This is a genomic window from Bacillus sp. N3378-2at, assembly GCF_033412715.1.
GTDB lineage: Bacteria > Bacillota > Bacilli > Bacillales > Bacillaceae > Bacillus > Bacillus subtilis.
On sequence record NZ_CP117986.1, the window covers coordinates 569,145 to 682,998 of the forward strand.

General features: G+C 43.2%; 133 protein-coding genes, 1 other RNA gene, 1 pseudogene and 1 riboswitch (1 of these 136 running past the window's edge). Of the genes and pseudogenes, 112 read left to right on the forward strand and 23 right to left on the reverse strand.

Going from position 1 to position 113,854, the window contains the following annotated elements; translation table 11 throughout:
• Positions 1-109: 109 nt before the first annotated feature.
• From der to ypjB, 33 genes are all read left to right on the forward strand, one after another.
• Positions 110-1,420, forward strand: a complete 1,311-nt coding sequence (der, locus tag PUN35_RS03150) for a ribosome biogenesis GTPase Der (protein WP_014480134.1) — start codon at positions 110-112, stop codon at positions 1,418-1,420.
• Positions 1,421-1,437: 17 nt separating this feature from the next.
• Positions 1,438-2,475 carry an NAD(P)H-dependent glycerol-3-phosphate dehydrogenase gene (locus PUN35_RS03155; RefSeq protein WP_003230566.1) on the forward strand — a complete coding sequence of 346 codons (1,038 nt, stop codon included), beginning with the start codon at positions 1,438-1,440 and terminating at the stop codon, positions 2,473-2,475.
• 337 nt (positions 2,476-2,812) lie between these two features.
• A complete protein-coding gene (locus PUN35_RS03160) occupies positions 2,813-3,016 on the forward strand; it encodes a DUF2768 domain-containing protein (RefSeq protein WP_014480133.1) in 204 nt (67 codons plus the stop codon).
• A 21-nt stretch (positions 3,017-3,037) separates the two neighbouring features.
• Entirely contained in the window at positions 3,038-3,772 is a 735-nt protein-coding gene (locus PUN35_RS03165; RefSeq protein WP_014480132.1) for a hypothetical protein, read from the forward strand.
• A gap of 180 nt (positions 3,773-3,952) precedes the next feature.
• The gene (gene spoIVA, locus PUN35_RS03170; protein ID WP_014480131.1) at positions 3,953-5,431 is read left to right on the forward strand and encodes a stage IV sporulation protein A; all 1,479 of its coding nucleotides are present in this window, start codon (positions 3,953-3,955) and stop codon (positions 5,429-5,431) included.
• 373 nt (positions 5,432-5,804) lie between these two features.
• On the forward strand, positions 5,805-6,083 hold the full coding sequence (hbs, locus tag PUN35_RS03175) for a non-specific DNA-binding protein Hbs (protein WP_003153447.1): 279 nt from the start codon (positions 5,805-5,807) through the stop codon (positions 6,081-6,083).
• A 187-nt stretch (positions 6,084-6,270) separates the two neighbouring features.
• Positions 6,271-6,843: a GTP cyclohydrolase I FolE gene (gene folE / locus PUN35_RS03180; protein ID WP_003225516.1), complete on the forward strand. Its 573-nt coding sequence runs from the start codon at positions 6,271-6,273 to the stop codon at positions 6,841-6,843.
• Positions 6,844-6,864: 21 nt separating this feature from the next.
• The gene (mtrB, locus tag PUN35_RS03185) at positions 6,865-7,092 is read left to right on the forward strand and encodes a trp RNA-binding attenuation protein MtrB (RefSeq protein ID WP_003230576.1); all 228 of its coding nucleotides are present in this window, start codon (positions 6,865-6,867) and stop codon (positions 7,090-7,092) included.
• 163 nt (positions 7,093-7,255) lie between these two features.
• The gene (gene hepS, locus PUN35_RS03190) at positions 7,256-8,011 is read left to right on the forward strand and encodes a heptaprenyl diphosphate synthase component 1 (RefSeq protein WP_014480130.1); all 756 of its coding nucleotides are present in this window, start codon (positions 7,256-7,258) and stop codon (positions 8,009-8,011) included.
• 6 nt (positions 8,012-8,017) lie between these two features.
• Positions 8,018-8,719, forward strand: a complete 702-nt coding sequence (gene menG, locus PUN35_RS03195; RefSeq protein ID WP_014480129.1) for a demethylmenaquinone methyltransferase — start codon at positions 8,018-8,020, stop codon at positions 8,717-8,719.
• Between the two features lie 25 nt (positions 8,720-8,744).
• Positions 8,745-9,707 (forward strand): heptaprenyl diphosphate synthase component II, encoded by a 963-nt coding sequence (gene hepT / locus PUN35_RS03200; RefSeq protein ID WP_003246013.1) that lies wholly within the window; start codon positions 8,745-8,747, stop codon positions 9,705-9,707.
• 115 nt (positions 9,708-9,822) lie between these two features.
• Positions 9,823-10,272: a nucleoside-diphosphate kinase gene (gene ndk, locus PUN35_RS03205; RefSeq protein WP_010886554.1), complete on the forward strand. Its 450-nt coding sequence runs from the start codon at positions 9,823-9,825 to the stop codon at positions 10,270-10,272.
• A 236-nt stretch (positions 10,273-10,508) separates the two neighbouring features.
• A complete protein-coding gene (cheR, locus tag PUN35_RS03210) occupies positions 10,509-11,279 on the forward strand; it encodes a protein-glutamate O-methyltransferase CheR (RefSeq protein WP_014480127.1) in 771 nt (256 codons plus the stop codon).
• Positions 11,280-11,353: 74 nt separating this feature from the next.
• Positions 11,354-12,526 (forward strand): chorismate synthase, encoded by a 1,173-nt coding sequence (aroC, locus tag PUN35_RS03215; RefSeq protein WP_004398727.1) that lies wholly within the window; start codon positions 11,354-11,356, stop codon positions 12,524-12,526.
• Positions 12,526-13,614: a 3-dehydroquinate synthase gene (gene aroB / locus PUN35_RS03220; protein WP_014480126.1), complete on the forward strand. Its 1,089-nt coding sequence runs from the start codon at positions 12,526-12,528 to the stop codon at positions 13,612-13,614. The genes aroC and aroB overlap by 1 nt, the downstream gene beginning before the upstream one ends.
• The gene (aroH, locus tag PUN35_RS03225) at positions 13,611-13,994 is read left to right on the forward strand and encodes a chorismate mutase (protein ID WP_004398675.1); all 384 of its coding nucleotides are present in this window, start codon (positions 13,611-13,613) and stop codon (positions 13,992-13,994) included. The genes aroB and aroH overlap by 4 nt, the downstream gene beginning before the upstream one ends.
• A 216-nt stretch (positions 13,995-14,210) precedes the next feature.
• Positions 14,211-15,758, forward strand: a complete 1,548-nt coding sequence (trpE, locus tag PUN35_RS03230) for an anthranilate synthase component I (protein WP_014480125.1) — start codon at positions 14,211-14,213, stop codon at positions 15,756-15,758.
• Entirely contained in the window at positions 15,730-16,746 is a 1,017-nt protein-coding gene (trpD, locus tag PUN35_RS03235; RefSeq protein WP_014480124.1) for an anthranilate phosphoribosyltransferase, read from the forward strand. The genes trpE and trpD overlap by 29 nt, the downstream gene beginning before the upstream one ends.
• Complete coding sequence (gene trpC, locus PUN35_RS03240; RefSeq protein WP_014480123.1) at positions 16,739-17,491, forward strand: indole-3-glycerol phosphate synthase TrpC; 753 nt, start codon at positions 16,739-16,741, stop codon at positions 17,489-17,491. Before trpD ends, trpC begins: the two co-directional genes overlap by 8 nt.
• Positions 17,492-17,495: 4 nt before the next feature.
• Positions 17,496-18,143 (forward strand): phosphoribosylanthranilate isomerase, encoded by a 648-nt coding sequence (locus tag PUN35_RS03245; RefSeq protein WP_014480122.1) that lies wholly within the window; start codon positions 17,496-17,498, stop codon positions 18,141-18,143.
• Positions 18,124-19,326, forward strand: coding sequence for a tryptophan synthase subunit beta (gene trpB, locus PUN35_RS03250; RefSeq protein WP_014480121.1), 1,203 nt, complete (start codon positions 18,124-18,126; stop codon positions 19,324-19,326). Before PUN35_RS03245 ends, trpB begins: the two co-directional genes overlap by 20 nt.
• Positions 19,319-20,122, forward strand: coding sequence for a tryptophan synthase subunit alpha (trpA, locus tag PUN35_RS03255; RefSeq protein ID WP_014480120.1), 804 nt, complete (start codon positions 19,319-19,321; stop codon positions 20,120-20,122). The genes trpB and trpA overlap by 8 nt, the downstream gene beginning before the upstream one ends.
• Before the next feature lie 10 nt (positions 20,123-20,132).
• On the forward strand, positions 20,133-21,215 hold the full coding sequence (gene hisC / locus PUN35_RS03260) for a histidinol-phosphate transaminase (protein WP_014480119.1): 1,083 nt from the start codon (positions 20,133-20,135) through the stop codon (positions 21,213-21,215).
• Between the two features lie 48 nt (positions 21,216-21,263).
• Positions 21,264-22,379 (forward strand): prephenate dehydrogenase, encoded by a 1,116-nt coding sequence (locus PUN35_RS03265; RefSeq protein ID WP_014480118.1) that lies wholly within the window; start codon positions 21,264-21,266, stop codon positions 22,377-22,379.
• A gap of 10 nt (positions 22,380-22,389) precedes the next feature.
• A complete protein-coding gene (gene aroA / locus PUN35_RS03270; protein ID WP_033881340.1) occupies positions 22,390-23,676 on the forward strand; it encodes a 3-phosphoshikimate 1-carboxyvinyltransferase in 1,287 nt (428 codons plus the stop codon).
• A 334-nt stretch (positions 23,677-24,010) separates the two neighbouring features.
• The gene (locus PUN35_RS03275; RefSeq protein ID WP_014480116.1) at positions 24,011-25,282 is read left to right on the forward strand and encodes a tetratricopeptide repeat protein; all 1,272 of its coding nucleotides are present in this window, start codon (positions 24,011-24,013) and stop codon (positions 25,280-25,282) included.
• 71 nt (positions 25,283-25,353) lie between these two features.
• Positions 25,354-25,893, forward strand: a complete 540-nt coding sequence (locus PUN35_RS03280; protein WP_004399171.1) for a ReoY family proteolytic degradation factor — start codon at positions 25,354-25,356, stop codon at positions 25,891-25,893.
• A 54-nt stretch (positions 25,894-25,947) separates the two neighbouring features.
• The gene (locus PUN35_RS03285) at positions 25,948-26,394 is read left to right on the forward strand and encodes a YpiF family protein (protein WP_014480115.1); all 447 of its coding nucleotides are present in this window, start codon (positions 25,948-25,950) and stop codon (positions 26,392-26,394) included.
• A 142-nt stretch (positions 26,395-26,536) separates the two neighbouring features.
• Complete coding sequence (locus PUN35_RS03290) at positions 26,537-27,040, forward strand: Rieske (2Fe-2S) protein (protein WP_003230627.1); 504 nt, start codon at positions 26,537-26,539, stop codon at positions 27,038-27,040.
• 1 nt (position 27,041) lies between these two features.
• Positions 27,042-27,716: a menaquinol-cytochrome c reductase cytochrome b subunit gene (gene qcrB / locus PUN35_RS03295; protein WP_003225560.1), complete on the forward strand. Its 675-nt coding sequence runs from the start codon at positions 27,042-27,044 to the stop codon at positions 27,714-27,716.
• 34 nt (positions 27,717-27,750) lie between these two features.
• The gene (locus PUN35_RS03300) at positions 27,751-28,518 is read left to right on the forward strand and encodes a menaquinol-cytochrome c reductase cytochrome b/c subunit (RefSeq protein WP_003225562.1); all 768 of its coding nucleotides are present in this window, start codon (positions 27,751-27,753) and stop codon (positions 28,516-28,518) included.
• A gap of 110 nt (positions 28,519-28,628) precedes the next feature.
• Complete coding sequence (locus PUN35_RS03305) at positions 28,629-29,222, forward strand: lipoprotein heptaprenylglyceryl N-acetyltransferase LhaT (RefSeq protein WP_014480114.1); 594 nt, start codon at positions 28,629-28,631, stop codon at positions 29,220-29,222.
• A 68-nt stretch (positions 29,223-29,290) separates the two neighbouring features.
• Positions 29,291-30,085: a sporulation protein YpjB gene (gene ypjB, locus PUN35_RS03310; protein ID WP_014480113.1), complete on the forward strand. Its 795-nt coding sequence runs from the start codon at positions 29,291-29,293 to the stop codon at positions 30,083-30,085.
• 41 nt (positions 30,086-30,126) lie between these two features.
• Here ypjB and PUN35_RS03315 read toward each other — a convergent pair whose 3' ends face one another.
• Positions 30,127-30,999 (reverse strand): YitT family protein, encoded by an 873-nt coding sequence (locus PUN35_RS03315; protein ID WP_003230635.1) that lies wholly within the window; start codon positions 30,997-30,999, stop codon positions 30,127-30,129.
• A gap of 139 nt (positions 31,000-31,138) precedes the next feature.
• On the opposite strand from PUN35_RS03315, the gene PUN35_RS03320 reads away from it, so the two are divergent.
• The 18 genes from PUN35_RS03320 (at position 31,139) to PUN35_RS03405 (ending at position 47,365) form a co-directional block, all read left to right on the forward strand.
• Positions 31,139-31,474: a nucleotide pyrophosphohydrolase gene (locus tag PUN35_RS03320; protein ID WP_004398044.1), complete on the forward strand. Its 336-nt coding sequence runs from the start codon at positions 31,139-31,141 to the stop codon at positions 31,472-31,474.
• An 11-nt stretch (positions 31,475-31,485) separates the two neighbouring features.
• Positions 31,486-32,289 carry a 4-hydroxy-tetrahydrodipicolinate reductase gene (gene dapB, locus PUN35_RS03325; RefSeq protein ID WP_003230638.1) on the forward strand — a complete coding sequence of 268 codons (804 nt, stop codon included), beginning with the start codon at positions 31,486-31,488 and terminating at the stop codon, positions 32,287-32,289.
• Positions 32,290-32,304: 15 nt separating this feature from the next.
• A complete protein-coding gene (gene mgsA, locus PUN35_RS03330) occupies positions 32,305-32,718 on the forward strand; it encodes a methylglyoxal synthase (RefSeq protein ID WP_014477171.1) in 414 nt (137 codons plus the stop codon).
• Entirely contained in the window at positions 32,711-33,421 is a 711-nt protein-coding gene (bshB1, locus tag PUN35_RS03335) for a bacillithiol biosynthesis deacetylase BshB1 (RefSeq protein WP_014480112.1), read from the forward strand. Before mgsA ends, bshB1 begins: the two co-directional genes overlap by 8 nt.
• Positions 33,418-34,551, forward strand: a complete 1,134-nt coding sequence (gene bshA / locus PUN35_RS03340; RefSeq protein ID WP_014480111.1) for an N-acetyl-alpha-D-glucosaminyl L-malate synthase BshA — start codon at positions 33,418-33,420, stop codon at positions 34,549-34,551. Before bshB1 ends, bshA begins: the two co-directional genes overlap by 4 nt.
• A 4-nt stretch (positions 34,552-34,555) precedes the next feature.
• Complete coding sequence (locus tag PUN35_RS03345; RefSeq protein WP_014480110.1) at positions 34,556-35,749, forward strand: CCA tRNA nucleotidyltransferase; 1,194 nt, start codon at positions 34,556-34,558, stop codon at positions 35,747-35,749.
• On the forward strand, positions 35,734-36,711 hold the full coding sequence (locus PUN35_RS03350; RefSeq protein WP_014480109.1) for a bifunctional biotin--[acetyl-CoA-carboxylase] synthetase/biotin operon repressor: 978 nt from the start codon (positions 35,734-35,736) through the stop codon (positions 36,709-36,711). The genes PUN35_RS03345 and PUN35_RS03350 overlap by 16 nt, the downstream gene beginning before the upstream one ends.
• Before the next feature lie 244 nt (positions 36,712-36,955).
• Entirely contained in the window at positions 36,956-37,789 is an 834-nt protein-coding gene (gene panB, locus PUN35_RS03355) for a 3-methyl-2-oxobutanoate hydroxymethyltransferase (RefSeq protein ID WP_014480108.1), read from the forward strand.
• A 1-nt stretch (position 37,790) separates the two neighbouring features.
• On the forward strand, positions 37,791-38,651 hold the full coding sequence (gene panC / locus PUN35_RS03360; RefSeq protein ID WP_014480107.1) for a pantoate--beta-alanine ligase: 861 nt from the start codon (positions 37,791-37,793) through the stop codon (positions 38,649-38,651).
• 1 nt (position 38,652) lies between these two features.
• Positions 38,653-39,036 carry an aspartate 1-decarboxylase gene (gene panD / locus PUN35_RS03365; protein WP_003225586.1) on the forward strand — a complete coding sequence of 128 codons (384 nt, stop codon included), beginning with the start codon at positions 38,653-38,655 and terminating at the stop codon, positions 39,034-39,036.
• Positions 39,037-39,161: 125 nt separating this feature from the next.
• Positions 39,162-41,957 (forward strand): ATP-dependent DNA helicase DinG, encoded by a 2,796-nt coding sequence (dinG, locus tag PUN35_RS03370; protein WP_014480106.1) that lies wholly within the window; start codon positions 39,162-39,164, stop codon positions 41,955-41,957.
• Positions 41,958-42,099: 142 nt separating this feature from the next.
• Positions 42,100-42,270: a YpmA family protein gene (locus PUN35_RS03375; RefSeq protein ID WP_003225588.1), complete on the forward strand. Its 171-nt coding sequence runs from the start codon at positions 42,100-42,102 to the stop codon at positions 42,268-42,270.
• Positions 42,271-42,278: 8 nt separating this feature from the next.
• Positions 42,279-42,764 carry a cell wall elongation/penicillin-binding protein regulator TseB gene (gene tseB, locus PUN35_RS03380; RefSeq protein WP_014477164.1) on the forward strand — a complete coding sequence of 162 codons (486 nt, stop codon included), beginning with the start codon at positions 42,279-42,281 and terminating at the stop codon, positions 42,762-42,764.
• A gap of 22 nt (positions 42,765-42,786) precedes the next feature.
• Entirely contained in the window at positions 42,787-43,968 is a 1,182-nt protein-coding gene (gene aspB, locus PUN35_RS03385; RefSeq protein ID WP_003230667.1) for an aspartate transaminase AspB, read from the forward strand.
• Positions 43,969-44,111: 143 nt separating this feature from the next.
• Positions 44,112-45,404: an asparagine--tRNA ligase gene (gene asnS / locus PUN35_RS03390; RefSeq protein WP_004398777.1), complete on the forward strand. Its 1,293-nt coding sequence runs from the start codon at positions 44,112-44,114 to the stop codon at positions 45,402-45,404.
• Between the two features lie 93 nt (positions 45,405-45,497).
• Entirely contained in the window at positions 45,498-46,196 is a 699-nt protein-coding gene (gene dnaD / locus PUN35_RS03395) for a DNA replication protein DnaD (protein ID WP_004398499.1), read from the forward strand.
• Positions 46,197-46,214: 18 nt separating this feature from the next.
• The gene (gene nth / locus PUN35_RS03400) at positions 46,215-46,874 is read left to right on the forward strand and encodes an endonuclease III (RefSeq protein WP_009967580.1); all 660 of its coding nucleotides are present in this window, start codon (positions 46,215-46,217) and stop codon (positions 46,872-46,874) included.
• Positions 46,871-47,365 (forward strand): YpoC family protein, encoded by a 495-nt coding sequence (locus tag PUN35_RS03405; protein WP_009967579.1) that lies wholly within the window; start codon positions 46,871-46,873, stop codon positions 47,363-47,365. Before nth ends, PUN35_RS03405 begins: the two co-directional genes overlap by 4 nt.
• 75 nt (positions 47,366-47,440) lie before the next feature.
• On the opposite strand, the gene PUN35_RS03410 is transcribed toward PUN35_RS03405, so the two are convergent.
• Entirely contained in the window at positions 47,441-50,185 is a 2,745-nt protein-coding gene (locus PUN35_RS03410; protein ID WP_004398589.1) for a transglycosylase domain-containing protein, read from the reverse strand.
• A 21-nt stretch (positions 50,186-50,206) separates the two neighbouring features.
• Positions 50,207-50,827, reverse strand: coding sequence for a Holliday junction resolvase RecU (recU, locus tag PUN35_RS03415; protein WP_014480105.1), 621 nt, complete (start codon positions 50,825-50,827; stop codon positions 50,207-50,209).
• Positions 50,828-50,867: 40 nt separating this feature from the next.
• On the opposite strand from recU, the gene PUN35_RS03420 reads away from it, so the two are divergent.
• A complete protein-coding gene (locus tag PUN35_RS03420; RefSeq protein WP_033881326.1) occupies positions 50,868-51,830 on the forward strand; it encodes a DUF2515 domain-containing protein in 963 nt (320 codons plus the stop codon).
• 24 nt (positions 51,831-51,854) lie between these two features.
• Here the strand turns inward: PUN35_RS03420 and sspM are convergent, their stop codons facing one another.
• Positions 51,855-51,959 carry an acid-soluble spore protein SspM gene (gene sspM / locus PUN35_RS03425; protein ID WP_003225606.1) on the reverse strand — a complete coding sequence of 35 codons (105 nt, stop codon included), beginning with the start codon at positions 51,957-51,959 and terminating at the stop codon, positions 51,855-51,857.
• Between the two features lie 198 nt (positions 51,960-52,157).
• Between sspM and PUN35_RS03430 the strand changes: the two genes are divergently transcribed.
• The gene (locus PUN35_RS03430; protein ID WP_004398488.1) at positions 52,158-52,403 is read left to right on the forward strand and encodes a YppD family protein; all 246 of its coding nucleotides are present in this window, start codon (positions 52,158-52,160) and stop codon (positions 52,401-52,403) included.
• A gap of 45 nt (positions 52,404-52,448) precedes the next feature.
• The gene (locus PUN35_RS03435; RefSeq protein WP_003246080.1) at positions 52,449-52,820 is read left to right on the forward strand and encodes a YppE family protein; all 372 of its coding nucleotides are present in this window, start codon (positions 52,449-52,451) and stop codon (positions 52,818-52,820) included.
• Between the two features lie 38 nt (positions 52,821-52,858).
• Here the strand turns inward: PUN35_RS03435 and PUN35_RS03440 are convergent, their stop codons facing one another.
• Complete coding sequence (locus PUN35_RS03440) at positions 52,859-53,047, reverse strand: YppF family protein (RefSeq protein ID WP_003230690.1); 189 nt, start codon at positions 53,045-53,047, stop codon at positions 52,859-52,861.
• A 186-nt stretch (positions 53,048-53,233) separates the two neighbouring features.
• On the opposite strand from PUN35_RS03440, the gene PUN35_RS03445 reads away from it, so the two are divergent.
• Positions 53,234-53,611: a YppG family protein gene (locus PUN35_RS03445; protein WP_004398696.1), complete on the forward strand. Its 378-nt coding sequence runs from the start codon at positions 53,234-53,236 to the stop codon at positions 53,609-53,611.
• A 20-nt stretch (positions 53,612-53,631) separates the two neighbouring features.
• Here the strand turns inward: PUN35_RS03445 and PUN35_RS03450 are convergent, their stop codons facing one another.
• Positions 53,632-54,051: an Hsp20/alpha crystallin family protein gene (locus PUN35_RS03450; protein ID WP_014480103.1), complete on the reverse strand. Its 420-nt coding sequence runs from the start codon at positions 54,049-54,051 to the stop codon at positions 53,632-53,634.
• Positions 54,052-54,188: 137 nt separating this feature from the next.
• Here PUN35_RS03450 and PUN35_RS03455 point away from each other — a divergent pair, with 137 nt between their 5' ends.
• From PUN35_RS03455 to PUN35_RS03495, 9 genes are all read left to right on the forward strand, one after another.
• A complete protein-coding gene (locus PUN35_RS03455) occupies positions 54,189-54,695 on the forward strand; it encodes a PTS sugar transporter subunit IIA (protein WP_029726788.1) in 507 nt (168 codons plus the stop codon).
• A gap of 102 nt (positions 54,696-54,797) precedes the next feature.
• Positions 54,798-57,047 carry an ATP-dependent helicase MrfA gene (gene mrfA, locus PUN35_RS03460; protein WP_014480101.1) on the forward strand — a complete coding sequence of 750 codons (2,250 nt, stop codon included), beginning with the start codon at positions 54,798-54,800 and terminating at the stop codon, positions 57,045-57,047.
• A 15-nt stretch (positions 57,048-57,062) separates the two neighbouring features.
• Positions 57,063-58,304, forward strand: a complete 1,242-nt coding sequence (gene mrfB, locus PUN35_RS03465; RefSeq protein ID WP_014480100.1) for a metal-dependent exonucleaseMrfB — start codon at positions 57,063-57,065, stop codon at positions 58,302-58,304.
• A gap of 100 nt (positions 58,305-58,404) precedes the next feature.
• Complete coding sequence (locus PUN35_RS03470; RefSeq protein ID WP_003230707.1) at positions 58,405-58,533, forward strand: hypothetical protein; 129 nt, start codon at positions 58,405-58,407, stop codon at positions 58,531-58,533.
• An 83-nt stretch (positions 58,534-58,616) separates the two neighbouring features.
• Entirely contained in the window at positions 58,617-58,844 is a 228-nt protein-coding gene (gene cotD, locus PUN35_RS03475) for a spore coat protein CotD (protein ID WP_072592547.1), read from the forward strand.
• An 88-nt stretch (positions 58,845-58,932) separates the two neighbouring features.
• Positions 58,933-59,478 (forward strand): SLOG family protein, encoded by a 546-nt coding sequence (locus tag PUN35_RS03480; protein WP_033881327.1) that lies wholly within the window; start codon positions 58,933-58,935, stop codon positions 59,476-59,478.
• A gap of 75 nt (positions 59,479-59,553) precedes the next feature.
• A complete protein-coding gene (gene gpsB / locus PUN35_RS03485) occupies positions 59,554-59,850 on the forward strand; it encodes a cell division regulator GpsB (protein WP_003225629.1) in 297 nt (98 codons plus the stop codon).
• Positions 59,851-59,915: 65 nt separating this feature from the next.
• Positions 59,916-60,296: RNase P RNA component class B (gene rnpB / locus PUN35_RS03490), an RNA gene on the forward strand.
• A gap of 100 nt (positions 60,297-60,396) precedes the next feature.
• On the forward strand, positions 60,397-61,554 hold the full coding sequence (locus tag PUN35_RS03495) for a THUMP domain-containing class I SAM-dependent RNA methyltransferase (protein WP_009967571.1): 1,158 nt from the start codon (positions 60,397-60,399) through the stop codon (positions 61,552-61,554).
• Between the two features lie 52 nt (positions 61,555-61,606).
• Here PUN35_RS03495 and PUN35_RS03500 read toward each other — a convergent pair whose 3' ends face one another.
• Entirely contained in the window at positions 61,607-61,759 is a 153-nt protein-coding gene (locus PUN35_RS03500) for a YpzG family protein (protein WP_010327933.1), read from the reverse strand.
• A 163-nt stretch (positions 61,760-61,922) separates the two neighbouring features.
• Here PUN35_RS03500 and PUN35_RS03505 point away from each other — a divergent pair, with 163 nt between their 5' ends.
• Entirely contained in the window at positions 61,923-62,114 is a 192-nt protein-coding gene (locus tag PUN35_RS03505) for a hypothetical protein (RefSeq protein WP_003246090.1), read from the forward strand.
• A 102-nt stretch (positions 62,115-62,216) separates the two neighbouring features.
• Entirely contained in the window at positions 62,217-64,142 is a 1,926-nt protein-coding gene (locus PUN35_RS03510) for an ATP-dependent DNA helicase (RefSeq protein ID WP_014477152.1), read from the forward strand.
• Positions 64,143-64,182: 40 nt separating this feature from the next.
• On the opposite strand, the gene kduD is transcribed toward PUN35_RS03510, so the two are convergent.
• Together kduD and kduI are read right to left on the reverse strand one after the other, a co-directional pair.
• Positions 64,183-64,947 carry a 2-dehydro-3-deoxy-D-gluconate 5-dehydrogenase KduD gene (gene kduD / locus PUN35_RS03515; RefSeq protein WP_014480098.1) on the reverse strand — a complete coding sequence of 255 codons (765 nt, stop codon included), beginning with the start codon at positions 64,945-64,947 and terminating at the stop codon, positions 64,183-64,185.
• A gap of 1 nt (position 64,948) precedes the next feature.
• A complete protein-coding gene (gene kduI, locus PUN35_RS03520; protein WP_014480097.1) occupies positions 64,949-65,776 on the reverse strand; it encodes a 5-dehydro-4-deoxy-D-glucuronate isomerase in 828 nt (275 codons plus the stop codon).
• 221 nt (positions 65,777-65,997) lie between these two features.
• Between kduI and kdgR the strand changes: the two genes are divergently transcribed.
• The 14 genes from kdgR (at position 65,998) to exnP (ending at position 80,634) form a co-directional block, all read left to right on the forward strand.
• The gene (gene kdgR / locus PUN35_RS03525) at positions 65,998-67,017 is read left to right on the forward strand and encodes a pectin utilization transcriptional regulator KdgR (protein ID WP_014480096.1); all 1,020 of its coding nucleotides are present in this window, start codon (positions 65,998-66,000) and stop codon (positions 67,015-67,017) included.
• Positions 67,018-67,054: 37 nt separating this feature from the next.
• Positions 67,055-68,029: a 2-dehydro-3-deoxygluconokinase gene (gene kdgK, locus PUN35_RS03530; RefSeq protein ID WP_014480095.1), complete on the forward strand. Its 975-nt coding sequence runs from the start codon at positions 67,055-67,057 to the stop codon at positions 68,027-68,029.
• 1 nt (position 68,030) lies between these two features.
• Positions 68,031-68,621, forward strand: a complete 591-nt coding sequence (gene eda / locus PUN35_RS03535; protein ID WP_014480094.1) for a bifunctional 4-hydroxy-2-oxoglutarate aldolase/2-dehydro-3-deoxy-phosphogluconate aldolase — start codon at positions 68,031-68,033, stop codon at positions 68,619-68,621.
• 44 nt (positions 68,622-68,665) lie between these two features.
• Positions 68,666-69,658 carry a 2-keto-3-deoxygluconate transporter gene (kdgT, locus tag PUN35_RS03540; RefSeq protein ID WP_031600615.1) on the forward strand — a complete coding sequence of 331 codons (993 nt, stop codon included), beginning with the start codon at positions 68,666-68,668 and terminating at the stop codon, positions 69,656-69,658.
• A 111-nt stretch (positions 69,659-69,769) separates the two neighbouring features.
• Positions 69,770-71,275, forward strand: coding sequence for a carboxypeptidase (gene ypwA / locus PUN35_RS03545; RefSeq protein ID WP_014480092.1), 1,506 nt, complete (start codon positions 69,770-69,772; stop codon positions 71,273-71,275).
• Between the two features lie 141 nt (positions 71,276-71,416).
• Positions 71,417-71,516, forward strand: a riboswitch (purine riboswitch).
• A gap of 89 nt (positions 71,517-71,605) precedes the next feature.
• Positions 71,606-72,190: a xanthine phosphoribosyltransferase gene (gene xpt / locus PUN35_RS03550; protein ID WP_014480091.1), complete on the forward strand. Its 585-nt coding sequence runs from the start codon at positions 71,606-71,608 to the stop codon at positions 72,188-72,190.
• Complete coding sequence (pbuX, locus tag PUN35_RS03555; protein ID WP_014480090.1) at positions 72,187-73,503, forward strand: xanthine permease PbuX; 1,317 nt, start codon at positions 72,187-72,189, stop codon at positions 73,501-73,503. Before xpt ends, pbuX begins: the two co-directional genes overlap by 4 nt.
• A gap of 72 nt (positions 73,504-73,575) precedes the next feature.
• The gene (gene bpsA / locus PUN35_RS03560; RefSeq protein ID WP_014480089.1) at positions 73,576-74,673 is read left to right on the forward strand and encodes a type III polyketide synthase BpsA; all 1,098 of its coding nucleotides are present in this window, start codon (positions 73,576-73,578) and stop codon (positions 74,671-74,673) included.
• 3 nt (positions 74,674-74,676) lie between these two features.
• The gene (bpsB, locus tag PUN35_RS03565; RefSeq protein ID WP_014480088.1) at positions 74,677-75,183 is read left to right on the forward strand and encodes an alkylpyrone methyltransferase; all 507 of its coding nucleotides are present in this window, start codon (positions 74,677-74,679) and stop codon (positions 75,181-75,183) included.
• A gap of 70 nt (positions 75,184-75,253) precedes the next feature.
• A complete protein-coding gene (gene fbpC, locus PUN35_RS03570; RefSeq protein ID WP_100069434.1) occupies positions 75,254-75,343 on the forward strand; it encodes a Fur-regulated basic protein FbpC in 90 nt (29 codons plus the stop codon).
• Positions 75,344-75,518: 175 nt separating this feature from the next.
• A complete protein-coding gene (dynA, locus tag PUN35_RS03575; RefSeq protein WP_014480087.1) occupies positions 75,519-79,100 on the forward strand; it encodes a dynamin GTPase in 3,582 nt (1,193 codons plus the stop codon).
• A 64-nt stretch (positions 79,101-79,164) separates the two neighbouring features.
• Positions 79,165-79,422, forward strand: a complete 258-nt coding sequence (locus PUN35_RS03580; protein WP_014480085.1) for a YpbS family protein — start codon at positions 79,165-79,167, stop codon at positions 79,420-79,422.
• Between the two features lie 74 nt (positions 79,423-79,496).
• Positions 79,497-79,643, forward strand: coding sequence for a hypothetical protein (locus tag PUN35_RS03585; RefSeq protein WP_003230761.1), 147 nt, complete (start codon positions 79,497-79,499; stop codon positions 79,641-79,643).
• A gap of 100 nt (positions 79,644-79,743) precedes the next feature.
• Complete coding sequence (gene exnP, locus PUN35_RS03590; RefSeq protein ID WP_003230763.1) at positions 79,744-80,634, forward strand: 5'-3' exonuclease ExnP; 891 nt, start codon at positions 79,744-79,746, stop codon at positions 80,632-80,634.
• Between the two features lie 7 nt (positions 80,635-80,641).
• On the opposite strand, the gene sspL is transcribed toward exnP, so the two are convergent.
• From sspL to PUN35_RS03605, 3 genes are read right to left on the reverse strand one after another with little or no spacing between them, the layout of a single operon-like run.
• Positions 80,642-80,770 carry a small, acid-soluble spore protein L gene (sspL, locus tag PUN35_RS03595; protein WP_014480084.1) on the reverse strand — a complete coding sequence of 43 codons (129 nt, stop codon included), beginning with the start codon at positions 80,768-80,770 and terminating at the stop codon, positions 80,642-80,644.
• Between the two features lie 41 nt (positions 80,771-80,811).
• Positions 80,812-81,210 (reverse strand): reverse transcriptase-like protein, encoded by a 399-nt coding sequence (locus PUN35_RS03600; RefSeq protein WP_014480083.1) that lies wholly within the window; start codon positions 81,208-81,210, stop codon positions 80,812-80,814.
• Positions 81,210-81,899, reverse strand: coding sequence for a queuosine precursor transporter (locus tag PUN35_RS03605; RefSeq protein ID WP_014480082.1), 690 nt, complete (start codon positions 81,897-81,899; stop codon positions 81,210-81,212). Before PUN35_RS03605 ends, PUN35_RS03600 begins: the two co-directional genes overlap by 1 nt.
• 82 nt (positions 81,900-81,981) lie before the next feature.
• Here PUN35_RS03605 and PUN35_RS03610 point away from each other — a divergent pair, with 82 nt between their 5' ends.
• Together PUN35_RS03610 and PUN35_RS03615 are read left to right on the forward strand one after the other, a co-directional pair.
• Positions 81,982-82,662, forward strand: coding sequence for a ribonuclease H family protein (locus PUN35_RS03610; protein ID WP_014480081.1), 681 nt, complete (start codon positions 81,982-81,984; stop codon positions 82,660-82,662).
• Positions 82,655-82,837, forward strand: coding sequence for a zinc-finger domain-containing protein (locus PUN35_RS03615; RefSeq protein WP_004399003.1), 183 nt, complete (start codon positions 82,655-82,657; stop codon positions 82,835-82,837). The genes PUN35_RS03610 and PUN35_RS03615 overlap by 8 nt, the downstream gene beginning before the upstream one ends.
• 27 nt (positions 82,838-82,864) lie before the next feature.
• Here PUN35_RS03615 and PUN35_RS03620 read toward each other — a convergent pair whose 3' ends face one another.
• A complete protein-coding gene (locus PUN35_RS03620; protein ID WP_004398863.1) occupies positions 82,865-83,134 on the reverse strand; it encodes a DUF2564 family protein in 270 nt (89 codons plus the stop codon).
• A 155-nt stretch (positions 83,135-83,289) separates the two neighbouring features.
• Between PUN35_RS03620 and degR the strand changes: the two genes are divergently transcribed.
• Complete coding sequence (gene degR, locus PUN35_RS03625) at positions 83,290-83,472, forward strand: transcriptional regulator DegR (RefSeq protein WP_003230774.1); 183 nt, start codon at positions 83,290-83,292, stop codon at positions 83,470-83,472.
• 51 nt (positions 83,473-83,523) lie between these two features.
• Here degR and cspD read toward each other — a convergent pair whose 3' ends face one another.
• The 4 genes from cspD to metA all read right to left on the reverse strand — a co-directional run bounded on the left by cspD (position 83,524) and on the right by metA (position 86,250).
• Positions 83,524-83,724, reverse strand: coding sequence for a cold-shock protein CspD (gene cspD, locus PUN35_RS03630; protein ID WP_003230776.1), 201 nt, complete (start codon positions 83,722-83,724; stop codon positions 83,524-83,526).
• Between the two features lie 15 nt (positions 83,725-83,739).
• Complete coding sequence (locus PUN35_RS03635) at positions 83,740-83,886, reverse strand: hypothetical protein (protein ID WP_120028300.1); 147 nt, start codon at positions 83,884-83,886, stop codon at positions 83,740-83,742.
• Positions 83,887-83,965: 79 nt separating this feature from the next.
• Entirely contained in the window at positions 83,966-85,114 is a 1,149-nt protein-coding gene (locus PUN35_RS03640) for a diglucosyl diacylglycerol synthase (RefSeq protein WP_003246153.1), read from the reverse strand.
• Between the two features lie 230 nt (positions 85,115-85,344).
• Positions 85,345-86,250 carry a homoserine O-acetyltransferase MetA gene (gene metA / locus PUN35_RS03645; RefSeq protein WP_014480080.1) on the reverse strand — a complete coding sequence of 302 codons (906 nt, stop codon included), beginning with the start codon at positions 86,248-86,250 and terminating at the stop codon, positions 85,345-85,347.
• 341 nt (positions 86,251-86,591) lie between these two features.
• Here metA and PUN35_RS03650 point away from each other — a divergent pair, with 341 nt between their 5' ends.
• From PUN35_RS03650 to PUN35_RS03695, 10 genes are all read left to right on the forward strand, one after another.
• Positions 86,592-87,074, forward strand: a complete 483-nt coding sequence (locus PUN35_RS03650) for a glutathione peroxidase (protein ID WP_014480079.1) — start codon at positions 86,592-86,594, stop codon at positions 87,072-87,074.
• Positions 87,075-87,089: 15 nt separating this feature from the next.
• Complete coding sequence (gene hdhQ / locus PUN35_RS03655) at positions 87,090-87,707, forward strand: Mn(2+)-dependent (deoxy)ribonucleoside pyrophosphohydrolase (protein WP_014480078.1); 618 nt, start codon at positions 87,090-87,092, stop codon at positions 87,705-87,707.
• Positions 87,708-87,766: 59 nt separating this feature from the next.
• Positions 87,767-88,900, forward strand: coding sequence for a conserved virulence factor C family protein (locus tag PUN35_RS03660; protein WP_014480077.1), 1,134 nt, complete (start codon positions 87,767-87,769; stop codon positions 88,898-88,900).
• A 288-nt stretch (positions 88,901-89,188) separates the two neighbouring features.
• On the forward strand, positions 89,189-90,865 hold the full coding sequence (gene ilvD / locus PUN35_RS03665) for a dihydroxy-acid dehydratase (protein ID WP_009967560.1): 1,677 nt from the start codon (positions 89,189-89,191) through the stop codon (positions 90,863-90,865).
• A gap of 107 nt (positions 90,866-90,972) precedes the next feature.
• Positions 90,973-91,407, forward strand: a complete 435-nt coding sequence (brxA, locus tag PUN35_RS03670; protein WP_014480075.1) for a bacilliredoxin BrxA — start codon at positions 90,973-90,975, stop codon at positions 91,405-91,407.
• A 41-nt stretch (positions 91,408-91,448) separates the two neighbouring features.
• Positions 91,449-92,222, forward strand: coding sequence for a class I SAM-dependent methyltransferase (locus PUN35_RS03675; protein WP_014480074.1), 774 nt, complete (start codon positions 91,449-91,451; stop codon positions 92,220-92,222).
• Between the two features lie 259 nt (positions 92,223-92,481).
• Positions 92,482-93,093, forward strand: a complete 612-nt coding sequence (locus PUN35_RS03680; RefSeq protein WP_031600609.1) for a YpjP family protein — start codon at positions 92,482-92,484, stop codon at positions 93,091-93,093.
• A 17-nt stretch (positions 93,094-93,110) separates the two neighbouring features.
• Entirely contained in the window at positions 93,111-93,644 is a 534-nt protein-coding gene (locus PUN35_RS03685; protein WP_014480072.1) for a phosphatidylglycerophosphatase A family protein, read from the forward strand.
• A gap of 142 nt (positions 93,645-93,786) precedes the next feature.
• The gene (gene dfrA / locus PUN35_RS03690; protein WP_014480071.1) at positions 93,787-94,293 is read left to right on the forward strand and encodes a dihydrofolate reductase DfrA; all 507 of its coding nucleotides are present in this window, start codon (positions 93,787-93,789) and stop codon (positions 94,291-94,293) included.
• Positions 94,294-94,914 (forward strand): lysophospholipid acyltransferase family protein, encoded by a 621-nt coding sequence (locus PUN35_RS03695; protein WP_014480070.1) that lies wholly within the window; start codon positions 94,294-94,296, stop codon positions 94,912-94,914.
• Between the two features lie 39 nt (positions 94,915-94,953).
• Here PUN35_RS03695 and trhA read toward each other — a convergent pair whose 3' ends face one another.
• Together trhA and PUN35_RS03705 are read right to left on the reverse strand one after the other, a co-directional pair.
• The gene (gene trhA, locus PUN35_RS03700; protein ID WP_014480069.1) at positions 94,954-95,595 is read right to left on the reverse strand and encodes a PAQR family membrane homeostasis protein TrhA; all 642 of its coding nucleotides are present in this window, start codon (positions 95,593-95,595) and stop codon (positions 94,954-94,956) included.
• Between the two features lie 20 nt (positions 95,596-95,615).
• Positions 95,616-96,611, reverse strand: coding sequence for a sigma 54-interacting transcriptional regulator (locus PUN35_RS03705; RefSeq protein WP_014480068.1), 996 nt, complete (start codon positions 96,609-96,611; stop codon positions 95,616-95,618).
• 248 nt (positions 96,612-96,859) lie between these two features.
• Here PUN35_RS03705 and ilvA point away from each other — a divergent pair, with 248 nt between their 5' ends.
• The 7 genes from ilvA (at position 96,860) to PUN35_RS03740 (ending at position 102,228) form a co-directional block, all read left to right on the forward strand.
• On the forward strand, positions 96,860-98,128 hold the full coding sequence (gene ilvA / locus PUN35_RS03710; protein WP_014480067.1) for a threonine ammonia-lyase IlvA: 1,269 nt from the start codon (positions 96,860-96,862) through the stop codon (positions 98,126-98,128).
• 85 nt (positions 98,129-98,213) lie between these two features.
• A complete protein-coding gene (locus PUN35_RS03715) occupies positions 98,214-98,465 on the forward strand; it encodes a DUF2535 family protein (RefSeq protein ID WP_014480066.1) in 252 nt (83 codons plus the stop codon).
• 147 nt (positions 98,466-98,612) lie between these two features.
• Complete coding sequence (gene scuA, locus PUN35_RS03720) at positions 98,613-99,233, forward strand: cytochrome c oxidase assembly accessory protein ScuA (protein WP_014480065.1); 621 nt, start codon at positions 98,613-98,615, stop codon at positions 99,231-99,233.
• A gap of 38 nt (positions 99,234-99,271) precedes the next feature.
• Positions 99,272-100,039: an SGNH/GDSL hydrolase family protein gene (locus PUN35_RS03725; protein WP_003245956.1), complete on the forward strand. Its 768-nt coding sequence runs from the start codon at positions 99,272-99,274 to the stop codon at positions 100,037-100,039.
• A 9-nt stretch (positions 100,040-100,048) separates the two neighbouring features.
• Positions 100,049-100,612, forward strand: a complete 564-nt coding sequence (locus tag PUN35_RS03730) for a YpmS family protein (RefSeq protein ID WP_014480064.1) — start codon at positions 100,049-100,051, stop codon at positions 100,610-100,612.
• 12 nt (positions 100,613-100,624) lie between these two features.
• A complete protein-coding gene (gene ypmT / locus PUN35_RS03735; RefSeq protein ID WP_014480063.1) occupies positions 100,625-100,819 on the forward strand; it encodes a protein YpmT in 195 nt (64 codons plus the stop codon).
• Between the two features lie 71 nt (positions 100,820-100,890).
• Complete coding sequence (locus PUN35_RS03740; RefSeq protein WP_014480062.1) at positions 100,891-102,228, forward strand: MATE family efflux transporter; 1,338 nt, start codon at positions 100,891-100,893, stop codon at positions 102,226-102,228.
• A 49-nt stretch (positions 102,229-102,277) separates the two neighbouring features.
• Here the strand turns inward: PUN35_RS03740 and PUN35_RS03745 are convergent, their stop codons facing one another.
• A complete protein-coding gene (locus PUN35_RS03745; protein WP_004398634.1) occupies positions 102,278-102,703 on the reverse strand; it encodes a MarR family transcriptional regulator in 426 nt (141 codons plus the stop codon).
• A gap of 131 nt (positions 102,704-102,834) precedes the next feature.
• On the opposite strand from PUN35_RS03745, the gene msrA reads away from it, so the two are divergent.
• Both msrA and msrB read left to right on the forward strand, forming a co-directional pair.
• Positions 102,835-103,368 carry a peptide-methionine (S)-S-oxide reductase MsrA gene (gene msrA / locus PUN35_RS03750; protein ID WP_014477117.1) on the forward strand — a complete coding sequence of 178 codons (534 nt, stop codon included), beginning with the start codon at positions 102,835-102,837 and terminating at the stop codon, positions 103,366-103,368.
• A complete protein-coding gene (gene msrB, locus PUN35_RS03755; protein WP_014480061.1) occupies positions 103,369-103,803 on the forward strand; it encodes a peptide-methionine (R)-S-oxide reductase MsrB in 435 nt (144 codons plus the stop codon).
• A 43-nt stretch (positions 103,804-103,846) separates the two neighbouring features.
• Here the strand turns inward: msrB and PUN35_RS03760 are convergent, their stop codons facing one another.
• A complete protein-coding gene (locus tag PUN35_RS03760; RefSeq protein WP_003230816.1) occupies positions 103,847-104,872 on the reverse strand; it encodes an SDR family NAD(P)-dependent oxidoreductase in 1,026 nt (341 codons plus the stop codon).
• A 369-nt stretch (positions 104,873-105,241) separates the two neighbouring features.
• On the opposite strand from PUN35_RS03760, the gene PUN35_RS03765 reads away from it, so the two are divergent.
• Positions 105,242-106,390: a phytase gene (locus PUN35_RS03765; RefSeq protein WP_014480060.1), complete on the forward strand. Its 1,149-nt coding sequence runs from the start codon at positions 105,242-105,244 to the stop codon at positions 106,388-106,390.
• Between the two features lie 70 nt (positions 106,391-106,460).
• On the opposite strand, the gene cgeB is transcribed toward PUN35_RS03765, so the two are convergent.
• Both cgeB and cgeA read right to left on the reverse strand, forming a co-directional pair.
• Positions 106,461-107,414: a spore maturation protein CgeB gene (gene cgeB, locus PUN35_RS03770; protein WP_033881313.1), complete on the reverse strand. Its 954-nt coding sequence runs from the start codon at positions 107,412-107,414 to the stop codon at positions 106,461-106,463.
• A gap of 6 nt (positions 107,415-107,420) precedes the next feature.
• Positions 107,421-107,823, reverse strand: a pseudogene (gene cgeA, locus PUN35_RS03775) (spore crust protein CgeA).
• 204 nt (positions 107,824-108,027) lie between these two features.
• Here cgeA and cgeC point away from each other — a divergent pair.
• The 9 genes from cgeC to PUN35_RS03820 all read left to right on the forward strand — a co-directional run.
• Complete coding sequence (gene cgeC, locus PUN35_RS03780) at positions 108,028-108,333, forward strand: spore maturation protein CgeC (RefSeq protein ID WP_014477111.1); 306 nt, start codon at positions 108,028-108,030, stop codon at positions 108,331-108,333.
• 64 nt (positions 108,334-108,397) lie between these two features.
• Entirely contained in the window at positions 108,398-109,678 is a 1,281-nt protein-coding gene (cgeD, locus tag PUN35_RS03785) for a spore maturation glycosyltransferase CgeD (RefSeq protein WP_014480057.1), read from the forward strand.
• Between the two features lie 28 nt (positions 109,679-109,706).
• Positions 109,707-110,486, forward strand: coding sequence for a spore maturation N-acetyltransferase CgeE (gene cgeE, locus PUN35_RS03790; RefSeq protein ID WP_014480056.1), 780 nt, complete (start codon positions 109,707-109,709; stop codon positions 110,484-110,486).
• Positions 110,487-110,529: 43 nt separating this feature from the next.
• Positions 110,530-110,679 (forward strand): YjcZ family sporulation protein, encoded by a 150-nt coding sequence (locus tag PUN35_RS03795; RefSeq protein ID WP_015251877.1) that lies wholly within the window; start codon positions 110,530-110,532, stop codon positions 110,677-110,679.
• On the forward strand, positions 110,673-110,828 hold the full coding sequence (locus PUN35_RS03800; RefSeq protein ID WP_003230835.1) for a hypothetical protein: 156 nt from the start codon (positions 110,673-110,675) through the stop codon (positions 110,826-110,828). The genes PUN35_RS03795 and PUN35_RS03800 overlap by 7 nt, the downstream gene beginning before the upstream one ends.
• The gene (locus tag PUN35_RS03805; RefSeq protein ID WP_014480055.1) at positions 110,809-112,143 is read left to right on the forward strand and encodes an aspartate aminotransferase family protein; all 1,335 of its coding nucleotides are present in this window, start codon (positions 110,809-110,811) and stop codon (positions 112,141-112,143) included. The genes PUN35_RS03800 and PUN35_RS03805 overlap by 20 nt, the downstream gene beginning before the upstream one ends.
• A gap of 6 nt (positions 112,144-112,149) precedes the next feature.
• On the forward strand, positions 112,150-112,839 hold the full coding sequence (locus PUN35_RS03810; protein ID WP_014480054.1) for a CoA transferase subunit A: 690 nt from the start codon (positions 112,150-112,152) through the stop codon (positions 112,837-112,839).
• On the forward strand, positions 112,824-113,477 hold the full coding sequence (locus tag PUN35_RS03815) for a 3-oxoacid CoA-transferase subunit B (protein ID WP_004399417.1): 654 nt from the start codon (positions 112,824-112,826) through the stop codon (positions 113,475-113,477). The genes PUN35_RS03810 and PUN35_RS03815 overlap by 16 nt, the downstream gene beginning before the upstream one ends.
• A gap of 8 nt (positions 113,478-113,485) precedes the next feature.
• Positions 113,486-113,854: the 5' end (the start) of a peptidase gene (locus tag PUN35_RS03820; protein WP_072592546.1), read on the forward strand. Its footprint extends 942 nt past the window's final position; the window shows 369 of its 1,311 coding nt (coding positions 1-369); it begins with the start codon at positions 113,486-113,488; its stop codon lies beyond the right edge, outside the window.

Consider the following 113,854-nt stretch of genomic DNA (forward strand, 5'->3'; position numbering starts at 1 on the left):
AGCCCTTCCTCTGAAGGGTTTCTTTTCATAAAAGTGAATGAAATGATTTTAATAACCGGTTGAAAATTTATGTAAAAATGAAAGCGGCTGGATTGAAAGGAAGGGTACTATGGGTAAACCTGTCGTAGCCATTGTCGGGAGACCAAATGTAGGAAAATCCACAATCTTTAACCGGATTGCGGGAGAAAGAATTTCAATAGTAGAAGATACCCCTGGCGTGACAAGGGATCGGATATACAGCTCGGCTGAATGGCTGAATTATGATTTTAATTTGATTGATACGGGCGGTATTGATATCGGTGATGAGCCGTTCTTAGCGCAGATTCGCCAGCAGGCTGAAATCGCCATGGATGAAGCGGACGTGATTATTTTTATGGTGAACGGCCGTGAAGGTGTGACAGCTGCTGATGAAGAAGTGGCGAAAATTTTGTACCGCACAAAAAAGCCTGTTGTTTTAGCGGTTAATAAACTGGATAACACAGAAATGAGAGCGAATATTTATGATTTTTATTCGCTAGGCTTTGGCGAGCCGTATCCAATTTCGGGAACACACGGACTCGGACTGGGTGATTTACTGGATGCCGTTGCAGAGCATTTTAAAAACATTCCAGAAACGAAATACAATGAGGAAGTTGTTCAATTCTGTCTGATCGGACGTCCGAATGTCGGAAAGTCTTCACTTGTGAATGCGATGCTCGGCGAAGAACGCGTTATTGTCAGCAACGTGGCTGGAACGACAAGAGATGCTGTTGATACGTCATTTACTTACAACCAGCAGGAGTTTGTCATTGTCGATACTGCAGGTATGCGAAAAAAAGGGAAAGTCTATGAAACGACTGAGAAGTATAGTGTACTGCGGGCGCTAAAAGCGATTGACCGCTCAGAAGTCGTGGCGGTTGTGCTGGATGGCGAAGAAGGCATTATTGAACAGGACAAGCGTATCGCCGGTTATGCACACGAAGCGGGCAAGGCCGTCGTCATCGTCGTAAACAAATGGGATGCTGTTGACAAAGATGAGAGCACAATGAAAGAATTTGAAGAAAATATTCGCGATCATTTTCAATTTCTGGATTATGCGCCAATCCTATTTATGTCTGCCTTAACGAAAAAACGGATCCATACGCTGATGCCTGCGATTATTAAAGCAAGTGAAAATCATTCACTTCGAGTTCAGACGAACGTCTTAAATGATGTCATCATGGATGCTGTGGCAATGAACCCGACACCGACTCATAACGGTTCTCGTTTGAAAATTTACTATGCGACTCAAGTGTCGGTAAAGCCGCCAAGCTTCGTTGTGTTTGTAAACGATCCGGAATTGATGCATTTTTCATACGAACGGTTTTTAGAAAACCGAATCAGAGACGCGTTCGGTTTTGAGGGGACACCAATCAAAATATTTGCAAGAGCTAGAAAATAAAAAGGTGTGAATCAAACATGAAAAAAGTCACAATGCTTGGAGCAGGGAGTTGGGGAACAGCACTGGCTTTAGTTCTAACTGATAATGGAAATGAAGTGTGTGTGTGGGCTCACCGTGCAGATTTAATTCATCAAATTAATGAGTTGCATGAAAACAAAGATTATTTGCCGAATGTTAAGCTGTCTACATCCATTAAAGGAACAACAGATATGAAAGAGGCTGTTTCAGACGCAGATGTCATTATCGTTGCGGTCCCGACAAAAGCAATTCGGGAAGTGCTGAGACAGGCTGTCCCTTTTATAACGAAAAAGGCAGTCTTTGTTCATGTCAGCAAGGGTATTGAGCCAGATTCACTTCTGCGCATTTCTGAAATTATGGAAATTGAGCTCCCGAGTGATGTCAGAAAAGATATCGTTGTCCTTTCCGGCCCGAGTCATGCGGAAGAAGTAGGGTTGCGGCACCCCACAACTGTTACTGCATCTTCAAAGAGCATGAGGGCAGCAGAAGAGGTGCAGGATCTATTTATTAATCACAATTTTCGGGTGTACACAAATCCTGACATTATCGGAGTTGAAATCGGAGGGGCTTTAAAAAATATTATTGCCCTTGCTGCAGGAATTACAGATGGTTTAGGGTACGGCGACAATGCCAAAGCTGCTTTGATTACACGCGGACTTGCCGAAATCGCGAGACTCGGAACGAAAATGGGCGGAAATCCCTTGACGTTCTCTGGATTGACAGGAGTAGGCGATCTGATTGTGACGTGCACAAGTGTTCATTCCAGAAACTGGCGTGCGGGCAATTTGCTCGGAAAAGGGTACAAGCTTGAAGATGTTCTTGAAGAGATGGGAATGGTAGTCGAAGGCGTCCGCACGACGAAAGCGGCTTACCAGCTTTCGAAGAAATATGATGTTAAAATGCCGATTACAGAAGCTCTCCATCAGGTCCTATTCAACGGACAAAAAGTGGAAACCGCTGTTGAATCTTTAATGGCGAGAGGGAAAACCCACGAGATGGAGGATTTGGTAAATACGTTTGAAAATCAAGTGAAGTAAAAGTGTCAATCGTATGATGAAACGCATATCTTAATTGAACGAAAGCCCGAAAAACAGAAGAACACCCAAGTCTTGGGATCTCCTGAAACATTTTGCCGATTTAGGCAATAGAGGATGCATCTGTATGCCAAGTCGCATACTATAGCATCGAAGTCCAAGAGAGTGTTTCTTAAACGTGCAGGTGAATATAGTCAAGTTGACTGAAGCGAAGGTCCCCCTCTTTGCTTCAGTTTTTTTGTTCTATCAAAGGATGGAAAATCCGGTTGATCTTTTCCGGCGCTGTATATTAAAATATAATATAACGCTTACATCATACATATCGGGGAGGCGCACGTCATTGAATCTGGCATTGATGAAAATGTGGTTTGCACTAGGGTCCATGGGTCTGATGTTTCTGGCTGTAGCTTCCATCTATTTAAGCCGCTTTAAGTGCCAAAACCGTTTTTTGAAGATTACGATTTCATCATTCGCATACATGTGTATGCTCATATCTGGAATTATTGTGTTTGTCGTGGTTTTTAGCGGCCCTGTCAATGAATAAAGCTGTAAAAGGAAGTGCTGTATGGGTAAACTGAAGTGCGCAATCATTTTTGCGGCAGTCGTGTTTTTATCCGGATGTTTATATCCAAATGAACGGAAAAGCAGTGTGCATGCCATTCCTTATCAAGACCAGCTAAAGCAGGTTCAATCTGCTGTTGATGAATTTCAAAAGGCAAATGGAGGGCTGCTTCCCATTCAAACAAAAGATATGTCGACACCGCTATATCAAAAATATCCGATAGACTTTAACCGGTTAGCGCCAAGATACATAGCTGAACCTCCAAGTACGGCATTTGAAAGCGGGGGAGACTATCAATACGTGCTTGTTGACGTAGAGAACGATCCGACTGTTAAATTAATTGATCTAAAGATGGCAGAAAAAATTCGCGATGTGAAATTGCGCATCCAAATGTATCGTCAGGAGCATCAATATCCGCCTTACAAGGATGTGCTATCTCGCGATTTATTTACACTCGATGAGAAGAAGCTTGGGGATGGAAGCTCTCTTACAGTGACAAGCCCAATCTCAGGGAATTCCTTGCCGCTTATGATTGACGGAGACGGAGAAATATATGCTGATTACCGGACTGAGCTGACTTCTTGCCTCAAAAAAAGCAAAAAAACGTTTAAACCCGGGACTGAAATCCAGGATATGATTTGGGAGGAAACCCCCTTTGTCCCCGCGTTTTCTGTAAAATATACGGTAAATGACAAACAGGAACCTGTTTTTTTAGAAAATGATATGAAAAAGGAATGAACCTTTCTCCCTTGCATACAAATAGGGAGAAAGGTTTTTTTATATTAATAGATTGAGGATGAGAAATTTTCTAAAGATGTCATATTCAAATAGGACAACGTCATACACATATAGTGTCCTGTGTTTGATTGAAAGAGCTTAATAAAATTGAAAAGGATAGGAAGTCCGGGAGGGGATCACTTGGAAAAGGTCGATATTTTCAAGGATATCGCTGAACGAACAGGAGGCGATATATACTTAGGAGTCGTAGGTGCTGTCCGTACAGGAAAATCCACGTTCATTAAAAAATTTATGGAGCTTGTGGTGCTCCCGAATATCAGTAACGAAGCAGACCGGGCCCGAGCGCAGGATGAACTGCCGCAGAGCGCAGCCGGCAAAACCATTATGACTACAGAGCCTAAATTTGTTCCGAATCAGGCGATGTCTGTTCATGTGTCAGACGGACTCGATGTGAATATAAGATTAGTAGATTGTGTAGGTTACACAGTCCCCGGGGCTAAAGGATATGAAGATGAAAACGGGCCGCGGATGATCAATACGCCTTGGTACGAAGAACCGATCCCATTTCATGAGGCTGCTGAAATCGGCACTCGAAAAGTCATTCAAGAACACTCGACCATCGGAGTTGTCATTACGACAGACGGCACCATTGGAGATATCGCCAGAAGTGACTATATAGAGGCTGAAGAAAGAGTCATTGAAGAGCTGAAAGAGGTTGGCAAACCTTTTATTATGGTCATCAACTCAGTCAGGCCGTATCACCCGGAAACGGAAGCCATGCGCCAGGATTTAAGCGAAAAATATGATATCCCGGTATTGGCAATGAGTGTAGAGAGCATGCGGGAATCAGATGTGCTGAATGTGCTCAGAGAGGCCCTCTACGAGTTTCCGGTGCTAGAAGTGAATGTCAATCTCCCAAGCTGGGTAATGGTGCTGAAAGAAAACCATTGGCTGCGTGAAAGCTATCAGGAGTCCGTAAAGGAAACGGTTAAGGATATTAAACGGCTCCGGGACGTAGACAGGGTTGTCGGCCAATTCAGCGAGTTTGAATTCATTGAAAGTGCCGGATTAGCCGGAATTGAGCTGGGCCAAGGAGTGGCAGAAATTGATTTGTACGCGCCGGATCATCTATATGATCAAATCTTAAAAGAAGTTGTGGGCGTCGAAATCAGAGGAAGAGACCATCTGCTTGAGCTCATGCAAGACTTCGCCCATGCGAAAACAGAATATGATCAAGTGTCTGATGCCTTAAAAATGGTCAAACAGACGGGATACGGTATTGCAGCGCCTGCTTTAGCTGATATGAGTCTCGATGAGCCGGAAATTATAAGGCAGGGCTCGCGATTCGGTGTGAGGCTGAAAGCTGTCGCTCCGTCGATCCATATGATCAAAGTCGATGTCGAAAGCGAATTCGCCCCGATTATCGGAACGGAAAAACAAAGTGAAGAGCTTGTACGCTATTTAATGCAGGACTTTGAGGATGATCCGCTCTCCATCTGGAATTCCGATATCTTCGGAAGGTCGCTGAGCTCAATTGTGAGAGAAGGGATTCAGGCAAAGCTGTCATTAATGCCTGAAAACGCACGGTATAAATTAAAAGAAACATTAGAAAGAATCATAAACGAAGGCTCTGGCGGCTTAATCGCCATCATCCTGTAATACCGGTAGACCTCTTTATAGAATGGGAGGTCTTTTTTCTTTGCTCTTAATAATGGAAAAGGATCAAGGAATAGGATGAAAAAAGGAAAAAAAGGAATATTTGTTCGGTAAATCACCTTAAATCCTTGACGAGCAAGGGATTGACGCTTTAAAATGCTTGATATGGCTTTTTATATGTGTTACTCTACATACAGAAATTCTTCACTTTGTTGGACAAACATTCCTCAGAGTGCAGTTTTTCTTAAAAAGCCGTTTAATTGTCTTTCTCTTGCCTGCTCTCATTTTTTTGTGAGACAGGTTTAGAATCAGACTGAACTGTGAAGAAATGATAATAAACGAACTGAATGTATCCTTTTGGGAGGAGGTGAAAGGCATGAACAAAACAGAACTTATCAATGCGGTTGCTGAAGCAAGCGAATTGTCTAAAAAAGACGCTACAAAAGCAGTTGACTCTGTTTTTGATACGATCTTAGATGCACTTAAAAACGGTGATAAAATCCAACTGATCGGTTTTGGTAACTTCGAGGTGCGTGAACGTTCTGCACGTAAAGGACGCAACCCTCAAACAGGTGAAGAAATCGAAATTCCAGCAAGCAAAGTACCTGCTTTCAAACCAGGTAAAGCGCTTAAAGACGCAGTTGCCGGAAAATAATTGTGAATATAGATCGTGTATGCATCTAGCTTACATACACTTTATTTCTTCACAGAAAAGCCCCTTTCTAAGGGGCTTTTCATATTTCAAGAGCATGGGCTTCCTGACAGGGCATTCACTTTGCTTTTAGCGGGACATATGTGCTAGAATCGAAATTAAATGTATTCATTGGTGGAGGACATAGAACATGAAAGAAGTTAATAAAGAGCAAATCGAACAAGCTGTTCGTCAAATTTTAGAAGCGATCGGAGAAGACCCGAATAGAGAAGGGCTTCTTGATACTCCGAAAAGAGTCGCAAAGATGTATGCCGAAGTATTCTCCGGCTTGAATGAAGATCCAAAAGAACATTTCCAGACTATCTTCGGTGAAAACCATGAGGAGCTTGTTCTTGTAAAAGATATCGCGTTTCATTCTATGTGTGAGCATCACCTTGTTCCCTTTTATGGAAAAGCACATGTTGCATATATCCCGCGAGGCGGAAAGGTCACAGGACTCAGCAAACTGGCACGTGCCGTTGAAGCCGTTGCAAAGCGCCCGCAGCTTCAGGAACGCATCACTTCTACAATTGCAGAAAGCATCGTAGAAACGCTTGATCCGCATGGCGTAATGGTAGTGGTTGAAGCGGAACACATGTGCATGACGATGCGCGGTGTAAGAAAACCGGGTGCGAAAACTGTGACTTCAGCAGTCAGAGGCGTTTTTAAAGATGATGCCGCTGCCCGTGCAGAAGTATTGGAACATATTAAACGCCAGGACTAATAAAGATAGAGGGTGCTATAAATGAACCAAAAGCATTCAAGTGATTTTGTCGTCATTAAAGCCGTTGAGGACGGAGTGAATGTGATCGGCCTGACAAGAGGAACAGACACAAAGTTTCACCATTCCGAAAAACTCGACAAGGGAGAAGTGATCATCGCTCAGTTTACAGAGCATACTTCTGCCATTAAAGTCAGAGGAGAGGCACTGATTCAAACCGCGTACGGAGAAATGAAAAGCGAAAAAAAATAAGCTGGCTGTCCCCGCTGTTAAAAGCAAATGCTCGCAAACAGCGGGAGGATACAGCCAATTTCTTTTTTTTATGCTATAATGATACCTGCGTAAGCGAATGAAAAGATAAAACTCATACATAGATTAAGAAATAAATGTGAATTTGGGGACAAGGGTGATATTTTTGCAAGACATCTACGGAACTTTAGCCAATCTGAACACGAAATTAAAACAAAAGCTGTCTCATCCTTATTTAGCGAAGCATATTTCTGCGCCGAAAATTGATGAGGATAAGCTTCTTCTTTTTCATGCTTTATTTGAAGAAGCTGACATAAAAAACAACGACAGAGAAAATTATATTGTAACAGCGATGCTTGTACAAAGCGCCCTTGATACCCATGATGAAGTGACGACAGCTAGAGTCATAAAACGAGACGAAAACAAAAACCGCCAATTGACTGTTCTCGCGGGCGATTATTTCAGCGGGCTGTACTACTCTTTACTATCTGAAATGAAGGATATCTACATGATTCGGACGCTTGCTACAGCCATTAAAGAAATCAACGAACATAAAATTCGTCTGTATGACCGTTCTTTCAAGGACGAAAACGATTTTTTCGAAAGTGTCGGCATCGTTGAATCAGCTTTATTCCATCGTGTGGCGGAACACTTCAGCCTCCCGCGCTGGAAAAAGCTGTCGAGTGATTTTTTTGTATTTAAGCGGCTTATGAACGGAAATGATGCATTTCTGGATGTGATCGGCAGTTTTATACAGCTGGGAAAAACAAAAGAAGAGATATTAGAAGATTGTTTTAAAAAAGCGAAAAACAGCATTGAGTCACTTCTGCCTCTAAATTCACCTATTCAGAACATTTTAATAAACCGTCTGAAGACAATCAGCCAAGATCAAACCTATCATCAGAAAGTGGAAGAAGGGTAAACCATTATGCAGGACTCAAAAGAACAGCGCGTACACGGAGTATTTGAAAAAATATATAAAAACTATGACCAAATGAACTCTGTCATCAGTTTTCAGCAGCATAAAAAATGGCGCGATAAAACGATGCGCATCATGAATGTAAAAGAAGGCGCAAAAGCACTTGATGTCTGCTGCGGAACGGCTGACTGGACGATCGCTCTTGCAAAAGCGGCCGGCAAAAGCGGCGAGATCAAGGGCTTGGATTTCAGTGAAAATATGCTGAGTGTCGGCGAGCAGAAAGTAAAAGACGGCGGATTCAGCCAAATTGAACTGCTGCACGGAAATGCGATGGAGCTTCCTTTTGATGATGATACATTTGATTATGTCACCATTGGCTTCGGGCTCCGCAATGTCCCTGATTACTTGACTGTACTGAAAGAGATGAGACGTGTAGTGAAGCCGGGCGGGCAGGTGGTATGTCTGGAAACGTCCCAGCCGGAAATGATCGGATTCAGACAGGCTTACTTTATGTACTTTAAGTATATTATGCCGTTTTTCGGGAAACTGTTTGCGAAGAGCTATAAAGAATATTCTTGGCTTCAAGAATCAGCCAGAGATTTCCCTGGAATGAAGGAACTGGCAGGCCTGTTTGAAGAGGCGGGCCTGAAAAATGTTAAATATCATTCGTTTACTGGCGGAGTCGCTGCCACGCATATCGGATGGAAATGAAAACACAGATGTTTGGGTGAATGATATGAAATTTAAAATGGCCTACTCTTTTTTAAATGACGATATTGATGTAATCGAAAGAGAACTTGAACAAACCGTACGTTCCGATTACCCGCTTTTAAGCGAGGCAGGTCTTCACCTGCTGCAGGCCGGAGGGAAACGTATTCGTCCTGTTTTCGTGCTGCTTTCTGGCATGTTTGGCGATTACGATATTAATAAGATTAAATATGTCGCCGTCACTCTGGAAATGATTCACATGGCATCTTTGGTTCATGATGATGTCATTGATGATGCAGAGCTTCGCCGAGGAAAACCGACAATCAAAGCAAAGTGGGACAATCGTATTGCGATGTACACAGGCGATTATATGCTTGCGGGATCTCTTGAAATGATGACGAGAATTAACGAACCGAAAGCCCATAGGATTTTGTCACAGACGATCGTTGAAGTTTGTCTAGGGGAAATTGAGCAGATCAAAGACAAATATAACATGGAACAAAATCTCAGAACGTATCTCCGCCGTATCAAAAGAAAAACAGCTCTCTTGATCGCGGTCAGCTGCCAGCTTGGTGCCATTGCGTCTGGAGCTGATGAGAAGATTCATAAGGCATTGTACTGGTTTGGGTATTACGTCGGCATGTCTTATCAGATTATTGATGATATTCTTGATTTTACTTCAACTGAAGAAGAGCTGGGTAAACCCGTTGGAGGAGATTTGCTTCAAGGAAACGTCACATTGCCAGTGCTGTATGCCCTGAAAAATCCTGCATTAAAAAACCAGCTTAAATTGATTAACAGTGAGACAACGCAGGAGCAGCTTGAACCAATCATTGAAGAAATCAAAAAAACAGATGCAATTGAAGCATCTATGGCAGTAAGCGAAATGTATCTGCAGAAAGCTTTTCAGAAATTAAACACGCTTCCACGAGGGCGCGCACGCTCGTCTCTTGCAGCCATCGCAAAATATATCGGTAAAAGAAAATTTTAATTTTTGTAGATATTAAGAAATTTCTCCGCCCCGGATTGATTAATTATCAGAAAGATGTTACGATTTCGGTGTGCAGTGTGAAAGCCTATACATACATAATGATGGGGTGGAGAATATGATGGAAAAGACTTTTATCATGGTGAAACCAGACGGTGTCCAACGTCAGCTCATTGGGGACATTTTATCTAGATTCGAACGTAAGGGCTTACAATTAGCTGGCGCCAAGTTAATGAGAGTGACTGAACAAATGGCTGAGAAACACTACGCCGAACATCAAGGAAAGCCTTTCTTCGGAGAGCTCGTTGAGTTTATTACTTCAGGACCAGTATTCGCAATGGTGTGGGAAGGCGAAAATGTCATTGAAGTGACGAGACAGCTGATCGGGAAAACAAACCCTAAAGAAGCTTTACCTGGTACGATTCGTGGGGATTATGGCATGTTTGTCGGAAAAAACATCATCCACGGCTCTGATTCTCTCGAAAGTGCAGAACGCGAGATTAACATTTTCTTTAAGAATGAAGAATTAGTATCATATCAGCAGCTTATGGCAGGCTGGATCTATTAATCATTGTGAAAATAAGTAACAGAGCCGGCAACATATAACGCCGCCGGTTTTTGATCTGTTTTGTAAAGGTTTACATTAAAGTGAATAAAGGGTTGAATGGCAGTGTGCATCAGACCTCTGCCTTTCCCAACGATCTAAAATCAGCTGAAAAGCTGATTTTTTTATTGAAACAATACAATTTCCTGATAAAACAAGCTATACTAGGACAAAAAGACAGCGAGACTGGGAGAGTAGAGATGGATACATACAGCGTATTTACAACGAAATGGAAACAATTAACCGGAGTCGATTTAACACTATATAAAGAAGCACAAATGAAGAGAAGGCTAACGTCACTTTATGAGAAAAAGGGGTTCCAAAGCTTTAAGGACTTTGCTGCGGCATTGGAAAAGGAACAAGCTCTCTTAAATGAAACATTGGACAGAATGACGATCAATGTTTCAGAATTTTATCGTAATTATAAAAGATGGGAAGTTCTTGAGACTGCAATTCTGCCGTTAATCAAGACCTCTAGGCCTTTAAAAATTTGGAGTGCCGCCTGCTCAACGGGGGAGGAGCCATACACGCTTGCCATGCTTTTGGACCAGCAAAAAGGTCTTCCGGGCTATCAGATTTTAGCGACGGATATTGATGAAAAAGCATTGGAAAAAGCGAAAAAAGGCGTTTATCAGGAGCGGTCTTTACAGGAAGTGCCGCTATCTGTGAAAGATCGTTATTTTACGCAAAACGCAAATAGAAGTTATGAAGTGAAAACGGAAATCAAAAAGAATATTACATTCAAAAAGCACAATTTGCTGGCGGATCGTTATGAACAAGACTTTGACTTAATCGTGTGCCGCAATGTATTTATTTATTTTACAGAAAGCGCGAAGGAAGAGCTGTATTTAAAAATGGCACATAGCTTGAAGAAGAATGGAGTTCTTTTTGTCGGCAGCACCGAGCAAATCTTCAATCCCGAGAAGTTTGGCCTAGTCCCAGCCGATACATTCTTTTATCAAAAAAGATAGACTGACTTTTTGCTGAAAAATATGTTATAGTAGTCTTACTTAAAAGCGTTAATGCGATGAAGGGAGAAGAAGTCATGAGATATTTAACAGCCGGAGAATCACACGGCCCCCAACTGACAACCATTATTGAGGGTGTACCTGCCGGGCTTTACATAACGGAGGAAGATATCAATTTTGAGCTTGCCAGACGCCAAAAAGGACACGGCCGCGGCCGCCGCATGCAGATCGAAAAAGACCAGGCCAAAATTATGAGCGGGGTGCGCCATGCACGTACACTCGGTTCACCAATTGCTCTCGTAGTTGAAAATAACGATTGGAAGCATTGGACAAAAATCATGGGCGCCGCCCCGATTACAGAAGATGAAGAAAAGGAAATGAAGCGCCAGATTTCCAGACCTAGACCTGGGCACGCTGACTTAAACGGTGCAATTAAATATAATCATCGTGATATGAGAAATGTGCTTGAGCGTTCTTCAGCAAGGGAAACAACTGTCAGAGTGGCGGCAGGGGCTGTAGCTAAAAAGATTCTTTCTGAGCTTGGCATTAAGGTGGCGGGCCACGTGTTGCAAATTGGCGCTGTTAAAGCTGAAAAAACAGAATATACGTCAATTGAAGACCTGCAGCGCGTAACGGAAGAGTCTCCTGTCAGATGCTACGATGAAGAGGCAGGCAAAAAAATGATGGCTGCCATTGATGAAGCAAAGGCAAACGGAGATTCCATCGGCGGAATAGTAGAAGTCATTGTCGAGGGAATGCCGGTAGGCGTGGGCAGCTATGTCCATTATGACCGCAAACTGGATAGCAAGCTTGCTGCCGCTGTACTGTCAATTAATGCATTTAAAGGTGTGGAATTCGGGATCGGATTTGAGGCGGCAGGCCGAAATGGAAGCGAAGTCCATGACGAGATCATTTGGGACGAGGAAAAAGGATACACCCGTGCTACTAACAGACTTGGCGGACTGGAAGGCGGCATGACGACAGGGATGCCAATCGTTGTCCGCGGAGTCATGAAGCCGATTCCGACTTTGTATAAACCTCTGAAAAGTGTCGATATTGAAACGAAAGAACCGTTTTCCGCCAGCATTGAACGTTCAGACAGCTGTGCTGTTCCTGCGGCAAGTGTAGTCGCTGAAGCGGCTGTCGCTTGGGAAATTGCGAACGCAGTCGTTGAACAATTCGGATTAGATCAAATTGACCGCATTAGAGAAAATGTGGAGAATATGAGAAAACTGTCGAGGGAATTTTAATGAAGACACTGCATGTTCAAACTGCTTCCTCGTCATATCCTGTTTTTATCGGACAAGGTATCAGAAAAAAGGCTTGCGAACTATTAACCTCTTTAAACAGGCCTTTAACAAGGATTATGCTTGTCACGGATGAAGAAGTGGACCGCCTGTATGGTGATGAAATGCTCCATTTGCTGCAAGATAAATGGCCTGTGAAAAAAGTGACGGTACCGAGTGGAGAGCAGGCAAAATCCATGGACATGTACACAAAATTGCAGAGTGAAGCGATTCGTTTTCATTTGGATCGCTCCTCATGCATCATCGCATTCGGTGGCGGTGTTGTAGGGGATCTTGCCGGTTTTGTGGCTGCCACTTTTATGCGCGGCATTGATTTCATCCAAATGCCTACGACGCTCTTGGCGCATGACAGCGCAGTCGGAGGAAAAGTAGCCGTGAACCATCCGCTTGGAAAAAATCTAATCGGTGCGTTTTATCAGCCGAAAGCCGTGCTCTATGATACAGATTTCCTGCGTTCTCTGCCTGAAAAAGAGCTTAGGTCCGGAATGGCAGAAGTGATTAAACACGCTTTTATCTATGACAGAGCGTTTCTGGAGGAGCTGCTGAATATCCACTCACTGCGTGATATCACTAATGATCAGCTGAATGACATGATTTTTAAAGGCATTTCAATTAAAGCGTCTGTCGTTCAGCAGGATGAAAAAGAAGAGGGGATAAGAGCTTACTTAAACTTCGGGCATACGCTCGGTCATGCCGTTGAGGCGGAATATGGATACGGGCAGATCACTCACGGTGATGCCGTAGCCCTCGGAATGCAGTTTGCTTTATATATAAGCGAAAAGACTGTAGGCTGTGAAATGGACAGAAAACGTTTGGTCAGCTGGCTAAAAAGCCTGGGTTATCCAAGTCAAATCAGAAAAGAGACGGAAACTTCGGTTCTCTTGGACCGTATGATGAATGATAAGAAAACCCGTGGCGGGAAGATTCAGTTTATTGTGCTCAATGAATTAGGGAAAGTTGCTGATCATACATTTTCCAGAAATGAACTTGAGAGCTGGCTGAACAAATGGCGATTGGAGGAGACATCATGATGATTCGCGGAATTCGCGGAGCAACTACAGTTGAACGGGATACTGAAGAAGAAATTTTACAAAAAACTAAACAGCTGTTAGAGAAAATCATAGAAGAAAATCATACAAAACCGGAAGATGTTGTTCAAATGCTTCTGTCGGCTACACCTGATTTGCACGCTGTTTTCCCGGCAAAAGCTGTTCGCGAGCTTTCAGGATGGCAGTATGTACCGGTAACATGTATGCAGGAAATGGACGTAACAGGCGGTCTGAAAAAGTGCATAAGAGTCATGATGACCGTCCAGACAGATGTCCCTCAGGATCAGATCAGACATGTATATTTAGAAAAAGCCGTCGTATTGAGGCCCGATTTATCATTGACAAAAAATACTGAATTGTAATACGATAAGAATAGCTTAGAAATACACAAGAGTGTGTATAAAGCGATTAGAATGAGTTGAGTTAGAGAATAGGGTAGCAGAGAATGAGTTTAGTTGAGCTGAGACATGTATGTTTATTCTACCCAAAAGAAGTCTTTCTTTTGGGTTTATTTGTTATATAGTATTTTATCCTCTCATGCCATCTTCTCATTCTCCTTGCCATAAGGAGTGAGAGCAATGAATTTCCAATCAAACATTTCCGCATTTTTAGAGGACAGCTTGTCCCACCACACGATACCGATTGTGGAGACCTTCACAGTCGATACACTGACACCCATTCAAATGATAGAGAAGCTTGACAGGGAGATTACGTATCTTCTTGAAAGCAAGGACGATACATCCACTTGGTCCAGATATTCGTTTATCGGCCTGAATCCATTTCTCACAATTAAAGAAGAGCAGGGCTGTTTTTCGGCCGCTGATCAGGACAGCAAATCTCTTTACACAGGAAATGAACTAAAAGAAGTGCTGAACTGGATGAATACCACATACAAAATCAAAACACCTCAGCTTGGCATTCCTTTTGTCGGCGGAGCTGTCGGGTACTTAAGCTATGATATGATCCCGCTGATTGAACCTTCTGTTCCTTCGCATACAAAAGAAACAGACATGGAAAAGTGTATGCTGTTTGTTTGCCGGACATTAATTGCGTATGATCATGAAACCAAAAACGTCCACTTTATCCAATATGCAAGGCTTAATGGAGAGGAAACAAAAAACGAAAAAATGGATGTATTCCATCAAAATCATCTGGAGCTTCAAAATCTCATTGAAAAAATGATGGACCAAAAAAACATAAAAGAGCTGTTTCTCTCTGCTGATTCATACAAGACGCCCAGCTTTGAGACGGTATCTTCTAATTATGAAAAATCGGCTTTTATGGCTGATGTAGAAAAAATCAAAAGCTATATAAAAACAGGCGATATCTTCCAGGGTGTTTTATCACAAAAATTTGAGGTGCCGATAAAAGCAGATGCTTTTGAGTTATACCGAGTGCTTAGGATCGTCAATCCTTCGCCGTATATGTATTATATGAAACTGCTAGACAGAGAAATAGTCGGCAGCTCTCCGGAACGGTTAATACACGTTCAAGACGGGCACTTAGAAATCCATCCGATTGCCGGTACGAGAAAACGCGGTGCAGACAAAGCTGAAGATGAGAGATTGAAGGTTGAGCTGATGAAGGATGAAAAAGAAAAGGCGGAGCATTACATGCTCGTTGATCTTGCCCGAAACGATATCGGCAGAGTAGCAGAGTATGGTTCTGTTTCTGTGCCGGAGTTCACAAAAATTGTTTCCTTTTCACATGTCATGCACATTATCTCGGTGGTTACAGGCCGATTGAAAAAAGGGGTTCATCCTGTCGATGCACTGATGTCTGCTTTCCCGGCGGGGACTTTAACAGGCGCACCCAAAATCCGTGCCATGCAGCTTTTGCAAGAGCTCGAGCCAACACCGAGAGAGACATACGGAGGATGTATTGCCTACATTGGGTTTGACGGGAATATCGACTCTTGTATTACGATTCGCACGATGAGTGTAAAGAACGGCGTTGCATCGATACAGGCAGGTGCTGGCATTGTTGCTGATTCTGTTCCGGAAGCCGAATACGAAGAAAGCTGTAATAAAGCCGGTGCGCTGCTGAAAACGATTCATATTGCAGAAGACATGTTTCATAGCAAGGAGGATAAAGCTGATGAACAGATTTCTACAATTGTGCGTTGACGGAAAAACCCTTACTGCCGGTGAGGCTGAAACGCTGATGAATATGATGATGGCAGCGGAAATGACTCCTTCTGAAATGGGTGGTATATTGTCAATTCTTGCTCATCGGGGGGAGACGCCAGAAGAGCTTGCGGGTTTTGTGAAGGCAATGCGGGCACACGCTCTTACAGTCGATGGACTTCCTGATATTGTTGATACATGCGGAACAGGGGGAGACGGTATTTCCACTTTTAATATCTCAACGGCCTCGGCAATTGTTGCCTCGGCAGCTGGCGCGAAAATCGCTAAGCATGGCAATCGCTCTGTCTCTTCTAAAAGCGGAAGCGCTGATGTTTTAGAGGAGCTAGAGGTTTCTATTCAAACCACTCCCGAAAAGGTCAAAAGCAGCATTGAAACAAACAACATGGGATTTCTTTTTGCGCCGCTTTACTATTCGTCTATGAAACATGTAGCAGGTACTAGAAAAGAGCTAGGTTTCAGAACGGTATTTAATCTGCTTGGGCCGCTCAGCAATCCTTTACAGGCGAAGCGTCAGGTGATTGGGGTCTATTCTGTTGAAAAAGCTGGACTGATGGCAAGCGCACTGGAGACGTTTCAGCCGAAGCACGTTATGTTTGTATCAAGCCGTGACGGTTTAGATGAGCTTTCAATTACAGCACCGACCGACGTGATTGAATTAAAGGACGGAGAGCGCCGGGAATATACCGTTTCACCCGAAGATTTCGGTTTCACAAATGGCAGACTTGAAGATTTACAGGTGCAGTCACCGAAAGAGAGCGCCTATCTCATTCAGAATATTTTTGAAAATAAAAGCAGCAGTTCCGCTTTATCTATTACGGCTTTTAATGCGGGAGCTGCGATTTACACGGCGGGAATTACCGCCTCACTGAAGGAAGGAACGGAGCTGGCGTTAGAGACGATTACAAGCGGAGGCGCTGCCGCGCAGCTTGAACGACTAAAGCAGAAAGAGGAAGAGATCTATGCTTGAAAAAATCATCAAACAAAAGAAAGAAGAAGTGAAAACACTGGTTTTGCCGGTAGAGCAGCCTTTCGAGAAACGTTCATTTAAGGAGGCGCTGGCAAGCCCGAATCGGTTTATCGGGTTGATTGCCGAAGTGAAGAAAGCATCGCCGTCAAAAGGGCTTATTAAAGAGGATTTTGTGCCTGTGCAGATTGCAATAGACTATGAGGCTGCGAAGGCAGATGCGATTTCCGTTTTAACAGACACCCCGTTTTTTCAAGGGGAAAACAGTTATTTATCAGACGTAAAGCGTGCTGTTTCGATTCCTGTACTTAGAAAAGATTTTATTCTTGATTCTCTTCAAGTAGAGGAATCAAGAAGAATCGGAGCGGATGCCATATTGTTAATCGGCGAGGTGCTTGATCCCTTACACCTTCATGAATTATATCTTGAAGCAGGTGAAAAGGGGATGGACGTGTTAGTGGAGGTTCATGATGCATCAACGCTAGAACAAATATTGAAAGTGTTCACACCCGACATTCTCGGCGTAAATAATCGAAACCTAAAAACGTTTGAAACATCTGTAAAGCAGACAGAACAAATCGCATCTCTCGTTCCGAAAGAATCCTTGCTTGTCAGCGAAAGCGGAATCGGTTCTTTAGAACATTTAACATTTGTCAATGAACATGGGGCGCGAGCTGTACTTATCGGTGAATCATTGATGAGACAAACTTCTCAGCGTAAAGCAATCCATGCTTTGTTTGGGGAGTGAGGTTGTGAAGAAACCGGCATTAAAATATTGCGGTATTCGGTCACTAAAGGATTTGCAGCTTGCGGCGGAATCACAGGCTGATTACCTAGGATTTATTTTTGCTGAAAGCAAACGAAAAGTATCTCCGGAAGATGTGAAAAAATGGCTGAACCAAGCTCGTGTCGAAAAACAGGTTGCAGGTGTTTTTGATAATGAATCAATAGAGACGATGTCACGTATAGCCAAGAGCTTGAAGCTCGACGTCATTCAGCTTCACGGTGATGAAAAACCGGCGGATGCTGCTGCTCTTCGCAAGCTGACAGGCTGTGAAATATGGAAGGCGCTTCACCATCAAGATAACACAACTCAAGAAATAGCCCGCTTTAAAGATAATGTTGACGGCTTTGTGATTGATTCATCTGTAAAAGGGTCTAGAGGCGGAACTGGTGTTGCATTTTCTTGGGAATGTGTTCCGGAATATCAGCAGGCGGCTATTGGTAAACGCTGCTTTATCGCTGGCGGCGTGAATCCGGATAGCATCACCGGCCTATTGAAATGGCAGCCAGAAGGAATTGACCTTGCCAGCGGAATTGAAAAAAACGGACAAAAAGATCAGAATCTGATGAGTCTTTTAGAAGAAAGGATGAACCGATATGTATCCATATCCGAATGAAATAGGCAGATACGGTGATTTTGGCGGAAAGTTTGTTCCGGAAACACTCATGCAGCCGTTAGATGAAATAGAAACAGCATTTAAACAAATCAAGGATGATCCCGCTTTTCGTGAAGAGTATTATAAGCTGTTAAAGGACTATTCCGGACGGCCGACTGCATTAACATACGCTGATCGAGTCACTGAATACTTAGGCGGCGCGAAAATCTATTTGAAACGAGAAGATTTAAACCATACAGGTTCTCATAAAATCAATAATGCGCTAGGTCAAGCGCTGCTTGCTAAAAAAATGGGCAAAACGAAAATCATTGCTGAAACCGGTGCCGGCCAGCATGGCGTTGCCGCTGCAACAGTTGCAGCCAAATTCGGCTTTTCCTGTACTGTGTTTATGGGTGAAGAGGATGTTGCCCGCCAGTCTCTGAACGTTTTCCGCATGAAGCTTCTTGGAGCGGAGGTAGTGCCTGTAACAAGCGGAAACGGAACATTGAAGGATGCCACAAATGAGGCGATCCGGTACTGGGTTCAGCATTGTGAGGATCACTTTTATATGATTGGATCAGTTGTCGGCCCGCATCCTTATCCGCAGGTGGTCCGTGAATTTCAAAAAATGATCGGAGAGGAAGCGAAGGATCAGTTGAAACGTATTGAAGGCACTCTGCCTGATAAAGTAGTGGCATGTGTAGGCGGAGGAAGCAATGCGATGGGTATGTTTCAGGCATTTTTAAATGAAGATGTTGAACTGATCGGCGCTGAAGCAGCAGGAAAAGGAATTGATACGCCTCTTCATGCCGCCACTATTTCGAAAGGAACCGTAGGGGTTATTCACGGTTCATTGACTTATCTCATTCAGGATGAGTTCGGGCAAATTATTGAGCCCTACTCTATTTCAGCCGGTCTCGACTATCCTGGAATCGGTCCGGAGCATGCATACTTGCATAAGAGCGGCCGTGTCACTTATGACAGTATCACTGATGAAGAAGCGGTGGATGCATTAAAGCTTTTGTCAGAAAAAGAGGGGATTTTGCCGGCAATCGAATCTGCCCATGCGTTAGCGAAAGCATTCAAACTCGCCAAAGGAATGGATCGCGGTCAACTCATTCTCGTCTGTTTATCAGGACGGGGAGACAAGGATGTCAACACATTAATGAATGTATTGGAAGAAGAGGTGAAAGCCCATGTTTAAATTGGATCTTCAACCAACAGAAAAATTGTTTATCCCGTTTATTACGGCGGGCGATCCAGTTCCTGAGGTTTCGATTGAACTGGCGAAGTCACTCCAAAAAGCAGGCGCCACAGCATTGGAGCTTGGTGTTGCATACTCTGACCCGCTTGCAGACGGTCCGGTGATCCAGAGGGCTTCAAAGCGGGCACTTGATCAAGGAATGAATATCGTAAAGGCAATCGAATTAGGCGGAGAAATGAAAAAAAACGGAGTGAATATTCCGATTATCCTCTTTACGTATTATAATCCTGTGTTACAATTGAACAAAGAATACTTTTTCGCTTTACTGCAGGAAAATCATATTGACGGTCTGCTTGTTCCGGATCTGCCACTAGAAGAAAGCAACAGCCTTCAAGAGGAATGTAAAAGCCATGAGGTGACGTATATTTCTTTGGTTGCGCCGACAAGCGAAAGCCGTTTGAAAACCATTATTGAACAAGCCGAGGGCTTCGTCTACTGTGTGTCTTCTCTGGGTGTGACCGGTGTCCGCAATGAGTTCAATTCATCCGTGTACCCGTTCATTCGGACAGTGAAGAATCTCAGCACTGTTCCGGTCGCTGTAGGGTTCGGTATATCAAACCGTGAACAGGTCATAAAGATGAATGAAATTAGTGACGGTGTCGTAGTGGGAAGTGCGCTCGTCAGAAAAATAGAAGAATTAAAGGACCGGCTCATCAGCGCTGAAACGAGAAATCAGGCGCTGCAGGAGTTTGAGGATTATGCAATGGCGTTTAGCGGCTTGTACAGTTTAAAATGAGGTGACTGATTTGCGTATCAAAGAACATTTAAAACAGCTGAAGCCTTATCAGCCTGGAAAGCCGATTGAAGCAGTGAAATCAGAATATGGCTTGGATAAAGTTGTGAAGCTTGCTTCAAACGAGAATCCTTACGGCTGTTCAGAGGCTGCAAAAGAGGCGCTTCATCATGAGATTCAACAGCTAGCCCTTTACCCGGACGGGTATAGCGCCGCTTTGCGGACAAGGCTCAGTAAGCACCTCAATGTCAGCGAAACATCACTTATTTTCGGCAACGGTTCTGATGAAATCATTCAGATCATCTGCCGGGCATTTCTAAACAATAAAACCAATACGATCACTGCTGCCCCGACTTTTCCGCAATATAAACATAATGCGGTTATTGAAGGTGCTGAAGTGCGTGAAATTGCACTTCGTCCCGACGGCTCACATGATTTAGACGCCATGTTAGAAGCCATCGACGAACAGACACAAGTCGTTTGGATATGCAGCCCGAATAATCCGACTGGCACTTATACATCTGAAGGAGAATTACTCGCATTTCTGGAGCGCGTTCCTTCACGTGTCCTTGTTGTTCTTGACGAAGCATATTATGAATATGTAACAGCAGAGGATTACCCGGAAACCGTGCCGCTCTTAAGCAAGTATTCCAATTTGATGATTTTGCGCACATTTTCAAAGGCATACGGTCTGGCAGCGCTCAGAGTCGGATACGGAATTGCTGACGAGAACCTGATTCGCCAGATTGAGCCGGCGAGAGAGCCGTTTAATACGAGCCGTCTGGGCCAGGCTGCGGCGATTGCCGCACTTGATGATCAAGCGTTTATTGCTTCCTGTGTCGAGCAAAATAATGCAGGCCTTCAGCAGTATTATGATTTTGCGAAAACTCATGGTTTAAAGTGCTACCCTTCACAGACAAATTTTGTGTTAATTGACTTTAAACGTCCTGCTGATGAACTGTTTCAGGCTCTGCTGGAAAAAGGCTATATCGTCCGGTCAGGAAATGCATTAGGTTTCCCGACATCACTCCGGATTACGATCGGAACAAAAGAGCAAAATGAAGAAATACTTGCCATTTTAGCTGAAATTTTATAAGAGGTGATCGAATATCACCTCTTTAGTCTATAAACCAGGTGATGACGTATGAATCAAATGAAAGATACAATATTGCTCGCCGGTCTCGGATTGATAGGCGGTTCGATTGCCCTAGCCATCAAAAAAAATCATCCCGGCAAACGGATTATCGGAATCGATATCTCTGATGAACAGGCGGTAGCGGCATTAAAATTAGGCGTGATAGACGATCGTGCTGATTCGTTTATTAGCGGTGCGAAAGAGGCAGCTACAGTAATCATTGCGACACCTGTTGAACAAACACTGGTTATGCTTGAAGAGCTGGCTCATTCAGGAATTGAACATGAGCTTTTGATTACGGATGTAGGAAGCACAAAGCAAAAAGTGGTTGATTACGCTGATCAAGTGCTGCCTAGCCGCTATCAATTTGTCGGAGGGCATCCGATGGCGGGTTCACATAAATCAGGAGTGGCCGCTGCGAAGGAGTTCCTGTTTGAAAATGCATTTTATATTTTAACGCCAGGCCAGAAAACGGACAAACAAGCTGTGGAACAGTTAAAAAACCTGCTGAAGGGGACGAATGCCCATTTTGTGGAAATGTCGCCAGAGGAGCATGATGGTGTTACAAGTGTAATCAGTCATTTTCCGCATATTGTAGCAGCCAGTCTTGTTCACCAAACCCATCATTCGGAAAACCTGTATCCGCTTGTTAAGCGTTTTGCTGCCGGCGGATTCAGAGATATTACAAGGATTGCATCAAGCAGCCCGGCAATGTGGCGGGATATTTTATTACATAATAAAGATAAAATCTTAGACCGTTTTGATGAGTGGATTCGTGAAATTGACAAGATCCGTACATATGTAGAACAAGAAGATGCGGAAAATCTATTTCGTTATTTTAAAACCGCCAAGGATTATCGCGACGGGCTGCCGCTTCGGCAGAAGGGAGCGATACCTGCATTTTATGATTTATATGTGGATGTACCCGATCATCCGGGTGTAATATCCGAGATAACAGCGATCTTAGCTGCGGAGCGCATCAGTATCACGAATATCCGCATTATCGAAACACGAGAGGATATTAACGGGATTTTAAGGATCAGTTTTCAGTCTGATGACGACCGCAAAAGGGCAGAACAATGCATTGAAGCCCGGGCGGAATATGAAACTTTTTATGCTGATTGAGGTGGAAAAAATGAAACGAGAAAAGGTGCAGGCCTTACATGGAGAAATACATATTCCCGGTGATAAATCCATTTCTCACCGCTCTGTTATGTTTGGCGCGCTAGCGGCAGGCACAACAACTGTTAAAAACTTTCTGCCGGGAGCAGATTGTCTGAGCACGATCGATTGCTTTAGAAAAATGGGTGTTCACATTGAGCAAAGCGGCAGCGATGTCGTGATTCATGGAAAAGGAATCGATGCCCTGAAAGAGCCAGAAAGCCTTTTAGATGTCGGAAATTCAGGTACAACGATTCGCCTGATGCTCGGAATATTGGCGGGCCGTCCTTTTTACAGCGCGGTAGCCGGAGATGAGAGCATTGCGAAGCGCCCAATGAAGCGTGTGACTGAGCCTTTGAAAAAAATGGGGGCTAAAATCGACGGCAGAGCCGGCGGAGAGTTTACACCGCTGTCAGTGAGCGGCGCTTCATTAAAAGGAATTGATTATGTATCACCTGTTGCAAGCGCGCAAATTAAATCTGCTGTTTTGTTGGCCGGATTACAGGCTGAGGGCACAACAACTGTCACAGAGCCCCATAAATCTCGGGACCACACTGAGCGGATGCTTTCTGCTTTTGGCGTTAAGCTTTCTGAAGATCAAACGAGTGTTTCCATTGCTGGTGGCCAGAAACTGACAGCTGCTGATATTTTTGTTCCTGGAGACATTTCTTCAGCCGCGTTTTTCCTTGCTGCTGGCGCGATGGTTCCAAACAGCAGAATTGTATTGAAAAACGTAGGTTTAAATCCGACTCGGACAGGTATTATTGACGTCCTTCAAAACATGGGGGCAAAACTTGAAATCAAACCATCTGCTGATAGCGGTGCAGAGCCTTATGGAGATTTGATTATAGAAACGTCATCTCTAAAAGCAGTTGAAATCGGAGGAGATATCATTCCGCGTTTAATTGATGAGATCCCTATCATCGCGCTTCTTGCGACTCAGGCGGAAGGAACTACCGTTATTAAGGACGCGGCAGAGCTAAAAGTGAAAGAAACAAACCGTATTGATACTGTTGTTTCTGAGCTTCGCAAGCTGGGTGCTGAAATTGAACCGACAGCAGATGGAATGAAGGTTTATGGTAAACAAACGTTGAAAGGCGGCGCGGCAGTGTCCAGCCACGGAGATCATCGAATCGGAATGATGCTTGGTATTGCTTCCTGTATAACGGAGGAGCCGATTGAAATCGAGCACACGGATGCCATTCACGTTTCTTATCCAACCTTCTTCGAGCATTTAAATAAGCTTTCGAAAAAATCCTGAAGTTTTACTTCAGGATTTTTTATGCAGATCATAATTCGAGGCGAAAAAACATAGCTTGTCTTATAGAGGGGATAGAAAAACAAAAAGGGGGGATGTGCTTTACTTACAAGCCGGCAGGTCAAAGAGCTGCTTTACTGTACAGAGGGCGATCTTCCTTTTTTCATTTTCTATCTCAAGATCTTTTGGTAAACTAATAAGACTCAATAATTCCCTTCCGTACAGAAGCATCTTATTTGCCGGGGGCATTCGTCTGAATTATGATAAGATTAACCCGAACAAATAAAGCTTTTTTGTATGGTTGATGTTGTATAGGAATAGAAAGGACCGGTCCGATTTGAATACATTGATTCAAGAAGCCATAAAATTAGTTGAAGCAGGTGAAACAGAAAAAGGCCTCAACACGCTCTCGAAGGCTGAAAAACAGCTGCATGATGAAGATAAAGCCATTGCAGCCCAGCTTTATTACGAGTGGGGCGATGTAGAAAAAGCAATTTCACTGATTAGTGATCTACATGATTTATATCCAAATGAAACAGAACTGACGAATTTCTACGCTGAACTTTTAATAGATATTGACGAAGAAGAAAAAGCCCTCGCTGTGCTGGAGACTATTCCGGAAACAGATCCATCATATCCGGAAAGTTTGCTGCTTATGGCGGATCTTTATCAGATGCAGGGGTTATTCGAAGTCAGTGAACAAAAGCTTTTACAGGCAAAGTCCATTCTGGACAATGAACCTGTTATTGATTTTGCACTGGGAGAACTTTACTTTGCTCAGGGAGCCTATGCAAAAGCGGTTCAATATTTTAAAACAACGGCTGAGGAGCAGAGTGAGATCGGAGGCGTTAATGTCCATCAAAGACTGGCAGAATCGTTAAGTGCCTCAGGTGAATTTGAGGATGCCATTCCATGGTATGAGAAAGCTGTCGATGAGAATCCTGATCCTAATACGATTTTCGGCTATGGTTTTACAGCCTTACAGGCGGGGCTTGTGAAAACAGCTATTAAGCAGCTGTCTGATTTAAAGGAGCTTGATCCATCTTATACTTCACTTTATATGCCGCTCTCGAAAAGCTATGAAGCTGAAGGGGTGTATGAAGAGGCATTAAAAACGGCAAAAGAGGGGATCAGATATGATGAATATAACAAAGAACTTTTCCTTTATGCCGCCAAAATGGCCTTGAAAATCGGGAAGTCAGAAGAGGGGAAAAAGCTGCTTCAGGAGGCGCTTGCGCTTGATCCGGGCTTTGTCGAGGCGCTTCATACACTTCTTGCCGTGTATCACAAAGAAGAGGATTATGATCAGATCATTGATCTTATTCAAGAGGTTCGAAGCTACGGTGAAGAAGATCCTAAATACAATTGGTATCTTGCAAGCGCATATACTGAATTAGAGCAATACGAGGAAGCAAAACAATCCTTTGAGGCTGCCTATCTTCATTACCGGGAGGATAGAGATTTCTTATATGAATACGCAAGCTTCCTATTAGAAGAAGGTCTTCAAAAAGAAGCGCTGCCGCTTTTGAAAAAGGTTCTTGAAATGGACGGAGCCAATGAAGAGCTTGAAGAAACGATTTTGCGAATCGAGGATGAATTTTCTAGATAAGCAGGAATATTAACCATTCATGTGGAACATATAAGTATATAGATTATACGAACGATAGAGGAGGGAATTACATGCAGACCCCTGTTTCTGTCAATGAGAAAAAAGATTTTATCCGTTGGTTTTTAAACCATTATCAGTTAAAGCGCCGAGAGTGCGTTTGGATCTTGAACTACTTAATGAGCCATGATTCTCTCATGGAGAAGGTTCATTTTGTGGAGCAGGCTGAATTTTGCCCGAGAGGCATTATAATGTCAACACATTGTGTTGAAGAAGTTCCGTTCCGGTTCTATAAAGAGAATGTCATGACTACCGACGCGGAAAAATCTTTTCATGATATTAGATTAAATAAACAGCAGGATTTGTTTATCCAGCTTAATTTCCGTTCGGCTTACAGCTCACCTGAATATGCGGCGGTGCTGGAGTCCAACCCGCATATTCCGAAAAACCTTTTTGAGAATAAAAAAGATCAGGGATTGGCGGAACAGATTTTAGAGCACGCTATTTCCACATTCCAAAGAGAAAAATTATTAAAAGACATTGACGACGCGTTAGATCGTCATGATAAAGAGGCATTTGAACAATTATCGCGCCAATTAAATCAGCTCACATAATATGACCAGCCTTGCAGTGAATTGCAAGGCTTGTTGCCGTAAAGGGGGAGAACGATGAGGTGGAGAATCACTGATGCCAAGGACTATTTACAAGCTAAGGATTACATTGATACCGCTGTCATACCATTAATTAACATAAGGGTTAATAACCATTTTAAAATGGCGGCGGAGAAAGGCGAGTTTACGCAGCTTCTCTCAGAAGAACTTGAAAGGCAGTTAAAGGGACGGGTATATTTACTTCCGCCTTATACATATGTTGATAGAAATGAAATAACCGTTCAAGGGCTTAAGGATTTGCGGGAAGAGCTGATAACGGAATTTCCGCATGTTGTCCTGCTCACATCTGACGAAAGTTGGAGAGCTGAGGATGCGTTAGGCAAAATGATTGTTACACCGTCTGTTCCATTAGAGCATTTAAATGACTCTTTAAAAAGAAAAATATTGGATGAACGCACTGCTGAAATTTTGAACGTTTTGTTACAGTTATGGAGCACTTCATAAAAACACTTACATTTCCTTATGAACAATATTTTGGCTATATTGACCTTGCTGAGAGATTCATATATTATGAGGGTGTCTAGAGTTATTGCAATATTTTCTATTTTAGTCAGTTTGCAGGGGTGACCTAGAGGGGGGAGAAGAGATGGGCGGAAAACATGATATATCCAGACGTCAATTTTTGAATTACACGCTCACAGGCGTAGGAGGTTTTATGGCGGCTAGTATGCTCATGCCTATGGTTCGCTTCGCACTCGACCCGGTATTAAAATCGACAGGGAAGCAGGATATGGTTCAGGTTGTCAGCGTTGATGAGTTGACAAAAGAGCCGCAGCGCTTTGATTTTAAAATTAATCAAGTCGATGCCTGGTATGAGTCAGAAGAGTCAAGATCAGCCTGGGTCTTCAAAAACGGGGATGAAATTGTAGCACTTTCGCCAATTTGTAAACATTTAGGGTGTACGGTGAACTGGAATAGTGATCCTAAAAACCCGAATAAATTCTTTTGTCCATGCCATTACGGACTCTATGAAAAGGACGGCACCAATGTCCCTGGCACGCCGCCGCTTGCGCCTCTTGATCATTATGAGCAAGAAGTAAAAGACGGCTTCCTGTATCTTGGAAAAGCAAAGCCTAAGGGGGAAGGGTGACATGCTGAACAAAATTTATGACTGGGTAGACGAGCGGCTTGATATTACACCGATGTGGAGGGATATTGCCGATCACGAAGTACCGGAACATGTGAATCCCGCCCATCATTTCTCTGCGTTTGTGTATTGCTTTGGGGGACTGACGTTTTTTGTAACCGTTATCCAAGTATTATCTGGAATGTTTTTAACGATGTATTATGTGCCTGATATCAAAAATGCCTGGGAATCGGTATATTATTTGCAAAATGAAGTGGCATTCGGCCAGATTGTCAGGGGGATGCACCACTGGGGTGCGAGCCTGGTCATTGTGATGATGTTTTTACATACGCTGAGGGTCTTTTTCCAAGGTGCGTATAAAAAACCGCGCGAGCTGAACTGGATTGTCGGTGTGCTGATCTTTTTTGTTATGCTCGGTCTTGGCTTTACAGGCTACTTGCTTCCTTGGGATATGAAGGCTCTGTTTGCAACAAAAGTCGGGCTGCAGATCGCCGAAGCCACGCCTTTGATCGGAACGCAAGTTAAAACGCTCCTTGCAGGGCATCCGGATATTGTAGGCGCCCAAACGCTGACTAGGTTTTTTGCGATCCATGTATTTTTTCTTCCTGCCGCATTGTTCGGGCTGATGGCTGCACATTTTATTATGATCCGGAAGCAGGGGATTTCAGGACCGCTTTAAACTCTTGATCTGCGAATAAAAGGGAGGGGATGACATGCACCGGGGCAAAGGGATGAAATTTGTAGGCGACTCAAGGATACCGGCTGAAAAAAAGCCGAATATACCGAAGGATTATTCGGAGTATCCCGGTAAAACAGAGGCTTTCTGGCCAAATTTCTTGTTAAAGGAATGGATGGTTGGAGCTGTCTTTCTCATCGGTTTTCTCGTTTTGACGATTGTGCATCAGCCGCCTTTGGAGCGGATGGCGGACCCGACTGATACTGGTTATATTCCGCTGCCGGATTGGTATTTTCTTTTCTTATACCAGCTGTTGAAGTATGAATACGCCGCCGGAAGCTTTACAGTGGTCGGCGCCATGATTATGCCAGGTCTCGCTTTTGGGGCCCTGCTTTTGGCTCCATTCCTAGACAGAGGGACAGAAAGAAGGCCGTGGAAGCGTCCGGTCGCTGTCGGTATGATGCTTCTGGCCATTTCCGCTGCTGTATTTTTGACGTGGCAGTCAGTTGCTACTCATGACTGGGCCAAGGCAGAAGAACAGGGGAAAATCACAAAAGAAGCCGACATTGACACCAATGCAGAAGGATATAAGGTCTTTAAGGAACAGGGCTGTATTTCTTGCCATGGGGATAACCTTCAGGGAGGAGCGGCCGGGCCTTCATTGGTTGACAGCGGGCTGAAACCGGATGAAATCAAAAAAATAGCTGTAGAAGGGAAAGGCAAAATGCCGGCGGGTGTGTTCAAAGGAAATGATAAGCAACTCGAAGAACTTGCAAAATTTATTTCTGAAACAACCGCAAAATAACGTATTGTGAATTGTCAAATGGAAGGATATACTTTTATTATCAAAAGCTGACCCGGCGTCAGCTTTTTTATTTGGACATATTATTTTTACAGACTGAGAGTTGATTCGATGTGAAATGGTTTCAATATGTATTAGGGCAGCGGCCGATGCTTATTCTTGTCTTAGCCATTAATTTTCTGGGAACGGTTTACGGCTACTATTGGTACTTGCCGCAGCTTTTGGAGACACCGGCCCGTTTCCTGATTTTTGTTCCGGACAGTCCGACAGCAACGTTTTTCTTTCTGTTTGTGCTGCTTGCCTTTCTCATGAAACGGAATGCTCCGCTCTTTGAGGCGCTTGCGCTAGTAACCCTCGTAAAGTATGGCCTATGGGCGGTGGCTATGAATTTTCTTGTGCTTGCAGTAACTGGTGACTTGCCGTGGGAGGGCTACATGCTAATTGCTTCGCATTTTGCAATGGCTGTTCAAGGCGTATTATACAGTCCGTATTTTCGTTTTTCATTTTGGCATCTTGCAATTGCTGCAGTCTGGACACTGCATAACGATGTCATTGACTACTTGTTTGATATGATGCCGCGGTATTCAATGCTTTCTGATTATATGACTGAAATAGGATACGGAACATTTTGGCTAAGCATCTTCTCAATCGCGCTTGCTTACTTTCTTGTGGTCTCAAAAAAGCAAACGAAGCTTGAGCTGATGTAAAGACAATGTTGGTCTATCCTTGTCCCTTTCTTCATATTCTGTAAGGAGAGAGAGTGGGAGGGACCTGCATGAAACGAAAGCTGACGATCTGTTTGTTGATTGCACTTATTTTTTATAATGGAAATGCCAAGGCTGCAGAGCGGGGAAGCCTCGAGGAATTGAATGATTTATCCGATACAGTCTTTCAAATGACCCGACAGGCAAAATATGAAGAGGCGCTTCAAGTCTTGGAGTATTTTGAAAAAACATTAAAATCCGCTGAGAAAAAACAGCAAGACCCCATGCTAACGGGATCCCAAATCCGTCAAATCACATTGGGCTATAATGATATGGTTCGGAGTTTAAAGCAAGCTGATACATCAGACACACAAAAACTCAGAGCAGCCGCGCAGTTCAGGATGCTGATGGATGCGGTTGAAAATCGGTCTGACCCGCTTTGGGGCTCACTGGAAAAACCGATTATGGAAGCTTTTACTGAACTGAAGCGAGATGTCCAAAAGAATGGAAGCACAAGCTTTCATGAAAAATGGAATGAATTTATCAGTTTATATGACTTGATTTACCCCAGTCTTACAATCGATGTATCAGAGGATCAGCTTGAAACAGTCGGAAAACATATAGACGTTATTGAGCAAGAGGAATTTCAGCAAATGACAGAGAGCACGAAGCTTGAACGGCTTTCCCTTCTTCAGCATGACCTGAAAAATGTGTTTGACAGGGTGGAGGAGGATGATGCCGATCCGTCTTTACTCTGGGTGATGATTACAACCGGCAGTATCATCATTACTGCTCTTACCTATGTCGGTTACAGAAAGTACAAGGCGGAAAAAAACAAGCTGAAAAAAAGGGACTACCCTAAATAAGGATGAGGGGCGGCGGTCAGCCGCCTTTTTTCTATTACATGTCAGCGCGGAAGCGGATTTTTATTTTCATCAAGCGTAAATCCTTCTCCGAGCACATCGTGAACATCGCTTACCGCTACAAAGGCATGGGGATCAATGGAGTTAATCACGCTTTTCAGCATCACCAATTCGTTTTTCGGCACCACACAATAAAGTACATCTATATCCTCTTTTGTGTAGGAACCTTGTCCTTTCAAAATGGTGACGCCACGTTCCATTTCTTCAAGAATCTTTTTCTGAATCAGGTCGTTTTTCGAGGAGATGATCGTAGCGCCTTTAGCAGCGTATCCGCCTTCCTGAATAAAATCGATTAATCTTGCCGCTACAAATACAGCTACCAGCGTATACATCGCTTCTTTATAGGAGAGATAAGTAAGCAAAGACAAAATGATGACGCAGGCATCGAAAGCAAACATCGTTCTGCCCATCGGGATCCCAAAATACTTATTCACTAAACGTGCGATGATATCAACACCGCCTGTCGTACCGCCGAACTTAAAAATAATACCCAGTCCGGCTCCGATGAATACGCCGGCAAATAAAGCGGCGAGCGCTAAGTCGTGCTGAAGGGGCATATGGATTTCATATCGCTGAAAGATGCTGAGGAACAAAGACAAGGCTACAGTGCCGACAAGGGTATAAACAAACATTGTCCTGCCGAGCAAACGCCAGCCAATAAAAAAAATCGGGATGTTCAATACCAGGTTCGAGATAGAGGGGCTGATGTGGAAAAGGGCATAAAGCAAAAGTGTAATACCTGTAAAACCGCCCTCAGCCAGATTGTTCTGCATATTGAAATGAACCAAGCCAAATGAAAAAATTGCCGCTCCGATTAAAATAAAAAATATGTTTTTTAATCTAATTTCTCCAAGCATCACACAAAACCCCTTTTCCTTCCATTAGATAGCGTTTATATTATAGTGGATGAAAAAGAAAACAGCAAACGTGCTTAAACATTTGTCAAACGTATCTGAATTAGCTAACATGTAAGAGGATGATAGGAGGTTTCGTTCAGTGAGTGATAAAACAATGAAAGACATACAGGCTGAAGTAGACCGTTACATCGGCCAATTTAAAGAAGGATATTTTAGCCCGCTGGCCATGATGGCGAGGCTGACTGAAGAACTGGGCGAGCTCGCCAGAGAAGTGAATCACCGTTATGGAGAAAAACCAAAAAAAGCGACTGAAGATGATAAAAGCATGGAAGAGGAAATGGGCGATGTGCTATTTGTATTGGTTTGTTTAGCCAACTCTCTTGATATCTCTTTAGAGGAAGCTCACGACCGAGTCATGCATAAATTTAATACAAGAGATAAAGATCGCTGGACCAGAAAAGAAGAAGGAAAGTAGAGGAGATCAAGATGTCAAACGAAACAATTAAAGTAGTCATTGCGGGACCGCGTGGAAGAATGGGGCAGGAAGCTGTTAAATTGGCAGAACGAACACCTCATTTTGACCTTGTCGGGGCCATAGACCATACATACGATCAGCAAAAATTATCTGATGTGATGCCTGTTGAGTCAGATGCTTTCATTTACACAGATATCCATGCCTGCTTTACAGAAACACAACCGGATGTCTTGATTGATTTAACAACGCCCGAAATCGGAAAAGTACATACAAAAATTGCATTAGAGCACGGAGTCCGTCCAGTTGTCGGAACAACCGGTTTCTCAGAAGCTGATTTAAAAGAGCTCACATCTTTAACAGAAGAAAAAGGGATCGGAGCCATCATCGCGCCAAATTTTGCGCTCGGTGCGATACTGATGATGAAATTTTCAAAAATGGCTGCCAACTATTTTGAGGATGTTGAGATTATTGAGCTTCATCATGACCAGAAGCTTGACGCACCAAGCGGAACTGCGCTTAAAACAGCGGAAATGATTTCAGAAGTCCGTAAAGAAAAGCAGCAAGGACATCCGGATGAAAAAGAAATTCTCCCAGGAGCAAGAGGAGCGGAGCAAAACGGCATTCGCTTGCACAGCGTCCGTCTTCCGGGACTGATCGCGCATCAGGAGGTCATGTTCGGCATGGATGGCCAAACGCTTCAGATACGCCATGATTCTTATAACCGGGCTTCTTTCATGTCAGGCGTTAAACTGTCAGTCGAACAAGTCATGAAGATTGATCAGCTTGTGTACGGTTTAGAAAATATCATTGATTAGACGGGGGGATAAACAATGAAAATTGCTTTGATCGCGCATGACAAGAAAAAACAGGATATGGTTCAATTTACGACTGCCTATCGGGATATTTTAAAGAATCATGATCTATACGCAACCGGAACCACAGGGTTGAAAATTCAAGAGGCGACAGGTCTTCAAATTGAACGTTTTCAATCCGGCCCTTTAGGGGGAGACCAGCAAATCGGTGCACTGATCGCTGCCAATGCACTCGATCTTGTCATTTTTTTGCGCGACCCGCTGACCGCGCAGCCGCATGAACCGGATGTCTCGGCATTAATCCGGTTATGTGATGTGTATTCCATTCCGCTCGCCACAAATATGGGTACTGCGGAAATTCTTGTGCGCACACTTGATGAAGGTGTTTTCGAATTCCGTGACCTTCTTCGGGGAGAAGAGCCGAATGTATAATGCTGACGTTCTTGCTTTTGGCGCCCACAGTGATGATGTCGAGATCGGAATGGGCGGCACAATAGCGAAGTTTGTCAAACAGGGAAAAAAAGTAATGATATGCGACTTGACAGAAGCGGAACTCTCTTCTAACGGTACGGTCAGTTTACGTAAAGAAGAAGCAGCTGAAGCAGCCCGCATATTAGGCGCAGATAAAAGAATTCAGCTGACGCTTCCAGACCGCGGCCTAATAATGAGTGATCAGGCAATTCGGTCGATTGTCACTGTCATCAGAACCTGCCGCCCAAAAGCGGTTTTTATGCCGTATAAAAAGGATCGCCATCCGGATCACGGCAATGCGGCTGCACTGGTGGAAGAAGCGATCTTTTCCGCCGGAATCCATAAATATAAAGATGAAAAAAGCCTTCCGGCGCATAAAGTCAGCAAGGTTTACTATTATATGATAAATGGTTTTCATCAGCCGGATTTTGTCATTGATATCTCGGATACAATAGAGGCAAAGAAACAAAGCCTCAACGCCTACAAAAGCCAGTTTATCCCGTCAAAGGATTCAGTTTCTACTCCTCTGACGAATGGTTATATCGAGATCGTTGAAGCGAGAGAAAAGCTTTACGGTAAAGAAGCGGGCGTGGAGTATGCCGAAGGTTTCTTTTCCAAACGGATGCTGATGCTTGATCATGATGTGCTTGGGGGCGAACAATGAGAAAACTAAAAATAGGAATCACATGCTATCCGAGCGTTGGAGGCTCAGGTATCATTGCGACAGAACTGGGGAAGCAGCTTGCTGAAAAGGGACATGAAATCCATTTCATCACATCAAGCATTCCGTTTAGACTGAATACATATCATCCCAATATTCATTTTCATGAAGTTGAGGTTAATCAATATGCTGTTTTTAAGTATCCTCCGTATGATTTGACATTGGCAAGCAAAATCGCAGAGGTGGCGGAACGGGAGAATTTAGACATTATCCATGCTCACTATGCTCTCCCGCATGCCGTTTGCGCCTATCTTGCAAAACAAATGCTGAAACGCAATATCGGCATTGTTACAACTTTGCATGGCACGGATATCACGGTGTTAGGTTATGATCCGTCTCTAAAAGATCTGATCCGTTTTGCTATTGAGTCATCAGACAGGGTGACGGCCGTCTCCTCAGCGCTTGCGGCTGAAACGTACGATTTAATTAAACCGGAGAAAAAAATTGAAACGATTTATAACTTTATAGACGAGCGCGTGTATCTGAAGAAAAACACAGCGGTGATTAAAGAGAAACATGGAATTTTACCAGATGAAAAAGTCGTCATCCATGTGTCCAACTTTAGAAAGGTTAAACGCGTGCAGGACGTCATCCGTGTGTTCCGCAATATCGCTGGCAAAACGAAAGCGAAGCTGCTTTTAGTCGGAGACGGTCCGGAGAAATCGACAGCCTGCGAGCTTATCAGAAAATATGGCTTGGAAGACCAAGTCTTAATGCTTGGAAATCAAGACCGTGTTGAAGAGCTTTATTCTATTAGCGATTTGAAGCTGCTGCTATCTGAAAAAGAAAGCTTTGGCCTTGTCCTGCTTGAAGCGATGGCTTGCGGAGTGCCTTGTATTGGAACAAACATTGGCGGTATCCCTGAGGTTATAAAAAACAATGTGAGCGGATTTTTGGTGGATGTCGGTGATGTTACGGCCGCAACAGCCCGCGCGATGAGCATTTTAGAAGATGAACAGCTAAGCAATCGTTTTACAAAGGCGGCAATAGAGATGCTTGAAAATGAATTTTCTTCTAAAAAAATTGTCAGCCAGTATGAACAGATTTATGCCGATTTAGCAGAACCGGAGTGATCACATGGAAAAAGTTTTTATCAAAGCACTTCCCGTGCTCCGCATCTTAATCGAAGCAGGCCATCAGGCTTATTTTGTCGGAGGCGCAGTTCGTGACAGCTATATGAAACGAACGATCGGAGATGTCGATATCGCGACAGATGCGGCACCTGATCAAGTAGAACGGCTGTTTCAGCGGACTGTTGATGTAGGCAAAGAGCACGGGACCATTATTGTGCTCTGGGAGGATGAAACCTATGAAGTCACGACATTCCGGACTGAATCTGATTATGTTGATTTCAGAAGACCGTCAGAAGTGCAATTTATCTCATCATTAGAAGAGGATCTAAAACGCAGAGATTTAACGATCAATGCGATGGCCATGACAGCGGACGGGAAGGTGCTTGATTATTTTGGCGGCAAGAAAGATATTGATCAGAAAGTGATTCGAACCGTTGGAAAGCCTGAGGATAGATTTCAAGAGGATGCGCTTCGTATGCTGAGAGCCGTACGCTTTATGAGCCAGCTTGGCTTTACGCTTTCACCGGAAACAGAAGAAGCCATTGCGAAAGAAAAATCACTCCTCTCCCATGTTTCAGTCGAACGAAAAACTATAGAGTTCGAGAAATTGCTGCAGGGAAGAGCTTCTCGCCAGGCGCTTCAAACACTCATTCAAACGAGATTGTATGAAGAGCTTCCTGGTTTTTATCATAAACGAGAAAACCTGATTTCAACGAGTGAGTTTCCATTCTTCTCTTTAACATCCCGTGAGGAGCTTTGGGCTGCTCTTTTAATTAACCTTGGCATAGTCTTGAAAGACGCGCCGCTTTTCCTGAAAGGTTGGAAGCTCCCGGGAAAAGTGATCAAGGAAGCCATTCACATTGCCGATACGTTTGGCCAGAGTCTTGACGTAATGACAATGTACAGAGCTGGGGAAAAAGCACTGCTCTCAGCGGCCAAAATATCGCAGCTTCGGCAAAACGAAAAACTGGATGAAAAGAAACTGAAGGACATTCAGTACGCTTATCAAAACCTGCCGATCAAAAGCCTTAAGGATCTTGATATCACGGGTAAGGACTTGCTTGCGCTTCGAAACCGGCCGGCCGGAAAATGGGTGTCGGAAGAATTACAGCGGATCGAGCAGGCTGTTGTGACAGGGAAGCTCTCCAATCAAAAGAAACACATAGAGGAGTGGCTGAAGACATGCGGTCAACATTAAGAAAAGACCTTATTGAATTATTTTCTCAGGCAGGCAATGAATTTATTTCCGGCCAAAAAATCAGTGATGCTCTCGGCTGTTCAAGAACTGCTGTGTGGAAGCATATTGAAGAGCTTCGGAAAGAGGGTTATGAAGTAGAAGCCGTTAGAAGAAAAGGATATCGGCTCATCAAAAAACCCGGAAAACTCAGTGAAAGCGAAATTCGTTTTGGATTAAAAACGGAAGTGATGGGCCAGCATCTTATTTACCATGACGTTCTTTCAAGCACGCAAAAAACGGCTCATGAGCTCGCGAATAATAACTCACCGGAAGGCACCCTCGTGGTGGCTGACAAACAAACAGCCGGAAGGGGCCGAATGTCTAGGGTATGGCATTCTCAAGAAGGAAACGGCGTTTGGATGAGCCTGATTTTGCGGCCTGACATTCCGCTCCAAAAAACACCGCAGCTGACTCTGCTTGCTGCAGTAGCTGTTGTGCAGGGAATAGAAGAGGCAGCAGGCATCCAAACGGATATTAAATGGCCAAATGATATTTTGATTAACGGAAAAAAAACAGTCGGCATCCTAACGGAAATGCAGGCTGAAGAAGACCGCGTACGTTCAGTGATCATTGGGATCGGCATTAACGTTAACCAGCAGCCTAATGATTTTCCAGATGAATTGAAGGACATCGCGACAAGCCTCAGCCAAGCTGCTGGGGAAAAAATTGATCGGGCCGGCGTCATCCAGCATATTTTACTATGCTTTGAGAAACGGTACCGGGATTATATGACGCACGGATTTACGCCGATTAAGCTTTTATGGGAAAGCTATGCGCTCGGTATTGGCACTAATATGAGAGCCAGAACGTTAAACGGAACCTTTTACGGGAAGGCGTTAGGTATAGATGATGAAGGCGTTCTGCTTTTAGAAACGAACGAAGGCATTAAAAAAATCTATTCTGCCGATATCGAATTGGGCTAATGTGTTGGTACAAGCCCGTTGATTTTGGTATACTTCCATTGGGCAGTATCGCCTGCGAACTGCACCTATTATTAAAATAGATAGACATTGCAGCAGTCTGCCTTGATCCAAAAAAGGACTGGGACAGAGGGATGAAACTCGCCGAACTTTAGAAAGTGAAGAATCCTTCTCGTTGTAACGGAAGGTTTTTTGGCTTGCAGAAGAAACGGCAGATCATCTCCTCTAAACATGAGGAGGAGAAAACATGAAAACAAAACTGGATTTTCTAAAAATGAAGGAGTCTGAAGAACCGATTGTCATGCTGACCGCTTATGATTATCCGGCAGCTAAACTTGCTGAACAAGCGGGAGTTGACATGATTTTAGTCGGTGATTCACTCGGAATGGTCGTCCTCGGCCTTGATTCAACTGTGGGTGTGACAGTTGCGGATATGATTCATCATACAAAAGCCGTTAAAAGGGGTGCGCCGAATACCTTTATTGTGACAGATATGCCGTTTATGTCTTATCACCTGTCCAAGGAAGATACGCTGAAAAATGCAGCGGCTATCGTTCAGGAAAGCGGAGCTGACGCACTGAAGCTTGAGGGCGGAGAAGGCGTGTTTGAATCCATTCGCGCATTGACGCTTGGAGGCATTCCAGTAGTCAGTCACTTAGGTTTGACACCGCAGTCAGTCGGCGTACTGGGCGGCTATAAAGTACAGGGCAAAGACGAACAAAGCGCCAAAAAATTAATAGAAGACAGTATAAAATGCGAAGAAGCAGGAGCTATGATGCTTGTGCTGGAATGTGTACCGGCAGAACTCACAGCCAAAATTGCCGATACGCTAAGCATACCGGTCATTGGAATCGGGGCGGGTGTGAAAGCAGACGGACAAGTTCTCGTTTATCATGATATTATCGGCCACGGTGTTGAGAGAACACCTAAATTTGTAAAGCAATATACGCGTATTGATGAAACCATCGAAACAGCAATCAGCGGATATGTTCAGGATGTAAGACATCGTGCTTTCCCTGAACAAAAGCATTCCTTTCAAATGAACCAGACAGTGCTGGACGGCTTGTACGGGGGAAAATAAGATGAGACAGATTACTGATATTACACAGCTGAAAGAAGCCATAAAACAATATCATTCAGAGGGCAAGTCAATCGGATTTGTTCCGACGATGGGGTTTCTGCATGAGGGGCATTTAACCTTAGCAGACAAAGCAAGACAAGAAAACGACGCCGTTATTATGAGTATTTTTGTGAATCCTGCACAATTCGGCCCTAATGAAGATTTTGAAGCATATCCGCGCGATATTGAGCGGGATGCAGCTCTTGCAGAAAACGCCGGAGTCGATATTTTATTTACGCCAGATGCTCATGATATGTATCCCGGTGAAAAGAATGTCACGATTCATGTAGAAAGACGCACAGACGTGTTATGCGGGCGCTCAAGAGAAGGACATTTTGACGGGGTCGCGATCGTACTGACGAAGCTTTTCAACCTAGTCAAGCCGACTCGTGCCTATTTCGGTTTAAAGGATGCGCAGCAGGTAGCTGTTGTTGATGGGTTAATCAGTGACTTCTTCATGGATATTGAATTGGTTCCTGTCGATACGGTCAGAGAGGAAGACGGCTTAGCTAAAAGCTCTCGCAATGTATACTTAACAGCTGAGGAAAGAAAAGAAGCGCCTAAGCTGTATCGGGCCCTTCAAACAAGTGCGGAGCTGATCCAAGCCGGTGAAAGAGATCCTGAAGCGGTGATAAAAGCTGCAAAAGAAATCATTGAAACGACTAGCGGAACCATAGACTATGTAGAGCTTTATTCCTATCCGGAACTCGAGCCTGTGAATGAAATTGCTGGAAAGATGATTCTCGCTGTTGCAGTTGCTTTTTCAAAAGCGCGTTTAATAGATAATATCATTATTGATATTCGAGAAATGGAGAGAATATAATATGTATCGAACAATGATGAGCGGCAAGCTTCACAGGGCAACTGTTACGGAAGCAAACCTGAACTATGTGGGAAGCATTACAATTGATGAAGATCTCATTGATGCTGTGGGAATGCTTCCTAATGAAAAAGTACAAATTGTGAATAATAATAATGGAGCACGTCTTGAAACGTATATTATTCCTGGTAAACGGGGAAGCGGCGTCATATGCTTAAACGGTGCAGCCGCACGCCTTGTGCAGGAAGGAGATAAGGTCATTATTATTTCCTACAAAATGATGTCTGATCAAGAAGCGGCAAGCCACGAGCCGAAAGTGGCTGTTCTGAATGATCAAAACAAAATTGAACAAATGCTGGGGAACGAACCAGCCCGTACAATTTTGTAGAAGAAAAGCCCCCTTTATCGGGGGTTTTCTTTTAAGATTTTGAGAGTAAAACGGTTTTGCCGCTCCATTTCCGTACAAAACGTGTTACACTTTTGTCGTATGCAAGAATTGAGGTGTCCATTTTAATGAATAAGCAACGGTTCGTTGTTATAGATGTAGAGACAACAGGGAATTCGCCGAAGAAAGGCGATAAAATCATACAAATCGCAGCGGTTGTAATCGAAAATGGACAAATTACTGAGCGGTTTTCAAAATACATTAATCCAAATAAATCAATCCCTGCTTTTATTGAGCAGCTTACTGGAATCTCTAATCAAATGGTCGAGAATGAACAGCCATTTGAAGCAGTTGCTGAAGAAGTATTCCAATTGCTTGACGGCGCTTATTTTGTCGCACACAATATCCATTTTGACCTTGGATTTGTCAAGTATGAGCTACATAAGGCGGGCTTTCAGCTCCCAGATTGTGAAGTGCTTGATACTGTCGAGCTCTCACGTATTGTTTTTCCGGGATTTGAAGGGTATAAGCTGACGGAATTAAGCGAGGAGCTTCAGCTGCGGCATGATCAGCCGCACCGGGCTGACAGCGATGCTGAAGTGACAGGGCTTATTTTTTTGGAAATCCTTGAAAAGCTGCGGCAGCTTCCTTATCCGACATTAAAGCAGTTAAGAAGGCTTTCGCAGCATTTCATCAGTGATCTGACGCATTTGTTGGATATGTTCATTAATGAAAACAGACATACCGAGATACCGGGCTATACGCGCTTTTCTTCGTTTTCTGTCAGAGAACCTGAAGCTATCGATGTTCGTATAAATGAGGACGAGAACTTCTCATTTGAGATCGAAAGCTGGGAAGCGGGAAATGAAAAAGCGCTGTCAGAGTTAATGCCTGGGTATGAAAAAAGAGACGGCCAAATGATGATGATGAGAGAGGTGGCTGATGCGTTTGCCAATCGTGAGCATGCGCTGATTGAAGCTCCTCCAGGCATCGGAAAAACGATTGGCTATCTTATTCCGGCTGCGCTTTTTGCCAAGAAATCAAAAAAGCCGGTCATAATCAGCACGTATTCGACGCTTTTACAGCAGCAGATTCTCACAAAGGATTTGCCGATTGTCCAAGATCTGTTTCCATTTCCGGTAACAGCGGCGATTTTAAAAGGGCAATCGCATTATTTATGCCTGTATAAATTTGAGCAGGTGCTTCATGAAGAAGATGATAATTATGATGCCGTACTGACAAAGGCACAGCTTCTCGTTTGGCTGACAGAGACAAATACAGGAGATGTAGCGGAACTGAATTTGCCTTCAGGCGGAAAATTGCTGTGGGACAGATTGGCTTATGACGATGACTCCTATAAAAGAAGTCGCAGTGAGCATGTGATCGGTTTTTACGAGCGGGCCAAACAGATTGCTTTGCGTTCCGATTTGGTGATCACCAATCATTCTCTTTTGCTGACCGATGAAGGCAGCCAGAAAAAAAGGCTTCCCGAAAGCGGCACATTTATTATTGATGAAGCACACCATTTTGAACGTGCGGCAAGCGAACATTTAGGGAAAAGAGCTACGTACATAGAATTGCATACGAAATTGAGCAGAATCGGCACTCTGAAGGAGCAGGGACTTCTAAAAAAGATGAGACAGCTATTCCAGCGAAACAGCCTGCCGGTTGATTCATTTTTCGAATTGGAAGAGTGGCTTCAGCACGTTCAAGCAGAAAGTGATGCTTTCTTCAGCTCTGTACATTCTTTTGTCAAACGAAGAAAACCTAAAGAAGACTTAAACCGTCTAGTGTTTAAGGTGAACAAAGAAAGCCAGGATAAAAGCTGGTCGATCTTAACAGATGGTGCGGAGAGGCTTTGTTCCATGCTGACACATTTGCAGCAGCTTTTTGAGGCGCAGTCATCCCTTATGGAAAAACATTTGAAGGGTATGAAGAGCAAAACCGTCTTTTTAGCCGATGAATACCAAAGAAGCATGAAAGGCTTGCAGCATTACTGTCAGACGTTGCAGAAGCTCTTCTTTGGGTCTGATGACGATGAAGCGGTTTGGATTGAAATAGATGCAAAGGGTGCGAAAAATGCAGTGGCCATTTACGCACAGCCTCTTGAACCTGGTGAACTTCTGGCTGATCAGTTTTTCGCGCGCAAAAATAGTGTGGTGCTGACATCTGCAACCCTTACAGTCGAAGGTTCTTTTCAATTTATGATTGAACGACTGGGACTGAGTGACTTTTTCCCGCGGACAATGAGAATTGAGTCACCTTTTTCTTACGATGAGCGTATGCAGGTAATGATTCCAAAGGAAATGAAATCAATTCAGGATACCGGGCAACCTGAATTTATACAGGATACAGCCCGTTATATCGAACTGATGGCAAAGGAAAAACAGCCTAAAATCCTTGTGCTGTTTACATCCCATGATATGCTGAAAAAGGTTCACCAGGAGCTCAAGCATAACATGAGTGCTTCCGGCATTCAGCTCTTGGCACAAGGGATTACAGGCGGGAGTCCCGGCAAACTGATGAAGACTTTTAAAACATCCAATCAGGCGATCCTGCTCGGAACAAATCATTTTTGGGAAGGCGTTGATTTCCCTGGTGATGAGCTGACAACAGTAATGATCGTGAGGCTCCCATTCCGGTCCCCTGATCACCCGCTTCATGCTGCAAAATGTGAGCTAGCCCGCAAAAAAGGAAAGAATCCGTTTCAAACAGTGTCATTACCGGAAGCTGTGCTGACCTTCAGGCAAGGAATCGGACGCTTGCTGCGTTCTGCGGGAGACAAGGGAACGATTATGATATTGGACAGACGGATTAAAACCGCTGGTTACGGCCGGCTGTTTCTTGATGCCTTGCCGACAACCTCAGTATCCGAAATGACTGACAGCGAGCTTGAAGCTTATGTTGCAGGGGAAAAAGAATAAAAGCCGCATAAAGCGGCTTTTGCGGTGTGGGAGTAGGATGGTGTTTTATTTAAAAGCGGATTTCCCGCTCTGTGATACTAGTATGGCGTGTCCTGAAATGGAGTATGACTAACAATATTTGTTCAAACTGGAGGATGAAAAAATGGAAAGTAAAATCGAAATTCTTTCAACAATTAATGTAGAGCATTCTGATGATCTGTATAAAATTGTGGACACATTGAATCGTACACTGAAAAGAGACAATCTGATGTTCGGCCTTGCGCTGGATGAAGAAAACAAAAACCAAGCCGTTTTTACCATTTATCGTACGTAGGTGAGAAGATGAGAAAAAAAGCATTAATATTTACCGTCATTTTTGGTATTATTTTTTTAGCAGTACTTCTTGTCTCGGCAAGCATTTATAAATCAGCCATGGCACAAAAGGAAGAGGGGCACGAAGCAGCAGCTGCTGAAGCTAAAAAAGAAACCGATCTCGCCAATGTTGATCAAGTCGAAACATTTGTCGGAAAAGAAAAATATTATGTTGTAAAGGGAACGGATAAAAAAGGCACTGCGTTATATGTCTGGGTTCCTGCTGATAAAAAAGCAAAAATTCTCTCAAAAGAAGCGAAAGAGGGAATCTCTGAAGACAAAGCGGCGAAAATCATAAAGGATGAAGGGCTGGTTTCAAAGCAAAAAGAGGTTCATCTGGCAAGAGAAGGAAACGTCCTGCTTTGGGAAGTGACGTACTTAGACAAAGAAGGGCAATACAGTTTAAGTTATGTGGACTTTACAACTGGAAAGATTCTCAAAAATATCACGCCTTAAGACGAATTAGGGGGAGTTCAAGTTGAAACTGGCAAAAAGAGTATCCGCATTAACACCATCAACCACACTGGCAATCACAGCGAAAGCGAAAGAACTGAAAGCCGCAGGCCATGATGTCATCGGCTTAGGAGCAGGCGAGCCTGACTTCAATACACCGCAGCATATTATTGATGCCGCTGTGCGTTCGATGAACGAGGGCCATACGAAATACACGCCTTCCGGTGGTTTGGCTGAACTGAAAAACAGCATTGCAGAGAAATTTAAACGCGACCAGAATATTGAATACAAACCGTCTCAAATTATTGTCTGCACTGGTGCCAAACATGCTCTGTATACCCTTTTCCAAGTGATTTTGGATGAAGAAGATGAAGTTATTATTCCAACGCCTTACTGGGTAAGCTACCCGGAGCAGGTGAAACTCGCTGGCGGAAAGCCTGTTTATGTAGAAGGGCTTGAGGAAAATCACTTCAAAATTTCGCCTGAGCAGCTGAAAAATGCAATTACGGAAAAAACAAAAGCAATCGTTATTAACTCTCCAAGCAACCCGACTGGTGTCATGTATACGGAAGAAGAACTATCTGCGCTCGGTGAAGTGTGCCTTGAACATGATATCTTGATTGTGTCAGATGAAATTTATGAAAAACTTACATACGGCGGAAAGAAACATGTTTCCATTGCACAGCTGTCAGACAGACTGAAAGAACAAACGGTCATTATAAACGGCGTATCGAAGTCCCACAGCATGACAGGTTGGAGAATCGGTTATGCGGCAGGCTCTGAAGACATTATTAAAGCGATGACGAACCTTGCAAGCCACAGCACGTCAAACCCGACATCAATCGCACAATACGGAGCGATTGCTGCTTATAACGGGCCTTCTGAGCCATTGGAAGAAATGAGAGAAGCATTTGAACATAGATTAAATACGATCTATGCAAAGCTCATAGAAATCCCAGGGTTCAGCTGTGTGAAGCCGGAAGGTGCTTTTTACTTATTCCCAAATGCAAAAGAGGCAGCTCAATCTTGCGGTTTCAAAGATGTAGATGAATTTGTTAAAGCGCTTCTCGAGGAGGAAAAAGTTGCGATTGTTCCAGGATCCGGATTTGGCTCTCCTGAGAATGTCCGTCTTTCTTATGCAACATCGTTAGATCTTCTTGAAAAAGCCATTGAAAGAATCAAGCGTTTTGTAGAAAAACATAGCTAACAGATCAAAAAGCGGCTGACAGAAAAGCCGCTTTTTATCTGCATTGACCCGGTTAGTTAAGAGCGGGTATAATAAAGTGATGATAAAAGAGTTCGCGGGGCAATGAGCTTCCGAATGTCTTTCTTGTTTTGGAGGGAAATATGTTGAAAACAACAATCAACCAAGTGTACAAGCACGTAGGTGAGGAAGTAACGATCGGAGCTTGGGTCGCTAATAAGCGTTCAAGCGGGAAAATTGCGTTTTTACAGCTTCGGGACGGTACCGGTTTTATTCAGGGTGTCGTAGTAAAAGCGGAAGTGGAAGAAAGCATTTTCCAAACAGCTAAATCAGTGACGCAGGAAACGTCGCTCTATATAAAAGGGATTGTCAAAGAGGACGAGCGTTCTCCGCTTGGATATGAACTTGCTGTGACAGATATTGAAGTCATTCACGAAGCGACCGATTATCCAATTACACCAAAAGAACACGGAACGGAATTTTTGATGGATCACAGACATTTATGGCTGCGTTCAAAGCGCCAGCATGCGATCATGAAAATCCGTAATGAAATCATTCGCGCGACTTACGAATTCTTTAATAACGAAGGCTTCGTAAAAGTGGATCCGCCGATTTTGACTGGAAGCGCACCTGAAGGAACAACAGAACTCTTTGCGACAAAGTACTTTGATGAAGATGCGTATCTGTCTCAAAGCGGCCAGCTCTACATGGAAGCTGCGGCAATGGCTTTAGGAAAAGTATTCTCTTTCGGACCGACATTCAGAGCGGAAAAGTCTAAAACAAAGCGTCACTTAATCGAATTCTGGATGATCGAACCGGAAATGGCGTTTGTAGAATTTGAAGAAAACCTTCAAGTACAGGAAAATTACGTTTCTTTCATCGTACAATCAGTTCTTAAGAATTGTAAAATTGAATTAAACACATTGGGAAGAGACACGTCAAAACTTGAGCAAATCAAAGCTCCGTTCCCAAGAATCACGTATGATGAAGCGATTGAATTTCTGAAAGAAAAAGGCTTTGACGATATCGAGTGGGGAGATGATTTCGGAGCGCCTCATGAAACAGCGATTGCTGAACACTATGACAAACCGGTATTCATCACTCGCTATCCGACGTCCTTAAAACCGTTCTATATGCAGCCGGCTTCTGACCGTGAGGACGTTGTGCTTTGCGCTGACTTGATTGCGCCGGAAGGCTATGGAGAAATCATCGGCGGGTCTGAACGGATTCACGATATGGAACTTTTGGAATCGCGTCTTAAAGAACATGGACTGGATTCTGACGCATATAAATGGTATGCTGAACTTAGAAAATATGGATCAGTTCCTCATTCCGGCTTCGGCCTTGGATTAGAGCGGACAGTAGCTTGGATCAGCGGAGCGCCTCACGTTCGTGAAACGATTCCGTTCCCAAGACTGTTAAACCGTCTGTATCCGTAATACATTCAAATGAAACAAAAAAAGAGTCTCCTGCAAGGGAGACTTTTTACAGTAAAGGGGCAATCACAATCCTTTACAGTAAGAGGTGTGACGATGAAAAAACAGCAATTTATTGATATGCAGGAGCAGGGAACATCAACCATCCCCAATCTTCTGCTTACGCATTATAAACAGCTTGGGCTTAATGAAACAGAACTTATTCTGCTGTTAAAAATTAAAATGCATTTAGAAAAAGGATCATATTTTCCTACACCGAATCAGCTGCAGGAAGGTATGTCAATTTCTGTTGAAGAATGCACAAACAGATTGCGGATGTTTATTCAAAAAGGCTTTCTGTTTATTGAAGAATGCGAGGATCAAAACGGCATCAAATTTGAGAAATATTCTCTTCAGCCTTTATGGGGGAAGCTGTACGAATATATTCAGCTTGCACAGAATCAAACACAGGAAAGAAAAGCAGAAGGGGAACAAAAAAGCCTTTATACCATTTTTGAGGAAGAGTTCGCAAGGCCGTTATCGCCTTTGGAGTGTGAAACGCTGGCGATCTGGCAGGACCAGGATCAGCATGACGCACAACTGATCAAACACGCGTTAAAAGAGGCTGTACTATCAGGAAAACTCAGTTTCCGCTACATTGACCGCATTTTGTTTGAATGGAAGAAAAACGGGCTTAAAACTGTGGAGCAGGCAAAAATACACAGCCAAAAATTCCGGCGTGTACAAGCAAAGCAAAATGAACCGCAAAAAGAGTATAAAAGGCAGGTTCCTTTTTACAATTGGCTTGAACAATAAAGTGAAAAGGTGACAATCGTGTTAAATCTAAAACAAATTGAATTCTGTTTAGACAAGATAGGTGACATGTTTCCTCATGCGGAGTGTGAACTGGTTCATTCCAATCCTTTTGAATTAGTGGTGGCTGTTGCTTTATCTGCGCAATGTACAGATGCACTTGTAAACAGAGTGACCAAAACATTATTCCAAAAATATAAACGGCCGGAAGACTATTTGGCTGTTCCGCTGGAAGAGCTTCAGCAGGATATTAAATCAATCGGTTTATATCGTAATAAAGCGAAAAATATTCAAAAGCTGAGTAAAATGATTATTGAAGATTACGGCGGAGAAGTGCCGAGAGACCGCGATGAGCTTGTCAAACTGCCAGGGGTCGGGAGAAAGACCGCAAACGTAGTGGTATCCGTTGCGTTTGGCGTGCCGGCCATAGCCGTAGATACCCATGTGGAGAGAGTCAGCAAACGATTGGGCATTTGCCGGTGGAAGGACTCGGTTCTGGAAGTTGAAAAGACGCTGATGCGCAAGGTTCCCAAAGAAGATTGGTCCGTTACGCATCACCGGCTTATTTTCTTCGGCAGATATCACTGTAAAGCCCAATCTCCGCGCTGTGCGGAGTGTCCGCTGCTTTCTTTGTGCAGAGAAGGGCAGAAGAGGGATAAAAAAGGACTGGTGAAACGATGACGCAAGCAAAAGAAGTGTTGGCTTCCTATGAGCAATACTTGCGCAGTCTTGGCCAGAAGAGTTCCTCGGATATGAAGAAAACCTTGCAGACCAATCCCGTGTATTTTGATTTCTGCACGGAATTACAAGGCGATTTGCCATGGGAGGACAGCGGGAAATACGTTCCGCTTTTATTTGAAGTGTGGGATGACATCAAAGCATCACTTCTCCCAGTCTTTCAAACACGAAAATCGAGATGTGACCAAAACGAAATGTTAAAGGGCATTGTGTGTTTGCTGGCTTCGTTACATTGGACAGCAGGTGAGCCGGTGAAATCGCTCGATTGGCAAGAACTGAGGGAGAAATCATATCCCGCAAAGCCGATTAATTGGGCTGAACGAGTGGAATTTATTCTTCTTAAGCCGACCCAATACCATTGCTTTATTCAGCTTGATGAGCTGATTACCGAAATGAAAAAGCATTTTTATAAATATCATGCGATGAATCGATAAAACCTCCTGTTAAAACGGGAGGTTTTTTATTGTGTACCAAAAAAGCCATCACCCCAAAGGTGACGGCTTTTTTGTTTAATTTGTTTTTTCAATGGATGATGAGTTTGTTTGTGTTTTATTAGATGTGTCTGTTTTATTTTTATTCGTGTCAGAACCTGTTGAATCATTCTTACCAGAGTTCGAATCACCATCCGACGTATCCTGGTTGTTACTGTTGTCGTTATCATTATCGTTTGATTGGTCTTGGTTATTGTTGTCGGACGGATTGGTGTTCGTATTGTCTTGTTTTTTGTCTTGATCGTTTGTTGAATCATCTGTCTGATCTTGATCCGTCTGACCGTCATCTTTTTGAGAATCATCAGTTTGTGTATCATCCTGAGTCTTCTCATCATCTTGTTTTTCATCATCCGTTTGTTGCTGGTCTTTTTTATCTTCATCGTCTTCAGCTTTTGGCACCTCATAAGATGTGGAAGCTGTACTTTTGCCATCATCACTGACGGCTGTTACTTCGAATTTGTATACAGATCCTGGCTGCACACCCGAAATAACTGCCTCTTTTGCAGAGCTGTTTTGAATTTCCGAGTAGCTGCCGCCGTCAACAGATTGCTTAACAGCAAAGGTCGCATCTCCGTCGTAATTCCAGCTTAACGTTAAAGATTGATTGTCTTTATCGTATTTCACGTTTAAACCAGACAGTTTAGCTGTTTCCTCTTTTTCTTCTTTCTCATATGTTTTAGAAACAGTAGAAGGAGCTGTGCCTTTAACAAAGTACTCTGTGAGCTTCTTATCGCTTGGCGTATTTGGCCCTGCCAGTTTTGCCGGATTAGAACCTTTTTCTACGGTGGCTTCCACTACGCTGTCAGGCTTCTCAAATGATCCGCTTCCGTCATCGACATCGGCGATGAGCTGGGCGAAGATGCGCTTTGCAACTTTTTGCTCTTCAGCTGAAAGTGATTTCTTTCCAGCCTCGTTTTCTCCCATTCCCGTCCAGACGGCAGCTGTATATTGCGGTGTGTAGCCAACGAACCAAGAATCTCGGGCGCCACCGCTAGCGATATTGTACCTTTTGACTTCATTATCATCAAAGTTAGTCGTTCCTGTTTTTCCTGCAACTTCTACACCAGGTACTTGTGCAAGCTGTCCAGTACCTGTCTTCACAGCTGTTTTCAGCATATCTGTAATCATAAACGCAGTATAATCACTCATGGCTGATTTTGATTTTGGTGTTAAGTCAAGCTTCGTGCCATCGTTAAATTCGATAGATTTTACAAAATGCGGTTCATTATACGTTCCGTTATTTCCAAACGCGCTGTATGCACCTGCCATTGTCAGAGGAGAAACACCATCGTTCCCACCGAAACCGCCAATAGAATAGGCCTCTGTTACATTATCTTTTGTTAAACCAAGCCCGAGTCCATTTGCAAAGTCTACAGCAGTATCTTTACCGACTGCCTGGAATGCTTTTAAAGCAGGTATATTTCTTGATTGGGCCAGAGCGTAACGCATTGAGATAGGCCCTAGATATTTGCGGTCCCAATCACGAATCGGTTTTCCGTTAGAATACGTATAAGCTGAGTCATCAATTTGTTCGTATGTGGACCATTTCTTATTTTCAATAACTGGTCCGTAGTCCAAAATCGGTTTTATGGTCGAACCAGGCTGTGCCTTAGTTTGAGTAGCATAGTTAAAGCCTCCGACAGGCTGATTGCGTCCCGCACCAATCGCTCGGACTTCTCCGTTTTTGGTATCGAGAAGCGTCACACCGCCCTGCATGCCTTCAGTAAATCCGACGGTGTCTCCGTCCATTAATTCATCTAGTTTATCTTGTGCTTTTGTATCTAATGTCGTATAGATCTTTAATCCGTCAGCAGATGGATCGACATCAGATTTTTCATCAATTTCCTTCATAACCTCTTCAACAAATGCGCTGTATTTGTTTGTACTTGCTTTTTCATATTCCTTCTGTGACACGACGCCTTCGTCTTTCACTGCCACTTTTTTCGCTTTGTTATATTGAGAATCAGAAATAAATCCTTGCTTTTTCATCAGACTGAGTACGATGTTCCGTCGTTTTTCCGCTTTATCCGGGTTTTTAACGGGATTGTACGCTGTCGGGCTCTGCGGCATTCCTGCCAGTGTGGCAGCCTGTTCGACAGTCAATTTGCTTAAATCTGTAACGCCGAAAAATTCTTCCGCCGCTTTTCCGATTCCGTATGCTCTAGGAGAAAAATAAATCCGGTTTAAATACATTTCTAAAATTTCATCTTTAGAGTAATTGCGCTCCAGCTGAATTGAAAGCCATACTTCCTGGACCTTCCGTTTCAACGTCTTCTGATGTGAAAGAAGGGAGTTTTTGACGACCTGCTGGGTGATCGTACTTCCGCCTTCAGCCCCGAAGCCGTCTTTAAAGTTGGCAACTAAAGCACCGCCGATACGGACAGGGTCAATCCCGTGGTGCTCATAAAAACGGGCGTCTTCTGTCGCGATAAAGGCTTCTTTTACAACATCGGGAATTTCATCTATCGAGACGTAGGTCCGTTTTTCGGCGCCGACTTCGGCGATCTCTTTTCCATTTTTATCATAAATCGTTGATGAATAAGGCGTCTTCAATTTGCTTTCATCAAGGGACGGCGCATCTGAAACCATAACGGCAAATGTAACAGCGCCGCCGACTACGCCTAAAACAAACAGAATGAGTAAAGTGAAAAGGGTCTTTTTAAACAATCCGCCCTTTTTTCGTTTCTTGCCTTTTTTCGGTGAAGGGCTCGACTTGCTGTTCGCTTTTCGTCGAGCTTCACGGCTGTTAAATTGATCTGACATAACATCTCAACCTTTCGTTAATCAACCTTTCGCACCAGATGATGGCGAAAAATAAAGCTGTTCAATAATACTAATATAATCAATTCTGGGTGCGTATCCAAGAAAAATCGGATAAGCTGTTTCTTCCAACTCATCTTTTCGAATTGATTTTCTGCCGTTTTTTTCTTTTCTGTCCCAGAAATAAAACAGCTTATCGGCTTCCAAAAAATATACCTGGTCGAAAGCGGATATAATAACAAAACAAATACCGTCTTGAGCCTTTACCTGCTTCATATGCTCGATTTGATGGTCATGAAAATTCTGCAGGGGGAAAGAGGTCTTGTTTTTCGTTTCTTTCGCCTCAAAATCAATATACCGCCCTTTGTAAATCCCATTGTAGTCTGTTGTCGATGATTGTTTAAAGTAAGCTTCTTTAATCACTGCGGCACTTCTTTTTGGATAATGGACATTTACAATTTGAACAGGTGTCGGCTTTTTGTGTATAACGGCAATTTGGTTTGTCAGATAATACTTATTCGTTTCGTTTAAGTCATCTTCGAGGGTCATTCCGCGATTACTGTAAGACGGGGCCCTTTTCTGACTGTTTTGGGATGAAACCGAATGTTTCGGCTGAAATGTTTTTCCGTTAGGATACCGAATCACTTTATCATCCTCCTTATTAAACTAATCATGACGGAAGTGAATGAACGTGCAAGAACAACAGACCATTAGAAAGCTTCTGAGCCGGATTGAGCGGCAGACAAAAATAAAAAACGCGGATAACATTTCAAGAACAAATGCTTATAAAGCATTTTACGACCGTCACCCGGAAATCAAATGGTCGCTTTTGGCTTCTTTCGTTTCTCGTAATGCCGGCTGGTCAATGACTGACTTAAAAGGCAGTCTGTTTCAGCTTGGACTCCGTGAGAGACAGCAAGAATGGTTCTTTTTAGCCTATGAAAGAGCGAACTGGCTTATTTTTTCGGATGCCTATCCGCAGCTTCTACTATACCACTGGTCAAAAAGAGTTGGGAAACCGCTGTTTCATCTGCTGCATGTGTTTGGCGTCTCACAATTTATGTCGGAAGAATGGACCCGTTTTTGGCATGAGCGAAATACGGAGCGGCTAATGTATGCCCTCATTATAAATGAACAAAACACTATCCAAACACCTATTATACAAAATCCTTCGTTTAAAAAGAATGTTTTTGACACGATTCCTTTTTATTTAAGTGATTGGTTACATTTTAACACCGTTATTTTTCCTTCCTCAAATGGGTTTCTTTACGGCATTTCAGTGAAACGCTTTTCAAAGGCGGAGGAAAGGATAAGGCTGGGAAAGCAGCTGTCTCAATTGCTGTTCAAGCCAGAATTGTTCTCCTCTTTTTATCACTTTTTGCACACAGTGCCGCACACAGGTTCCCGTTTTGATATGGAAAAGATGATCGGGATTACAAAAAGAACATCTCCTATGCTAAGGACATGCTACCCTGAGTTAATCCACTCATTAGACGGAACGAAAACAGATTGGTTTCATGGAAAGATAAAGAAAACGTTCTTTAGGCGCGAGGAATTGCCGAAGCAGATTGAATTGACAGACTGGTATTTACATAAAAAGCGCCAGCTTCATGCGCTTTTTGCGGTGGAGCAGTGGCTGAAAAAATAAAGAAGCAAGGAAATTCCTTGCTTCTTACGTAGAAGGGCGGTTCGGGCCGCCTAATTTTTTATCTAAAGAATCGATTGCCTTTGATTCAGTCTTTTTTTGCTGGCCGGCTTTTTTCGGTCTTGTTTTCATACGGCACCTCCTCACAAGTATCGTTTGCATTAACGAGGAGGATCATACAATTTTTGCGGGTGTTTTTGTCGAAAACTTCAGCTTTTCGTGGAATACCTGTTTGTTTGGCGATTTGCTTCTAGTTTTGTCATGAGGAAGGAAAGAGCCTTGAGAGCAAAGAATGTTAACCGGGAGAGACAAGGAAAGGGAGGTACACGAATGTCCGGTTATGTATGCAAGACAGATATTCTCCGTATGCTTTCTGATATAGAAGATGAATTAACGCGAGCTGAGCAAAGCCTGAATCATTCTGTAAATGCATTAGAGGCTGAGATGCGGGAAACGGAAAACGATCGCCTGAGTGTGCTGGAAGAAGAAATTATAGATCTTCATATTTGTATAAATGAGCTGTATCAATCGCCTGAACACAGGTATGCGTTTGAGAAGGTATACCGCATCGGCTGAATTTGCGAGTGAAATTTGGTACGATAGGCATTGAGGTGAAAGATATTGCTATCACAAACTTTGCTGGAAATGACCGAGCAAATGATTGAAGTTGCTGAAAAAGGCGCTGATCGGTATCAGGAAGGGAAAAACAGTAATCATTCTTATGATTTTTTTGAGACGATAAAGCCTGCAGTTGAAGAGAATGATGAACTGGCTGCTCGCTGGGCAGAGGGTGCTCTTGAATTGATAAAAGTCCGCCGGCCAAAATATGTGCATAAAGAGCAAATTGAGGCCGTAAAGGATAATTTCCTGGAATTGGTCCTTCAATCTTATGTTCATCATATTCATAAAAAACGATTCAAGGACATCACTGAGTCAGTCCTTTATACATTGCACGCAGTAAAGGATGAAATTGCAAGAGAAGACAGCCGGTAAAAGGCTGTCTTCTTTTCGTTTTTATAGGGGGCCGGACGTTAATTCATCTCATATGCCGGGCTTTCTGCTCCATTTGCTTCGAGAACCTTCATACTGTTACGAAACTCAGTTATGCTGAGATGTCCTTGAATATAGAGGAACTTGGCAAAGTCCATCAGTTTATTCATACAGTCTGTTTCATATTTCTTCATTTCTGCAAAACGTTTGCTTAAGTATGATACGTTCATTATGGTGCATCCCCTCTCATCTGTATTGAAAATATGGTACCATAATGATTCGACTTTTTTCTGTTTTTAAAAAATTTAAACTTTCGACACAATTTGACAAATGCTAATCATCACTTGTGACACAAACAATAGAAGTCATTCATACATATATAGAAGAGAAATATGTTGTGTTTAGGGGGAATCGCAATGAACGGGAGCTCTCGAAGCTATCCTCGGCAAATGGGCTATTATTATCCTCAGCATATGCAAGGATATTATCAGCAGGCTGCACCCGGTTATTTAGAGCAACAACTGCCTCAGCAGCATTATGGACAGCAGGATTATTATCAGCCTTATGCTCCGATCCAGCCTATGCCTATGCAGCCGCCTGTATTTTCTAACCCTTATCCTATCCCAAGGCCTAATCAACAGCAGCCTTCACAATTTCAAAGCATTATGTCGCAGTTCAAAAAAGCCAATGGGCAATTTGATTTTAATAAAATGATGGATACGACAGGTCAAGTAATGAGTGCAATGAATCAGGTCGGATCTTTAATAAAGGGATTTACCAGCTTTTTTAAATGATAGAAGCATGAATGAATCGTTCATTCATGCTTATTTTTTGGAAAGAAAAGTGTCATTGTCTGCTCGTTCCAAGACGTTTCCATATCTTCTTGGCGAACTTCATAAGGCAGCTGAACCGTTCTTGTCATGCTTGTAAAGGTAGCCTCATTTTGGTGTTTCTGTTTTTCTTGGAGTGTTACATGGAGATACCTCGATTTAACATCAACGACGATCTCGCCATCTCGAAACGTCGCCGGAATGGTAATATCGATATACAGCCCAGTATCTCTTTCTCTAACAAGTATGGTCGTCTGCACATCCTTTAAACTCGAGTTGATTAGGTTCTGAAATCCGTTTATAAGGTTGCCGAACGCTGAGGATTGAAAAAGAGTGTCGATTGCCTCCGTTATGATTTCTTCTTTCTTTTGCAGTTCGTTCTTTTTGTCATCATAGAATTCCAATTTCGCCACCGCCTTTTTTAACCAGATTATGCGTCTATGCCAGATGTTGTTATAAATTGAAGCAAAATTGAAAGTGTGGTTAAATAGTGGTGAATGAAGGGATAACGGTTGAAGTGAATGAGAAGGGAGAAAATACATTGCTGAAAAAATTATTCGGAATGGGCAAAACTCAGGAAAAGGTGACAGAAGAGGTTATTTATTCTCCGGCAGACGGTACAGTAATGGACCTGTCAGATGTGCCGGACCCTGTTTTTTCACAGAAAATGATGGGAGAAGGAATAGCGGTGGAACCTTCTAGCGGTGAAATCGTTTCTCCCGCTGAAGGTGAAGTCATTCAGATTTTCCACACCAAACACGCCGTTGGCATTCGGACTCGCTCGGGAATTGAGCTGTTAATTCATGTCGGGCTGGAGACAGTCAATATGAACGGAGAAGGATTTACTGCCCACATTAAAGAAGGGGATAAAGTGAAGGTCGGTGACCCGCTGATTACATGTGATTTGGAATTAATAAAAGAAAAAGCGAGCAGCACAGTCATCCCAATCGTTATAATGAATGGTGAGGCTGTAGGATCAATGGTACCGGCAGGCGAAAAGGCTGCTCGTAAAGGCGAATCAAAGCTCCTTACAATAAAAGCGAAATAAGCAGGGCGTATGCCTTGCTTTTTTTATTCAACTGTATAAAATTTGCACCTAGCCATGCAAACAAATATTCGGTAAACTGTACTTGACAAAGAGGTGTAAAGAATGAAAAAGAAATCACTGACTGAACTCATTTCTGATTTAAAAGGAAATGAAAACGTTGTGAATTGGCATGAAATTGAGCCTCGGGAAGCAAAAACAAGGCCTATGCCCGAAAGTATAGACGAGAGAATCAAAGCGGCCCTTTCGAAAAGGGGCATTGATGAACTATATACTCACCAATATTCCGCTTTTCAATATGTGCAAAAAGGAGAAAGCATTGTTACCGTAACGCCAACAGCATCAGGAAAAACGTTATGCTACAACCTCCCAGTCCTGCAGTCCATCGCCCAAGATGAAACAAACCGGGCGTTATATTTATTTCCGACTAAAGCGCTGGCACAAGACCAAAAGAGCGAGCTAAATGAAATTATTGATGAAATGGGCATTGATATTAAAAGCTTTACATATGATGGGGATACGTCTCCGGCAATCAGACAAAAGGTGAGAAAAGCAGGTCATATTGTCATTACAAACCCCGATATGCTGCATTCTGCCATTCTACCGCATCATACGAAATGGGTCAGTTTGTTTGAAAACCTTAAGTATATCGTCATCGATGAGCTTCATACGTATCGAGGTGTGTTCGGCAGCCATGTGGCAAATGTGATCCGGCGGCTAAAGCGGATCTGCCGGTTTTATGGAAGTGATCCGGTTTTTATTTGTACTTCCGCAACAATTGCCAACCCAAAGGAATTGGGAGAGCAGCTGACAGGCAAACCGATGCGGCTGGTCGATGACAACGGCGCACCGAGCGGACGCAAGCATTTTGTGTTTTACAATCCGCCAATTGTGAACAAACCGCTCAATATTAGAAGGAGCGCAACCGCAGAAGTGAATGAACTGGCGAAAGAGTTCCTTAAAAACAAAGTGCAGACCATTGTTTTTGCCAGAAGCAGAGTTCGGGTGGAAATTATTTTAAGCCATATTCAGGAGCTTGTGAAAAAAGAGATTGGAACAAAATCAATCAGAGGCTATCGGGGAGGCTATCTGCCGAAAGAGCGAAGAGAAATCGAAAGAGGCCTGAGAGAAGGCGACATTTTAGGAGTGGTCAGTACGAATGCCTTAGAGCTTGGTGTTGATATCGGCCAGCTGCAAGTGTGTGTAATGACTGGGTATCCCGGAAGTGTTGCAAGTGCTTGGCAGCAGGCCGGACGAGCCGGCAGAAGACACGGTGAATCTTTGATTATTTTGGTAGCCAATTCAACACCGATTGACCAATATATTGTGCGGCATCCTGAATATTTCTTTAATCGTTCGCCGGAATCTGCAAGAATCAATCCGGAGAATTTGATTATTTTAGTAGACCACTTAAAGTGTGCGGCTTATGAGCTTCCTTTTAGAGCTGATGAAGAATTTGGAGCCATGGAAGTCAGTGATATTCTTGAGTATCTTCAGGAAGAGGCTGTTCTTCACCGCAACGGCGAACGGTACCATTGGGCAAGTGAGTCGTTTCCTGCTTCAAACATCAGTTTGCGTTCCGCCTCCCAGGAAAATGTCGTTATAGTTGATCAGTCGGATATTGCAAATGTAAGGATTATCGGTGAAATGGACCGTTTTAGTGCGATGACGCTTTTACATGATGAAGCAATTTATTTGCATGAAGGCGTTCAGTATCAAGTTGAGAAGCTCGATTGGGACCATAAAAAGGCGTATGTCAGAAAAGTCGATGTCGAATATTATACGGATGCAAACCTGGCAGTTCAGCTGAAGGTATTAGAAATCGATAAAACGAAAGAAAAAAGCCGTACGTCATTGCACTACGGAGACGTCACTGTCAATGCCCTGCCGACCATTTTTAAAAAAATAAAAATGACCACTTTTGAAAATATTGGGTCTGGACCTATTCATTTGCCGGAAGAAGAACTGCATACAAGTGCAGCTTGGCTCGAAATCAAAACAGCGGATGAAGACATCGGGGAAAAGACACTGGAACAGCTGCTTCTTGGCATCTCGAATGTGCTGCAGCATATTGTCCCTGTGTATATCATGTGTGATCGAAATGATGTTCATGTTGTTTCTCAAATTAAAGCAGCCCATACCGGATTGCCAACCATATTTTTATATGATCATTATCCGGGCGGTATCGGTTTGGCGGAGGAAGTCTTTAAACGTTTTTCAGACATTAATGAAGCGGCGAAACAACTGATTACACATTGTCCTTGTCATGACGGCTGTCCGTCTTGTATAGGTACAGAAATAGAAGGGATAAAAGCAAAGGAAAGAATTTTGCAGCTGTTGGATCAAATGTCGTAAGGAGGGAGGCCGGATATGTCATTAAAAGGGAAACTCCAGCGGATGAAAAAGCACATGGCGCTCGACGAAGGAGAACAAAAAATAGAAGCAGGCAAACAAGAAAACCACTTTGATGACATCCCGTTTTTAGAAGAGTGGGAGGCTTTTGGCATGAAGCCTTTCATCTTCGAAGATGAATATTGCCTCATCAGAGAAGTAGAATATCCGCTTTCTCACCGCCATGGGTTATACAGCTTTTCTGAGCTTGAGGAAGTGATCACACTGTGGAATCAAAGCGGCCTGTCGCATACGTTGTCAGCAAAAGGGTATAACAAAAACAACCTCTTTTTCTTTGATACAGAAACAACCGGTCTTGGGGGCGGAGCTGGGAATACCATTTTTTTGCTTGGGCATGCGAGAGTATATGAAGACCGAGTGACAGTCAAACAGCATCTTTTGCCCAAACCGGGGAACGAAGTCGCCTTGTACCAAAGCTTTTTAAGCGAGGTTGACATTACATCACTTGTGACCTACAACGGCAAAGCCTTTGATTGGCCGCAGGTGAAAACAAGGCACACCTTGATCCGTGACAGACTTCCGAAGCTTCCGGAGTTTGGCCACTTTGATCTTTTGCATGGAGCTAGACGCCTGTGGAAACACAAAATGGACCGTGTATCTCTTGGCACGGTTGAAAAAGAGGAGCTCGGCATCCGCAGGCTAGAAGACACACCGGGCTACTTGGCGCCAATGCTTTACTTTCATTTTATCAAGGCGCAAGAGCCGGATCTTTTAAAAGGTGTCCTGCATCATAATGAAATGGATGTGTTATCACTCATTTCATTGTACATCCATATGTCTAAAAAAATCCTTTCAGAATCACATGCGCCAAAAGAACACAGTGAAGCCTATGCTATGGCGAAATGGTTTATGGCTCATAAAGAAACGGACCAAGCGATGAAGCAGTTGGAAAGGCTTATAGAAAAATCGTTTGAGGACCAGGACAGTGCACGGCTGGATTTATCGCTCCTGTACAAAAAACAAAATCGCTTGGAAGAAGCAGTGCCGCTTTGGGAAAAGCTGTCCCGCTCGCAAAACCAGAAGTGCAGGTACGCTGCTGTAATAGAGCTCGCGAAATATTTTGAGCATAAGAAAAAAAAATTCGGAAAAGCATTGCAAATAGCAGAGCAATTGCTTAGCGATGCGGCATGCTTATCAGAGAAAGAAACTGAAAAACTGCATGTGAGAATTGCCCGGCTGAAGAGGAAATATTCCTCTTAAATATTCCCCGGGAAAGCGCAAAAGACGACTTGTTTCGCCATGAATTTTTTTTGCTGAATTCACATTGATTTTGTTGTAGAATAGCGGCGAATCCTGTAAAATGACGTTAGTTATTTTTAAAGGGAGAGTTGGTATGTATAAGGGTGTTTTCTACTTGTTCTTTGTTGTGGTATTTTTGATTGCTTTTGTGTTTTCCAACTTTAAAGACAGCTTAATTGCACACTTTTAAAATAGGTCTTTGCATCAGAACATGTACCCCTTATTTTTCATAGCTTAGTATTGTAATAAAGTTTATGGAAAGGGGATTTTATCATGCATCACTGCAGACCGCATATGATGGCGCCAATTGTCCATCCTACTCATTGCTGTGAACACCATACGTTTTCGAAGACTATCGTGCCGCACATTCACCCACAGCATACAACAAACGTAAACCACCAGCATTTTCAGCACGTTCACTACTTTCCACACACTTTCTCAAATGTTGACACGGCTACGCATCAGCATTTTCAAGCAGGAAAACCTTGCTGCGACTACTAGTATGGAAAACGTGCAGCTTGATGGTGTAAACAATGCAGCACAACAAATGGGGCCCACGGGAGCCCCATTTTTTAAAGCAGGTGAAATGATGAAAGTATTGGCAATAACGGGCTATAAACCGTTTGAACTGGGGATATTTAAGCAGGATGACAAGGCGCTGTATTACATAAAAAAAGCCATTAAGAACCGGCTGATTGCTTTTTTGGATGAAGGATTAGAATGGATTTTAATTTCGGGCCAGCTTGGAGTTGAGCTGTGGGCGGCAGAAGTTGCATATGATTTGCAGGAGGAATACCCTGACTTAAAGGTAGCTGTCATCACACCATTTTACGAGCAGGAAAAGAACTGGAAAGAACCGAATAAGGAACAGTATGAAGCAGTTCTGGCTCAGGCAGACTATGAAGCAAGCCTGACTCACCGTCCTTATGAAAGCCCGCTTCAATTCAAACAAAAAAATCAGTTCTTCATTGATAAGTCCGACGGGCTTCTGCTTTTATATGACCTGGAAAAGGAAGGCTCCCCTAAGTATATGCTTGGGTCAGCGGAAAAAAGGCGCGAACAGGATGGCTATCCCATCTACTTTATTACAATGGATGACTTGAGAGTGACAGTAGAGGAAGACAGCTACTCATAGCAATAAGAGAAATTTGACAACCGTACAGATTTCTGAAAAAATATATGTGATGATTCACGATACGAGGTGAAAAAGATGCTTGCTGATAAAGTAAAGCTTTCTGCGAAAGAAATTTTGGAAAAAGAATTTAAAACAGGCGTTAGAGGCTACAAGCAAGAAGACGTTGACAAATTTTTAGATATGATTATTAAGGATTATGAAACCTTCCATCAAGAAATTGAAGAACTGCAGCAGGAAAATCTTCAGCTGAAAAAACAGCTTGAAGAAGCAAGTAAAAAACAGCCTGTGCAATCTAACACAACAAACTTTGATATTTTAAAACGGCTGTCTAACTTAGAAAAACACGTTTTTGGCAGCAAGCTTTATGATTGATCACACTTGAAAAAAATGGCGCTTGTAAATTGTAATCAGTTGTTATATAATAATTCATGTTCTTAACGTTCGGGTAATCGCTGCAGATCTTGAATCTGTAGAGGAAAGTCCATGCTCGCACGGTGCTGAGATGCCCGTAGTGTTCGTGCCTAGCGAAGTCATAAGCTAGGGCAGTCTTTAGAGGCTGACGGCAGGAAAAAAGCCTACGTCTTCGGATATGGCTGAGTATCCTTGAAAGTGCCACAGTGACGAAGTCTCACTAGAAATGGTGAGAGTGGAACGCGGTAAACCCCTCGAGCGAGAAACCCAAATTTTGGTAGGGGAACCTTCTTAACGGAATTCAACGGAGAGAAGGACAGAATGCTTTCTGTAGATAGATGATTGCCGCCTGAGTACGAGGTGATGAGCCGTTTGCAGTACGACGGAACAAAACATGGCTTACAGAACGTTAGACCACTTACATTTAAAATGATGAAAACAAGCTCTCCCGTATAAGGAGAGCTTTTATCTTGAAAAGAGAAAAGTTTTAAAAGACAGGGTGATACGATGAAGAAGTATACACTAATTGCAACGGCGCCGATGGGCATTGAAGCTGTTGTCGCAAAGGAAGTACGAGATTTAGGATACGAATGCAAGGTTGATAACGGGAAAGTTATTTTTGAAGGTGATGCACTTGCCATCTGCCGTGCGAACCTTTGGCTTAGAACAGCCGACCGCATAAAGGTTCAGGTTGCTTCTTTTAAAGCGAAAACATTTGATGAACTGTTTGAAAAAACGAAAGCGATTAACTGGCGCTCATTTATACCTGAAAACGGGAAATTCCCTGTCATCGGAAAATCGGTAAAATCAACACTTGCAAGCGTCCCCGACTGTCAGCGGATCGTCAAAAAAGCAATTGTTGAAAAGCTCAAGCTGCAGTCCGGCAAAGCCAATGATTGGATTGAAGAAACAGGTGCCGAGTATAAAGTGGAAATTTCTTTATTGAAAGATCAGGCTCTGATTACACTGGACTCATCAGGGACGGGCCTTCACAAACGAGGATACCGTGTCGATCAGGGCGGTGCGCCGATTAAAGAAACACTTGCTGCCGCTTTGGTGCAATTAACCAATTGGACGCCGGACCGCCCGTTTGTTGATCCTTTCTGCGGCTCCGGAACAATCGCGATAGAAGCGGCGCTAATCGGCCAAAACATCGCCCCGGGATTCAACCGCGATTTTGTATCAGAGGATTGGGAATGGATCGGTAAAGATCTGTGGAACAAAGCGCGGCTTGAAGTCGAAGAAAAGGCAAATTATGATCAGCCGCTTACAATTTTCGCTAGCGACATAGACCACCGCATGGTTCAAATCGCAAAAGAAAATGCAGAGGAAGCAGGATTGGGAGATTTAATCCAGTTTAAGCAGATGCAGGTCAAAGACTTTACCACAAATCTGGAGTTTGGCGTAATTGTCGGCAACCCGCCATATGGAGAGCGTCTCGGCGAGAAAAAAGCCGTTGAGCAGATGTACAAAGAAATGGGGCAGGCGTTCGAGCCGCTTGATACTTGGTCTGTGTATATGCTGACATCAAATGAAAACTTTGAGGAAGCATATGGCAGAAAAGCAACGAAGAAACGAAAACTCTTTAACGGGTTTATTAAAACGGATTATTATCAATACTGGTCAAAAGTAAGGCCGCAGCGTAAGAAAACAGAAAACGCATAAAAAGAAGACGCTCTGCATGCGTCTTCTTTCATCTTTCAGCCCTATTCTATCGTTACCAACGGTGAGCTTTCGCGTTGCTTCTCAATATAATGTTGGTTTGGGACATTTCAGTGTGACCGTTTACTTGAGACTTAGAACGTTTAGGCCGCGTCCAATTGTGATGAAACAGTTCAGAATGCTGATCTAATCGGTTTCTATAACTCATGTCAACATCACTCCCTGATAGAATATTGTTGATAAGACGGATAATCCGGAGACGGAATATCAAGTGTAGTTTGTGCATGTTTCGGTGATAACATGCGGTAAAGCATGTATATAAAATGAAAAGTTCGCATACAATGATGATTATTTACATCAGAGGTGATCTCATGCTGAACAGCGAACATTTTAATCTTATTCAAAGGGCGCTTGACGCAACAGCAAACGAGCTGAAGGAGCTCGGGACTGATTCGTCTCCGTCTGTGATTTCGCATGCGCAAACTGATTTAGAAAAAGCGGTAGAACATATTTATTCAACAGACCATCCTTTTTTATCGTCGCATGTGATCAATCGTAAGTAAACTGCAAAAAACTTGGCAATGCCAAGTTTTTTTATTGTATTCATCACCGGAAAATGATATTATTGGTGATCTGAATGTCGAATAGTTGGGGGTTGGAACTAGGTGACAACATCACGTTTGCCTTTTTCTTTAACGAAAACAAAGAATTTTTATGAAGAATTGAACAATTGGATTGGTGACGTGTTTTACGATATCCTTCCCGAAAAAGGGTTTGATCTTCGGGACGAGCAAGTATTTATGGCTTTTCAGCTGGAGCGGGCGTTTAAAGAGAAAAAAGTCATGTTCGCCGAAGCTGGAGTGGGAACGGGGAAAACGCTGGTTTATCTTCTTTTTGCAATCAGCTATGCAAGGTATGTCGGCAAACCCGCCATCATCGCTTGTGCAGATGAAACATTAATTGAACAGCTGGTGAAAAAAGAGGGCGATATTTCTAAGCTGGCTGAGCATCTTGATCTGAAAATTGATACAAGACTGTCAAAATCACATGAACAATATTTATGCTTGAAGAAGCTTGAAAAAACAATGCAGCGTTCTGATGATGATAAATGGCTGGATCTTTATGAGTCGTTACCGTCATTTGTCCACGAGTCACAGGCGATGCAGCGCTTTTATCCGTATGGCGACCGTAAGCAGTACGCAAATCTATCGAATGAAGAGTGGTCTGACGTAAGCTACGACTCGTTTCAGGACTGTCTGACTTGTGATATGAGACACAGATGCGGTCTGACACTTTCCAGAGATTACTATCGCAAGTCAACGGACTTAATCATATGTTCCCATGATTTTTATATGGAGCATGTGTGGACGGAAGAATCACGCAAACGAGAGGGCCAGCTGCCGCTCTTGCCTGATCATAGTGCAGTTGTATTTGATGAGGGGCACTTGTTAGAGTTTGCTGCGCAAAAAGCGCTAACCTATAGAGTGAAGCAGTCTACTCTTGAATTGTTTTTAGAACGATTGCTGCAAAATGACATCAGAGAAGAGTTTGCAGAATTGATTGAAGATGCGCTTCTCGCAAACGACGAATTTTTCTATGTTCTTTCTGAAGAATCAAAGGAAGTAGCCGGTTCACACCGTTTAGAAATAAAAAATGACCAGCGTGTCAAAAAGGCGGCGGACGAGCTTTGCCGTTTACTTGATAAAATCGGTGAGGCACTTGTATTTGAGTCTGAAATGTATACGATTGATCAATACGAGTTGTCAGTAGTGGAAGAATACGTTGAACAAATGGCGTATTCATTATCTCTATATCAAAAGGATGCAATCAGCTGGCTGGAGAAAAAGGAAGCAGAATCAACTTTTGTCGTGATGCCGAGAACGGTAGCAGAAGTACTTGGCGAAAAAGTGTTTTCTAAGAAAATTCCTTATATCTTTTCTTCTGCTACGCTGTCAGAAGGCGGTTCGTTTGATTATATTGCCGACAGTCTTGGGATTCATGATTATTTGTCATTAACTGTTGATTCCCCTTATGATTATGACGAGCAAATGAGTATTAATCTATACGCAAAAACAGATATGGCCGCTGAACAAAAAACGGCTGAAACGATTGAAACAATCAAACGTTACAAAGGAAGAACGCTGGTGCTTTTCCCTTCTTTTGAAGAATTAAACGAGTTTAAAGAGCTGTCGGCGGCATGGGAGCTGCCGTATCCAATTTTCTTCGAAGGTGATGAGGAAATCAGCAGCTTAGTAGAGAAATTCCAAGAGGAAGAGGAAACAGTACTTTGTTCAGTTCACTTATGGGAAGGACTCGATATTCCCGGTGACGCATTGAAGAATGTTACCATTTGGTCATTGCCTTTCCCGCCACACGATCCTGTATTTACAGCGAAGCGCAACGGAGCGAAAAAGGATCCGTTCGAAGAAGTTGATCTGCCATATATGTTGTTACGTGTACGGCAGGGCATCGGGCGCCTGATTCGCTCGAATCAAGACAGCGGCTCGATTCACATTTACGCTGGCGGAGAAAATGAACGCATCATTGATGAGGTCAAAAAGGTCTTGCCTGTTGAACCGCACATGATGTAATGGAAAAAAGCTGACGATCGTTCGTCAGCTTTTTTATTTGTCAGCGGGATAGCCAGCCGCCATCAACTGCTAAAATATGTCCATTTACATAATCTGAAGCACGTGATGCCAAAAAGACTGCAGTCCCCCCGATATCATCCGCGTGGCCCCAGCGGCCGGCAGGAATTCTCTTTAAAATGTCCTCATTTCGCTTTTCGTCATCCCGAATAGGCTTTGTATTGGCAGTAGAAATATAGCCTGGGGCGATTGCGTTGACCTGAATACCTGACGCTGCCCACTCATTTGCAAATGATTTTGTCAAACCGGCAACAGCGTGTTTGCTCGCGGTGTAAGCCGGAACGAGGATGCCGCCTTGAAAAGACAGGAGAGAGGCAATATTAATAATCTTTCCGTGACCTCTTTTCAGCATGTGCCTGCCAGCAAGCTGTGTCAGAATAAACAGGCTGTGTAGATTGACATTCAGTACGTGCTGCCAGTTCTCTTCTGAAAAATCTTCCGCTTTTTCCCGATGAATAATGCCGGCATTATTGACAAGGATGTCGATCTGCCTGTTTTCAAACAGGTCAGCTGCAGAATCCTTTATCGCTTCCGGCTTGCTCATGTCCAATGTAAAAGATGTAAATATCCGGCCTTCCTTTTCCACAAGCTGCTGTGTTTCAGACAGACTGCTTGTATGTGATGTGCCGATAATATCAGCGCCAGCTCCGGCTAGGGCTTTGGCAATACCTTGACCGATCCCTGTTCCCGGGCCTGTCACCAGCGCTGTTTTTCCTTCTAATGAAAAGACGTCATGTAGATAACCCATCTTATTTCAGCCCATCCATCGGAATGAGATCCATGTCCGTAAATGTGTAATTTTCTCCAGCCATCGCCCACACAAAGCTATAGTTTGATGTTCCTGCGCCAGAATGAATAGACCAAGCGGGAGAAAGGACAGCCTGCTCATTTCCAACAACAAGATGGCGTGTTTCGTCCGGCTGGCCCATGAAATGAAATACCTTTGAATCCTTTTCAAGATCCAGATAAAGATAAGCCTCCATCCGACGGTCATGAACGTGTGCTGGCATGGTATTCCAGTTGTTGTTTTGATCTAACATCGTTATTCCCATCATCAGCTGACAGCTTTTAATGCCATCCTGATGAATAACTTTGTACAGACTTCTGACATTAGACGCTGCATCATCACCAAGGCGGTCCGGTGTCAGTTCAGCTAGGGCGGCTTTTTGTGTCGGATAGCTTTTGTGGGCGCAAGCGGAGACGAAGTAAAACTTCGCTTTTTCCCCGTTCAGGCTTGGAAACGATACATCCTGATTGCCCATTCCGATATAGAGAAAATCCTTTGTTTGAAGCACATATTCATCATCGCCAACCCTGACAGCGCCAGGCTGGCCGACATTAATAATCCCGATTTCACGCCGTTCCAAAAAGAAGTCTGTTTTTATAAAATCACCTGCATCAAGCTTCAGTTCACTTTGCCCTGGAGCCGCTCCGCCGATGACAACCCGGTCTTCATGTGAGTAATACATCGTAAGTTTGTTTTCTGTAAATAAAGAATCCATTAAGAAATGACTGCGAAGCTCCTCTGTTGTAAAGCGTTTTACTTGTTCAGGATGTACAGAATAACGATTTTCCATTATATTTCCCCCTTGGTTAGGATTTCAGCATCACTTGAATGAAAATATTTTGGTAACGGTTTCAAAGGAAATTTTAGGATAAATAGTGAAAAGAGTCAACGAAAAAATAATGAATTGACACATTATTAAAAAAACTCTTTCCAAATTTTAAAATTATGGTATTCTTTTGTTGTAACGGTTTTGAAATCGGTTTCAAATATATGAGATACAGGAGCACTTGAATGAAAAAGAAAACAACAGGCCATACAACCATCAAAGATGTAGCTGAATGTGCAGGAGTTTCGAAATCGACAGTTTCCCGCTATATTAACGGAAAAATTGACGCGATTTCTCCTGAAAAAGTGAAAAACATTAAAAAGGCAATCGCAGAATTGAATTATCGGCCGAGTAAAATGGCACAAGGTTTGAAAATAAAAAAAAGCAAGTTAATCGGATTTGTTGTGGCTGACATTACAAATCCTTTTTCGGTCGCTGCTTTCAGGGGAGTCGAAGAGGTTTGTGATCAATATGGATACAGCATTATGGTGTGCAACACAGATAACAGTCCTGAAAAAGAGCGGGAAATGCTCTTAAAGCTAGAAGCCCATTCGGTTGAGGGCTTGATTTTAAACGCAACGGGGGAAAACAAGGATGTACTGCGCGCTTTTGCTGAACAGCAAATTCCAACAATCTTAATTGACCGGAAACTGCCGGATCTGAAACTGGATACCGTAACGACTGACAACAGATGGATCACAAAAGAGATTCTTCAGAAGGTTTACAGCAAAGGGTATACTGATGTCGCGCTGTTTACCGAACCGATTTCCTCTATCAGCCCTCGTGCAGAAAGAGCAGCTGTGTATCAGGAAATGGCTTCCGTTCAAAATGTGAACGGGCTTGTCAGATTGCATGAAATTGACGTAAAGGACAAGGAGCAGCTTAAGGCGGCGCTTCGTTCTTTTCACAAGGAAATGCCGGAGCAAAAAAAAGCGATTCTGGCTTTGAATGGCTTGATTATGCTGAAAATCATCAGCTGTATGGAAGAGCTTGGCCTGCGCATCCCTCAAGATATAGGGATTGCAGGATTCGATGATACGGAGTGGTACAAACTGATCGGTCCAGGCATTACAACGATCGCCCAGCCGTCACATGATATGGGCAGGACGGCGATGGAACGTGTATTAAAAAGGATTGATGGTGACAAAGGAGCGCCTCAAACCATTGAATTAGAGGCAAAAGTCATCATGAGAAAGTCACTTTAATCCTAGGTGCCCTCAACAAAGAGGAGGTTGGGAAGAGATGAAGCTTGATGCGGTGACATTCGGGGAATCAATGGCCATGTTTTACGCAAATGAGTATGGAGGCCTTCATGAAGTATCCACTTTTTCTAAAGGGCTTGCCGGAGCAGAAAGCAATGTCGCCTGCGGCCTTGCCAGACTCGGATTCCGAATGGGATGGATGAGCAAGGTCGGCAATGATCAGCTCGGAACGTTTATTTTACAAGAGCTTAAAAAAGAGGGAGTGGATGTGTCCCGTGTGATCCGCTCGCAGGACGAAAATCCCACCGGGCTGCTGCTTAAGTCAAAAGTGAAAGAAGGCGACCCGCAAGTTACCTACTATAGGAAAAACTCAGCTGCAAGCACATTAACTTCTGCTGAATATCCGAGAGATTATTTTCAATGCGCAGGCCATTTGCATGTGACAGGCATTCCGCCTGCCTTATCAGCCGAGATGAAAGACTTCACGTACCATGTCATGAACGACATGAGAAACGCAGGGAAAACCATTTCATTCGACCCTAATGTAAGACCTTCGCTTTGGCCTGATCAAGCAACAATGGTACACACAATCAACGATCTGGCTGGGCTTGCAGACTGGTTTTTCCCGGGTATCGCAGAGGGAGAGCTATTGACCGGAGAAAAAACACCTGAAGGCATTGCCGACTATTATTTGAAAAAAGGTGCCAGCTTTGTCGCTATTAAACTCGGAAAAGAAGGCGCTTACTTTAAAACGGGGACAAGTGAAGGATTTCTAGAAGGCTGCCGGGTCGACCGGGTGGTTGATACGGTCGGCGCCGGAGACGGATTTGCAGTCGGTGTAATCAGCGGTGTCCTAGACGGTTTGTCGTACAAGGATGCGGTGCAAAGGGGAAATGCGATTGGCGCTTTGCAAGTGCAGGCACCGGGGGATATGGACGGTTTGCCGACCAGGGAGAAATTAGCTTCTTTTTTATCTGCTCAAAGAACGGTTCACCAAAAGAAAGGGGATTATTAATATGGAGTCCAAAGTTGTTGAAAACCGTCTGAAAGAAGCAAAGCTGATTGCAGTCATTCGTTCAAAGGATACACAGGAGGCCTGTCAGCAGATTGAGAGTTTGTTAGATAAAGGGATTCGTGCAGTTGAAGTGACGTATACAACCCCCGGGGCATCAGATATTATCGAATCCTTCCGTAATAGGGAAGATATTTTAATTGGCGCGGGCACTGTCATCACCGCGCAGCAAGCTGGGGAAGCTGCTGAGGCTGGCGCGCAGTTTATTGTCAGTCCGGGTTTTTCAGCTGATCTTGCTGAACATCTATCTTTTGTAAAGACACATTATATCCCCGGCGTCTTGACTCCGAGCGAAATTATGGAAGCGCTGACATTCGGTTTTACGACATTAAAGCTGTTCCCAAGCGGTGTGTTTGGCATCCCGTTTATGAAAAATTTAGCGGGTCCTTTCCCGCAGGTGACCTTTATTCCGACAGGCGGGATACATCCGTCTGAAGTGCCGGATTGGCTTAGAGCCGGAGCTGGCGCCGTTGGAGTCGGCAGCCAGCTGGGCAGCTGTTCAAAAGAGGATTTGCAGGCTGTTTTCCAAGTGTAAGTGAAATTGTTTTTTCATAACCGGAGGATGGGAGAATCCACAATATGAAAATCAAGGCGACAATTGAACGGGTACCTGGCGGAATGATGATTATTCCGCTATTTCTTGGAGCGGCGCTCAACACGTTTGCGCCTGGAACAGCGGAGTTCTTTGGAGGGTTTACGGGTGCTTTGATTACCGGAACGCTGCCGATACTGGGTGTTTTTATCTTTTGCGTAGGAGCAACGATTGATTTTCGTTCTTCAGGCTATATCGCAAGAAAAGGAATTACGTTATTATTGGGAAAGGTCGGATTTGCGGCACTGCTCGGCGTGATCGCAGCGCAATTTATACCTGACGAAGGCATACAATCCGGCTTTTTTGCAGGCCTTTCTGTTTTAGCAATTGTCGTGGTAATGAATGAAACGAACGGCGGACTGTATTTGGCGCTCATGAATCACATGGGAAGAAAAGAGGATGCGGGCGCTTTCGCCTTTATCAGTACAGAATCTGGTCCTTTTATGACCATGGTGACGTTTGGTGTGACGGGACTTGCCGCATTCCCATGGGAAACGCTGGCAGCGACAGTCATCCCGTTTTTACTTGGATGTATACTTGGAAATCTGGATCATGATCTCAGAGACTTATTCAGCAAGGTTGTGCCGGCGATCATTCCATTTTTCGCCTTTTCGCTCGGCAATACCTTGAATTTTGGAATGCTGATCCAATCAGGGCTGCTCGGCATTTTTATCGGAGTTTCTGTCGTCATTTTATCGGGCAGTTCTTTGTTTTTGCTTGATCGTTTTATTGCGCGGGGAGACGGTGTCGCGGGAGTGGCCGCTTCTTCTACGGCAGGGGCGGCTGTAGCCGTGCCATATGCATTAGCGGAAGCGAATGCCTCATTTGCGCCAGTTGCTGAGTCGGCAACTGCAATTATCGCGACAAGCGTTATTGTCACCTCGCTCTTAACCCCGCTGGCAACAGTGTGGGTAGATAAAAAAATCAAGCAGAAAAAGCGGAGAACACCTCCGCCAAAAAATCAAATGACGATCAACTGAATAAAAAGGCTGCCGCAAAACATACCGGCAGCCTTTTATACAAACAATTTGACTTTCATACCCCCTTCCATTAGCCTGTAATGGAACGGCTAGAATAGGGAGGGAATGGATATGGAGATACATACATATGAAAAAGAATTTTTTGATCTTTTAAAAAGAATCTCACATTACAGCGAAGCAGTTGCGTTAATGCACTGGGACTCCAGAACAGGAGCGCCGAAAAACGGCTCAGAGGATCGTGCCGAAAGCATCGGCCAGCTTTCAACAGATATATTCAATATCCAAACATCAGATCGAATGAAGGAGCTTATCGATGTCCTGTATGAACGATTTGATGACTTGTCGGAAGATACGAAAAAAGCAGTGGAACTGGCGAAAAAAGAGTACGAAGAGAATAAGAAAATCCCTGAGGCTGAATACAAAGAATACGTGATTCTGTGTTCAAAGGCAGAAACAGCGTGGGAGGAAGCGAAAGGAAAATCTGATTTCAGCTTGTTTTCTCCTTATTTAGAACAGCTGATTGAATTCAATAAACGTTTTATTACGTATTGGGGATATCAAGAGCATCCTTATGATGCATTGCTTGATTTGTTTGAGCCCGGCGTCACGGTAAAGGTGCTTGATCAGCTGTTTACTGAGCTGAAGGAAGCGGTTATCCCTCTTGTTAAACAGGTGACAGCTTCCGGAAATAAACCAGATACAAGCTTTCTTACAAAAGCGTTCCCGAAAGAAAAGCAAAAAGAGCTCAGTCTGTATTTTTTACAGGAGCTTGGCTACGATTTTGATGGCGGAAGACTTGATGAAACCGTTCATCCGTTTGCAACTACGCTGAATCGGGGAGACGTTCGGGTCACGACGAGATATGATGAAAAAGATTTCCGGACGGCGATCTTTGGCACCATTCATGAGTGCGGGCACGCGATTTACGAGCAAAATATTGATGAAGCACTCAGTGGCACGAATTTGTCAGACGGCGCATCAATGGGAATTCATGAATCGCAATCATTATTTTACGAGAATTTTATCGGCCGCAACAAGCATTTTTGGACACCGTACTATCAGAAGATTCAAGAAGCATCACCTGAACAGTTCAAGGACATCTCCCTGGATGATTTTGTCCGGGCAATCAATGAATCAAAACCTTCATTTATCAGGGTCGAAGCGGATGAATTAACGTATCCTCTTCATATCATCATCCGTTATGAAATTGAAAAAGCGATTTTTAGCAATGAAGTGTCTGTGGAAGATCTGCCGTCGCTCTGGAATCAAAAATACCAGGATTATTTAGGGATTACACCGCAGACCGACGCAGAGGGGATTTTACAGGACGTCCATTGGGCAGGTGGAGATTTCGGCTACTTCCCATCCTATGCGCTCGGCTACATGTATGCGGCTCAGCTGAAACAAAAAATGCTTGAGGATCTCCCTGAATTTGACGCTCTCTTGGAAAGAGGAGAGTTCCATCCGATAAAGCAATGGCTGACGGAAAAGGTGCACATTCACGGAAAACGGAAAAAGCCGTTAGACATTATTAAAGATGCAACAGGAGAAGAGCTGAATGTTCGCTATTTAATTGATTATTTATCAAACAAATATTCAAATCTCTATCTGTCATAATCAAAAGCCTGGCGGCGCGGTCGTCAGGCTCTTTTATATCGAATTCCCTTGAAATACGAATGATATCTAAAAAAACAAAAATAAAGTTCGGGAATTTTTATTTTCAGCCTATGCAAGAGATTAGAATCTTGATATAATTTATTACAATATAATAGGAACACTCATATAATCGCGTGGATATGGCACGCAAGTTTCTACCGGGCACCGTAAATGTCCGACTATGGGTGAGCAATGGAACCGCACGTGTACGGTTTTTTGTGATATCAGCATTGCTTGCTCTTTATTTGAGCGGGCAATGCTTTTTTTATTCTCATAACGGAGGTAGACAGGATGGAAGCACTGAAACGGAAAATAGAGGAAGAAGGCGTCGTATTATCTGATCAGGTATTGAAAGTGGATTCTTTTTTGAATCACCAAATTGATCCGCTGCTTATGCAGAGAGTTGGTGACGAATTTGCGTCCAGATTTGCAAAAGACGGTATTACCAAAATTGTGACAATCGAATCATCAGGTATTGCTCCCGCTGTAATGACGGGCTTGAAGCTGGGTGTGCCAGTTGTCTTCGCGAGAAAGCATAAATCGTTAACACTCACCGACAACTTGCTGACAGCGTCTGTTTATTCCTTTACGAAGCAAACAGAAAGCCAAATCGCAGTGTCTAGGACCCACCTGTCGGAACAGGATCATGTGCTGATTATCGATGATTTTTTGGCAAATGGACAGGCAGCGCACGGGCTTGTGTCGATTGTGAAGCAAGCGGGAGCTTCTATTGCGGGAATTGGCATTGTTATTGAAAAGTCATTTCAGCCGGGAAGAGAAGAACTTGTGAAACTGGGCTACCGAGTGGAATCTTTGGCAAGAATTCAGTCTTTAGAAGAAGGAAAAGTGTCCTTCGTACAGGAGGTTCATTCATGAGAAATGGATTCGGCAAAACGCTGTCTTTAGGGATTCAGCATGTTCTCGCCATGTATGCCGGCGCCATTGTCGTTCCTCTGATTGTCGGAAAAGCAATGGGACTGACCGTCGAGCAGCTGACTTACTTAGTATCAATTGATATTTTTATGTGCGGTGTGGCTACACTTCTGCAAGTGTGGAGCAACCGATTTTTTGGGATCGGGCTTCCGGTAGTGCTTGGATGTACCTTTACAGCTGTATCGCCAATGATTGCGATTGGATCTGAATATGGGGTTTCAACAGTTTACGGCAGCATTATCGCTTCAGGCATTCTTGTCATTCTTATTTCATTTTTCTTTGGAAAGCTCGTATCGTTTTTTCCGCCGGTCGTGACAGGCTCTGTTGTTACGATTATCGGTATTACACTGATGCCGGTTGCCATGAATAACATGGCCGGCGGAGAAGGAAGTGCAGATTTCGGAGATCTCTCCAACCTTGTTCTTGCTTTTACCGTGTTGAGTATCATTGTACTTCTGTACCGTTTTACAAAAGGCTTTATCAAGTCCGTCTCGATTTTGATCGGTATTTTGATTGGCACCTTCATCGCTTATTTTATGGGAAAAGTTCAATTTGATAATGTTTCGGACGCGGCAGTTGTTCAAATGATTCAGCCATTTTACTTCGGCGCGCCGTCTTTTCATGCAGCGCCTATCATTACGATGTCCATCGTTGCAATTGTCAGCCTTGTGGAGTCAACTGGTGTTTACTTTGCTTTAGGTGACCTGACAAACCGCCGTTTGACAGAGAAAGATTTGTCTAAAGGCTATCGAGCTGAAGGACTGGCTGTGCTTCTGGGAGGTATTTTTAACGCTTTTCCTTACACGGCATTCTCTCAAAATGTCGGGCTTGTTCAGCTCACAGGGATCAAAAAAAATACAGTCATTGTGGTCACAGGTGTGATCCTAATGGCATTTGGGCTGTTTCCAAAGATCGCTGCTTTCACGACCATTATTCCATCCGCTGTTTTGGGCGGTGCAATGGTGGCGATGTTTGGAATGGTGATTGCTTACGGAATTAAAATGCTCAGCCGCATTGATTTTGCGAAACAGGAAAATCTGCTGATTGTTGCCTGCTCAGTGGGATTGGGGCTGGGTGTGACCGTTGTGCCGGATATTTTCAAACAGCTTCCGAGTGCCTTAACGCTGCTTACAACGAATGGCATTGTGGCGGGCAGCTTTACTGCAGTCGTCTTAAATATTGTATATAACGTTTTTTCTAAAGCTAAAAAATCAGAACAAGAAGCTGACCTCGCTGAACAAAAAACAGCAGTCTAACTCCGCCGCGGCGGAGTTTTTTTGCATATAAAAAAGATTGTTGCGGCACAATGTATGCAAAGAGGTGATCGCATGGCGTTTATTTTATCCATTGGAACAAGTCTTCCTGCGTATAATGTAAACCAAGAGAAAGCGGCCGAGTTCGCCCGCTATATGTTTCAGCATTCTTTTAAGGATATTGACCGGCTGTTATCCTCCTTTAAAAACGGGCAAATCCATTCGAGACAGTTTGTTAAGCCGATTGAATGGTATAAAGAGGGGCACAGCTTTGAAGAAAAAAATCAAATATACATAGAAGAAACACTGAAACACAGCAGAGCGGCTGTTCGTGAGTGCCTCTCTCATCCGGAATTTTTTCAAGAAGCCATTCCTTATGAGAAAGTGGAAGCTGTTTTTTTCGTCTCCAGCACAGGCCTTTTCACACCGAGTATCGAGGCGCGGCTTATGAATGAACTTCCGTTTTCTCCATATACGAAGCGGATTCCGATTTGGGGGCTTGGCTGTGCAGGAGGAGCCAGCGGACTTGCGCGTGCAGCCGAATACTGCAAAGCGTATCCTACGGCTTTTGTGCTTGTCATTGCTGCCGAGCTGTGCAGCCTGACATTCCAGCCGGAAGATAAAACAAAAAGCAATCTGATCGGCACCTCGCTTTTTGGTGACGGCATTGCCGCAGCTTTATTATGCGGAGAGAAGGCGGACCGCAGGATGTCAAAGCTGCAACTTGCGCCGAAGATAATGGACGCCCAATCTGTTTTGATGAAACAATCAGAAGATGTCATGGGCTGGGACTTTACCGATCAAGGATTCAAAGTCATTTTCTCACGAGACATTCCGACCTTGGTGGAAAAATGGCTCAAAACAAATGTACAGATTTTTTTGGACAAACATAAGCTGTCATTCCATGATATCAGTGTTTTTTTGGCGCATCCAGGCGGAAAAAAAGTGATCGATGCATACATCAAAAGTCTCGGGCTGTCGTCAGAAAAGCTTTCATCTGCGCAAAGCATTTTGCAAAAGCACGGAAATATGTCTTCAGCTACAATCTTGTATGTGATCAAAGACCATCTGCAGAACGGACATAAAAAGGAAGCTGAACGAGGACTGATTGGCGCATTAGGGCCGGGTTTCTCATCAGAATTGCTGTTATTCAGCTGGGAAAAGGGGGCCTGACTCATGTTTTGGTTGTTGATCGCCATTCTCATTGTTCAAAGAGCAGCAGAAATGGCAGTGGCCAGGCAAAACGAACAAAAGGTAAAGAAGCAAGGAGCAATTGAATTTGGCGAGAGCCACTATCCGTATATCATTACGATGCATATCCTTTTTTTCCTGTCCTTAATTGCCGAGGTGCTGCTGATGAATAAACAGCCGTCCAGCTGGTGGCTCGGTATCGCTGCAGTTATTTTAAGCGCACAGATCGTACGGTATTGGGCGCTTTGTTCCTTAGGGGCATATTGGAATACGAAAATCCTTGTTGTTCCAGGTGTAGAGCTTGTAAAAAAAGGTCCATATAAATGGATGAAACATCCAAACTATGCCGTTGTTATACTCGAAATTTTGTTGATTCCGCTGCTTTATCAAGCATACGTCACCATGTGTCTGTTTTCCATTTTCAATGCAGTGTTGTTAAGCGTCAGAATTCGCGCAGAAGACAAAGCATTACAGGAATACAGCGTAAAATAGCGATTGAAAATCATTCTCAACCATGTTAAAATGGATTTGAAAAAGATTCTCAATCAGGATGGTGAAGCAAATGACAATGCTGTTTTTGCTTGGAGCGGTTTGTACATATAGTGTATTAATTGGTTTTGTATTAAAAGGAATCTCTAATAAATCTGTTTGATGAATCTGGAACTTGTAAAAGTTGCAGATTTTCTTTTATAGAAGCTGCCGTAATGGCGGCTTTTTTCTATTCTCCTAAAGAAATTTGGTTTATTCTTGTGTAAAATGAAAAGGGAATGAATTCAGATCTTTCGAAAAAGGTTCACAATTGAAACGGCACAAAGGGGTTCAGACTTATGACAGATCAAAACAGAAAAGAGCTTTTGCATAAAACCGGGGAACTTTATAAGCAATTTATTGAGAATCAAGATGAACAAAGGGCTGCTAAACTGGCTGCGGTCATGAAAAAAGCGGCTGATGAAGAGGTTTATATCGCGTTTACCGGGCATTATTCAGCGGGGAAATCGTCACTGCTGAACTGCCTGTTAATGGAGAATATTTTGCCGACAAGCCCGATTCCGACAAGCGCTAACCTTGTTGTGATCAGAAACGGGGAAAAGCGAGTTCGGCTTCATACAACAGACGGAGCGTGTGCTGAGCTGGAAGGGGCTTACCAGAAAGACAAGGTGCAGCAATATTGTAAAGACGGGGAACAGATTGAAAGCGTCGAAATTTTTGACAGGTATACTGAGATCGATTCCGGGGTTGCGTATATTGATACTCCAGGGATAGATTCAACAGATGATGCGCATTTTCTATCGGCTGCTTCTATTCTTCACCAAGCGGATGCGCTGTTTTACGTCGTTCACTATAATCACGTGCACTCTGAGGAAAATGTAAAGTTTCTCAGATCAATAAAAGAAAGCATTCCGAATGTGTATTTTATCGTCAATCAAATTGACCGCCATGATGAGACGGAGACGAAATTTGGAGACTATAAAGCGCAGGTAGAGGAGATGCTTTGCAATGAAGGGATTTCAAAGGAAGCGCTCTATTTTACGTCAGTAACAGAACCGGACCACCCGTTCAATCAGATGGGGGCCCTGAGAGAAGAGTTAAGAAGAATAGAACAGCAATCAAAAAGCAATATGCAGGCTTTAACCGAACAAAAAGTCCGTAATCTGCTAAAGGAACATACGGAAATGCTGAAGAAAGACGAAACAGGCGCTCCGAGTTTCGCTGAACAGCTTAATATCCAAACTGGACTGGTCCAATCGCTGCGTGATCAATTTAATGAGGCCGAAAAACAAACGACTGAGGCAGAGAAGAGGATGCAGGAAGAAATCAATCTTATTTTAAAAAACGCCAACCTGACGCCTTTTGAAATGCGTGAATTGGCGGCTGCATTTTTAGAATCACAAGAGCCTTCCTTTAAAACCGGCTTTTTCTTTTCTAAAGCGAAAACTGCACAGGAAAGAGATAAAAGGCGGAATGCTTTTTTCTCTGATGTGGCAAAACGAACAGAGGCCGAAGCGGATTGGCATATGATAGACACGCTTCATAAACTCGCCAAGGCATTTGATGTCTATACCGCTGAAAGTGAAAAGCTGATTCAGGCCTATCGCACACCGCTTGATATAAGCATCATTGAACGCGCGGTCAAGCATGGTGCAGCCTTTTCTTCTGAATATGTATTGCAATATACAAAAGATTTGGCAGAGCTCATCCGGAAAGAGGCGAAAAGAGAAGCCGCAGACATCATAAAGGTGCTCTCCGCTATGGTGAAAGAGCGTGTTTCCAAAGACGTGCAAACGATTAACGACCGGCTCGTCCAAGAATCAGAAAAACTTGTCTTTCTTCAAGAACAGGCGCGTTTAGAGAATAATGCCCGAGAGAAAACCGATCGCCTGTGGGCCATTTGGGAAGAAGAGTCCGCATGCCCAATGCATATAGACACAGAATGGTTTAAATCGAAGAAAACAAGAGTGGCGGCTCCAGAGCAGAAACAAGGCCGAAGCCAGCTGACGGCGCAGCCGATGCCGAAATCAGAAATCAAAATGGAACAAGAAATGCCGCTTCAAGACCAAATCAAACGCTTTTACACTTTGTCTGACCTTTTAGGCGAATGCAGCATGTTGTTAAAGCAAACTTCAGCGTTTCGTGAAAGGGTGAAAAGGCTTGAGGAACGGAAATTTACACTTGCTCTTTTTGGAGGCTTCAGCTCGGGGAAATCATCATTTGCCAATGCGCTTGTCGGCGAAAGAGTGCTGCCATCCTCACCAACGCCAACCACAGCGACAATTAACAAGATCACAATGCCAATCAATGGCAACTTAAACAAAACAGCGGATGTAGTGTTTAAGACAGAGGATGACATAACGGCTGAAATTTTGCAGCTCACCGGAATACCAAAGGAACCGGCAGGCCGTTCCTTCACAGAGAAGTGGGAAAAGGCAGTCAAAAAAAACAGGCTGCAGGAAGAACACGTGAAATTGATCAGCAATTTCCTGCTTGCATATGAGAAGTATCAGCAGTATATACAGGAACAGAAGAAATTAACGATTCCGCTATCTGAATTAAAGCCGTATGTAGCAGAGGAAACAACGGCCTGTGTTGTAAAAGAGGTAACGGTCTACTATACATGCCCGCTCACTGAAAAAGGGATTACGATCGTTGATACACCCGGCGCGAGCAGCATGAATAAACGGCATACAGAGCTGGCATTCCAATATATCAAAGATGCTGATGCATTTTTTTATATGACTTATTATCAGCACTCTTTTTCAAAAGGAGACCGTTCATTTTTGCGAAAGCTTGGACTTGTGAAAGAATCGCTCAGCATGGATAAAATGTTTTTTATTATTAATGCTGCAGACCTTGCAAAAGATAAAACAGAACTCGAAACAGTGACCGATTATGTCAGCGCAGAGCTTGTAAAAGAAGGGGTTTATGAACCGCAGCTCTTTACCGTATCAAGTAAGGAGGAACTGGTGGGAAAACCGGAGTCATTTTACAATCAGTTCTCAAAAGTAAGAAAACACTTAGACCGGTTTATCGAAGTGGACGTAAAAAAAGCGTCAGCAGCGCAGCTCAGTTCGGAGGCAGACAAACTATGCGAAACCGTTTTTCAGCTTCACCAATCCCAGCATCAGTCCCGAGAAGAGAAGGAAGCGCAGAAACAGCGCCTTATGCTGTCATTTGAGCGGACAGCGGCCGATATCGAGAAACGGCGGAACTCAAAAACCATCATTGAAAAAGTAAAAAAAGATACAAGAGAGCAGCTTTATCACATTGCACAGCGATTATCATATTTTGCAAATGATTTATTAAAATCGGCATTTCATCCTGGACTGCAAAACGGGGATTGGAAAAAGAACGTCAGTAAAGCGATGACAACAGCCTTACATGAATATCAATTTGAATATATTCAGGAAATCAAAACGCTTGATGTTCGCATGAGCGGTTTCATCGAACGGCATATCAATGAAGAATGGCTGGATCAATTTCAAAAAACATTAAACGAGGACGGTTATTTTTCCGTTTATGCGGGTGATCAGCATTCGAACGGCATACAGTTGAAGGAAGTTGAACCGGAAATAGAAGAACGTGCTTTTGAGCAGGAACTAAAAGAGGTCAAATCACCGAAGCAGTTTTTTGAGCAGAAAGGAAAAGCGGCCTTTATCGAAGCTGTACGGATGAAACTTACGAAAATCACAGAGGCATGGATAAAAAATGAAGAAGAAAGCCTGATCTCTCATTACACAGCTCACCTCAGACGCTTACAGGAAGATATGGGTGAAAAAGCAATCGCGCAAATAACGGATCAAAAAGAGACATATTTAAGAGGATATGCGGAAGGGGAACATGCGAAAGAGATTGAAATGGCGTATCAGGCGTGCATCTCCTGGAAAAATTCAGACAATACAATAAAAATGTAAATTTCAGTTGGCTTGTATTTCAAGTCATGATAGACTAAATAGAAAAAAGCGAGATGAACGATTAATGTCAGAGGTACATAAAGCAATTTCAGCACATTCATCAAAACAGCACGAGCATATCAAAGCATTTATGCGTCTTGAAAATATGCGTGAATTGGCGATTGAAGAAGTTGTTGCTAAATGCAGAAACGATGAGCCTTATACTACAGATGCAATTAATGAAATTACCGAGCAAATGAATCAGCTCGCTAAAAAAGGCATCGTCCCGACAAGACGGCTTGTATCAAAAGAAATGGTCAGAGAATACGTAAGCCGCATGTAAGCTGGATGATCCTGTCGCGAGTGAACCTCCTGCCGGAAGCATATACTATATGCATCCGACGTAAGGGGGGATTCATGTTGGGCAGAACAAAGCTCGGAAACAGAAATGCACAGGCGAATAACAATGCCAAAAAGAAAAACGGATTTCAAACCCATTTTGACTCTTACGCAGGACGCGAAGCTGAAAAGCTGATCGCCAGCAACAAAAGACACAACGATTGATAAATATCCAAACAGTATCTCTAATTAAAGAGATACTGTTTTTTATTTTTGGGCTGCTTTATGATAAAATAGAAGGAATGAAAGAAAAGGGAGTTATTTGATGAATAATAATAAACTATTGCTGGTTGACGGCATGGCTCTTTTATTCCGGGCCTTTTTTGCCACGGCCGTACATCGCAACTTTATGATAAATGACAGCGGGGTGCCGACGAACGGCGTCAACGGCTTTTTAAAGCATTTGATTACAGCTGTGGAAACATTCCAGCCGACACACGTCGTCTGCTGCTGGGACATGGGGAGCAAAACGTACCGAAATGACTTGTTCCAAGATTATAAGGCCAACCGCAGCGCGCCGCCTGTGGAGCTGATTCCGCAGTTTGATTTGGCAAAGGAAGCAGCCGCAGAGCTTGGAATCATGAATATTGGCTTTGCCGGCTATGAAGCGGATGACTGTATCGGTACTCTTGCCGATTTATTTGCGAATGAAGCGGACATTACGGTCGTAACAGGGGACAGAGATTTACTTCAGCTGTTAACGGATAAAGTAAGCGTTGCTTTGCTTCAAAAAGGAATCGGAAATTATAAAGTCTATACAAAAGAGACTTTTTATGAAGAAACAGGCGTAATGCCGAAGGCTTTGATTGATATTAAAGCGCTTATGGGAGATTCCAGTGATAACTATCCCGGAGTCAAAGGGATTGGAGAAAAAACAGCCTACAAACTGATTCGTGAATACGAAACGATTGACCGTTTATTGGAAAATCTTTCTCTTCTTCCAAAAGGACAGCAGGGAAAAATTCAGCAAGGTTTAAGCGATTTGGAGATGTCGAGGAAGCTTGCGGAAATTCATTGCTCAGTGCCGCTGGCCTGCACACTGAAAGACGCTTTATTTACTTTGCAAATGGAGCAGGCGGCTGACATGCTTCGCCGCCACCAAATCAAAGGAATTGAGCGTATGCTTGAAAAGCTGAACGCTAGAGAGATCGTTTAGATCTTCTCTAGCGTTTTGTATTGCTTTTTTTTGCTCTCTCCTCAAGCTCTGTTTTAGGGTCATTATGTGTTTTGCCTTCCAGGTCGCCTTGCGGAGTAACACCGCCGGTCAGCCGGCCTTTATCTTTCTTTTTCATGTTAGTTCACCTCGCCATTAGGATGAACCAATGATCAAGATTTAATTCTTTTCATTCAGCCGAATCGCTTCTTTTGCCAGAAGATCGGCTTTTTGGTTTTGCTTGCCCGGTATCCATTTGATGAAAAAAAGAGGGAATGCCGCTTTTAATCGGGTGATTTCTTCTACGAACGGTTGAAACGTTTTATTTTTAACCATTTCAAGCTCAGTGGCGCGTTCCACAATATCTGAATCGGTTCGAAAGGAAACCGATTGATACCCGCGCGTTGCACATAGCTTCATCCCTTCAATTAATGCAAGAAATTCCGCTTCCTGATTTGTATGCACTCCGATTGGAATAGAGAAGGATTCTGCTATTCCCTCATGTTTGATAAAAATGCCGATACCGGAAGGGCCGGGATTACCAGCGCTTGCGCCGTCTACGTATATTTCTGTAGGCATTATGAACTCCTTTCATCTTTAGGTATCATTTTTTTGGCTGCATAAGCATAAGGCAATGAAATCAAAGATACCGCAAACTTAATCAAATATGTAGAAATAAAAATATGAAGCCACACGCCTGCCGGATAAATGCCGAGAAAGGCGACTGAAGTGAATATGAATGTATCAAACAGCTGGCTGACTGCTGTACTGCCGCCGTTTCTGAGCCATAAAAGCCGATCAGAAGGAAATATCCTTCTAATTGCCGAATATACATAAACATCCAGCGTTTGGCTGAAGATAAAGGCAAGCAGACTTCCTAACGCAACTCGCGGAAGGAATCCGAAGATCGTTTCCAGCGCTGTTTGTGATATGTCGCTGGAAGCCGGTTCGAAAAGCAGCACGCCCTGCATGACAAATGTCAGCGTCAGGAGCGTTGAGAATCCGAGCCATACCGCTTTTCTGGCTTCAGCTGGTCCGTATTTTTCATTCAGCACATCTGTCGCAAAAAAGATTGTGCCATACATCACATTCCCGAGTGTCGCTGTTAAGCCAAACAGTTCCACTGTTTTGACGACTTGGAGGTTGGCGCAGACTGTCGCAAAACCGATCCAAACAAACAGCCCCATTTTGCCAAATCCTTTATAAAATAAAAGAACAATGATAAAATGAATGATCGCAAAAAAGATCCAAAACGAATTATTAAACAAGATGAAAAAGCTTCCTTTCCGGGGTAAGATTGGTTTGATTATAGCATAAGCCCGACAACTAATGAATGGTAAGGTGATTGTAATGAAGCTCAGACCGCATTTGAAAATAGAAGCAAAAGGAACAGGATCCGTCTCATTTTTTAGCGAAGACTGGCTGACAGCACAGCAGGCACGTTTGCTCGCCAGAGAACTTGGACGTTTTCCATACATGAAAGAGCTAGAGTTCGAAGACGAGAAAGGCGGCAGCTGGATGCTGAAGGAATTGGAAAAGCTGACAGAGGAGCTTGCTCAAGAGCCTGATGACATTACTGTTTATTTTGACGGCAGTTTCGATAAGGAGAGCGAACTGGCCGGTCTCGGGATCGTCATCTATTATTCATTGGGAGGAACCCGGCATCGCTTGAGAAAAAATAAAAGCTTCCGGCTGAAAACCAATAATGAAGCTGAATACGCAGCGCTTTATGAAGCAATAAGAGAAGTAAGAGAGCTTGGGGCAAGCAGAAATTCAATTACAATCAAAGGGGACTCGCTTGTCGTGCTGAATCAGCTTGACGGCAGCTGGCCTTGTTATGATCCATCTCATAATGAATGGCTGGACAAAATAGAAGCACTCCTTGAATCGCTGAAGCTTACTCCAACCTACGAAACAATACAACGAAAAGACAATCAGGAAGCTGACGGCCTCGCTAAAAAAATTCTATCCCATCAATTCGTAGAAAGCCACACGAAATTAGACCGTAACGGAGATGACGATATTGGATAAGAAAATGATCTTTAAAGAACTGACAGAATTGCACGATGAATATTGCAAGGACTGTTTTATTAAGAAGCAGTTTCGCAAAGAATTTGGCAAAACTTATGCGCATTCATTTTGTATCAATAAATGTACGGTTGGTGAAAAGCTGAAACAATACGGAGATGTCTTAACCAATCACTAAAAATAAAAACCGCAGAAGCTGCGGTTTTTATTCTTTGAATTCATCCAGCTGATGCTCGCTGTCATCTAGCAGTTGCTGTTGCTGCTTTACAAATTCAGGATCATCGAGAGCTGCCAGCTCTTCAGATTGTGACAGTTCTCTAGCATCCTCAATGGCTTGGTATGCAGAGTCAACTAATGTTTTGCTTTGGCCTCTCGTCGCGGCTCCTGTTGTTTTCTGCGCTGTTTCCACCGCTAGTTCCAGCTGCCGCTTATCCGTAAAGCCAGTCTGATCCTCATTATGAAATTCTGAAGTCACCAAAAACACCTCCGCCATTATTTTGCAGAGTTTTTTTGAAATTTATGTACCAAAATAGAAAAGAAAATAAAAATAAGCCGATATAACTATTGAACCAGAATAAATAGGACCGTTTTACTATTTGAGGTATCTTGATAGAGAAGGGGAACGCAGCTATGGATGATAAAGACTTGAAGTTGATCCTTCACAAAACATTTATAGAAATATACAGTGATTTAGAAGAACTGGCGGATATCGCGAAAAAAGGAAAACCATCAATGGAAAAGTATGTTGAAGAGATTGAACAGAGGTGTAAACAAAACATTTTGGCGATTGAAATCCAGATGAAAATCAAATAGGAGAGGCGAATGCCTCTCCTCTATTTGTCATCTCATCATCATGTATTGAGTTTAGAGTTTTACAACATTAGAAGCTTGAGGTCCACGATTACCTTCGACAATTTCAAAAGAAACTTCTTGTCCTTCTTCTAATGATTTGTATCCATCTCCTTCGATAGCTGTGAAGTGAACAAATACATCGTCTCCGCCTTCAACTTCAATGAAGCCGAATCCTTTTTCGTTGTTGAACCATTTTACTTTACCGTTTTGCATATTGCTTAATTCCTCCTAGTACTGTAGCACCCATGTGCTAAAAAAAATTTTGTCATCATTTAACTTTGATTCATTGTTAAATGATGGTTCAACTATACACCATCTGGGAGCACCCGTCAAGTTGCGAAACGGCTTATTTTTCAAAAGAAGGGCAAGTTCCATAAAAAATGTAACCGCTTTTATTGATGGCTGAATATAAATAAAAAGAGCACACGATTTTCGTATGCTCTCAAGTACGCCATTACGATAGCACTTTGGCTTTTTGTTTGGCAGTCATCATTTCTGATTCCTTCAGGATATCCTCTAAAATCACTTCAGAGGAGTTTGCTAAATGAAGGTCCTTAATGTTTTTCTTCATGCGATGCAAGGTATCTTCATCTGCAAGAAGGGAAGTGACTGATTCGAGAATCTCTTCATGACGGTTCACAACGATGGCAGCTCCGCGGTCTTCAAAGAAGTTTGCATTTTCTTTTTCCTGGCCAGGCACGGGTTTGTACAGAATGACAGGCACTCCAATGGCTGTGGCTTCTGTCAAAGTAATGCCGCCGGGCTTGGTAATCATGCAATCTGTGATCCGAAATAGCTCATCAATGCGCTCCACATAGCCCAGAACTTTTAATTTGTCACCATTTTCCGCCTCAAGCGCACTCAAAGATTCTTTTAAAGCCGTATTTTTCCCGCACACGACAACCACTTGCACTTGGTCATCCTTGACAAGGTTTTCGCACAGCTCTTTTACGTTCTTTAATACACCGTGGGCACCTGCCATGATCAGAAGCACTTTTTTGTTTGGTGAAAGATTGTACTTTTTATATATCGGGCCAACCGGCATGGATTCTTCAAATTGCGGCCTGATTGGAATTCCTGTGATTTTTACATTGCTTGGATGAGTGCCGATCTCCAGCAGTTTTTCCTTCACGTAATCTGTCGCCACATAATATTTATCCACGTTTTCGTGAACCCAAATTTTATGAAGACAAAAATCAGTCATAACGTTGAAGGTAGGAATGACTCTTCCAGTTCGGCGTCTGTATTCCGGCACGACGATCATCGGAAATGTATTAATAATAATATCGGGCTGATGTTCATCGACAAGTTCGCCCAATCTTTTATTACCCATTTTAAAGTAAATATTGAATTTACGTTTATTATAGATTTTGTCAACTCCGTAATAAAACAAACGATAAAACTGTTTCCCGATTGAGAAGCTTTTTAAATAAAGGTATTGAGTTACCTCTGAAACAATCGGATTTGACTCTTGGTACAAATTAGAAACTGTTACATGCTGAAAGCCGAGCCGTACACATTGTTCATAAAGTGTTTTGGCTACCTGCACATGTCCATTTCCGTAATTTGCAGTCAAAATTAATACTCTTTTATTGGTATTCAAGTAAATTCACCTCAATGTAATCAACAACAAGCAAGCTTCATGCATCGTAAGGAGTTATTGTCTATACATAAACATAACACAAATACATAATCGAATTATTAATGCAGTGAAAAAGTTAAGCTAATTTTAAATGATTTGGATTCCAGTATTTTAAATTTTTGTTATACGCAGACTGAATCAGATGTATTTTATCATATTTTTTGCTCAGCGTATCACTAAAAAAAGAAAAATTAGTCCCATTCATAAGGAGTTTCTTGGTAAACGTAATAATTCAGCCAATTCATAAACAATAATGTGGCATGCGCTTTCCAGCGATTCACTGGCTCGTTGCTGCCTTTTGCAAAATAATGTTTAGGCTCCTCGACAGTAGAAAGGTTTCGTTCCAAATCTCTTTCATACTCTTGAAGAAGCGTATTTGTATCATATTCAGGGTGCCCTGTCAAAAAGACTTGTTTTTCGTCTTTTGACACAATTAAGCAAACCCCGGCTTCCTTTGATGCGGTAAGAATGTTTAAATCGGGCACTGCTTGAAGCTGTTCCATATTTATATCTGTATGCCGGGAATGCGGCACGTAGTATAGCTCGTCAAAACCTCTTACCAATCTTTCGTGTTTTGAAAGAACGGTATGTTCGAACACACCGAAGATTTTTTTCGGCATTTGAATTTTTTCAACACCGTAATGGTAGTACAAACCTGCTTGAGCACCCCAGCAAATATGCAAGGTTGAAGTGACATTTGTTTTGCTCCACTCCATGATTTCCTTGAGCTCTTCCCAATATGAAACCTCTTCAAACGCCAAATGCTCGATCGGCGCACCGGTGATAATCATGCCGTCAAACCTCTTGTGACGGATATTGGAAAAAGTCGTGTAAAATTCGTCAAGGTGTTCTCTCGCAGTATTTTTCGGCGTGTGTGTGCTTGGGATTAAAAATGTGAAATGAACCTGTAAAGGCGAATTTCCAAGCAATCTGAGAAGCTGAGTCTCTGTTTGGATTTTTTTCGGCATCAAATTTAATATAATAATTTTTTGCGGCCGGATATCCTGATGAAATGCTCTGCTTTCATCCATTACAAATATCTGTTCACTTTCAAGCACCTGTTTTGCCGGCAGGTGTGTTGGTATATTAATAGGCAACGTGCCACCTCCATTATTTCCCCGTTTAATTTTCTTCATTATAGGAATTTTCACGCCAATTTTCAATCTATCTATACGTGTTGAGGGGAAACAACAGAAAACTCTTTAAATAAAACGCACTGACACGCCTTTTGGTTTCACAGTAAAATGATTTTCAAAGATGTCAGAGGGAATTGTAATGTTTTATAGAATGATAAGATAAAAAATGAGCGATATGAATTGATAATGAACGGACGCTCATATCGTTAGGTTTCTTATGAGTTCTTAATTGATGTTTACATTTTGAATTGCGATTTAAAAAAGGTAAAATAATCAGCACCAGGGACATAGGAGGGACTTACATGTCTATTTATCATATGAAGGTACGTACAATCACAGGGAAAGACATGACACTTCAGCCTTTCGCGGGAAAGGTACTGATGATCGTGAATACAGCAAGTAAGTGCGGTTTTACTCCCCAATTAAAGCAGCTGCAGGAATTATATGATACATATCAGCAGGAGGGGCTGGAGATCTTAGGGTTTCCCTGCAATCAATTCATGAACCAAGAGCCTGATGAAGAGGCTGACATACAGGAATTTTGTGAAACAAATTACGGTGTTACATTTCCTATGTTTTCAAAAGTGGATGTAAACGGGAAAAATGCCCACCCGCTGTTTGTGTATTTGACAGAACATGCGAAAGGGATGCTGGGAACTAAGGCGATCAAGTGGAATTTCACGAAATTTATAGTGGATAGAAATGGAGAAATCGTTGGCCGTTATTCACCAAATACAAATCCGAAAGAGCTGGAAAACGATATCGTGAAGCTATTAGAGCAATAAAAAGAGGGTGTTTTTATGAAGGAATTGAAGCAGGCAGAGCAAATCAGGACATGGGTTCAATCTATCCTGACTGACGAAAGCTCTGGACATGACTGGCATCATGTATCAAGAGTAGCAGATCTTGCAGCGTATATTGGAGAAAAGGAAAAAGCGGATTTGTTCATTGTTGAAACGGCGGCTTTGGTTCATGATTTAATTGATGTGAAGCTGCCTGACACGGTCAGGCTTTCTGTGAGCGAAGTATATGATCAGCTCGTTTTTTTCGGAGTAGGAAAAGATAATGCTGACAGGGTGATTCATATTATAACAAGGATGTCCTTTCGGGACAGGGGGAAATTGGCGAAGGAGCCGCTCTCAATTGAAGGAAAAGCCGTACAGGATGCTGACAGACTTGATGCGATTGGTGCTGTCGGCATTGCGAGAGCTTTCATGTTTGCGGGCGCAAAAGGGCATGGCCTTTATGGAGATGAGCAAAGCGCCTACGCTCATTTTTTTCATAAGCTGTTGCGGCTGAAAGATATGATGAATACAGACACTGCACGGGAACTGGCAGAAGAAAGACACAATTTTATGCTTCAGTTTGTCCGCCAATTAGAAAAAGAAATACCCGGGATTGATGCCAAAACGTCGTAATAGAAGGCTTGGAGCGACTATGATAGAATAAGTCACAGATATGCTATAGGAGGACGATCATGAAGATAAAATCAATTGAACCTACACCAAGCCCGAATACAATGAAAGTCATCTTAACGGAAGAGCTTCCGGCGGGCAAAAGCAATAACTATAAACCTGAGCAAGCAGAAGGCGCACCGCCTGTTATAGAGGAAATTCTTAAAATAGATGGAGTTAAAGGGGTATATCACGTCGCAGATTTTCTTGCTGTTGAACGGAATGCAAGATACGACTGGAAAGACATATTACCGCAAGTCCGCACTGCATTTGGGATGGAAAGTGCTGAAAGCGGAGAAGAAAATCGTTCTGATCAAGAATCTTTTGGAGAGGTAAAAGTTTTTGTGCAGATGTTCAGCGGCATTCCTATGCAAGTTAAATTAACCGATGGAGAGCGGGAAGAACGCTTCGGCTTACCTGAACGCTTTCAGCAGGCGATCTTAAAACTTAGATCTGAAGCTTCCAATGTTGTGTTTGAGCGGGCTTGGAAAGAACAAGGTGTCAGATTCGGTGACTTTGATGAAATCGGCCATGACGTGACAGAAGAGCTTCAGGCGGCATACAGTGATGAACGGCTGAAACGACTGACTGAAGCAGCCGCTCAAGGAAAGGGCGAAGCAAAACAAACTGTACAGCGCAAAGCGTATAAAGTAACGCTTGACATGCTGGATGATGAGGACTGGAAAAAGCGTTATGCACACTTGGAACAGATGGATCCGAAAGAAGAGGATATCCCGGTTTTACAGAAGGCATTGGATGATCCAAAGGTGTCCATCAGAAGACAGGCTGTTGTGTACTTAGGGATGATTGAAACACCTGATGTTCTTCCTCTATTGTATAAAGCACTTGAGGACAAAGCTGTATCAGTCAGAAGAACGGCCGGAGACTGCCTGTCTGATATCGGCGATCCTCAAGCCATTCCCGCTATGATCAAGTCGTTAAGCGACTCCAGCAAGCTTGTTCGCTGGCGTGCGGCCATGTTCCTGTACGAAGTCGGCGATGAAAGTGCAATTGAAGCTTTGCGCGCTGCCGAAGATGACCCCGAATTTGAGGTCAGCCTTCAAGTCAAAATGGCGCTTGAACGTATTGAGCATGGAGAAGAAGCAAAAGGTTCTGTTTGGAAACAAATGACGGAAAGCAGAAAAAAAGGCGAATAAAGATAAAAAAGGTGCAGATCATGCACCTTTTTTATGTGAATTCACTTTTTATAAAAATTATTTCGAATATTGTTGAAAAATATCCGAAAACTATTTATAGTAAGTAACAATATTAATGGTTGGAGGGTTCAAATCGAAAGAAAGCTATATAAATATAAAAACACGAAAGAACAAAACAAGGTGAGGGCGGCCTGTATTTATCTTATTTGCAAAAACAGCCCATAAATAAACTGAAAATTGTCAAAATAAAATCCAATCAAACAATTGAAAGAATTTAGGAGGATCACCATGGCAGAATTACGCAGTAATATGATCACACAAGGAATCGATAGAGCTCCGCACCGCAGTTTGCTTCGTGCAGCAGGAGTAAAAGAAGAGGATTTCGGCAAGCCGTTTATTGCGGTGTGTAATTCATACATTGATATCGTTCCCGGTCATGTTCACTTGCAGGAGTTTGGGAAAATCGTAAAAGAAGCAATCAGAGAAGCAGGGGGCGTTCCGTTTGAATTTAATACCATTGGGGTAGATGATGGTATCGCAATGGGGCATATCGGTATGAGATATTCGCTGCCAAGCCGTGAAATTATCGCAGACTCTGTGGAAACGGTTGTATCCGCACATTGGTTTGACGGAATGGTCTGTATTCCGAACTGCGACAAAATCACACCGGGAATGCTTATGGCGGCAATGCGCATCAACATTCCGACGATTTTTGTCAGCGGCGGACCGATGGCGGCAGGAAGAACAAGTGACGGGCGAAAAATCTCCCTTTCCTCAGTATTCGAAGGGGTAGGCGCCTACCAAGCAGGGAAAATCAACGAAAACGAGCTTCAAGAACTAGAGCAGTTCGGATGCCCAACGTGCGGGTCTTGCTCAGGCATGTTTACGGCGAACTCAATGAACTGTCTGTCAGAAGCACTTGGTCTTGCCTTGCCGGGTAATGGAACCATTCTGGCGACATCTCCGGAACGCAAAGAGTTTGTGAGAAAATCGGCTGCGCAATTAATGGAAACGATTCGCAAAGATATCAAACCGCGTGATATCGTTACAGTAAAAGCGATTGATAACGCGTTTGCACTCGATATGGCGCTCGGAGGTTCTACAAATACCGTTCTTCATACGCTTGCCCTTGCAAACGAAGCCGGCGTTGAATACTCTTTAGAACGCATTAACGAAGTCGCTGAGCGCGTGCCGCACTTGGCCAAGCTGGCGCCTGCATCGGATGTGTTTATTGAAGATCTTCATGAAGCGGGCGGCGTGTCAGCGGCTCTGAATGAGCTTTCCAAGAAAGAAGGAGCGCTTCATTTAGATGCGCTGACTGTTACAGGAAAAACTCTTGGAGAAACCATTGCCGGACATGAAGTAAAGGATTATGACGTCATTCATCCGCTGGATCAACCATTCACTGAAAAGGGTGGCCTTGCTGTTTTATTCGGTAATCTAGCTCCGGACGGCGCTATCATTAAAACAGGCGGCGTACAGAATGGGATTACAAGACACGAAGGGCCGGCTGTCGTATTCGATTCTCAGGACGAGGCGCTTGACGGCATTATCAACCGAAAAGTAAAAGAAGGCGACGTTGTTATCATCAGATATGAAGGGCCAAAAGGCGGACCTGGCATGCCGGAAATGCTGGCGCCAACATCCCAAATCGTTGGAATGGGACTCGGACCAAAAGTGGCATTGATTACGGACGGACGTTTTTCCGGAGCCTCCCGTGGCCTCTCAATCGGCCACGTATCACCTGAGGCAGCTGAGGGCGGGCCGCTTGCCTTTGTTGAAAACGGAGACCATATTATCGTTGATATTGAAAAACGTATCTTGGATGTACAAGTGCCAGAAGAAGAGTGGGAAAAACGAAAAGCGAACTGGAAAGGTTTTGAACCGAAAGTGAAAACCGGCTACCTGGCACGTTATTCTAAACTTGTGACGAGTGCCAACACCGGCGGTATTATGAAAATCTAGACAGCTGGGGACACTTTCTTTTATTTTAAGGCGTGAACATTTGAAATCCGGCCCTCTCTATAGTATCCTTTACTTCAGATGAAGGATACTAGAGGGGGGCTTTTTTTATGTCAATGGCTTATGAAGAATACATGCGCCAGCTTGTCGTACCGATGCGCCGCGAGCTGACTGGAGCAGGTTTTGAAGAGTTAACAACAGCGGAAGAAGTAGAAAACTTTATGGAAAAGGCAGAGGGCACAACTCTTGTAGTCGTTAACTCTGTATGCGGCTGTGCGGCAGGCCTTGCGCGTCCTGCGGCTACACAGGCAGTCCTCCAGAATGACAAAACACCTGACAATACGGTGACTGTTTTTGCGGGCCAAGATAAAGAAGCTACTGCGAAAATGCGTGAGTATTTTACTGGCCAGGAGCCTTCTTCACCATCAATGGCTCTTTTGAAAGGCAAAGAAGTCGTACATTTTATTCCGCGTCATGAAATTGAAGGACACGATATGGAAGAAATTATGAGAAATCTGACTGCTGCCTTCGATGCGCACTGCTAAATGCCCGTTCTCCGGGCATTTTCTTTTTGGGAGTACAGAAGATGATAACAACAAGCTATAGACCGTCTGAACACACCATAAAAACTGCAAAGCAGCTTTCTAAAGAGCTAAATATGCCATACTGCGGACGGAATAAACAAACGGTTGAACACCTGTTGAAGTCAGCTGAACGTGATTTGCTAGTGGTCGGCAAAGAGCGGTTTGAGCTGTATACGAAACAAGGTGCCAAATTCTTTTTTCATCCAAATACAGCGATGTTCAGAGCCAAACGCTTCTTACAGGGAGAGCAAGAGCCTATGCTTCGGGCTGCCGGCTTATCTGAAGGGGATGCGTTTTTAGATTGCACACTCGGGCTGGGGTCAGATGCCATTATCGCAAGTATGGCAGTAGGCGAAACGGGTTCTGTTGTTGGGATTGAAAAAAACCATCTTGTGTCTGTTTTAGTGAGGATGGGGCTGCATTCATGGGAAACGGGTATAGAAGAGCTTCAAGCTGCGATGAGAAGAATCCAGGTGAAGAATGGTGATTGCTTAGAATACATCAAGCAGCTTCCTGACAACTCTGTTGATGTGGTTTATTTCGATCCAATGTTTCATGAACCTGTAGAGACCTCTGACGGCATCGCGCCTTTACGTGATTTGGCAGAGGATTCCGTTTTGCACGAAGGATGTATCAATGAAGCGGTACGAGTCGCCAGAAAAAGCGTTGTGCTAAAAGACCACTGGAAAAGCCCGCGATTTGAACAGTTTGGTTTTAACGTCATGAAAAGAAAAACAGCACTGTTCCATTATGGCGTCATTCAAACAAGCCCGTGATTCATATCACGGGCTTTCTGTTAATCGGTGACCTCCATGACGACAAAGTATAACAATGTTAAGAGTGAAACTGTGGCAAACAGAGCGTCAATCATGCGGAAAGCCTCCTTTCATGGAATATTGTAAGCGTTTTTACACAAAGTGCATAGCAACGAATCTCCTAATTTGCATATCAGTTTCATATAGTACATGACTTGCATGTTTTGGATGTGCTAAAATAAGAGAAACATGACAATAAAATAGAGAGGAATAAGCAGTCATGAAATTGTGGATGAGAAAGACCCTTGTGGTTTTATTTACCATTGTAACGTTCGGGCTCGTATCTCCTCCGGCTGCCCTTATGGCGGACAAGCCTTCCGGACAGCCGAGCAGTCTTGAGCAGAATGATTACACCGCTTTTTATGATGAGCATGACCTGTACGATGATGAGTCGGATGACAGGCGAGATCCTGAACTGCTTTTTCAATCGTACAAGGAACAGCTCCTTGACAGCGCTGAGGATCAGTCCTTTTTAAAATTCGGCAGCAGAATCGCTCCTGTCATTGAGGATGACTATCGGAAAGAGATCCTGCCAAAAATCGAAAAAGTGATTAGTGATTATTTAGCGACATTGCAAGATGATGAGGCGTACCAAGATGTTGTGATCTCAAGCATGCCTTCAGCGGGCAAAACGGAAAAAATTTTCAACGTTTACAATCGGACAACTGGAGAAGATCTTCTCAGATTCCATGTGCGAAGAGACCACCCGCCTCATGACGGCTACTGGTTTAATTTTCATTATCATACAGCAGAAGATGGATTTCAATCACATCATGAGCTTGGGAGTATTTACTGGGACCGCAACACGCCTCCCAACTGGATGAGTGCCTAAAGGAGATGCCATTAGACATGAAAAAGTACACAATGAATGAAATGGTCGATATAACAAAGGATATGCTGAACAAACGGGGCGTTATGATAGAAGATATTGCACGGATTGTTCAAAAACTTCAGGAAAAATACAATCCAAATCTGCCGCTCAGTGTTTGCATGGAGAATGTAGAAAAAGTCCTGAACAAACGTGAAATTATTCATGCTGTTTTGACAGGCCTTGCACTCGATCAGCTTGCAGAACAGAAGTTTCTCCCCGAACCGCTGCAGCACCTTGTTGAAACGGATGAACCGCTTTACGGCATAGATGAAATTATCCCGCTTTCCATCGTTAATGTGTACGGGTCGATCGGTTTGACCAATTTCGGTTATTTGGATAAAGAGAAGATTGGAATTATTAAGGAACTTGATGAAAGTCCAGACGGTATTCACACCTTTTTGGATGATATTGTGGCAGCTCTTGCTGCAGCAGCGGCGAGCAGAATTGCACATACGCATCAGGATCTGCAAGATGAAGAAAAAGAACAGGATGAAAAGCCTGTCGTCAGCTGACTATAAAAAAATCATTTCTGGGTTCAGAAATGATTTTTTATTGTGTTACACTACTAGAAGACTACTTTTAAAGGATGAAAAAAATGAAACAGTTTAAGGATTTATGCAGACATGTTTTAGAGCAAAAAGGGGCGGTAAGCGTATGATTTCATTCATTTTTGCGATGGATGCCAACAGGCTTATCGGCAAAGACAATGATTTGCCGTGGCATTTGCCCAATGATCTTGCATACTTTAAGAAAGTAACATCGGGCCATTCAATCATTATGGGCCGAAAAACATTTGAATCGATCGGACGTCCGCTTCCAAATCGGAAAAATATTGTCGTTACCTCAGCGCCGTCTTCAGAATTTCCGGGATGCACGGTTGTCGGTTCATTAAAGGATGTACTGGACATTTGTTCAGGCCCTGAAGAATGCTTTGTGATCGGAGGGGCTCAGCTCTATACGGACCTTTTCCCTTATGCGGACAGACTGTATATGACGAAAATTCATCACGAGTTTGAGGGTGACCGTCACTTCCCTAAATTTGATGAATCCAATTGGAAGCTGGTTTCTTCTGAGCAGGGGATCAAAGACGAAAAAAACCCGTATGATTACGAATTTCTAATGTATGAAAAAAAGAATTCTTCTAAAGCGGGAGGATTTTAATTGGTTCGCTACAGCCTTCTGGTGGTTTATATTGTGTATATGCTGTTAAAAAATATGAAACAATTATTTAATCAAACAATGCTCGATCCCCGTCTATCATACAAAAAACAGATGACTCTTGTGTACGAACAGCCAAAGGCGTTTTTGGAAGGCTGTATCGGCATATCCGGTTCAGTTGTGACGATCCATCAGCCAGAGCCAATACCACACGGTCCTGTTTTGTATGTGCATCCCCGTTTGCATTTGGCTGAACTGGCCTTAATTGCTGGATATATTGAGGAACCGGCCGGCTTTATCGCCAACCCAAAAGTGTTCCGCTTGCCTTTTATCGGGCAATGGCTGGATCGGATGGATGTGATTTCAGACGGTGATTCAGAAAAGGTATATGAAGATGTGACAAAACAGCTGGAAAAGGGACAAAGCCTGATTCTTTCACTAGATGGTTCTATTGATCCTGTAGAACTTGCGGCCCGCTATCATCTTCCGTTGGTGATGGTGGAAACGAAAGGAACAGATAACATGCAAAAGGGCTCGTTTTTTAAACGCTTAAAACCGGCAGACATTGAATTGTCCTTTTCAAAAGCTTATATACCTGCCAATGAAAAACAATTACGTGCATAAAAAAAGCGCAGTCGTTAAGACTGCGCTTTTCTGTTACTGTTACGAAAGGAACGGCACTTTTACACAATAGAAGAGCACGCAGAAAAACATGGCGGCGCTCCCGCCCAATACAAAGCTGTGCCAAATGGCGTGATGGAAGGGGATCTTTTTCCAAATGTAAAAGATGGTCCCGACAGAGTATAAAATGCCGCCGAGAAAAAGGAGGCTGAATCCCGCTCCGCTCAGTGAAACATATAAAGGTTTAACTGCAATAATCATCAGCCACCCCATGACTAAATACACGAAGGTTGACAATAGGATAAACCGTTTCACAAAGAAAATTTTAAAAACGATTCCGCCTAGGGCAAGTGACCATACGATAACCAACAGGGTAAAGCCGAGTGTGCCTTTCAGCGGCCCAAGCAAAAAAGGCGTGTAGGTTCCGGCGATGAGTACGTAAATCGCGCTATGATCAATAATCTCCAAAATGTCCTTCGTTTTTTTATGTGTGATGCTGTGAAGCAGGGTGGAGCTCAAATATAACAGCAGCATAGAGACACCGAATATTGTAAAGCTGATAATGTCCCATGCAGACCCGTAATTAGCCGCAAATATGATTAGAAACACTAATGCTGGGATGGATAAGAGGACACCGATGCCGTGTGTAATCGCATTGGCGATCTCTTCTTTGATTGTAAACAAGTACATTCTCCTTTCGATCGCTAGATCATTTGATTTTTTAACGTCTCTATAAAGCTCAAGCCCTCAAAGGTAATTTTTGTGCCTGCGCGTCCGCGGCTTTTGGTGACATAATCTTTTTTCTCCAAATAGTCGAGACGGCTTCTGACCTGCTGAGGAGTTAACGAGGTTTGGGTATTTTTGCTGTGTTCAGAAATGATCCGTCTGCTGGCAGGTTCTCCTTTTTCGTTCAATACTTTTATTGTTTCCAAAATAAACAAAAACTCAGCTTTTTCCATTAAAGTCAGCAGCTTCGCTTTTTTCTTCGACGTTTTTCTGTCTATCGCGCCTCTAATATACGGCGGCAGGTCATATGGCTGAATCGTTCCCCCGCTTGATACTGCCGCCATATAATCTGCAGCGTTTTTTAATTCCCTGACATTGCCTTCAAATGCATGCTTCTCAAGCACGGGAAAAACGGAGGGATCGATTAAGAATTGCTGACCGGAATTTGAGAGAAAATGCTGTGTCAAAAGCGGAATATCGCTTTTTCGTTCCGATAATTCGGGCAGTGTGAGCGTTAAAATGTTCAGTCTGTAGAATAAGTCTTGCCTGAATGTATGTTCCACGGATCGGTCTGCAGAAGCACAGATCATTCGCGGTTTCTCCGTGTCTGAATCAAGCGCTTTTAACAGCTGAGCTTGTACAGAAGCAGGCATGCGCCATACATCATCAAGAAAAAGGGTTCCTCGTACCGCTTTTTGAAAAACACCTGTGTTTCCGTTAGGGCCAAAAAGCTCATGAAAAAGGGTTTCTTCCGAATGGGTGCTGCAATTGACGCTCATAAACGGTTCATTGCTTCTCGAAGATTCCAAGTGTATGGCATGTGCGAAGTGATTTTTGCCTGTTCCGATTTTTCCTGTTATTAAGACAGGAAGCTCCGATAACGAGAACTGCTTGGCGATTCGCTTCGCTTCCAGAAAAGTTTGATGTTCTCCGATTAGATGTTGAAATGTATTGAGTTTTGGTGCACTATTCATCAATTGGCTCCTTTTGGTTCTAATTGGTTTCATTATATCATGCCTTTTGGTTGAAAACACCCTTTATTTTACGATCATCTTTTTTCTTGGCTCTGCAGGATAATGGTTGAACAGAAGTTACCACAAGATGTGGCGGACATAGTCTGTATTTTTTTAATTATTAAATAAAAATAATTGTCTTATTTTTTGAATATTCATGTTATAATGGCATATTAAATAGGGATTTAAAACAAGAAAGGAATCTGTACATGAAACCGTTGCTTAAAGAAAACTCTCTCATCCAAGTGAAAGACATTTTGAAGGCTCACCAAAACGTAAAGGACGTTGTCATTCACACACCTTTGCAGAGGAATGACAGACTTTCTGAGAGATATGAATGCAATATCTATTTAAAACGCGAAGACTTGCAAGTTGTCAGATCTTTTAAGCTCAGAGGGGCTTATCATAAAATGAAACAGCTTTCCAGCGAGCAGACAGAGAACGGAGTTGTGTGTGCAAGTGCCGGAAACCACGCTCAAGGTGTGGCATTTTCGTGTAAACATCTTGGCATTCACGGAAAAATTTTTATGCCGTCTACTACACCGAGACAAAAAGTATCTCAAGTTGAACTATTCGGAAAAGGATTTATCGACATTATTTTGACAGGCGATACGTTTGACGACGCGTATAAAAGCGCTGCTGAATGCTGTGAGGCGGAATCTCGGACGTTTATCCATCCGTTCGATGATCCGGATGTGATGGCCGGACAGGGAACGCTCGCAGTCGAGATTTTAAACGACATTGATACAGAACCGCATTTTCTTTTTGCAAGTGTCGGTGGCGGCGGCCTTCTCTCTGGGGTAGGTACATATTTGAAAAACGTGTCTCCTGATACAAAGGTAATTGCTGTTGAGCCGGCGGGAGCGGCATCCTACTTTGAATCAAACAAAGCTGGGCATGTCGTCACACTTGATAAAATTGATAAGTTTGTAGATGGTGCGGCTGTTAAAAAAATTGGCGAAGAAACCTTCCGGACGCTGGAAACTGTCGTTGATGACATTCTCCTTGTGCCTGAAGGAAAAGTATGTACATCCATTCTTGAATTATATAACGAATGTGCGGTTGTTGCTGAACCGGCTGGAGCTCTTTCTGTCGCAGCGCTTGATTTGTACAAGGATGAAATTAAAGGGAAAAACGTGGTGTGTGTGGTAAGCGGGGGCAATAACGATATCGGAAGAATGCAGGAAATGAAGGAGCGTTCCTTGATTTTTGAAGGTCTTCAGCATTATTTTATCGTCAACTTTCCGCAAAGAGCGGGGGCGCTCCGCGAATTTCTTGACGAAGTCCTCGGACCGAATGATGACATTACAAGGTTTGAATATACGAAGAAAAATAATAAAAGCAATGGACCTGCTCTTGTCGGCATCGAGCTGCAGAACAAAGCCGATTATGGGCCGCTGATTGAACGGATGAACAAAAAACCGTTTCATTATGTAGAGGTGAACAAGGATGAGGACTTGTTCCATTTGCTAATCTAATTTTTTTACACAACCGCGCAAAATGACAGACAGCCCGGCTGGCATCATATATAATAGAAGAAAAACAAAAAAGAGGATTGATAGCTTGTTACTCAAAAGCCTAGAGTTCAAACGCGATGACGGGATTCAGGTGAAAGTGACAGAAATACCTGTATTAAAGGAAGATGAGCACTATTTCTTTATGTTACATCACCATTTGCAATTCTACTTAAAAGAAGTGTTTTCATCAAACAGCAGGGCAAAAGTGTATTCTTTCCGACATTATATGAAGCGCCGGATGAAGTGGGCAGATTATCAGGCTGTATTTCATCAAGAGGTGTTAAAGCACAACGCGTAACATGCCGTTTTTTACCTGCATGCCCTCCTTTGTAATCGTTAATGGGGAGGCATGCAGGATTTTTTTTGCTCAGTATCGAATACAAACATGGGACAGTAAGGACGGTTTTAGAAAGCGTTTTTATGCTGGCTGGAAAGGATGGATGTCATGAAGGTTATCAAGGGGTTAACGGCTGGGCTGATTTTTCTGTTTTTGTGTGCATGCGGAGGACAGCAGATTAAAAATCCGCTCAATTACGAGGTGGAGCCTTTTACATTTCAAAACCAAGACGGCAAGAACGTTTCTTTAGAGAGTTTAAAAGGAGAAGTATGGCTGGCGGATTTTATTTTTACCAATTGTGAAACTATATGTCCGCCAATGACCGCTCATATGACCGATCTGCAAAAAAAACTGAAAGCCGAAAATATAGATGTCCGCATCATATCATTTAGTGTTGATCCAGAAAACGATAAGCCGAAACAGCTGAAGAAATTTGCCGCAAATTATCCATTATCTTTTGATAACTGGGATTTTCTCACGGGATACAGCCAGAGTGAGATTGAGGAGTTCGCACTTAAGAGCTTTAAAGCGATCGTAAAGAAGCCGGAGGGAGAGGACCAAGTGATTCATCAATCTTCTTTTTGGTTAGTAGGCCCGAACGGCAAGGTGCTGAAAGATTATAATGGAGTGGAAAATACACCGTACGATGAAATTATCGCCGATGTAAAATCAGCAGGCGCACTCAAGGAAGTTAGAAGACTAGGCATTTGCAAATCTTCTAAAACATGATACACTTTCCACTAGTAGAATGGGAAGGAGCAACAAGATTGAAGCTGCGCATTTTTTCAATCATGGCCAGTTTGATTTTGCTTCTTACTGCGTGTACGAGCATACGTACATCATCTGAGGGAAAACAAAAAGCCCATGAAACGAAAACAAAAGAACACATTGTCATAGCGGCTGTCGGAGATTCGCTGACAGAAGGAGTCGGAGATCCCGACGGAAAGGGATATGTCGGCAAGGTGGCGGATTCTATCCGGTCAGATAAACAAGTCAAAACGGTCGACGTGAAAAATTATGCCGTAAAAGGGAACCGTTCGGATGATTTATTAGAAAAACTAAAAGATAAAAAGGTTCAAAAAGGCATAAAGGACGCAGATTATGTCTTTTTTACAATTGGCGGTAATGATTTGATGAAAATCCTTCGCCAAAACTTTCTGCAATTAACAGTTGAACCGTTTCAGGAAGCGGAAAAACCGTACGAAAAGCGCTTTGAAAAAATCATTTCTGAAATTCGCGAGCTGAATGATCACGCTGAGCTGATTTATGTCAGCATGTACAATCCGTTTACGTTTACATTATCAGAACTAAATGAAATAAATGGTGTCGTCACGGATTGGAACCATATTGCTGAAAAAGAGCTGAAAAAAGATAAACATGCAAAAATCGTTCATATCGAAGATTTGTTCAATCAAAAAAGTGACAGCAGCCGAATTTCTGAGGAAGATGATTTTCATCCTAATGGTACGGGTTATTCTCTTATCGCAAAGCGCGTCTATCAAGCCATTAAAAAAGAAGGATTACCGAAAGAGTAGGGTGACAGCATGAATAAGTGGAAGCGACTGTTTTTTATATTGCTTGCAATCAATTTTATCCTCGCCGCCGGGTTTGTGGCACTTGTTTTGCTCCCGGGGGAACAGGCTCAGGTGAAGGATTCATCTGAGAGCGAGTATGGATTTCAAGTGACAAGCACAAAAGAATCATTAGCTGCGTTTGTTAACTCATATTTAAACGACAAAGCATCAAACAAGCTTGATTATAAAGTAGAGATTGATGATGATGTTCATGTCGCAGGGAAAATCAAGGCATTTTCCACGTCTATTGATGCGTTTATCGCTTTTGAGCCGACTGTGAAAAAAAACGGTGATGTAGAGCTGAATGTCACGAAATTTTCGTTAGGGAAATTGAGTATACCAATTAGCTTTGTGTTAAATTATATGGACAGCTTTTATGAATTGCCGTCATTTGTCCATGTTCACCCCGGAGAAAAAAGCATTGAAGTGCGTTTGTCAGAAATGCCTTTAACGAATGGAATGTATGTCAAAGCGGATAAGATAAATTTAGAAAAAGATGAAATTGAGTTTTCCTATTACCATCCTAAACAATAGAGGTGACTGAAAATGAAACGGATTTACCAGTATTTCAGTTTATTATCCTTTACATTTTCCCTGTACTTCGGCTGGCTTGCTTATCATCATCTGGCTGCTGAAGACATGGATCAAATGTATTTGAATGTTTCCTATTGTGCCTTGTTCCTGAGTGTGATGGTGTTTACATTCGGTATGCGAGACCGAAAAAAACCCGATAAGTCATGAAAAAAGAGACATGAAACAACGTCTCTTTTTTCGTGCGGTCCGAAGAAAATTTGAGAACACAAGGAGAAAAGATGAAAGCATACGATTTTACACAGGGGAACGTGCTGAAACAGCTTGTACTGTTTTCAATGCCTATTATGCTTGGAAACGCATTGCAGGTTTCCTTTCAATTTATAGACAGCTTGTGGATCGGCAATTTACTGGGGGCAAAGGCCCTTGGGGCAGCCGCGGTATCAAGCACGATTGTTTTGACCGTGCTGTCTTTTATTTTGGGCCTTAACAATGCGACGTTAACCATTTTATCTCAGCAAAAAGGAAAAGATGATGTAAAAGGAATGGCGTCGTATATTAACGCTTTTGTTGTTTTATTAACAGGCCTAAGCATCGGATTCGGCGCGGCCGGTTTTTTTCTCTCAGAGCTTTTGCTGCGTCTTCTAAAAACACCGGAGTCAATGATACCGCTTGCTGAGACGTATTTACAGATTCAATTTATCGGCATTTTATTTTTGTTTGGTTATAACTTTATCAGTACTGTGCTTCGTGCGCTGGGCGACAGCAAGACACCTCTCCGGTTTATTGCGTTTGCTGTTGTACTGAATACAGTGCTTGCGCCGCTCTTTATTTCTGTGTTCCGCATGGGAATAGCGGGAGCGGCTTATTCAACGATTTTGTCACAGGGCATTGCGTTTTTGTATGGGTTGTTTTATGTGGTCAAACACAAGCTTGTGCCATTCTCAATTCCGAGAATGCCCAAGTGGGAAGAGTCCGCGCTGATTTTGAAACTCGGGATTCCGGCAGGTCTGCAGATGATGGTGATTACAGGCGGTATGATGGCGATTATGAGTGTTGTTAACTCATACGGGGATCACGTGGTATCAGGCTTTGGCGCGGTGCAGCGGCTTGATAGTATCATCACGCTTCCAGCAATGGCTGCCGGTACGGCCGTCAACAGTATGGCAGGGCAAAATATTGGAATCGGAAACGAAAAAAGAGTGGGAACAATTGCAAGGCTAGGTGTGGTGGCTGTTATTTCCTGCATGCTGGTGATTGCGGTTATGATTTGGGTATTTGGTAAATATCTCATAAGGTTATTTATCAGTGAGCCTGATGCGGTCGCATTTGGTGAACAATATTTGAAGTGGATCGCGTTTTTCTACCCTTTTATTGGGATTAATTTTGTGCTGAACGGAATCGTCAGGGCCGCGGGAGCGATGCTGCAGGTTCTGGTATTAAATTTGATCTCGTTTTGGGTGTTGAGATATCCTTTCACAGCTCTATTTTCAGCTTGGCTTGGACAAAAAGGAATCGGGCTTGGAATCGGAATGAGTTTTTTATTTAGCAGCTGCGCGGCATTTTTGTATTATAGATATGGCCGCTGGAAAGCAATGAAGCTGTTTACTGAAAAATAAGTGAAGCACTGCGAAAAGCACATACCTATATATCGGTATGTGCTTTTTTTCACCGTTTTTTATCAAGTTTGCTGAAGAGCTCGATTAACGTGGCAAGTTCAGCATCAGTGTAGCAGTCAAAGCGTTTAAAGAAATATTCCGTTTTTTTCTCGTTAAAGTGCTGAAGGACTTTTTCGCCCGCTTCAGTGATATGAATGCGGATGATGCGTCTGTCTTCCTTCGATCTGATTCTCGTAATCCATTCCTTTTCTACCAGCGCATCGGTCACAGCCGTAATGTGGCTTGCCGATACCTCTAAAATAGGCGCAAATTCAGTGACTTTTTTAGGCCCTTGTTCACTGAGGATCCGAAGAATGGTGAATTCATTCCGCGACAGCTCTTTATCTAAAATTTCATTGATTTCATTGCGTATTTGTTTAAAGACTTTACGGAGTAAAGTTTCCATATCGTACATCATCTGTGTTCTTACTTTCAAATTTGTGAACCTCCATTACATAAGCATATTGCTTAAAACCTATAGATTTTATTGAAAAGCAGAATCATTTTCATTCTATTTTTACATGCTATAATATAATAATACCACGTATTAACAAAGGAGGCACCAGTATGTCTGAAAAAAAAGAAATCGCCACATTTGCAGGAGGCTGTTTTTGGTGTATGGTTAAACCTTTTGACGAACAGCCGGGAATTGAAAAAGTGGTGTCCGGGTATACAGGCGGCCATACTGAAAACCCTACGTATGAAGAGGTGTGCAGTGAAACGACGGGACATCGTGAAGCCGTTCAAATCACGTTTAATCCTGATGTATTCCCTTATGAAAAACTGCTTGAATTATTTTGGCAGCAAATCGATCCGACAGATGCCGGGGGGCAATTTGCTGATCGCGGCAGTTCCTATCGCGCAGCCATTTTTTATCATAATGATAAACAAAAGGAGCTTGCGGAAGCTTCCAAGCAACGTCTGGCTGAAAGCGGCATCTTTAAAGATCCGATTGTAACGGACATTTTAAAAGCTGAACCTTTCTATGAAGCGGAAGGCTACCATCAGCATTTTTATAAAAAGAATCCAGCACATTATCAGCGCTACCGGACAGGTTCCGGACGTGCGGGGTTTATCAGTGAGCATTGGGGGGCTAAATAAATGGCGTACAATAAAGAAGAAAAAATAAAGTCATTAAATCGCATGCAATATGAAGTAACGCAAAATAACGGCACGGAGCCGCCATTTCAAAATGAATATTGGGATCATAAGGAAGAAGGGTTGTATGTAGACATTGTGTCAGGCAAGCCATTGTTTACATCCAAGGATAAATTTGATTCCCACTGCGGCTGGCCAAGCTTTACAAAGCCGATTGAAGAGGAAGAAGTGGAAGAAAAACTGGACACGAGCCACGGCATGATTCGCACAGAAGTAAGAAGCCGAACTGCTGATTCTCATCTTGGCCACGTATTTAATGACGGACCTGGTCCAAACGGACTTCGTTACTGCATAAATTCAGCAGCGCTGCGGTTTGTTCCGAAGCATAAGCTAAAAGAAGAAGGATACGAAAGCTATCTGCATCTCTTTAATAAATAAAGTGTTAAAAACAGGCCTGCCTAATGGATAGACAGGCTTGTTTTTATGCCTTTTTCTCTTGATGCAATTCTTCAATAATCTGAGCAATTCTTTCTTTCGTAATGAGCGGGGCTTGATCTGATTGATACCCAGGCAGATTGACTTTGCGAAAGTCAGGATGTTTTTCCGGCTCTGGAAGGATCGCATAAAGGTTGCCCCATTCATACAGTGATTCAATTTCATGTGGAGATGTTAATTCTTCGTGAAGCTTTTCACCTGGACGCTTGCCCACTTCTACTGCAGCCGGCCGCGGGAGCCCGTGCTGCGATGCATATTCTTCAAACCCATGAATCAGTTCTTCAAGTTTCAGTGATTCCATTTTGAAAATAAAAGTTTCTCCACCTTTTGTAATAGCAGCCGATTGTAATGTCAATGTAGCTGCATCGTCTATTGACATGAAAAATCTGGTCATGTTTTTGTCTGTGATGGTCAGAGGTTCACCCTCCATCATCTGTTCAAATAATATGGGGATGACCGAACCTCTGGAACCGAGAACATTTCCAAAGCGGACCGAACAAAACAAGGTTCCTTTGTTTTGGACGTGGCGGTTTGCTTGATGAAACAGCTTTTCAGATAACAGCTTGGTGGCACCCATTGTGTTCACAGGAGATACAGCTTTATCTGTACTGATATTAATGACATGCTGCACTCGGTGTGAAAGGGCAGCTTCCACCACATTTTGTCCGCCGATGAGATTGGTCTGGATCGCTTCAAATGGATGGTCCTCACATGTCGGAACCTGTTTCAGCGCAGCCGCGTGAAAGACGATATCGACGCCTTTCATCACCTGATTCACCCTTCTGTGATCGCGTACATCTCCGAGTACAAATAATAGCCGCTTATCCTCCGCATACTTTTGGCTCATGACATACTGTTTACTGTCGTCTTTGCTGAATACAATCACCTGTTTAGGTGTAAGCATCAAAAGGCGTTTGACAATTTGACTCCCGATTGAACCCGTTCCGCCAGTGACTAAAACTGTTTTGTTATGGAAAAATGGTTTTAGCTCTGCTGTTTGCTGTTTAGGCATGGCTTATCCTCCAACTCTCGTTTCTCTACCATGCATCATATGTTCAACTTTGTAATCGAATTAATGAAAGCAACCAATAAAACAAAATTTAGGGGAATGATCATGTCACAAAGTGTTCTTTTTTAATAGAAAATGGAAAACGGACGTAACTAGGGAACAACAAAACTAAATAAACAATGTACTAAATATTCAACATATTTTTTTTTCGCTCCGCAAAAGCAAATCTGGCAAAGTCATCTCACGTACCTCTTTGGGGAATAAGTTGTTTATGAGTCAGAAACCCTATAAAAAAAGGTTCATTTTCCTCACGGTAATTACCTGTATATATTTTATAATAGTAGTGTTAGTGATAAAAGAGGAGGGTACCAAATGAAGGTTTCAAAAACAATGCTGCTAAGCACTGCCGCGGGTTTATTGCTTAGCCTGACAGCAACCTCGGTGTCGGCTCATTATGTGAATGAGGAACATCATTTCAAAGTGACTGCACACACGGAGACAGATCCGGTCGCATCTGGCGATGACGCAGCAGATGACCCGGCCATTTGGGTTCATGAAAAACACCCGGAAAAAAGCAAGTTGATTACAACAAATAAGAAGTCAGGGCTCGTCGTGTATGATTTAGACGGAAAACAGCTTCATTCTTATGAGTTTGGCAAGCTCAATAATGTCGATCTGCGCTATGATTTTCCATTGAACGGCGAAAAAATTGATATTGCTGCCGCATCCAATCGGTCCGAAGGAAAAAATACAATTGAAGTATATGCAATAGACGGGGATAAAGGAAAATTGAAAAGCATTACTGATCCGAAACATCCTATTTCCACCAATATTTCTGAGGTTTATGGATTCAGCTTGTATCACAGCCAGAAAACAGGAGCATTTTACGCATTAGTGACAGGCAAACAAGGGGAATTTGAGCAGTATGAAATTGTTGATGGTGGAAAGGGTTATGTAACAGGGAAAAAAGTGCGTGAATTTAAGTTGAATTCTCAGACCGAAGGCCTTGTTGCGGATGATGAGTACGGAAACCTATACATAGCAGAGGAAGATGAGGCCATCTGGAAATTTAACGCTGAGCCCGGCGGAGGATCAAAGGGGCAGGTTGTTGACCGTGCGACAGGAGATCATTTGACAGCTGATATTGAAGGACTGACAATCTATTATGCACCAAATGGCAAAGGATATCTCATGGCTTCAAGTCAAGGAAATAACAGCTATGCAATGTATGAACGGCAGGGGGAAAATCGCTATGTAGCCAACTTTGAGATTACAGATGGCGAGAAGATAGACGGTACTAGTGACACGGATGGTATTGATGTTCTCGGTTTCGGACTTGGCCCAAAATATCCGTACGGGATTTTTGTGGCGCAGGATGGCGAAAATATCGATAACGGACAAGCCGTCAATCAAAATTTCAAAATTGTATCGTGGGAACAAATTGCACAGCATCTCGGCGAAATGCCTGATCTTCATAAACAGGTGAACCCGAGGAAGCTGAAAGACCGTTCTGACGGCTAGAAAAGAAAGCAGCTTGTGCGGCTGCTTTTTTCTATGAATAAAAAAATCGTTCATAGCAATGAACGATTTTTCATGAGAGCGCCAGATGAATCGCTTTTAGTTTTGCAGGAAGCTCATCAAACGTAAATGCGGGTACGGTCTCTTTATAATTGGCTGCTGCAGCTTTTTGCCGTTCTTCAGGGTGGTTGATATAGAAAGCGGCTTTTTCCTTAAAGTCGTTCATGCCGTGATAAGAAATAAAGGATGAAAAAGGATGCGCCGCGGGTAAATCTGTTAATTGAAATGCTTCGCATGCAGCGATATCAAACGTTCGGTTATTAAAACTGGCATTTTTGATGCGCATAGTATTTTGGTTGAAAGCAAAATGATAGGGACGATGCGCATTAATTACGATGTCTGCCCCATTATAATAATGAACGGCCTGTTCGGGTGGAACCCATGTGCTGACGACATCAATATGCGGCTGTTTGAGCACTTTTTTAGGCAGATATTTTCCCCATTCCTTGCCGATTACCCGAACCGTGAATGGCAGATGGACCGCTTCTTTCATAAGCTGAACCCGATTAGGGTAAGGGTAGCCGATGATTAACAGATTTGAATGATAGGATTGTTCGGTGCCCATTTTTTTAAACAGCCGATGATTAACTGGTATCGGAACATAATAGACGTGCTGGTAGCCGAGCCCTTGATAATAGAGAACGGCATTTTGTTCAATCGTTAATATGGCGTCAGCGAGCTTGATTACCTGTAGGCTGATATCCATATAAAATGGGTCTTCGGTCAGCCAAACATATACGGGGATACCCTTACCCTTTAACCAGGTCAGCCAGTCGTGAGGAACGCGGTCTCCAACCATCAAGAGTGCGAAGTCCGGCTGAAACGTTTCGATCTTCACCAAAGTTTCTGCTTCAAGTGTATCTGCAGACATATACTCTGTATGAGTGTTCCGAAAACATTCTTCAGCCCAGCGATCAAAATAACAATATATTCCTCCGTATCCCGACTGGATATACAACACTTTCATCGGATGTTATGAAAAGAACGTAACGCTTTCTACTTTGTCTACATCAATTAATGTTGTAGCTTGGCCTGCTGGAGTGACGGAGCTTTCCTGTGTTACAAATACGATCCCGTGAACCTGATCGAAAGCAACGAAGACAACCGGCCCGATCATGTCTCCCGAATCGGTTACAATGCTGATTGTCGTGCCTGGCGTAACTCTGGCAAAAATCCATCTTGCCGGAAGGGAAGGGTCTAAAAGAGATTCTGCCGTAACCATCTCACTTTCATCTACTCTTTGATCGATGGCAGCTTCAAGCAAGTCTTTAAGGTTACTATCCATGTTTTCTCCTCCTTCTGTTGCAGTTGGAAATAAAGGGCTTAAAACGGCTTTAATTAAATCCATTTTTTAACTGTGCATTTTCAGAGCTCATTACACACACCTCCTATTCGATAGTGAACTCACGTTAATCATATTCTTCCGGCTGTTATTTGGTATGAGTCGAACGCCGTACCTGATCTAATTTTCATCTATTTAAGGAAAATGCTGATTTTTTAATGGAGTGGACATAGCCTATACCATAAATCGGAGTCGCACATATTGTGAAACAGAGATAAGGATAAGGGAGAGGGATGATTTGGATTTAGAGAAACAAGTGGATCGAGAAGAAAATCAAGATGAACTGCATTTTATTTTGCTTTTGCTGATTCTGCTGATACGTCAATCGTCTTCTGAAGGAAATCCATCTGACCTCAGACGCCAGCTTGTTTTTGCAAAAGAGCTGGGCGTACCGGTTTCAAAAGTCAATTTGATTAACGGAGATACACTTCAAAATGTCATCGTAAAAGAAGTTCTGACTGATTTGGTTATTTTCCAAAACCCGTTAAATAACACGAGATCTCATGTTTCACTCTCAAGTGTTGTAAGCTGGGGTGCTTTTTAAATGATGACAGAGGCTCCGCTTGCTGCGGAGCCGTTTTTATGTTTGACGGAGGGAGGCGGTATAGATGGGAGAGAAAGTGTCTATTATTTTAACAAGTTACAACAAACCCGATTATTTGCAAAAAGCGATCGAAAGCGTGATACAGCAAACGCATGATCTTTGGGAGCTTTTTATCATGGATGATCATTCGAATGCAGAAACAACTGCGGTGATTCACAAGTATCTCCACGACCGGCGCATTCAATATCATAACAGTTTCGTGCATCCTGCAGATCGATTAAAAACAGCTCGTTATGCCACATTAATTAACAGTGCGCTCCCATTTGCAGACGGCGATTACATTTCCTATCTTACTGACGACACTGTTTATCATCCTGAGCGGCTGAGCCGTATGATGCAAGAGTTTTCACATAAGCCTGAAGCGCAGGCGGTCTATTCAAAACAAAAAGTTGTACATGTAAACGAAAGGGGAGAGGAAATCTCACATTTCTACAGAAATGCCAATGCAGTGCTTGATCAGGCCGCTTTTCAAGTTGATCATTGCTCCGTTATGCATCGCCGTTCGTTACTTAATCTCATCCACCATAAATTTGGAGGCTACTGGGATGATGATATGAAGCATTGGAATCATGGCGACGCAATTTTTTGGGCGAGACTCAACAACTTTACCCCATTTCTGCCGATAAATGAAGTATTAGACACAACCTATAAAACCCCAGATTCATTTCAAAATGCATATCGGTTTCTGCCCGCCGATTTGATTGACGGCTCTTTTGTAAAAGGTTCAGATCAAAATGTGTATTTTTTTGATCAGGGTGTAAGGCATCCTGTTGGAGAAAAGTGGGGTTTTTTGTATCTAAATCGGACTGTCGCTGTTCCAGACCCATATTTATTCCAATATAGGATTGGCAAAATTTTAAACATTCCGAATTATATTTTAGTAAAGGAAGCTGACCATCCTGCAATATTTTATATCGAAGCTGGAAAAAAAAGGCGAATTGTGGACCAGTATGCGTTTCAATTTTATCAATTTCAAAGAAAAGACATAGTGACAATTGGAAAAGAAGAGATGGAGACGCTTCCGGAAGGGCCGCCGATTACGTGGAAACGATCTGAATTGATCAAAAATCCGCCTGGCCGACGTCTGTTTTTCATCGAACGCGAGCCGTTTTTGTTTCTAAACGGCGTCTTTCACCCGATTAGTGAACAAGTAACAAGGAAGTTTTTTTTACATCAAAAGCCAATCTCCGCTTCTTTCCGAAATATTCAGCAATTTCCAATTGGAAAGCCGTTTTATCCGGTGTACGATGAGATTATAAAGAAATTGAATATTGCAACAGAGTAAAGGTATAGGTCATAAAAAGGAGACGTTCATGACAGGACATTATTCAAAAACGGAACATCAATATATATTGTTAACGTCTGAATCGGCATCGTTTGATCATTACAGCGTATACAGAGATCCGCAGCTTCCGCAAATTTTTTCTCATAACTTTGTTCAGCTCCATGATACGTTTCCATTGGAGCGGTTACTTAACTTTTTACCCTCCGTACCAAAGCTGCTTGATGCGAATTATCTCCATTTAAAAGCGTCGCCGCAGCATGTTTTTCCGCTCGGTTTGAAGCAGTCGCTTGTAAAAAGCGGTTTTGTCGTCGAGGATGAGCTACTATATGACATGAAGCTTAGTGACTGGAAGGGGCAGATGGGACATCCTTTAACCGCATGGGGGACGGCAAAAAGTCTTTGCGACGGATCTTCTATTATGAAAATTTACGATTCCATTTATATTGGAGAAGCAATCGCTGAACAAAAATTAAAAAGAAAATATCCTTTCTATGAAGCAGGTATAATCATTCTTGTTGTTTGTTACAGCGACCAGGCACAGAAAGTTCCCATTGGGTGCGGCGAGCTGTTTATCGATCATCAAGAGAAAACGGCTAAAATCGAAGAAGTGGCAATTTTAGATCAGTTTCAAAGGAAGGGCTACGGCAGTATCTTAGTGAAAGAAATGCTGTCCATCGCCAAATCACTAGGAATGGAAGCAGCCTACTTAGTGGCTGCAAGCACTGACGGTGCAACTCAGTTTTACGAAAAGCTGACGTTTAAAAAATATGAGCGGGTGCATACTGTATTTCATTATTTCCTTACATGAAATAGGCGTTTGCACAAACCATTTGGGACTTGGCCCGCATAAAATGCCGTATATCGTGATAAGAAAGGATGAAAACAGCATGTATGGATACTCTGGGTACGGTTACGGATTTGGCTGCGGGACAAATACATTTGTGTTAATTGTTGTCTTGTTCATTTTATTAATTATTGTTGGAGCCGCTTTTATTTGCTAGATGCTGAAATTTCAAAAGAGCCTTCCCTATTAGGAAGGCTCTTTTTATGTGAAAAAGTTTTTGCGGGGAACGTCATGCCGCCATTTGGACACTCATACAATATGGTAAAAGGGGTTTTGAGGTGGGAGCATGAGCAGTTATTTGATTAAGCCAGAGCTTAGCTCGGCCTATCCGGTTGTCAGTTATGCGAAGGGTTCATATGTTTATGATCAGACCGGAAAAAAATATCTCGACGGCTCGTCAGGTGCGGTGACATGTAATATCGGCCACGGAGTTCGTGATGTGACTGAGAAGCTGAAAGAACAGCTTGATCAGGTGTCTTTTGCTTACCGCTCACAGTTTACGAGTGAGCCCGCCGAGCAATTAGCCGCTCTCTTGGCACAGGAGCTGCCCGGAGATGTGAATTGGTCTTTTTTTGTCAACAGCGGGTCAGAAGCGATAGAAACAGCTATGAAAATCGCCATTCAGTATTGGCAGGAAAAAAAGCAAACACAAAAATCCATCTTTTTGTCTCGATGGAGCAGTTACCACGGAATAACTTTGGGAGCGCTTTCATTGTCTGGTTTTTATGAAAGGAGATACCGGTTCACCCATCTCATTGAGCGGTATCCAGCTATCTCAGCTCCACATATTTATCGGCTGAATTATGAGACGGAAGAAGACTTTGTTCAGACTGCAGCTGATGAACTGGACACTATGATCAAAAGAATCGGAAGCCAATTCATCGCCGGCTTTGTGGCTGAGCCTATTATTGGTGCTGCAGGAGCAGCGATTACTCCGCCTCCGGGATATTATGAGAGATTAAGTGAGGTATGCCGCACACACGATGTGCTTTTTATTGCAGATGAAGTGATGACGGGGCTTGGGAGAACAGGAAGGATGCTCGCGACAGAGCATTGGGACACCGTACCTGATATTGCTGTACTGGGGAAGGGACTCGGTGCGGGGTATGCACCTATTGCCGCTGCCGTCGTATCTGATTCTATTATTGAAACGATAAAACAAGGGTCAGGTGTGATTATGAGCGGTCACACATATAGTGCACATCCCTATTCAGCCAAAGCTGCTCTTGAAGTTTTGCGATATGTGTTAAAGCACGGCTTGATCAAACAATCAGAAAAAAAGGGCGCTGTGCTGAAGAAAAAGCTTGATGAGGCGGCATCTCAAAGCGGCATTATAGGTGATGTGCGCGGAAAAGGACTGCTATTAGGCATTGAATTTGTGGCAGACCAAAAAACGAAGAAAGTGTTTCCGCCAGAGCAGGCGGTAACCCAGCTTATTGTCAGCGAGGCGAAAAAACGCGGGCTGATTGTTTATCCTTCCAAAGCTGGAATAGACAGTGGAGAAGGAGATGCTGTCATTATTGCTCCTCCTTTTACCATTTCAGACGTTGAAATGGAAGAGCTTATCTCTATTTTTTCAGAAACAGTTGCAGCGGTCGAAAAAAACTTAAAAAAGGATTGACATTAAATGGCGCCATTTCAAAAAGCAATCAGCATTGACACAGCAATTGCAGATGTTCGGGATGGATCGGTTCTGATGTTTGGCGGTTTTGGGGGAGTCGGGTCGCCTCCTTCATTGATTGAAGCGATATTGGACAGCGGTATAACGGATTTAACTGTGATTTGCAATGACGCCGGTTTCCCGGATATAGGGATCGGCCCGCTTATTGTTAATCAACGGGTCAAAACCCTGATCGCCTCGCATATAGGTTCCAATCCTGTAGCCGGAAAACAGATGACAGAGGGGACGTTAGAGGTTCAATTTTCACCTCAGGGAACGCTTGCGGAACGGATTCGCGCTGGCGGAGCGGGACTTGGCGGTATTTTAACCGATGTGGGCATTGATAATCCAATGGTTTGCGAAAAAAAGGACATCGTAACAGTGGCGGGAAAACGATACTTGATTGAAGAGGCGCTGACGGCTGATTTTGCTTTTATCAATGCTTACATTGCAGATGAATTCGGCAATCTAACGTATGACAAAACCGCGCGCAATATGAATCCGCTTATGGCAATGGCCGCCAGGAGAACCTTTGCCGAAGCTGAGCGTATCGTTCCGATGGGGGAGATTTCTGAAGAAATGATTGTCACACCGGGGGTTTTTGTTAAGGGGGTTGTACGAAGCGAGGGAGTGAAGTGGAAATGGGCTTGGGAGTAGCAGAAAGAGAACAGATTGCAAAACGCGCTGCTACTGAAATTAAGCAGGGCATGATTGTGAATCTCGGTATCGGTATCCCATCCTTGGTACCGAACTTTTTGAAGCCTGACATGCAGGTCATGTTTCAAGCGGAAAACGGTGTCCTTGGCATTGGAGAAAGTCCCGAAAAGGGAGAAGAGGATGCGCATTTATGCAACGCCGCGGGATATCCTGTCCGCGCTGTAAAAGGGGCGTCTTATTTTGATACAACCATGTCTTTTGCAATGATCAGAAAAGGCAAAATTGACATTACGATTTTAGGCGCCCTGCAGGTGAGCCAATCAGGAGATTTGGCAAATTGGCTTGTTCCGGGAAAAAAGGTGCCTGGTATGGGCGGGGCGATGGAGCTTGCCCAAAAAGCGAAAAAAGTGGTTGTCGTCATGAGTCATACAGATCAAAAGGGAAGGCCTAAATTAACAGAAAGATGTACGCTGCCATTAACTGCTGCAGGCTGTGTAGATTTGATTATTACCGAAAAAGCGGTTCTTGAGGTCGATAGCCATCACTTCATTTTAAAAGAGCTGATGAATGGCTCGACAATCGATGAGGTGACGAGGCTGACAGAAGCTGAAATCAAAATAGATATGCCTTTTTCTTAAGAGGGGGAATGAGGATGCAAGACATTGAAAGAAAAGTAATCGAGTGGCTTGATCAGCATTCGGCCAAAGCCATTCGTCTTCTCAAAAGGCTCATTGGGGAAAAAAGCACATTGGGGTCAGAGTTTAACGCCCAAGCTGTTGTGCTTGAAAAGCTGCGGCAATTTCATATGGACATTGATGTATGGGAGCCAAGCATAAAGCAATTAAAACAGCATCCCTACTTTAAATCTAACCGATCCGATTTTCATGAGAGCCCGAATATCGTGGCTAAAAAAACGGGAGCCGGCGAAGGTAGGTCCCTGATTTTGAACGGCCATATCGATGTTGTGCCTGAAGGAAGCGTAAAGGATTGGAAGTATGAACCGTATCAAGCTGTC

Coding starts and splice junctions, on each gene's coding strand:
- dapB (WP_003230638.1), top strand. CDS start 31,486: ATGTCAAACGAAACAATTAAAGTAGTCATTGCGGGACCGCGTGGAAGA.
- qcrB (WP_003225560.1), top strand. CDS start 27,042: ATGCTGAACAAAATTTATGACTGGGTAGACGAGCGGCTTGATATTACA.
- PUN35_RS03675 (WP_014480074.1), top strand. CDS start 91,449: ATGATAACAACAAGCTATAGACCGTCTGAACACACCATAAAAACTGCA.
- gpsB (WP_003225629.1), top strand. CDS start 59,554: ATGCTTGCTGATAAAGTAAAGCTTTCTGCGAAAGAAATTTTGGAAAAA.
- kduD (WP_014480098.1), bottom strand. CDS start 64,947: ATGGGTTATCTACATGACGTCTTTTCATTAGAAGGAAAAACAGCGCTG.
- PUN35_RS03430 (WP_004398488.1), top strand. CDS start 52,158: ATGTCCGGTTATGTATGCAAGACAGATATTCTCCGTATGCTTTCTGAT.
- PUN35_RS03350 (WP_014480109.1), top strand. CDS start 35,734: ATGCGGTCAACATTAAGAAAAGACCTTATTGAATTATTTTCTCAGGCA.
- der (WP_014480134.1), top strand. CDS start 110: ATGGGTAAACCTGTCGTAGCCATTGTCGGGAGACCAAATGTAGGAAAA.
- PUN35_RS03660 (WP_014480077.1), top strand. CDS start 87,767: ATGAAGATAAAATCAATTGAACCTACACCAAGCCCGAATACAATGAAA.
- eda (WP_014480094.1), top strand. CDS start 68,031: ATGGAGTCCAAAGTTGTTGAAAACCGTCTGAAAGAAGCAAAGCTGATT.
- PUN35_RS03650 (WP_014480079.1), top strand. CDS start 86,592: ATGTCTATTTATCATATGAAGGTACGTACAATCACAGGGAAAGACATG.
- PUN35_RS03580 (WP_014480085.1), top strand. CDS start 79,165: ATGTCAGAGGTACATAAAGCAATTTCAGCACATTCATCAAAACAGCAC.
- PUN35_RS03585 (WP_003230761.1), top strand. CDS start 79,497: ATGTTGGGCAGAACAAAGCTCGGAAACAGAAATGCACAGGCGAATAAC.
- sspL (WP_014480084.1), bottom strand. CDS start 80,770: ATGAAAAAGAAAGATAAAGGCCGGCTGACCGGCGGTGTTACTCCGCAA.
- PUN35_RS03795 (WP_015251877.1), top strand. CDS start 110,530: ATGCCGTATATCGTGATAAGAAAGGATGAAAACAGCATGTATGGATAC.
- PUN35_RS03315 (WP_003230635.1), bottom strand. CDS start 30,999: ATGCTTGGAGAAATTAGATTAAAAAACATATTTTTTATTTTAATCGGA.
- exnP (WP_003230763.1), top strand. CDS start 79,744: ATGAATAATAATAAACTATTGCTGGTTGACGGCATGGCTCTTTTATTC.
- tseB (WP_014477164.1), top strand. CDS start 42,279: ATGAGAAAAAAAGCATTAATATTTACCGTCATTTTTGGTATTATTTTT.
- mgsA (WP_014477171.1), top strand. CDS start 32,305: ATGAAAATTGCTTTGATCGCGCATGACAAGAAAAAACAGGATATGGTT.
- cgeE (WP_014480056.1), top strand. CDS start 109,707: ATGACAGGACATTATTCAAAAACGGAACATCAATATATATTGTTAACG.
- PUN35_RS03740 (WP_014480062.1), top strand. CDS start 100,891: ATGAAAGCATACGATTTTACACAGGGGAACGTGCTGAAACAGCTTGTA.
- panC (WP_014480107.1), top strand. CDS start 37,791: ATGAGACAGATTACTGATATTACACAGCTGAAAGAAGCCATAAAACAA.
- PUN35_RS03405 (WP_009967579.1), top strand. CDS start 46,871: ATGACGCAAGCAAAAGAAGTGTTGGCTTCCTATGAGCAATACTTGCGC.
- cheR (WP_014480127.1), top strand. CDS start 10,509: ATGGATACATACAGCGTATTTACAACGAAATGGAAACAATTAACCGGA.
- PUN35_RS03280 (WP_004399171.1), top strand. CDS start 25,354: ATGCAGACCCCTGTTTCTGTCAATGAGAAAAAAGATTTTATCCGTTGG.
- xpt (WP_014480091.1), top strand. CDS start 71,606: ATGGAAGCACTGAAACGGAAAATAGAGGAAGAAGGCGTCGTATTATCT.
- hdhQ (WP_014480078.1), top strand. CDS start 87,090: ATGAAGGAATTGAAGCAGGCAGAGCAAATCAGGACATGGGTTCAATCT.
- folE (WP_003225516.1), top strand. CDS start 6,271: ATGAAAGAAGTTAATAAAGAGCAAATCGAACAAGCTGTTCGTCAAATT.
- PUN35_RS03285 (WP_014480115.1), top strand. CDS start 25,948: ATGAGGTGGAGAATCACTGATGCCAAGGACTATTTACAAGCTAAGGAT.
- PUN35_RS03600 (WP_014480083.1), bottom strand. CDS start 81,210: ATGCCTACAGAAATATACGTAGACGGCGCAAGCGCTGGTAATCCCGGC.
- PUN35_RS03300 (WP_003225562.1), top strand. CDS start 27,751: ATGCACCGGGGCAAAGGGATGAAATTTGTAGGCGACTCAAGGATACCG.
- hepT (WP_003246013.1), top strand. CDS start 8,745: ATGAAATTTAAAATGGCCTACTCTTTTTTAAATGACGATATTGATGTA.
- PUN35_RS03440 (WP_003230690.1), bottom strand. CDS start 53,047: ATGAACGTATCATACTTAAGCAAACGTTTTGCAGAAATGAAGAAATAT.
- trpD (WP_014480124.1), top strand. CDS start 15,730: ATGAACAGATTTCTACAATTGTGCGTTGACGGAAAAACCCTTACTGCC.
- cgeB (WP_033881313.1), bottom strand. CDS start 107,414: ATGAAAGTGTTGTATATCCAGTCGGGATACGGAGGAATATATTGTTAT.
- PUN35_RS03500 (WP_010327933.1), bottom strand. CDS start 61,759: ATGAGTTATAGAAACCGATTAGATCAGCATTCTGAACTGTTTCATCAC.
- PUN35_RS03375 (WP_003225588.1), top strand. CDS start 42,100: ATGGAAAGTAAAATCGAAATTCTTTCAACAATTAATGTAGAGCATTCT.
- trpB (WP_014480121.1), top strand. CDS start 18,124: ATGTATCCATATCCGAATGAAATAGGCAGATACGGTGATTTTGGCGGA.
- msrA (WP_014477117.1), top strand. CDS start 102,835: ATGTCTGAAAAAAAAGAAATCGCCACATTTGCAGGAGGCTGTTTTTGG.
- PUN35_RS03165 (WP_014480132.1), top strand. CDS start 3,038: ATGGGTAAACTGAAGTGCGCAATCATTTTTGCGGCAGTCGTGTTTTTA.
- PUN35_RS03155 (WP_003230566.1), top strand. CDS start 1,438: ATGAAAAAAGTCACAATGCTTGGAGCAGGGAGTTGGGGAACAGCACTG.
- PUN35_RS03470 (WP_003230707.1), top strand. CDS start 58,405: ATGACGTTAGTTATTTTTAAAGGGAGAGTTGGTATGTATAAGGGTGTT.
- PUN35_RS03480 (WP_033881327.1), top strand. CDS start 58,933: ATGAAAGTATTGGCAATAACGGGCTATAAACCGTTTGAACTGGGGATA.
- PUN35_RS03290 (WP_003230627.1), top strand. CDS start 26,537: ATGGGCGGAAAACATGATATATCCAGACGTCAATTTTTGAATTACACG.
- panB (WP_014480108.1), top strand. CDS start 36,956: ATGAAAACAAAACTGGATTTTCTAAAAATGAAGGAGTCTGAAGAACCG.
- kdgR (WP_014480096.1), top strand. CDS start 65,998: ATGAAAAAGAAAACAACAGGCCATACAACCATCAAAGATGTAGCTGAA.
- cotD (WP_072592547.1), top strand. CDS start 58,617: ATGCATCACTGCAGACCGCATATGATGGCGCCAATTGTCCATCCTACT.
- trpC (WP_014480123.1), top strand. CDS start 16,739: ATGCTTGAAAAAATCATCAAACAAAAGAAAGAAGAAGTGAAAACACTG.
- PUN35_RS03760 (WP_003230816.1), bottom strand. CDS start 104,872: ATGCCTAAACAGCAAACAGCAGAGCTAAAACCATTTTTCCATAACAAA.
- aroA (WP_033881340.1), top strand. CDS start 22,390: ATGAAACGAGAAAAGGTGCAGGCCTTACATGGAGAAATACATATTCCC.
- PUN35_RS03805 (WP_014480055.1), top strand. CDS start 110,809: ATGAGCAGTTATTTGATTAAGCCAGAGCTTAGCTCGGCCTATCCGGTT.
- PUN35_RS03445 (WP_004398696.1), top strand. CDS start 53,234: ATGAACGGGAGCTCTCGAAGCTATCCTCGGCAAATGGGCTATTATTAT.
- ypmT (WP_014480063.1), top strand. CDS start 100,625: ATGAAACGGATTTACCAGTATTTCAGTTTATTATCCTTTACATTTTCC.
- PUN35_RS03680 (WP_031600609.1), top strand. CDS start 92,482: ATGAAATTGTGGATGAGAAAGACCCTTGTGGTTTTATTTACCATTGTA.
- trpE (WP_014480125.1), top strand. CDS start 14,211: ATGAATTTCCAATCAAACATTTCCGCATTTTTAGAGGACAGCTTGTCC.
- PUN35_RS03810 (WP_014480054.1), top strand. CDS start 112,150: ATGGCGCCATTTCAAAAAGCAATCAGCATTGACACAGCAATTGCAGAT.
- ypwA (WP_014480092.1), top strand. CDS start 69,770: ATGGAGATACATACATATGAAAAAGAATTTTTTGATCTTTTAAAAAGA.
- PUN35_RS03610 (WP_014480081.1), top strand. CDS start 81,982: ATGAAGCTCAGACCGCATTTGAAAATAGAAGCAAAAGGAACAGGATCC.
- PUN35_RS03505 (WP_003246090.1), top strand. CDS start 61,923: ATGCTGAACAGCGAACATTTTAATCTTATTCAAAGGGCGCTTGACGCA.
- bpsA (WP_014480089.1), top strand. CDS start 73,576: ATGGCGTTTATTTTATCCATTGGAACAAGTCTTCCTGCGTATAATGTA.
- msrB (WP_014480061.1), top strand. CDS start 103,369: ATGGCGTACAATAAAGAAGAAAAAATAAAGTCATTAAATCGCATGCAA.
- PUN35_RS03635 (WP_120028300.1), bottom strand. CDS start 83,886: ATGGAACTTGCCCTTCTTTTGAAAAATAAGCCGTTTCGCAACTTGACG.
- fbpC (WP_100069434.1), top strand. CDS start 75,254: ATGACAATGCTGTTTTTGCTTGGAGCGGTTTGTACATATAGTGTATTA.
- PUN35_RS03420 (WP_033881326.1), top strand. CDS start 50,868: ATGAACGTGCAAGAACAACAGACCATTAGAAAGCTTCTGAGCCGGATT.
- kdgK (WP_014480095.1), top strand. CDS start 67,055: ATGAAGCTTGATGCGGTGACATTCGGGGAATCAATGGCCATGTTTTAC.
- bshA (WP_014480111.1), top strand. CDS start 33,418: ATGAGAAAACTAAAAATAGGAATCACATGCTATCCGAGCGTTGGAGGC.
- PUN35_RS03705 (WP_014480068.1), bottom strand. CDS start 96,611: ATGAATAGTGCACCAAAACTCAATACATTTCAACATCTAATCGGAGAA.
- dinG (WP_014480106.1), top strand. CDS start 39,162: ATGAATAAGCAACGGTTCGTTGTTATAGATGTAGAGACAACAGGGAAT.
- cgeD (WP_014480057.1), top strand. CDS start 108,398: ATGGGAGAGAAAGTGTCTATTATTTTAACAAGTTACAACAAACCCGAT.
- bpsB (WP_014480088.1), top strand. CDS start 74,677: ATGTTTTGGTTGTTGATCGCCATTCTCATTGTTCAAAGAGCAGCAGAA.
- pbuX (WP_014480090.1), top strand. CDS start 72,187: ATGAGAAATGGATTCGGCAAAACGCTGTCTTTAGGGATTCAGCATGTT.
- trpA (WP_014480120.1), top strand. CDS start 19,319: ATGTTTAAATTGGATCTTCAACCAACAGAAAAATTGTTTATCCCGTTT.
- dynA (WP_014480087.1), top strand. CDS start 75,519: ATGACAGATCAAAACAGAAAAGAGCTTTTGCATAAAACCGGGGAACTT.
- dfrA (WP_014480071.1), top strand. CDS start 93,787: ATGATTTCATTCATTTTTGCGATGGATGCCAACAGGCTTATCGGCAAA.
- menG (WP_014480129.1), top strand. CDS start 8,018: ATGCAGGACTCAAAAGAACAGCGCGTACACGGAGTATTTGAAAAAATA.
- dnaD (WP_004398499.1), top strand. CDS start 45,498: ATGAAAAAACAGCAATTTATTGATATGCAGGAGCAGGGAACATCAACC.
- cspD (WP_003230776.1), bottom strand. CDS start 83,724: ATGCAAAACGGTAAAGTAAAATGGTTCAACAACGAAAAAGGATTCGGC.
- bshB1 (WP_014480112.1), top strand. CDS start 32,711: ATGTATAATGCTGACGTTCTTGCTTTTGGCGCCCACAGTGATGATGTC.
- scuA (WP_014480065.1), top strand. CDS start 98,613: ATGAAGGTTATCAAGGGGTTAACGGCTGGGCTGATTTTTCTGTTTTTG.
- ndk (WP_010886554.1), top strand. CDS start 9,823: ATGATGGAAAAGACTTTTATCATGGTGAAACCAGACGGTGTCCAACGT.
- aroH (WP_004398675.1), top strand. CDS start 13,611: ATGATGATTCGCGGAATTCGCGGAGCAACTACAGTTGAACGGGATACT.
- kduI (WP_014480097.1), bottom strand. CDS start 65,776: ATGGAAAATCGTTATTCTGTACATCCTGAACAAGTAAAACGCTTTACA.
- PUN35_RS03685 (WP_014480072.1), top strand. CDS start 93,111: ATGAAAAAGTACACAATGAATGAAATGGTCGATATAACAAAGGATATG.
- PUN35_RS03265 (WP_014480118.1), top strand. CDS start 21,264: ATGAATCAAATGAAAGATACAATATTGCTCGCCGGTCTCGGATTGATA.
- PUN35_RS03815 (WP_004399417.1), top strand. CDS start 112,824: ATGGGCTTGGGAGTAGCAGAAAGAGAACAGATTGCAAAACGCGCTGCT.
- ilvA (WP_014480067.1), top strand. CDS start 96,860: ATGAAACCGTTGCTTAAAGAAAACTCTCTCATCCAAGTGAAAGACATT.
- sspM (WP_003225606.1), bottom strand. CDS start 51,959: ATGAAAACAAGACCGAAAAAAGCCGGCCAGCAAAAAAAGACTGAATCA.
- mrfA (WP_014480101.1), top strand. CDS start 54,798: ATGAAAAAGAAATCACTGACTGAACTCATTTCTGATTTAAAAGGAAAT.
- PUN35_RS03495 (WP_009967571.1), top strand. CDS start 60,397: ATGAAGAAGTATACACTAATTGCAACGGCGCCGATGGGCATTGAAGCT.
- aroB (WP_014480126.1), top strand. CDS start 12,526: ATGAAGACACTGCATGTTCAAACTGCTTCCTCGTCATATCCTGTTTTT.
- kdgT (WP_031600615.1), top strand. CDS start 68,666: ATGAAAATCAAGGCGACAATTGAACGGGTACCTGGCGGAATGATGATT.
- PUN35_RS03410 (WP_004398589.1), bottom strand. CDS start 50,185: ATGTCAGATCAATTTAACAGCCGTGAAGCTCGACGAAAAGCGAACAGC.
- hbs (WP_003153447.1), top strand. CDS start 5,805: ATGAACAAAACAGAACTTATCAATGCGGTTGCTGAAGCAAGCGAATTG.
- ilvD (WP_009967560.1), top strand. CDS start 89,189: ATGGCAGAATTACGCAGTAATATGATCACACAAGGAATCGATAGAGCT.
- degR (WP_003230774.1), top strand. CDS start 83,290: ATGGATGATAAAGACTTGAAGTTGATCCTTCACAAAACATTTATAGAA.
- PUN35_RS03765 (WP_014480060.1), top strand. CDS start 105,242: ATGAAGGTTTCAAAAACAATGCTGCTAAGCACTGCCGCGGGTTTATTG.
- panD (WP_003225586.1), top strand. CDS start 38,653: ATGTATCGAACAATGATGAGCGGCAAGCTTCACAGGGCAACTGTTACG.
- PUN35_RS03730 (WP_014480064.1), top strand. CDS start 100,049: ATGAATAAGTGGAAGCGACTGTTTTTTATATTGCTTGCAATCAATTTT.
- aroC (WP_004398727.1), top strand. CDS start 11,354: ATGAGATATTTAACAGCCGGAGAATCACACGGCCCCCAACTGACAACC.
- ypjB (WP_014480113.1), top strand. CDS start 29,291: ATGAAACGAAAGCTGACGATCTGTTTGTTGATTGCACTTATTTTTTAT.
- PUN35_RS03345 (WP_014480110.1), top strand. CDS start 34,556: ATGGAAAAAGTTTTTATCAAAGCACTTCCCGTGCTCCGCATCTTAATC.
- mtrB (WP_003230576.1), top strand. CDS start 6,865: ATGAACCAAAAGCATTCAAGTGATTTTGTCGTCATTAAAGCCGTTGAG.
- brxA (WP_014480075.1), top strand. CDS start 90,973: ATGTCAATGGCTTATGAAGAATACATGCGCCAGCTTGTCGTACCGATG.
- mrfB (WP_014480100.1), top strand. CDS start 57,063: ATGTCATTAAAAGGGAAACTCCAGCGGATGAAAAAGCACATGGCGCTC.